107 protein-coding genes and 1 pseudogene (1 of these 108 only partly in view) are annotated in these 113520 nt (G+C 58.1%); 56 read left to right on the top strand and 52 right to left on the bottom strand.

What is annotated here, in order from left to right; translation table 11 throughout:
• Both KDX30_RS10085 and KDX30_RS10080 read right to left on the bottom strand, forming a co-directional pair.
• A protein-coding gene (locus KDX30_RS10085; RefSeq protein WP_231675656.1) for a DUF2796 domain-containing protein crosses the window boundary here: on the bottom strand, positions 1 to 538 show its 5' portion. Its footprint begins 56 nt before the window's first position; 538 of the gene's 594 nt are visible here — the first part of the coding sequence; its start codon is at positions 536 to 538; the stop codon falls past the left edge of the window.
• 204 nt (positions 539 to 742) lie between these two features.
• Positions 743 to 937, bottom strand: a complete 195-nt coding sequence (locus tag KDX30_RS10080; protein WP_231675655.1) for a hypothetical protein — start codon at positions 935 to 937, stop codon at positions 743 to 745.
• A gap of 558 nt (positions 938 to 1495) precedes the next feature.
• Between KDX30_RS10080 and KDX30_RS10075 the strand changes: the two genes are divergently transcribed.
• Entirely contained in the window at positions 1496 to 1852 is a 357-nt protein-coding gene (locus tag KDX30_RS10075) for a hypothetical protein (RefSeq protein WP_027901695.1), read from the top strand.
• Positions 1853 to 1862: 10 nt separating this feature from the next.
• Here KDX30_RS10075 and trxA read toward each other — a convergent pair whose 3' ends face one another.
• The 3 genes from trxA to KDX30_RS10060 form a co-directional block, all read right to left on the bottom strand.
• A complete protein-coding gene (trxA, locus tag KDX30_RS10070) occupies positions 1863 to 2735 on the bottom strand; it encodes a thioredoxin (RefSeq protein ID WP_027901696.1) in 873 nt (290 codons plus the stop codon).
• 133 nt (positions 2736 to 2868) lie between these two features.
• Positions 2869 to 3570 (bottom strand): class I SAM-dependent methyltransferase, encoded by a 702-nt coding sequence (locus tag KDX30_RS10065; protein WP_122707009.1) that lies wholly within the window; start codon positions 3568 to 3570, stop codon positions 2869 to 2871.
• Complete coding sequence (locus KDX30_RS10060) at positions 3567 to 4019, bottom strand: hypothetical protein (RefSeq protein ID WP_027901697.1); 453 nt, start codon at positions 4017 to 4019, stop codon at positions 3567 to 3569. The genes KDX30_RS10065 and KDX30_RS10060 overlap by 4 nt, the downstream gene beginning before the upstream one ends.
• A 219-nt stretch (positions 4020 to 4238) precedes the next feature.
• On the opposite strand from KDX30_RS10060, the gene nrdR reads away from it, so the two are divergent.
• From nrdR to KDX30_RS10005, 11 genes are all read left to right on the top strand, one after another.
• Positions 4239 to 4703 (top strand): transcriptional regulator NrdR, encoded by a 465-nt coding sequence (gene nrdR / locus KDX30_RS10055; RefSeq protein ID WP_027901698.1) that lies wholly within the window; start codon positions 4239 to 4241, stop codon positions 4701 to 4703.
• A 41-nt stretch (positions 4704 to 4744) separates the two neighbouring features.
• Entirely contained in the window at positions 4745 to 5845 is a 1101-nt protein-coding gene (ribD, locus tag KDX30_RS10050) for a bifunctional diaminohydroxyphosphoribosylaminopyrimidine deaminase/5-amino-6-(5-phosphoribosylamino)uracil reductase RibD (protein ID WP_231675660.1), read from the top strand.
• 47 nt (positions 5846 to 5892) lie between these two features.
• Positions 5893 to 6564, top strand: a complete 672-nt coding sequence (locus KDX30_RS10045; RefSeq protein WP_027901700.1) for a riboflavin synthase — start codon at positions 5893 to 5895, stop codon at positions 6562 to 6564.
• 18 nt (positions 6565 to 6582) lie between these two features.
• On the top strand, positions 6583 to 7674 hold the full coding sequence (gene ribBA / locus KDX30_RS10040; RefSeq protein WP_027901701.1) for a bifunctional 3,4-dihydroxy-2-butanone-4-phosphate synthase/GTP cyclohydrolase II: 1092 nt from the start codon (positions 6583 to 6585) through the stop codon (positions 7672 to 7674).
• Positions 7675 to 7788: 114 nt separating this feature from the next.
• Positions 7789 to 8265, top strand: coding sequence for a 6,7-dimethyl-8-ribityllumazine synthase (gene ribH / locus KDX30_RS10035; RefSeq protein WP_027901702.1), 477 nt, complete (start codon positions 7789 to 7791; stop codon positions 8263 to 8265).
• The gene (gene nusB / locus KDX30_RS10030; protein WP_027901703.1) at positions 8262 to 8762 is read left to right on the top strand and encodes a transcription antitermination factor NusB; all 501 of its coding nucleotides are present in this window, start codon (positions 8262 to 8264) and stop codon (positions 8760 to 8762) included. Before ribH ends, nusB begins: the two co-directional genes overlap by 4 nt.
• Before the next feature lie 124 nt (positions 8763 to 8886).
• Positions 8887 to 9852, top strand: coding sequence for a thiamine-phosphate kinase (thiL, locus tag KDX30_RS10025; RefSeq protein WP_122707015.1), 966 nt, complete (start codon positions 8887 to 8889; stop codon positions 9850 to 9852).
• A complete protein-coding gene (locus KDX30_RS10020; RefSeq protein ID WP_027901910.1) occupies positions 9849 to 10358 on the top strand; it encodes a phosphatidylglycerophosphatase A family protein in 510 nt (169 codons plus the stop codon). Before thiL ends, KDX30_RS10020 begins: the two co-directional genes overlap by 4 nt.
• Before the next feature lie 226 nt (positions 10359 to 10584).
• Positions 10585 to 11202 carry a GTP cyclohydrolase II gene (gene ribA, locus KDX30_RS10015; RefSeq protein WP_231675654.1) on the top strand — a complete coding sequence of 206 codons (618 nt, stop codon included), beginning with the start codon at positions 10585 to 10587 and terminating at the stop codon, positions 11200 to 11202.
• Complete coding sequence (locus tag KDX30_RS10010; RefSeq protein ID WP_231675653.1) at positions 11199 to 11618, top strand: MFS transporter; 420 nt, start codon at positions 11199 to 11201, stop codon at positions 11616 to 11618. Before ribA ends, KDX30_RS10010 begins: the two co-directional genes overlap by 4 nt.
• Before the next feature lie 52 nt (positions 11619 to 11670).
• On the top strand, positions 11671 to 12303 hold the full coding sequence (locus KDX30_RS10005) for a Vat family streptogramin A O-acetyltransferase (RefSeq protein ID WP_406643812.1): 633 nt from the start codon (positions 11671 to 11673) through the stop codon (positions 12301 to 12303).
• 373 nt (positions 12304 to 12676) lie between these two features.
• Here KDX30_RS10005 and dxs read toward each other — a convergent pair whose 3' ends face one another.
• The 3 genes from dxs to KDX30_RS09990 all read right to left on the bottom strand — a co-directional run bounded on the left by dxs (position 12677) and on the right by KDX30_RS09990 (position 15859).
• Positions 12677 to 14572, bottom strand: a complete 1896-nt coding sequence (dxs, locus tag KDX30_RS10000) for a 1-deoxy-D-xylulose-5-phosphate synthase (RefSeq protein WP_231675651.1) — start codon at positions 14570 to 14572, stop codon at positions 12677 to 12679.
• 160 nt (positions 14573 to 14732) lie between these two features.
• Entirely contained in the window at positions 14733 to 15620 is an 888-nt protein-coding gene (locus KDX30_RS09995) for a polyprenyl synthetase family protein (RefSeq protein ID WP_027901905.1), read from the bottom strand.
• A complete protein-coding gene (locus KDX30_RS09990; protein WP_027901904.1) occupies positions 15617 to 15859 on the bottom strand; it encodes an exodeoxyribonuclease VII small subunit in 243 nt (80 codons plus the stop codon). Before KDX30_RS09990 ends, KDX30_RS09995 begins: the two co-directional genes overlap by 4 nt.
• A 249-nt stretch (positions 15860 to 16108) precedes the next feature.
• Here KDX30_RS09990 and KDX30_RS09985 point away from each other — a divergent pair, with 249 nt between their 5' ends.
• Both KDX30_RS09985 and KDX30_RS09980 read left to right on the top strand, forming a co-directional pair.
• On the top strand, positions 16109 to 16861 hold the full coding sequence (locus KDX30_RS09985) for a maleate cis-trans isomerase family protein (protein ID WP_027901903.1): 753 nt from the start codon (positions 16109 to 16111) through the stop codon (positions 16859 to 16861).
• 50 nt (positions 16862 to 16911) lie between these two features.
• Complete coding sequence (locus KDX30_RS09980) at positions 16912 to 17793, top strand: LysR family transcriptional regulator (RefSeq protein ID WP_231675650.1); 882 nt, start codon at positions 16912 to 16914, stop codon at positions 17791 to 17793.
• Positions 17794 to 18127: 334 nt separating this feature from the next.
• Here the strand turns inward: KDX30_RS09980 and KDX30_RS09975 are convergent, their stop codons facing one another.
• On the bottom strand, positions 18128 to 19450 hold the full coding sequence (locus KDX30_RS09975; protein ID WP_231675649.1) for a UDP-glucose dehydrogenase family protein: 1323 nt from the start codon (positions 19448 to 19450) through the stop codon (positions 18128 to 18130).
• 292 nt (positions 19451 to 19742) lie between these two features.
• Between KDX30_RS09975 and KDX30_RS29725 the strand changes: the two are divergent.
• Positions 19743 to 20810, top strand: a pseudogene (locus tag KDX30_RS29725) (methyl-accepting chemotaxis protein); the annotation flags it as partial.
• On the top strand, positions 20802 to 21665 hold the full coding sequence (locus KDX30_RS29720) for a methyl-accepting chemotaxis protein (RefSeq protein WP_406643816.1): 864 nt from the start codon (positions 20802 to 20804) through the stop codon (positions 21663 to 21665). The pseudogene KDX30_RS29725 and the gene KDX30_RS29720, both read left to right, overlap by 9 nt.
• Positions 21666 to 21668: 3 nt before the next feature.
• Here the strand turns inward: KDX30_RS29720 and KDX30_RS09965 are convergent, their stop codons facing one another.
• The 3 genes from KDX30_RS09965 to KDX30_RS09955 all read right to left on the bottom strand — a co-directional run bounded on the left by KDX30_RS09965 (position 21669) and on the right by KDX30_RS09955 (position 26523).
• A complete protein-coding gene (locus KDX30_RS09965) occupies positions 21669 to 21974 on the bottom strand; it encodes a DUF3649 domain-containing protein (protein ID WP_122707028.1) in 306 nt (101 codons plus the stop codon).
• Positions 21975 to 22358: 384 nt separating this feature from the next.
• A complete protein-coding gene (locus tag KDX30_RS09960; protein WP_231675647.1) occupies positions 22359 to 23909 on the bottom strand; it encodes a PepSY-associated TM helix domain-containing protein in 1551 nt (516 codons plus the stop codon).
• A 160-nt stretch (positions 23910 to 24069) separates the two neighbouring features.
• Positions 24070 to 26523 (bottom strand): TonB-dependent siderophore receptor, encoded by a 2454-nt coding sequence (locus KDX30_RS09955; protein ID WP_231675646.1) that lies wholly within the window; start codon positions 26521 to 26523, stop codon positions 24070 to 24072.
• Positions 26524 to 26739: 216 nt separating this feature from the next.
• Here KDX30_RS09955 and KDX30_RS09950 point away from each other — a divergent pair, with 216 nt between their 5' ends.
• From KDX30_RS09950 to KDX30_RS09940, 3 genes are all read left to right on the top strand, one after another.
• Positions 26740 to 27258: a sigma-70 family RNA polymerase sigma factor gene (locus KDX30_RS09950; RefSeq protein ID WP_027902034.1), complete on the top strand. Its 519-nt coding sequence runs from the start codon at positions 26740 to 26742 to the stop codon at positions 27256 to 27258.
• Between the two features lie 48 nt (positions 27259 to 27306).
• Positions 27307 to 28278 carry a FecR family protein gene (locus tag KDX30_RS09945; RefSeq protein ID WP_231675645.1) on the top strand — a complete coding sequence of 324 codons (972 nt, stop codon included), beginning with the start codon at positions 27307 to 27309 and terminating at the stop codon, positions 28276 to 28278.
• 661 nt (positions 28279 to 28939) lie between these two features.
• Positions 28940 to 29833, top strand: coding sequence for a helix-turn-helix domain-containing protein (locus KDX30_RS09940; protein ID WP_231675644.1), 894 nt, complete (start codon positions 28940 to 28942; stop codon positions 29831 to 29833).
• A 154-nt stretch (positions 29834 to 29987) separates the two neighbouring features.
• Here the strand turns inward: KDX30_RS09940 and KDX30_RS09935 are convergent, their stop codons facing one another.
• Positions 29988 to 31217, bottom strand: coding sequence for an MFS transporter (locus tag KDX30_RS09935; protein WP_231675643.1), 1230 nt, complete (start codon positions 31215 to 31217; stop codon positions 29988 to 29990).
• A 141-nt stretch (positions 31218 to 31358) separates the two neighbouring features.
• Here KDX30_RS09935 and KDX30_RS09930 point away from each other — a divergent pair, with 141 nt between their 5' ends.
• Both KDX30_RS09930 and KDX30_RS09925 read left to right on the top strand, forming a co-directional pair.
• Complete coding sequence (locus KDX30_RS09930; RefSeq protein ID WP_231675642.1) at positions 31359 to 31817, top strand: winged helix-turn-helix transcriptional regulator; 459 nt, start codon at positions 31359 to 31361, stop codon at positions 31815 to 31817.
• 552 nt (positions 31818 to 32369) lie between these two features.
• Positions 32370 to 32591 carry a hypothetical protein gene (locus KDX30_RS09925; protein ID WP_164706189.1) on the top strand — a complete coding sequence of 74 codons (222 nt, stop codon included), beginning with the start codon at positions 32370 to 32372 and terminating at the stop codon, positions 32589 to 32591.
• A gap of 480 nt (positions 32592 to 33071) precedes the next feature.
• Here the strand turns inward: KDX30_RS09925 and KDX30_RS09920 are convergent, their stop codons facing one another.
• From KDX30_RS09920 to exaC, 8 genes are all read right to left on the bottom strand, one after another.
• Positions 33072 to 33797: a LexA family transcriptional regulator gene (locus KDX30_RS09920; protein ID WP_231675641.1), complete on the bottom strand. Its 726-nt coding sequence runs from the start codon at positions 33795 to 33797 to the stop codon at positions 33072 to 33074.
• 375 nt (positions 33798 to 34172) lie between these two features.
• The gene (gene ppa, locus KDX30_RS09915) at positions 34173 to 34700 is read right to left on the bottom strand and encodes an inorganic diphosphatase (RefSeq protein WP_003317259.1); all 528 of its coding nucleotides are present in this window, start codon (positions 34698 to 34700) and stop codon (positions 34173 to 34175) included.
• Between the two features lie 111 nt (positions 34701 to 34811).
• Positions 34812 to 35624: a M90 family metallopeptidase gene (locus tag KDX30_RS09910; RefSeq protein ID WP_231675640.1), complete on the bottom strand. Its 813-nt coding sequence runs from the start codon at positions 35622 to 35624 to the stop codon at positions 34812 to 34814.
• Between the two features lie 3 nt (positions 35625 to 35627).
• Positions 35628 to 36275, bottom strand: a complete 648-nt coding sequence (locus KDX30_RS09905; RefSeq protein WP_231675639.1) for a DedA family protein — start codon at positions 36273 to 36275, stop codon at positions 35628 to 35630.
• Positions 36276 to 36534: 259 nt separating this feature from the next.
• The gene (locus KDX30_RS09900; RefSeq protein WP_027898136.1) at positions 36535 to 36993 is read right to left on the bottom strand and encodes a GNAT family N-acetyltransferase; all 459 of its coding nucleotides are present in this window, start codon (positions 36991 to 36993) and stop codon (positions 36535 to 36537) included.
• A gap of 88 nt (positions 36994 to 37081) precedes the next feature.
• Positions 37082 to 37918: an ethanolamine ammonia-lyase subunit EutC gene (eutC, locus tag KDX30_RS09895; RefSeq protein ID WP_164706192.1), complete on the bottom strand. Its 837-nt coding sequence runs from the start codon at positions 37916 to 37918 to the stop codon at positions 37082 to 37084.
• 11 nt (positions 37919 to 37929) lie between these two features.
• Positions 37930 to 39324 (bottom strand): ethanolamine ammonia-lyase subunit EutB, encoded by a 1395-nt coding sequence (locus KDX30_RS09890; protein WP_231675638.1) that lies wholly within the window; start codon positions 39322 to 39324, stop codon positions 37930 to 37932.
• A gap of 341 nt (positions 39325 to 39665) precedes the next feature.
• On the bottom strand, positions 39666 to 41186 hold the full coding sequence (gene exaC, locus KDX30_RS09885) for an acetaldehyde dehydrogenase ExaC (protein ID WP_099268211.1): 1521 nt from the start codon (positions 41184 to 41186) through the stop codon (positions 39666 to 39668).
• Positions 41187 to 41444: 258 nt separating this feature from the next.
• Here exaC and mpl point away from each other — a divergent pair, with 258 nt between their 5' ends.
• The 3 genes from mpl to KDX30_RS09870 are packed head-to-tail and all read left to right on the top strand — an operon-like array spanning position 41445 to position 43697.
• Complete coding sequence (mpl, locus tag KDX30_RS09880) at positions 41445 to 42794, top strand: UDP-N-acetylmuramate:L-alanyl-gamma-D-glutamyl-meso-diaminopimelate ligase (RefSeq protein ID WP_231675637.1); 1350 nt, start codon at positions 41445 to 41447, stop codon at positions 42792 to 42794.
• Positions 42791 to 43420 (top strand): flavin prenyltransferase UbiX, encoded by a 630-nt coding sequence (gene ubiX / locus KDX30_RS09875; RefSeq protein ID WP_027897914.1) that lies wholly within the window; start codon positions 42791 to 42793, stop codon positions 43418 to 43420. Before mpl ends, ubiX begins: the two co-directional genes overlap by 4 nt.
• Positions 43413 to 43697 carry a YceK/YidQ family lipoprotein gene (locus KDX30_RS09870; protein WP_027897915.1) on the top strand — a complete coding sequence of 95 codons (285 nt, stop codon included), beginning with the start codon at positions 43413 to 43415 and terminating at the stop codon, positions 43695 to 43697. Before ubiX ends, KDX30_RS09870 begins: the two co-directional genes overlap by 8 nt.
• 178 nt (positions 43698 to 43875) lie before the next feature.
• Here KDX30_RS09870 and KDX30_RS09865 read toward each other — a convergent pair whose 3' ends face one another.
• The 3 genes from KDX30_RS09865 to KDX30_RS09855 all read right to left on the bottom strand — a co-directional run bounded on the left by KDX30_RS09865 (position 43876) and on the right by KDX30_RS09855 (position 46859).
• On the bottom strand, positions 43876 to 44517 hold the full coding sequence (locus KDX30_RS09865) for an oxidoreductase (protein WP_099268213.1): 642 nt from the start codon (positions 44515 to 44517) through the stop codon (positions 43876 to 43878).
• A gap of 25 nt (positions 44518 to 44542) precedes the next feature.
• Positions 44543 to 46267 (bottom strand): C13 family peptidase, encoded by a 1725-nt coding sequence (locus KDX30_RS09860; RefSeq protein ID WP_231675636.1) that lies wholly within the window; start codon positions 46265 to 46267, stop codon positions 44543 to 44545.
• 136 nt (positions 46268 to 46403) lie between these two features.
• Entirely contained in the window at positions 46404 to 46859 is a 456-nt protein-coding gene (locus KDX30_RS09855; RefSeq protein ID WP_027897918.1) for a MaoC family dehydratase, read from the bottom strand.
• A gap of 189 nt (positions 46860 to 47048) precedes the next feature.
• Between KDX30_RS09855 and KDX30_RS09850 the strand changes: the two genes are divergently transcribed.
• Genes KDX30_RS09850 through KDX30_RS09840 form a run of 3 tightly spaced genes read left to right on the top strand, consistent with a single transcriptional unit; the run spans position 47049 to position 48724 of the window.
• Entirely contained in the window at positions 47049 to 47417 is a 369-nt protein-coding gene (locus tag KDX30_RS09850; protein WP_027897919.1) for a CidA/LrgA family protein, read from the top strand.
• On the top strand, positions 47407 to 48123 hold the full coding sequence (locus KDX30_RS09845) for an LrgB family protein (protein WP_027897920.1): 717 nt from the start codon (positions 47407 to 47409) through the stop codon (positions 48121 to 48123). Before KDX30_RS09850 ends, KDX30_RS09845 begins: the two co-directional genes overlap by 11 nt.
• A 10-nt stretch (positions 48124 to 48133) precedes the next feature.
• Entirely contained in the window at positions 48134 to 48724 is a 591-nt protein-coding gene (locus KDX30_RS09840; protein ID WP_231675635.1) for an LON peptidase substrate-binding domain-containing protein, read from the top strand.
• 197 nt (positions 48725 to 48921) lie between these two features.
• Here KDX30_RS09840 and KDX30_RS09835 read toward each other — a convergent pair whose 3' ends face one another.
• Complete coding sequence (locus KDX30_RS09835) at positions 48922 to 50238, bottom strand: bifunctional DedA family/phosphatase PAP2 family protein (RefSeq protein ID WP_231675634.1); 1317 nt, start codon at positions 50236 to 50238, stop codon at positions 48922 to 48924.
• A 2-nt stretch (positions 50239 to 50240) separates the two neighbouring features.
• A complete protein-coding gene (locus tag KDX30_RS09830) occupies positions 50241 to 50912 on the bottom strand; it encodes a DNA-3-methyladenine glycosylase (RefSeq protein WP_231675633.1) in 672 nt (223 codons plus the stop codon).
• A gap of 337 nt (positions 50913 to 51249) precedes the next feature.
• Between KDX30_RS09830 and KDX30_RS09825 the strand changes: the two genes are divergently transcribed.
• The 12 genes from KDX30_RS09825 (at position 51250) to lipA (ending at position 62639) form a co-directional block, all read left to right on the top strand.
• The gene (locus tag KDX30_RS09825; RefSeq protein WP_099268218.1) at positions 51250 to 52521 is read left to right on the top strand and encodes a glutamate-5-semialdehyde dehydrogenase; all 1272 of its coding nucleotides are present in this window, start codon (positions 51250 to 51252) and stop codon (positions 52519 to 52521) included.
• 64 nt (positions 52522 to 52585) lie between these two features.
• Positions 52586 to 53230, top strand: coding sequence for a nicotinate-nucleotide adenylyltransferase (gene nadD, locus KDX30_RS09820; RefSeq protein ID WP_176560584.1), 645 nt, complete (start codon positions 52586 to 52588; stop codon positions 53228 to 53230).
• A 16-nt stretch (positions 53231 to 53246) separates the two neighbouring features.
• Positions 53247 to 53645 carry a ribosome silencing factor gene (rsfS, locus tag KDX30_RS09815; protein ID WP_027902314.1) on the top strand — a complete coding sequence of 133 codons (399 nt, stop codon included), beginning with the start codon at positions 53247 to 53249 and terminating at the stop codon, positions 53643 to 53645.
• A 9-nt stretch (positions 53646 to 53654) separates the two neighbouring features.
• Positions 53655 to 54122: a 23S rRNA (pseudouridine(1915)-N(3))-methyltransferase RlmH gene (gene rlmH / locus KDX30_RS09810; protein ID WP_027902315.1), complete on the top strand. Its 468-nt coding sequence runs from the start codon at positions 53655 to 53657 to the stop codon at positions 54120 to 54122.
• Between the two features lie 12 nt (positions 54123 to 54134).
• A complete protein-coding gene (gene mrdA, locus KDX30_RS09805; protein WP_122707054.1) occupies positions 54135 to 56036 on the top strand; it encodes a penicillin-binding protein 2 in 1902 nt (633 codons plus the stop codon).
• A 31-nt stretch (positions 56037 to 56067) separates the two neighbouring features.
• Positions 56068 to 57171 carry a rod shape-determining protein RodA gene (gene rodA, locus KDX30_RS09800; RefSeq protein ID WP_049827151.1) on the top strand — a complete coding sequence of 368 codons (1104 nt, stop codon included), beginning with the start codon at positions 56068 to 56070 and terminating at the stop codon, positions 57169 to 57171.
• Between the two features lie 17 nt (positions 57172 to 57188).
• The gene (gene mltB / locus KDX30_RS09795) at positions 57189 to 58196 is read left to right on the top strand and encodes a lytic murein transglycosylase B (RefSeq protein ID WP_099268219.1); all 1008 of its coding nucleotides are present in this window, start codon (positions 57189 to 57191) and stop codon (positions 58194 to 58196) included.
• On the top strand, positions 58196 to 59203 hold the full coding sequence (locus tag KDX30_RS09790; RefSeq protein ID WP_231667782.1) for a septal ring lytic transglycosylase RlpA family protein: 1008 nt from the start codon (positions 58196 to 58198) through the stop codon (positions 59201 to 59203). Before mltB ends, KDX30_RS09790 begins: the two co-directional genes overlap by 1 nt.
• A gap of 240 nt (positions 59204 to 59443) precedes the next feature.
• The gene (locus tag KDX30_RS09785) at positions 59444 to 60604 is read left to right on the top strand and encodes a D-alanyl-D-alanine carboxypeptidase family protein (RefSeq protein ID WP_027902320.1); all 1161 of its coding nucleotides are present in this window, start codon (positions 59444 to 59446) and stop codon (positions 60602 to 60604) included.
• Positions 60605 to 60691: 87 nt separating this feature from the next.
• Entirely contained in the window at positions 60692 to 60967 is a 276-nt protein-coding gene (locus tag KDX30_RS09780) for a DUF493 domain-containing protein (RefSeq protein ID WP_027902321.1), read from the top strand.
• Positions 60967 to 61614 (top strand): lipoyl(octanoyl) transferase LipB, encoded by a 648-nt coding sequence (lipB, locus tag KDX30_RS09775; RefSeq protein ID WP_027902322.1) that lies wholly within the window; start codon positions 60967 to 60969, stop codon positions 61612 to 61614. Before KDX30_RS09780 ends, lipB begins: the two co-directional genes overlap by 1 nt.
• A 2-nt stretch (positions 61615 to 61616) precedes the next feature.
• Positions 61617 to 62639, top strand: a complete 1023-nt coding sequence (gene lipA, locus KDX30_RS09770; RefSeq protein ID WP_027902323.1) for a lipoyl synthase — start codon at positions 61617 to 61619, stop codon at positions 62637 to 62639.
• A gap of 1045 nt (positions 62640 to 63684) precedes the next feature.
• On the opposite strand, the gene KDX30_RS09765 is transcribed toward lipA, so the two are convergent.
• The 5 genes from KDX30_RS09765 to leuS form a co-directional block, all read right to left on the bottom strand.
• Positions 63685 to 65004, bottom strand: coding sequence for a lytic murein transglycosylase (locus tag KDX30_RS09765; RefSeq protein WP_231675632.1), 1320 nt, complete (start codon positions 65002 to 65004; stop codon positions 63685 to 63687).
• A gap of 84 nt (positions 65005 to 65088) precedes the next feature.
• Positions 65089 to 65244 (bottom strand): alternative ribosome rescue factor ArfA, encoded by a 156-nt coding sequence (gene arfA, locus KDX30_RS09760; RefSeq protein WP_027902325.1) that lies wholly within the window; start codon positions 65242 to 65244, stop codon positions 65089 to 65091.
• Positions 65245 to 65408: 164 nt separating this feature from the next.
• Positions 65409 to 66446 (bottom strand): DNA polymerase III subunit delta, encoded by a 1038-nt coding sequence (gene holA / locus KDX30_RS09755; RefSeq protein WP_027902326.1) that lies wholly within the window; start codon positions 66444 to 66446, stop codon positions 65409 to 65411.
• A 192-nt stretch (positions 66447 to 66638) separates the two neighbouring features.
• The gene (locus KDX30_RS09750; RefSeq protein ID WP_122707060.1) at positions 66639 to 67244 is read right to left on the bottom strand and encodes an LPS-assembly lipoprotein LptE; all 606 of its coding nucleotides are present in this window, start codon (positions 67242 to 67244) and stop codon (positions 66639 to 66641) included.
• A gap of 89 nt (positions 67245 to 67333) precedes the next feature.
• Positions 67334 to 69940 carry a leucine--tRNA ligase gene (gene leuS, locus KDX30_RS09745; RefSeq protein WP_231675631.1) on the bottom strand — a complete coding sequence of 869 codons (2607 nt, stop codon included), beginning with the start codon at positions 69938 to 69940 and terminating at the stop codon, positions 67334 to 67336.
• 314 nt (positions 69941 to 70254) lie between these two features.
• Between leuS and KDX30_RS09740 the strand changes: the two genes are divergently transcribed.
• Both KDX30_RS09740 and KDX30_RS09735 read left to right on the top strand, forming a co-directional pair.
• The gene (locus KDX30_RS09740; protein ID WP_231675630.1) at positions 70255 to 70626 is read left to right on the top strand and encodes a hypothetical protein; all 372 of its coding nucleotides are present in this window, start codon (positions 70255 to 70257) and stop codon (positions 70624 to 70626) included.
• An 85-nt stretch (positions 70627 to 70711) separates the two neighbouring features.
• The gene (locus KDX30_RS09735; RefSeq protein WP_231675629.1) at positions 70712 to 71473 is read left to right on the top strand and encodes a YdcF family protein; all 762 of its coding nucleotides are present in this window, start codon (positions 70712 to 70714) and stop codon (positions 71471 to 71473) included.
• A 120-nt stretch (positions 71474 to 71593) separates the two neighbouring features.
• On the opposite strand, the gene lnt is transcribed toward KDX30_RS09735, so the two are convergent.
• The 5 genes from lnt to miaB all read right to left on the bottom strand — a co-directional run bounded on the left by lnt (position 71594) and on the right by miaB (position 77050).
• Positions 71594 to 73114 carry an apolipoprotein N-acyltransferase gene (gene lnt / locus KDX30_RS09730; RefSeq protein ID WP_231675628.1) on the bottom strand — a complete coding sequence of 507 codons (1521 nt, stop codon included), beginning with the start codon at positions 73112 to 73114 and terminating at the stop codon, positions 71594 to 71596.
• Between the two features lie 26 nt (positions 73115 to 73140).
• Positions 73141 to 73983, bottom strand: a complete 843-nt coding sequence (locus KDX30_RS09725) for an HlyC/CorC family transporter (RefSeq protein WP_027902332.1) — start codon at positions 73981 to 73983, stop codon at positions 73141 to 73143.
• A gap of 5 nt (positions 73984 to 73988) precedes the next feature.
• Positions 73989 to 74489, bottom strand: a complete 501-nt coding sequence (gene ybeY, locus KDX30_RS09720) for an rRNA maturation RNase YbeY (RefSeq protein WP_095100423.1) — start codon at positions 74487 to 74489, stop codon at positions 73989 to 73991.
• Positions 74482 to 75504: a PhoH family protein gene (locus KDX30_RS09715; RefSeq protein ID WP_122397727.1), complete on the bottom strand. Its 1023-nt coding sequence runs from the start codon at positions 75502 to 75504 to the stop codon at positions 74482 to 74484. The genes ybeY and KDX30_RS09715 overlap by 8 nt, the downstream gene beginning before the upstream one ends.
• 217 nt (positions 75505 to 75721) lie before the next feature.
• Entirely contained in the window at positions 75722 to 77050 is a 1329-nt protein-coding gene (miaB, locus tag KDX30_RS09710) for a tRNA (N6-isopentenyl adenosine(37)-C2)-methylthiotransferase MiaB (RefSeq protein ID WP_099268228.1), read from the bottom strand.
• Between the two features lie 133 nt (positions 77051 to 77183).
• On the opposite strand from miaB, the gene KDX30_RS09705 reads away from it, so the two are divergent.
• The gene (locus tag KDX30_RS09705) at positions 77184 to 77510 is read left to right on the top strand and encodes a DUF1820 family protein (RefSeq protein ID WP_027902336.1); all 327 of its coding nucleotides are present in this window, start codon (positions 77184 to 77186) and stop codon (positions 77508 to 77510) included.
• Positions 77511 to 77529: 19 nt separating this feature from the next.
• On the opposite strand, the gene KDX30_RS09700 is transcribed toward KDX30_RS09705, so the two are convergent.
• The 6 genes from KDX30_RS09700 to KDX30_RS09675 all read right to left on the bottom strand — a co-directional run bounded on the left by KDX30_RS09700 (position 77530) and on the right by KDX30_RS09675 (position 85950).
• Positions 77530 to 78648: a hypothetical protein gene (locus KDX30_RS09700; protein WP_231675627.1), complete on the bottom strand. Its 1119-nt coding sequence runs from the start codon at positions 78646 to 78648 to the stop codon at positions 77530 to 77532.
• A gap of 1 nt (position 78649) precedes the next feature.
• Positions 78650 to 82168 (bottom strand): toxin VasX, encoded by a 3519-nt coding sequence (locus KDX30_RS09695; protein WP_231675626.1) that lies wholly within the window; start codon positions 82166 to 82168, stop codon positions 78650 to 78652.
• Positions 82169 to 82386: 218 nt separating this feature from the next.
• A complete protein-coding gene (locus KDX30_RS09690; protein ID WP_027899834.1) occupies positions 82387 to 82935 on the bottom strand; it encodes a tetratricopeptide repeat protein in 549 nt (182 codons plus the stop codon).
• A 242-nt stretch (positions 82936 to 83177) separates the two neighbouring features.
• On the bottom strand, positions 83178 to 84461 hold the full coding sequence (hemL, locus tag KDX30_RS09685) for a glutamate-1-semialdehyde 2,1-aminomutase (RefSeq protein WP_231675625.1): 1284 nt from the start codon (positions 84459 to 84461) through the stop codon (positions 83178 to 83180).
• Positions 84462 to 84502: 41 nt separating this feature from the next.
• Positions 84503 to 85129: a thiamine phosphate synthase gene (gene thiE / locus KDX30_RS09680; RefSeq protein WP_099269441.1), complete on the bottom strand. Its 627-nt coding sequence runs from the start codon at positions 85127 to 85129 to the stop codon at positions 84503 to 84505.
• 23 nt (positions 85130 to 85152) lie between these two features.
• Positions 85153 to 85950 (bottom strand): hydroxymethylpyrimidine/phosphomethylpyrimidine kinase, encoded by a 798-nt coding sequence (locus KDX30_RS09675; RefSeq protein ID WP_122396824.1) that lies wholly within the window; start codon positions 85948 to 85950, stop codon positions 85153 to 85155.
• 396 nt (positions 85951 to 86346) lie between these two features.
• Between KDX30_RS09675 and KDX30_RS09670 the strand changes: the two genes are divergently transcribed.
• From KDX30_RS09670 to KDX30_RS09655, 4 genes are all read left to right on the top strand, one after another.
• Complete coding sequence (locus KDX30_RS09670; protein ID WP_231675624.1) at positions 86347 to 88341, top strand: sensor histidine kinase; 1995 nt, start codon at positions 86347 to 86349, stop codon at positions 88339 to 88341.
• 119 nt (positions 88342 to 88460) lie between these two features.
• A complete protein-coding gene (locus tag KDX30_RS09665; RefSeq protein WP_231675623.1) occupies positions 88461 to 90110 on the top strand; it encodes an acyl-CoA dehydrogenase family protein in 1650 nt (549 codons plus the stop codon).
• 184 nt (positions 90111 to 90294) lie between these two features.
• Entirely contained in the window at positions 90295 to 91791 is a 1497-nt protein-coding gene (gene amn, locus KDX30_RS09660; RefSeq protein ID WP_176560639.1) for an AMP nucleosidase, read from the top strand.
• Positions 91792 to 91858: 67 nt separating this feature from the next.
• A complete protein-coding gene (locus KDX30_RS09655) occupies positions 91859 to 92491 on the top strand; it encodes a pseudouridine synthase (protein WP_027901837.1) in 633 nt (210 codons plus the stop codon).
• A gap of 112 nt (positions 92492 to 92603) precedes the next feature.
• Here KDX30_RS09655 and KDX30_RS09650 read toward each other — a convergent pair whose 3' ends face one another.
• Together KDX30_RS09650 and KDX30_RS09645 are read right to left on the bottom strand one after the other, a co-directional pair.
• Positions 92604 to 92804 carry a DUF2788 domain-containing protein gene (locus KDX30_RS09650; RefSeq protein WP_027901836.1) on the bottom strand — a complete coding sequence of 67 codons (201 nt, stop codon included), beginning with the start codon at positions 92802 to 92804 and terminating at the stop codon, positions 92604 to 92606.
• A gap of 16 nt (positions 92805 to 92820) precedes the next feature.
• Positions 92821 to 93300, bottom strand: coding sequence for an Lrp/AsnC family transcriptional regulator (locus KDX30_RS09645; RefSeq protein ID WP_027901835.1), 480 nt, complete (start codon positions 93298 to 93300; stop codon positions 92821 to 92823).
• A 438-nt stretch (positions 93301 to 93738) separates the two neighbouring features.
• Between KDX30_RS09645 and KDX30_RS09640 the strand changes: the two genes are divergently transcribed.
• Positions 93739 to 94890, top strand: a complete 1152-nt coding sequence (locus KDX30_RS09640; RefSeq protein WP_099269447.1) for a DUF6515 family protein — start codon at positions 93739 to 93741, stop codon at positions 94888 to 94890.
• Between the two features lies 1 nt (position 94891).
• Here the strand turns inward: KDX30_RS09640 and KDX30_RS09635 are convergent, their stop codons facing one another.
• Both KDX30_RS09635 and KDX30_RS09630 read right to left on the bottom strand, forming a co-directional pair.
• Positions 94892 to 95785 carry a cation diffusion facilitator family transporter gene (locus KDX30_RS09635; RefSeq protein WP_099269448.1) on the bottom strand — a complete coding sequence of 298 codons (894 nt, stop codon included), beginning with the start codon at positions 95783 to 95785 and terminating at the stop codon, positions 94892 to 94894.
• 21 nt (positions 95786 to 95806) lie between these two features.
• On the bottom strand, positions 95807 to 96226 hold the full coding sequence (locus KDX30_RS09630) for a hypothetical protein (protein WP_027901831.1): 420 nt from the start codon (positions 96224 to 96226) through the stop codon (positions 95807 to 95809).
• Positions 96227 to 96621: 395 nt separating this feature from the next.
• Here KDX30_RS09630 and KDX30_RS09625 point away from each other — a divergent pair, with 395 nt between their 5' ends.
• Both KDX30_RS09625 and hrpB read left to right on the top strand, forming a co-directional pair.
• The gene (locus KDX30_RS09625; protein WP_231675622.1) at positions 96622 to 97179 is read left to right on the top strand and encodes an RBBP9/YdeN family alpha/beta hydrolase; all 558 of its coding nucleotides are present in this window, start codon (positions 96622 to 96624) and stop codon (positions 97177 to 97179) included.
• Positions 97180 to 97219: 40 nt separating this feature from the next.
• Positions 97220 to 99751 carry an ATP-dependent helicase HrpB gene (gene hrpB / locus KDX30_RS09620; RefSeq protein ID WP_231675621.1) on the top strand — a complete coding sequence of 844 codons (2532 nt, stop codon included), beginning with the start codon at positions 97220 to 97222 and terminating at the stop codon, positions 99749 to 99751.
• Between the two features lie 235 nt (positions 99752 to 99986).
• Here the strand turns inward: hrpB and KDX30_RS09615 are convergent, their stop codons facing one another.
• The 3 genes from KDX30_RS09615 to KDX30_RS09605 all read right to left on the bottom strand — a co-directional run bounded on the left by KDX30_RS09615 (position 99987) and on the right by KDX30_RS09605 (position 102497).
• Positions 99987 to 100415, bottom strand: a complete 429-nt coding sequence (locus KDX30_RS09615; protein WP_231675620.1) for a hypothetical protein — start codon at positions 100413 to 100415, stop codon at positions 99987 to 99989.
• 201 nt (positions 100416 to 100616) lie between these two features.
• Positions 100617 to 101705, bottom strand: coding sequence for an endonuclease/exonuclease/phosphatase family protein (locus KDX30_RS09610; RefSeq protein WP_122707091.1), 1089 nt, complete (start codon positions 101703 to 101705; stop codon positions 100617 to 100619).
• A gap of 114 nt (positions 101706 to 101819) precedes the next feature.
• Positions 101820 to 102497: a YciC family protein gene (locus KDX30_RS09605; protein ID WP_231675619.1), complete on the bottom strand. Its 678-nt coding sequence runs from the start codon at positions 102495 to 102497 to the stop codon at positions 101820 to 101822.
• 179 nt (positions 102498 to 102676) lie between these two features.
• Between KDX30_RS09605 and KDX30_RS09600 the strand changes: the two genes are divergently transcribed.
• From KDX30_RS09600 to KDX30_RS09585, 4 genes are all read left to right on the top strand, one after another.
• Positions 102677 to 103441, top strand: coding sequence for a DUF2076 domain-containing protein (locus KDX30_RS09600; protein WP_099269454.1), 765 nt, complete (start codon positions 102677 to 102679; stop codon positions 103439 to 103441).
• A 372-nt stretch (positions 103442 to 103813) separates the two neighbouring features.
• Positions 103814 to 104290, top strand: a complete 477-nt coding sequence (locus KDX30_RS09595; protein WP_099269455.1) for an NYN domain-containing protein — start codon at positions 103814 to 103816, stop codon at positions 104288 to 104290.
• Between the two features lie 22 nt (positions 104291 to 104312).
• Positions 104313 to 104924 carry a 3'-5' exonuclease gene (locus tag KDX30_RS09590; protein ID WP_027902938.1) on the top strand — a complete coding sequence of 204 codons (612 nt, stop codon included), beginning with the start codon at positions 104313 to 104315 and terminating at the stop codon, positions 104922 to 104924.
• Positions 104925 to 105065: 141 nt separating this feature from the next.
• Positions 105066 to 106400, top strand: coding sequence for a DEAD/DEAH box helicase (locus KDX30_RS09585; protein WP_231675618.1), 1335 nt, complete (start codon positions 105066 to 105068; stop codon positions 106398 to 106400).
• A gap of 104 nt (positions 106401 to 106504) precedes the next feature.
• Here KDX30_RS09585 and KDX30_RS09580 read toward each other — a convergent pair whose 3' ends face one another.
• On the bottom strand, positions 106505 to 107371 hold the full coding sequence (locus KDX30_RS09580) for a MaoC family dehydratase (RefSeq protein WP_231675617.1): 867 nt from the start codon (positions 107369 to 107371) through the stop codon (positions 106505 to 106507).
• 36 nt (positions 107372 to 107407) lie between these two features.
• Complete coding sequence (locus KDX30_RS09575; RefSeq protein WP_231675616.1) at positions 107408 to 108763, bottom strand: 3-oxoacyl-ACP reductase; 1356 nt, start codon at positions 108761 to 108763, stop codon at positions 107408 to 107410.
• A gap of 114 nt (positions 108764 to 108877) precedes the next feature.
• On the opposite strand from KDX30_RS09575, the gene KDX30_RS09570 reads away from it, so the two are divergent.
• On the top strand, positions 108878 to 110155 hold the full coding sequence (locus KDX30_RS09570) for an acetyl-CoA C-acetyltransferase (protein WP_122707095.1): 1278 nt from the start codon (positions 108878 to 108880) through the stop codon (positions 110153 to 110155).
• A gap of 153 nt (positions 110156 to 110308) precedes the next feature.
• Here the strand turns inward: KDX30_RS09570 and KDX30_RS09565 are convergent, their stop codons facing one another.
• Positions 110309 to 111337, bottom strand: coding sequence for a bile acid:sodium symporter family protein (locus tag KDX30_RS09565; protein WP_099269460.1), 1029 nt, complete (start codon positions 111335 to 111337; stop codon positions 110309 to 110311).
• An 84-nt stretch (positions 111338 to 111421) separates the two neighbouring features.
• On the opposite strand from KDX30_RS09565, the gene KDX30_RS09560 reads away from it, so the two are divergent.
• Together KDX30_RS09560 and KDX30_RS09555 are read left to right on the top strand one after the other, a co-directional pair.
• Positions 111422 to 112228: an AraC family transcriptional regulator gene (locus KDX30_RS09560; protein WP_406643815.1), complete on the top strand. Its 807-nt coding sequence runs from the start codon at positions 111422 to 111424 to the stop codon at positions 112226 to 112228.
• Between the two features lie 235 nt (positions 112229 to 112463).
• Complete coding sequence (locus tag KDX30_RS09555; protein WP_027898139.1) at positions 112464 to 113360, top strand: PA4780 family RIO1-like protein kinase; 897 nt, start codon at positions 112464 to 112466, stop codon at positions 113358 to 113360.
• Positions 113361 to 113520 lie beyond the last annotated feature (160 nt).

Raw genomic sequence — 113520 nt, 5'->3', positions numbered from 1 at the left:
GCGAGATCAACTGAACCTGAAGTTTTTCGGTGCCCGGGAACGATTTGAAGATGGTCGACAGGTCGAGGGTTTTCAGCACGGCCGGAACCTTACAGGTGAATTTGTAAGTGCCGTGGATTTCGCTGTGCTCGTGCTCATCGTGGGCGTCTTTGGCGTCATGATCGTGATCATGGTCCGCGTCAGCCTCAGGCTTTTCACCGAACAATGGGCTTTCCAGCTTCTGGGAAACCACGTTGCACTCGGCAGCTTCAGGGATGCTGAACAGGGCGTGGGGCTTGAGCAGCACATCTTTGGCCGCGGCTACTTTGGCTTTGTCTTCGGCGCTGGTAGCCAGATGCTCAAACCCGACGAGGTTCATGGCCGGGCTGTCCAGTTCGAACTCCAGCGTGCCGCCGACCAGCGCAACGTCCAGCCGACCCACACCGTGCTCATGCGCGCCGAGACTACCGTGCTCGTGGTCGTGGTCATGCTCGGGGGCCGCATTAGCCATGGCGAGTGGAAGCAGGGCGAAGGGCAAAGCGAGCAGCAGACGGCGCATAAAAACAGACTCCGGACATGACTGGATAAAGATCGTTATGTGATCTTATAACAATTATTGTCGCGGGCGTGAGCTGGAATTTGGATTTGGGTAAGGATCACTTCCCCGGTAGGAGGCAACTTGTTGGCGAGACAGTCGTTCTGGTTGCGCAGGTCCAATGCCTCGCCAACAAGTTGCCTCCTACCGGGTGATGTATTCCAATGATTAAACGCGCTGACCCCAGGGCCGCGCCCGGCCCAGGTCTTGAGCCAACGTGTAAATAATTGTCCGCCCGGCGTGAGTGGTCCGGCGCAGGGTTTCTATAAGTCGATGTTCATCGGGCGTGAGGTAGGCGAAGCCTTGGGTTTTGGCTTTGTGAAGGCAGTCGATGGTGTGGTGAGAATTTCTTTTTGATTTCATTTGAAGCTCCTTACGATTTTCTGGAGTTGCCTTCAAACGCTGCGATTCGAATGGGTGGCAACTGTGCGCAGGTTCGCAGACCGAGTCGTAAGGGTCCCGGCACATCCGAAGATGTCCCGCGCACAGCGGCCATATAACTTACAGGCTAGCTGTTCGTGGAAACTTACGACAATCGGGCTGCGAAACCCGTTCGCTGCTGCTGCAACGACCGGCGCACATTACCGACGCGGAACGCGATCCACGAGGTAACAACAGCGATTCAGAATGTAGGAATGGTCTCTGCCTGAACACAGATCCCCTGTGGGAGCAGGGCTTGCCCGCGATAAGACTGGACTCGATCGACCTGACATTTGCGGCGCCTGTATCGTCGGAATGCCGCCCAGACCAAGCTCTGCTCCCACAAATACTGCTACCTGTACCTCTGTAGGAGCTGCTGAAGGCTGCGAAAGCATTCTCATGGCATACCGAATTCGCAGCCTTCGGCAGCTCCTACAAGGTCGGTGCAAAAAGATGAATCTATGCGAGCATGTCCCCCTGCAAAAAAAAGAGGAAGCACCCATGTTGCGTATTCGTGGAACCGTTGGCGATTGGCCAGTGGATTTGACGCTGGAGCTGGACGAAGGCGATTGGGCGCAGCTTGGCGCTCAACTCAAAGCCGCCAAACCTGAAGCCACCGCCGCAGCCGTGGTCAGCAAACCGGCCAGTCAGGACGACAAGATCTGGCAGATCGCGTTGGATCTGCTGCGCAACGCCGGGCAGATCAATGGCCCTGAGTTGCTGGATCAACTGGAAGGTCTGACCGGCAGCACAGCGGCAGGCAAGCGCCTGTTAGTGCGCTTGCGCCACAGTTCGCAAGTCAAGGTCGAGAGCGGGCAGGACGCGCCCCTCTACAGCTGGGTTGGCACAGACGCCTGATGCCGGAAGCTTAGTACAGCGCAGCAAACAACTTGCGACGATAGGCGGTGACCAGCGGGTGGTCGTTGCCCAGCAGGTCGAAGACTTGCAGCAGGGTTTTGTGCGGCAAGCCGTCGGCGTAGTTGCGGTTGCGGATGAACAGCTTCAACAAGCCTTCCAGCGCCGCTTCGTATTGCTGGCGGGCCAGTTGTTGAATCGCCAGTTGATGCACGGCTTCGTCATCCTGCGGGTTTTGCGCCAGACGAGCTTTGAGGTCAGCTGCGTCAGGGAATGCCTTGGCTTCAGCCAGGAAGGTCAACTGCGCACGAGCACCGGCCAGATCAGCTTTGTGTTCGTCAGTCTTCACCGCGTCCAGGACTTGTCGTGCTTCGCCCAGTTCACCGCGCTCCGCCAGGCAGCGTGCGTAAAGAATCAGCGCTGCGGCGTTGGTGTTGTCTTCAGTCAGAATCTGTTGCAAAGCTGCTTCGGCTTCAGCGAAGTGGCTTTCAGCGAACATTTCCTGAGCCAGCTTCAGCGGGTCAGCGGCGACTGGCGCAGGCATGACCACGTGTTGTTCGAGAATCTTGCGGATCTCTGATTCAGGCTGCGCACCGGTGAAACCGTCGATGGGCTGACCATCCTTGAACAGCACAACCGTCGGCAGGCTACGTATGCCGAAGCGGGCGACGATGTCTTGCTCGGCGTCACAATCGACCTTCACCAGCAGCAATTCGCCCTGATAACTTTCAGTGATCTGCGCCAGCAATGGCATCAGCACTTTGCAGGGCGCACACCATTCGGCCCAGAAGTCCACCAGTACGGGCTGGTCGAAAGACTTGTCGATGACCAGTTGCTGAAAGGTCGCCGCCGTAGCGTCAAAGATGTAGGTAGTGTCCTGGTTCATTGCGAATCTCGGGGGATCTGAATGGGGCCAACTATAAAGGGCGCTTGGGTTTGCGCAAAGCGATGAGTAGAGGGATCTGTGGGAGCGAGGCTTGCCCGCGAATCAGTCGCCTCGGTGTGGCAAGGACAACGCGTTATCGTTCTTCGCGGGCAAGCCTCGCTCCAACAGGGGATTGCATTTCAACTCGGGCAGCGTGATACAGGCTCACGTGACGAAACTCATGGGGTTCGGCCAGATCCGGCAAGGTGTGCGCTTCAAAGATATCCAGCCGTTGATAAGCCGGGTGCTGAAAATCCCGCACTCTCGAATCCGCCACCAATGCTTGCCGCCCGCGACTGAGAAACTGATCCAGCAGGGGTAAATTGGCCCGGTCGTAGAGCACGTCAGCGACGATGATCAAATCGAAGCGATCCGCTTCGGCAAAGAAGTCCGCCGAGTAGCTCAACTGCACGCCGTTCAGTTCAGCATTGGCGCGGCAGGCTTCAAGGGCCAGCGGGTCAAGATCACAGGCCACCACTTCAAGTGCGCCCGCTTTAGCCGCTGCAATCCCTGCAACACCAGAGCCTGCGCCAAAATCCAGCACTCGCTTACCGGCGACCCAATGCGGTTGCTCTGCCAGAAACCGCGCCAGCGCCAGGCCGCTGGCCCAGCAGAAACTCCAGTACGGCGGCTCTTCAAGGATGCGTCGGGTTTCTTCGGGGCTGAAGGCGCGATCCATGTTCTCGGCGTCGATCAGCCACAGCCGAAAATCGGTGCCCGGCAGTGCTGTGGCGACCAGTTGCGCATCGCCGAGCAATTCGCTGAGCGCCTGTTGCAGGTGTTGCGGTGCAATCATGGAGCGGTTTCGAACTGTAAAGGCCCCAGCGCTTGTGTCACGGGTTGTTCAATACGCATCGACGGCAGATGCAGGATCAATTGCCCAGACTTGCTGGCACGGCCGCGCAGTTCTACGCGCTGACCCACCGGGAAGGCTTCCGGATTGAAACGCAGCTGGAAGGGCAGCGACTGATTGTTGCCTTGCAGCTTGGTGCTGGTCAGCAGTTTCTGCGGACGACCGCGCTCGTCGATCACCAGCAGCGCCAATTCAACTTCGGCGCCAGCCGGTACGCCCAGCAACTGGCCGCTCAGCTCTCGCTGGAAGGGCTGCAAGGGGCCGGGACCGGCCGGTACTTTAACAACGGGCACCGTGGCAGGTTTGGCCGGGGCAGTGTCAGGTGTCTCATTGCTGCTGCAGGCGGCAAGCAGGCCAATCAGGCTGAGCAACATCAGCGGTCGTAGCGTCATGAACAGCTCCAACAAAAAAAATCAATACGAAGGACAGCAGCAAACCGCTCAATGACGGTAACGCTAAATTACCCGCAAGCGCCGATAAATAGCCCAATGGCCAGCAGTATCGCTGAACACCGCGCCAGATGCGCGTCTATATAGCGCAAAGTCCAAGACTTGTCTTGCCAGCGGGATGCGCTACCATGGCGGCCCTTCCTATTTTTGTTGCCTGCCACCATGCACTGTCCCTTCTGCGGTGCCAATGACACCAAAGTCATCGATTCCCGCCTGGTTGCCGAAGGCGATCAAGTTCGTCGTCGTCGCGAATGCCTGGCGTGCGGTGAGCGTTTCACGACGTTCGAAACAGCCGAGCTGGTGCTCCCACGCTTGATCAAGCAAGACGGTAGCCGTCAGCCCTTCGATGAAGAGAAGCTGCGCGCCGGTATGCAGCGCGCTCTTGAGAAACGACCGGTCAGCGTCGAGCGGCTGGAAGCAGCGCTGGTGCATATCAAGCACAAGCTGCGCGCGACTGGCGAGCGCGAGGTCAAGTCGCTGGTGGTGGGCAATTTGGTCATGGGCGAACTGCAAAAGCTCGACGAAGTGGCGTATATCCGCTTTGCTTCTGTTTACAGGCGTTTTCAGGACCTCAACGAATTCCGCGAAGAAATCGATCGCCTGGCTCGCGAGCCAGCTAAAGAGTGAGTGCTTCGTTGACTGAGCAAACCGCGCTGGACACCCATTACATGGCGCGCGCGCTGGAACTGGCGCGCAAAGGGATTTACTCCACCCATCCCAACCCACGAGTCGGCTGCGTGATCGTGCGCGACGGCCAGGTTGTCGGCGAAGGCTGGCACGCTCGCGCTGGCGAGCCGCATGCCGAAGTGCATGCCTTGCGTCAGGCGGGCGACAAGGCCAAAGGCGCGACGGCTTATGTGACGCTGGAGCCTTGCAGCCACCATGGCCGCACACCGCCGTGCGCCGATGCGCTGGTCGATGCTGGCGTGGCGCGAGTGGTCGCAGCCATGCAGGACCCCAATCCCGATGTTGCCGGACGCGGTTTGCTGCGTTTGATGAATGCCGGTATTTCGGTGCAGTGCGGGGTTCTGGAAGACGAAGCCCGGGCGCTGAACAAAGGCTTCCTCAAGCGCATGATCAAAGGCTTGCCGTATGTGACGGTCAAGCTCGCCATGAGCCTGGACGGTCGCACCGCCATGGCCAGCGGCGAAAGCCAATGGATCACCGGCCCGGCTGCACGTGGGGCGGTACAGCGTCTGCGTGCGCAATCGAGTGTCGTGTTGACTGGCGCTGACACCGTGCTGGCCGACAAGGCTCGCCTGACTGTACGTCCTGATGAACTGGGCCTGAATGCCGAGCTCACCGGCTTGGCCATGACGCGTCCGCCGCTGCGGGTGTTGATCGACGGCCGATTGCGGGTGCCGCTGGATGCGCCGTTCTTTCAGGCCGGGCATGCGTTGGTGGTGACCTGCGCTGCCGCGTCAGCCCGCGAGCGTTATCACGATGAAGGCCACGACATGTTGGCCCTGGCCGGCAGCGGCGGTCATGTAGACCTGCGCAAGTTACTGATCGAGCTGGCGGCTCGCGGTGTCAACGACGTGCTGATCGAAGCGGGCCCGCGTCTCGCCGGGGCGTTTACTCGCCTGGGGATGGTGGATGAATTCCAGATTTTCGTCGCAGGCAAGTTCCTTGGCTCTTCTGCTCGCCCATTGCTTGATCTGCCGCTGGCGCAGATGAGCGAGGCTTTTGAGCTGAAAATTACGGATATACGCGCCGTGGGTGATGACTGGCGAGTCATTGCAACCCCCAAGCTCCCACCCGGCGTATAATTTCGGCCTTTCGCTCAGCGCGCTGGGCTTGTTCTCCTGGAGGACCCATGTTTACTGGCATCATCGAATCCATCGGCAGCATCCGCGCCATCACCCCTAAAGGCGGCGATGTCCGTGTTTATGTCGAGACGGGCAAACTTGATCTGAGCGACGTCAAACTGGGCGACAGCATCGCGGTCAACGGCGTTTGCCTGACTGCTGTAGAGCTGCCCGGCGATGGCTTCTGGGCTGACGTCAGCCGTGAAACCCTCGACGTCACGGCGTTCATCGATCTCAAGACCGGCAGCCCGGTCAATCTGGAAAAGGCCCTGACCCCGACTACACGTCTGGGCGGCCATCTGGTCAGCGGCCATGTCGATGGCGTTGGCGAGATCGTTTCCCGTGAGGAAAACGCCCGCGCTATCCAGTTCAAAGTGCGCGCACCCCGCGAGCTGGCCAAGTACATATCGCACAAAGGTTCTATCACGGTCGATGGCACCAGCCTGACCGTGAACGCCGTTGACGGTGCCGAGTTCGAGCTGACCATCGTGCCGCATACCCTGGCCGAAACCATCATGGCCGACTACCGTCCGGGCCGTAAGGTCAACCTTGAGGTGGATTTGCTGGCGCGTTATCTGGAGCGTTTGCTGATGGGCGACAAGGCCGCCGACTCCTCGAAAGGGCAGTCAGGCACCATCACCGAAAGCTTCCTGGCCGCCAACGGCTACCTCAAATCCTGAATTGAAGGAGGGTGCCGAGTGGCGCTCAATAGTATCGAAGAACTGGTTGAAGATATTCGCCAGGGCAAAATGGTCATCCTCATGGATGACGAAGATCGCGAGAACGAAGGCGATCTGATCATGGCTTCCGAGTGCGTCAAGGCTGAACACATCAACTTTATGGCCCGCTACGCGCGTGGTCTGATCTGCATGCCGATGACCCGTGAGCGCTGCGAGGCTCTCAAGCTGCCACTGATGGCACCGCGTAACGGATCCGGTTTTGGCACCAAGTTCACCGTGTCCATCGAAGCTGCCGAAGGCGTGACCACTGGCATTTCTGCTGCTGACCGTGCCCGCACCGTGCAGGCTGCAGCGGCCAAAGACGCCAAAGCGGAAGACATTGTCAGCCCCGGCCACATTTTCCCGTTGATGGCTCAGGCCGGCGGTACATTATCCCGGGCAGGGCACACCGAGGCAGCCTGTGACCTGGCGCGCATGGCCGGTTTCGAGCCAAGCGGCGTGATCTGTGAAGTGATGAACGACGACGGCACAATGTCGCGTCGGGCTGAACTGGAAGCTTTCGCGGCGGAACACGACATCAAGATCGGTACGATTGCCGACCTGATTCACTACCGGATGATCCATGAACGTACCGTTCAGCGGATTGCCGAGCAGCCAATGGACAGCGAATTGGGCCAGTTCAACCTGGTGACCTATCGCGATTCAGTGGAAGGTGACGTCCACCTCGCACTGACGCTGGGCAAGATTTGCGCAGAAGAACCGACCCTGGTGCGGGTGCATAACATGGACCCGCTGCGTGACCTTTTGATGGTCAAACAGCCTGGCCGCTGGAGCCTGCGCGCCGCGATGACCAAGGTTTCCGAGGCGGGCAGCGGTGTTGTCCTGTTGCTCGGTCACCCGCTGGATGGCGATGTGCTGCTGGCGCATATTCGTGAAACCGCCGGGCAATTGCCGATCAAATCGCCGACCACTTACAGCACCGTGGGGGCCGGTTCGCAGATCCTGCGTGACCTCGGTGTGCGTAAAATGCGCCTGATGAGTTCGCCAATGAAGTTCAATGCGATATCCGGTTTCGATCTGGAAGTTGTAGAATACGTGCCCTCCGAATAAAGACCGGTCGGGTGGTACGCTTTTGTGCGTGCCACCGGCTAATCTGTTTCGTGGCCTAACATCCCTATAGTCCGCCCCAAGGCGTACTTGCTCTTTAATACGAGACTTACACGAATGACCCTGAAGACCATCGAAGGTACCTTCGTCGCTCCCCAAGGCCGCTACGCTCTGGTAGTTGGCCGTTTCAACAGCTTCGTCGTGGAAAGTCTGGTGAGCGGTGCTGTTGATGCTTTGGTACGCCACGGCGTCAAAGAAAGCGATATCACCATCATCCGCGCTCCGGGTGCCTTCGAAATCCCGCTGGTCGTGCAGAAAGTTGCCCAGCGCAGCGAGTTCGCCGCCATCGTCGCTCTCGGCGCGGTGATCCGTGGTGGTACTCCGCACTTTGAATACGTGGCTGGCGAATGCGTCAAAGGCCTGTCCCAGGTTTCCATGGAGTTCGGCGTGCCGGTTGCTTTCGGCGTCCTGACTGTCGACACCATCGAACAAGCCATCGAGCGTTCCGGCACCAAGGCCGGTAACAAAGGCGCAGAAGCTGCGTTGTCTGCTCTTGAAATGGTCAGCCTGCTGGCGCAGTTGGAGGCCAAGTGATTTCCGACGACAGCGATCAGTTCAACCCGCGCGATCCGAAACCTGCGGACGCTGGCAAGCCATCCAAGAGCGTCAAGCGCCGGGAAGCCCGTCAGTTGGCCACTCAAGCGCTTTACCAGTGGCACATGGCGGGTCATTCGCTGAATGAAATCGAAGCGCAGTTCCGCGTCGATAACGATTTCAAAGACGTCGACGGCCCTTATTTCAGTGAGCTGCTGCGCGGCGTACCGACCAACATCGACGAAATCGATGCGGCCCTGACGCCATGCCTGGACCTGACCATTGAAGAACTCGACCCGGTTGAACTGGCCATCCTGCGCCTGTCCACCTACGAGTTGCTCAAGCGCGTCGACGTGCCGTATCGCGTGGTGATCAACGAAGGTATCGAGCTGGCGAAAGTCTACGGCTCCACTGACGGCCACAAGTTCGTCAATGGCGTCCTGGACAAACTGGCCCCGCGCCTGCGTGAAGCTGAAGTCAAAGCGTACAAGCGCTAAGATCTGGTCGCCTTCATCGCGGGCAAGCCACGCTCCCACAGGGAATGCGATCTCCTGTGGGAGCGTGGCTTGCCCGCGATAGGAGCAACGCAAAGACAGGCTGAGAACACAATAAGAGATCCTGATGGGCGAGTTTGAGCTGATCCGCAATTACTTCGCCGCTGCGCCTTGTGCGCAAGCGGGTGAAGGTGTGGCGCTGGGGATTGGTGATGACTGCGCTTTGCTGACGCTGCCGCCCGGTGAGCAGTTGGCGATCTCTACCGACACGCTGGTCATCGGCGTGCATTTCCCTGACGTTTGCGATCCTTTCCTGCTCGGCCAGCGTGCGCTTGGCGTGTCTGCCAGTGATCTGGCGGCCATGGGCGCCACGCCCGTTGCATTTACCCTTGCGTTGACCCTCCCTGAGGTATCTGCCGACTGGCTGAAGGCTTTCGCCGAAGGTTTGAACCTCATGGCGCAAGGTTGCGGCTTGCGACTGGTGGGCGGCGATACGACTCGGGGGCCATTAAGCCTTACAGTCACGGTATTCGGCCGCGTGCCGACGGGTCAGGCATTGACTCGCAGCGGCGCACTTCCGGGGGATCTGCTGTGTGTCGGTGGACCGTTGGGCGATGCGGCGGGTGCATTGCCGCTTGTGTTGAACCAGCGCACCACTGAGGCGTCTACCGCAGAGGCTTTACTGGCGCGCTACTGGTCGCCACAACCGCAATTTACCCTGGGGCTGGCGCTACGTGGCAAGGCCAGCGCCGCCCTGGATATCTCCGATGGTCTGTTGGCAGACTGCGGACATATCGCGCTGGCATCAAAAGTCCGGCTATTGGTCGAGCAGGAAACGCTGCCGATGTCCGAGCCTTTGCTAGCCTTTATCGGGCAGCAGGGCGCGAGGGAAGCAGCGTTGAGTGGTGGTGATGATTATTTGCTGGCGTTCACGTTGCCCCCAGAACACTTACAGGATTTGCTCGACGCAGGATTACCCATCCATGTCATCGGGCGAGTCGAGGCGGGCGAGGGCGTCGCGCTGATCGACACCATGGGTCACGACATTCCTGTCCTGGCACGCGGCTACCAACATTTTCGGGAGACACCGTGACAGATCATCCAAAGCAGGTCCCGGCGGAATTCGTTCCACCTTCGGTCTGGACCAACCCGTGGCACTTCCTGGCGTTCGGTTTCGGCTCCGGCACCCTGCCCAAAGCGCCGGGCACCTGGGGTTCCATGGTTGCCGTGCCGTTCATTCCGCTGTGGCAAATGCTTCCGGACTGGGGCTACTGGCTGATGCTCGGCATCACCATGCTGTTCGGTTTCTGGCTGTGCGGCAAAGTCGCGGATGATCTGGGCGTACACGACCACGAAGGCATCGTCTGGGACGAAATGGTCGGCATGTGGATCACCTTGTGGCTAGTGCCCGAGGGCTGGGTCTGGCTGCTGGTGGGGTTCCTGGTGTTCCGCTTTTTCGACATTCTCAAGCCATGGCCCATTCACTGGATCGATCGCAAGGTGCACGGTGGCGTCGGGATCATGCTCGATGACGTGCTAGCGGGCGTATTCGCTTGGGCGGCGATGCAGGGAATCGTCTGGGTCTGGGCGTGGATTTGAGCCGCAATGTGCTTTCCTGTGGGAGCGAGGCTTGCCCGCGATAAGTCTGGACGCGATCTAAAGTGAATCGCGTTCAACCTTATCGCGGGCAAGCCACGCTCCCACAGGGCATCAATCTAACTTCCCGATCTGTATGCCCCACAATTCGGCATAAGCGTCTGCCGAGGCGTGCTGCTACAATGCGTGCCTTGCGAATTTCCAGTCCCATACTGATCAGGAGCACACGGTGCCCGTCGTATTTGTAGCCGCTTCCAAGCTGCCTACCCCTTTTGCCGAATTCACCATGCATGGCTTTCTTGAGCATGCGACCGGTCGCGAACATCTTGTGTTGAGCATGGGCGACGTATCCGATGGTGCTCCAGTGCTGGGGCGTGTCCATTCCGAATGCCTGACCGGCGATGCGTTGTTCAGTCAGCGTTGTGATTGCGGTTCACAGCTCGAAGCTGCCTTGCGTGCCATCGCTTCTGAAGGTCGCGGCGTTTTGCTCTATCTGCGTCAGGAAGGCCGGGGCATTGGCCTGCTGAACAAGGTTCGCGCGTACGAACTGCAGGATGGTGGTGCTGATACCGTTGAAGCCAATGAGCGTCTGGGTTTTGCCGCAGACCAGCGCGATTACGCTATCTGCCTGCCAATGCTGCAGCACCTGGGGGTCGAATCCCTGCGTCTGATGACCAACAACCCGCGCAAGGTCAAAGCCTTGACCGAGATGGGCATCAACGTTGCCGAGCGTGTACCGCTGCACACCGGCCATAACCCGCACAACAAGCTCTATCTGGCGACCAAGGCCGGCAAGCTCGGGCACATGATGGGCAATGAGCACCAGGGCGAGGCTGATCGCGCTTGAATCGCCACAACACCAGACGCCGCTTCGCTCTCGCGTGGTGGTGGCAACTGGTGTTGACCCTAGCGCCGCTGTTTGTGATCAGTGGCGCGTTCGATAGCAAAAACGCTGTTTTTCCCGTGCTGGCGATGCCTCTTTTCGTCGTCGGGCTGTTATCGATGTTTGTCAGCCTCAAGCCATTCGGCCGCTACAAACACGCGCTGATCGCTACCGGCGCTGCCCGTGAAACCCCTGAAGAGTCCGCGGCCTGGATCAACCTCGCTGACGCCCGTCGCGTGGCGTTTCTGACTGCGGGGTTGCCGGCATGGATCGCTGCACTGGCGGTTTTTGTCGGGCTGGAAACGGTTCCGCTGCTGCTGTTGGCGTTCTCCAGTGCGGTGCTTCTGTGTCTTTACCGCTTACCCCGGCAATTGGTTTGAAGTACTGCTACCTGTAGGCGCTGTGTGTACTTGCATGAAAAAGGAGCTTTCCATGAACGGACCTGACCCGAAAAATCCCCACCCAATGAACGGCTTTCCGCAGGTGTGTTTCATTAAGAACACCCTCAACAATCCGAATATCATTGTGGGCGATTACACCTACTACGATGACCCCGAAGATTCGGAAAACTTCGAGCGCAACGTCCTTTATCACTTCCCGTTCATTGGCGACAAACTGATCATTGGCAAATTCTGCGCACTGGCGCGGGGCACTAAATTCATCATGAACGGTGCCAACCACAAGATAAGTGGCATCTCGACGTATCCGTTTCAAATCTTTGGCAGTGGCTGGGAGAAGGTCACCCCTGAGCCGGGAGACTTGCCCTATAAAGGCAATACCGTGGTGGGTAACGATGTCTGGATGGGCTACGACGTGCTGGTCATGCCTGGCGTGACCATCGGTGACGGGGCGATCGTCTCTTCGCGTTCGGTCGTAGTCAGTGATGTCCCTGCTTACAGCATCGTCGGCGGTAACCCGGCCGAAGTCCTGAAACACCGCTTCCCCGCTGAAGTCAGCGAGCGACTTTTGACCATTGCCTGGTGGGACTGGCCCATAGAGAAAATTACCCGGAATCTGCAGGTGATCGTTTCAGGTGATGTCGAAGCGTTAGGGGCAGCTGTTTAGCGTAAATACGCGCACATTTCCTGTAGGAGCTCACCGAGGTTACGAGGCCAGCGATGGCGGTGTATCAGACAAGCCGCCATCGTGGCCTCGCGCTGCTCGTGCGCTCCTACAGATCCGTGTTTGCTTAGCGAGACGCATAGTCATCGGGTGAAATGCATCCCCCTGTAGGATTGAGCTTGCTCGCGATAGCGTCAGGCCAGTCGATGATTTATAAACAGAAAAATCGAATCGCGAGCAAGCTCACTCCTACAGATCCGTGTTTGCTTCGCGACAGAGCATTGTCAGGACACAGTGCCATTCGCTGCCAGTCATCAACCAAGCTGCACAAAAAAAGGCGCTCAATGAGCGCCTTTCTTTTTGATGCTTTCAACGATTAGCCAATCAACACTAGTCGCTCGTTGATCGCCGCTTCGATACCCGCCTCATCCAATCCGCACTCAGCCAGCATTTGTGCAGGCTTGGCGTGTTCAACGTAGACATCCGGCAAGCCGAGATGCAGCACGGACTTGAGGATGTTTTCCCGTGCCAGGAACTCGCTGACGGCAGCACCGGCACCGCCCATGACGGCGTTTTCTTCGACGGTCACCAGCAATTCATGATTGGCAGCAGCGTCGCGGATCAGTACCTCATCAATCGGTTTGACGAAGCGCATATCGATCACGGTGGCGTCGATCTTTTCTGCGACTTTAAGCGCGTCAGCCAATTGCACGCCGAACACCAGAATGGCAACGCCCTGACCATTACGGCGAACGATGCCTTTACCGATTTCGATCGGTGCGAGGCCGCTCTCGATCAATGCGTTCGGCCCGGTACCGCGTGGATAGCGCACAGCGGCGGGGCCGTTATGCAGGTAGCCGGTGCTGAGCATCAGGCGCAGTTCGTTTTCGTCACTCGGCGTCATAACCACGATGCCGGGAATGCATCGCAGGTACGACAGATCGAAGCTGCCCGCGTGGGTCGGGCCGTCTTCGCCTACCAGGCCTGCGCGGTCGATGGCGAACAGGACGTCGAGGTTCTGCACCGCCACGTCATGCACCAGCTGGTCATAGCCGCGTTGCAGGAAGGTGGAGTAGATCGCTACTACTGGTTTGGCGCCTTCGCAGGCCATGCCCGCAGCCAGTGTTACAGCGTGCTGCTCTGCAATGGCCACGTCGAAGTAGCGCTCCGGGAAGCGCTCGGCGAATTCGACCATGTCCGAGCCTTCTTTCATCGCCGGGGTAATGCCCACCAGACGCGAATCGGCCTCGGCCATGTCGCAGATCCACTGACCGAACACACCGGAGTATTTCGGCCCGCTGGCCTTTTTCGGGGCAACGGCCGGAGCGTTGAGCGGCTCCAGCTTGGTAATGGCGTGGTAGCCGATCGGGTCGACTTCAGCAGGTGCGAAGCCTTTGCCTTTCTTGGTCACAACGTGCAGGAATTGCGGACCTTTGAGGTCACGCATGTTGCGCAGCGTGGCGATCAGGGTTGGCAGGTCGTGGCCGTCGATAGGCCCGATGTAATTCCAGCCCAGCTCTTCGAACAGGGTGCCGGGCACCAGCATGCCTTTGGCGTATTCCTCGGTGCGGCGGGCAATTTCCCAGGCCCCGGGTAAACGCGACAGAACCTTTTTGCTGCCCTCACGCATGCTGCTGTAGGTGCGACTGGAAAGAATCTTTGCCAGATAATTCGACAGCCCGCCAACGTTGCGCGAGATCGACATGTCATTGTCATTGAGGATGACGAGCATGTTGGCGGCGACTTCAGGCGCGTGGTTCAGCGCTTCGAACGCCATCCCCGCAGTCAGCGCGCCATCACCGATGACGGCGATGGACTTGCGGTCGCTGCCTTGCAGACGGGCGGCGATGGCCATGCCCAATGCTGCGCTGATCGAGGTGCTGGAGTGGCCGACGCCGAAAGTGTCGTACTCGCTCTCGCTGCGGCGCGGGAAGGCAGCAACCCCGTCTTTCTGGCGCAGGGTGTTCATGCGCTGGCGACGGCCGGTGAGGATCTTGTGCGGATACGCCTGATGGCCCACGTCCCAGACCAAACGGTCGTCCGGGGTATCGAAGACATAATGCAAGGCGATGGTCAGCTCGATCACACCCAGCCCGGCACCGAAGTGCCCGCCGGTCTGGCCAACGGAATAGAGCAGCTCCAGGCGCAGTTCATCGGCCAGGTCTTCCAGCTCGGCTTCGCCCAGGCGACGCAAGCCGTCCGGCGTATCAGCGCGGTCGAGCAGCGGCGTGGTTGGGCGCACGCGGGGAATCTCTTTAAACGTCGTGGGCATCAGGCGAATCGTTATAAGTAAAAGAGGCGGCAGTTTACCTGATGCATCGCATGCTGCCCATGAAGTGCAGTTTTTGATACGTCGGCAAACCTGTGGAACACACGTTTCTGACCCGGCCAGACAAGGCCGGTTCGGAGTATTTGCAGTCGTGTTGCAGGGATCAGTTGCGCCGTTCGACGATGAAACGAGCCAGCTCACGCAGCGGATCAGCCGACGCGTCGAAAAGTCGCAGGGCGTCTATGGCCTGATCACGCAGTTGCAAGGCGTACAGCCGGGCAGGTTCCAGCCCTAGCAGTGCCGGATACGTTGGCTTGTCGCGGGCGATGTCTGCGCCCTGGCGTTTGCCAAGGGTTTCGGTATCGCTTTCAACGTCGAGAATGTCGTCCTGCACCTGAAATGCCAGACCAACGGCCCGGGCATAGACTTGCAACGCATCGAGTCGGGTCTGGTCAGCATTACCGCTGGCCAGTGCGCCAAGCTTTACGCTGGCTTCGATCAGCGCGCCGGTCTTGTGCCGGTGCATGAATTCCAGTGCTGCCTGATCCAGTTTCAGACCTACCGAACCCAGGTCGATGGCCTGACCGCCAACCATACCGGCAGGGCCAGCGGCCAATGCCAAAGCACTGACCATTTGCAGGCGGGCTTCGGCGTCTCGCGAGGTCAGGCGTGGGTCGAGTAGAGCCGTGAAGGCCAGGCTTTGCAGGCCATCACCGGCCAAAATCGCGCAGGCTTCGTCGAACGCCTTGTGAGTCGTTGGCTGGCCGCGCCGCAGATCGTCATCGTCCATCGCCGGTAAATCGTCATGAACCAGCGAATATGCGTGGATCAGCTCAACGGCGCAGGCTGCGCCGTTGGCATCTTCGGCGTTACCGCCCAGCGCTTCGCAGGCTGCGTAGGCCAGCAGCGGGCGCACACGTTTGCCGCCGTTCATCACGCTGTAGCGCATGGCAGCGTACAGGCGGGTCAATTCTGGAGCGGGTGCTGCAAACAGACCTTCCAGCGCCGCGTTTACGCGGGTCTGACTCAGTGCCTGATAAGTCGCGATCATTCAGGTTGTTCCGCGTCGAATGGCTCTTCGGCCAGTTCGCCGTCGCGTTCGAGCAGCACTTGAACCTTCTGTTCGGCTTGCGCCAGCGCGCCCTGGCATTCGCGAGTCAGGCGAATACCTTGCTCGAAGGCAGTCAGCGAGTCTTCCAACGACAGCTCGCCGTTCTCCAGACGCTCTACCAGCGTTTGCAGATCAGCGAGTGATTGTTCGAAATCCAGTGCAGCTTTCTTGCGGGCCATGGGGGCTATTCCGGTAGAGGTTAAACCGGCGCGACACTAGCAGAGCGAGGGCTTCTGGGCAAATTGGGCGGCGCTAAAATGGCTGTTAGGGCAGGGTAAACCAGCGGTTTGTTACACCGTTCATCTGCCGGATAGCCATCGTCATCCGCGATGGCAGCCTCATCAATGCCTGATGTACGCGCTCGTTCAGCGCTTCTAGCATCGCAAGCCTGTGATCTTTGGATCGTTTGCTTTATCGAGGGCAGAACAATGAAGAATTTCCGTATCGGGCAAATCGTCCCCAGCTCCAACACCACCATGGAAACCGAAATTCCGGCGATGTTGACCTCGCGTTACTCGCTGTTCCCCGAAGAGCACTTCACCTTTCATTCGGCGCGCATGCGCATGATGAAGGTCAGCCCGGAAGAGCTGAAAAAAATGGACATCGACAGCGACCGTTGCGCGCTGGAACTGAGCGACGCACGTGTTGATGTCATGGCTTACGCCTGTCTGGTGGCGATCATGTGCCAGGGCGCGGGTTATCACAAAGTGTCCCAGGAACGTCTTGGCAACGTGGTTGCCGGGAACGAAGCACCAACCCCGGTGCTGAGTTCGGCAGGGGCACTGATCGATAGCCTTAATGTGCTGGGCTACAAAAAAGTCGCGATTATTACGCCGTACATGAAGCCGCTGACTCAGCAAGTGATTGATTACATCGAAGCTGCAGGGATCGAAGTGACGGACTCCATCAGTCTGGAGGTGGCCGACAATCTGGCGGTAGGGCGTCTTGATCCGATGAATCTTGTGGCGCATGCCGATCGTTTGAATATCGGCCAGGCGGATGGTGTGGTGTTGTCATGCTGTGTGCAGATGCCGTCATTGCCTGCGATTCAGGTCGTACAGGATCGGCTCGACAAGCCGGTATTGTCCGCCTCGGTCGCCACCGTTTATCAGATCCTGAAAACCCTGGGGCTGGAAGCCAAAGTGCCAAACGCCGGTCATCTGTTGTCAGGCGCGTTCTGAGATGTTGATTGAACGCGTACTATGACCGGACTTCACGTCCGGTACTTCCCATGAAGCTCGATCCTGTTTCGCTGCGCCTGTTCGTCAGTGTTATCGAAGAAGGCACCATCGCTGCCGCCGCCGAGCGCGAGCACATTGCCGCGGCGGCGGTCAGCAAGCGTCTCAGTGAGCTGGAAGAGTTGCTCGACGCGCCTTTGCTGGTGCGCACCAACAAGGGCGTCACGCCTACTGCGGCGGGTATCTCCCTCTTGTACATGGCCCGCAGTGCCCTGAACAGCCTCAATGAAATCGTCGTGCAGATGCGCGAATACGGCCATGGTCGTCGAGGTTCGGTGCATGTACTGGCGAACATCTCGGCCATCAGCCAGTTCATGCCGGAGCTGATCAAGTCGTTCATGGATGTGAACCCGCTGATCGATATCCGGCTTGAAGAAAAGGAAAGCCTGGCCATCACCAAAGCCGTGGCCGAGAACCGCGCTGATATCGGCATCTTCACCCGCTTGCCCCATGGCACCGATGTTGAAGTCTTTCCCTTTCGCAAGGATCGGCTGGTGTTGCTGGTGCCCGACACGCATCTGCTGGCGGGCCGTGACAGCGTCACGTTCAGCGAAACCCTTGATCATCCTTACGTAGCGCTGCGCAGCGGTACCCACCTGAACTTCCAGTTGATCAAAGCCGCCAACGATGTGGGGCGCTCGCTGAAAATCCGCATGGAAGTGTCCAGCTACGACGCGCTGTGTCTGATGGTTCAGGCGGGCGTCGGTATCGGCATTCTGCCGCAAGGTAGCGTCGGGATTTACAGGCTGGAAGGCGTACGAACAGTGGTGCTCGATGAGTCTTGGGCAGAGCGGGAATTGATGGTCTGCATCCGCCCGCGTGAAGGACTCTCGAGCGCCGCGGGTTTGTTTCTGGAGCATTTGCTGGATGGTTGAGTCAGCGCTGGCCACCTGTCCTCAGGCAGGCATGATCCTGTAGGCGCGCACGCCGCTGGACCTGTGGGCGCTAGCCCTGTATCCCTGACACCGCCCACTCGCTCCAAGAACCCCCGTTTATTCAGTGATTTATATTTTGTTTGATAGGAGCAGAGCTTGATCTGGGCGGCATTCCGACGATACAGGCACCGCAAATGTCAGGTATATCGAGTCCAGTCTTATCGCAGGCAAGCCTGGCTCCCACAGGATTGGCGGCGATCCGCAGACTTTTCCTGCACCTACAGGTCGGCCGTGGGGCGGGAAATCGGAGTGCATTTCACTTCGTCCCCGAAACTCAGGCCCGACCCATGCTCGAATAACTCAACCCTGCATCCGCCAACGCCTTGGGCTCATACAGGTTGCGCCCGTCAATCACGATCGCGTATTTGAGTTGTTGCCTGAGCCATGTGAAATCGACGCTGCGAAAAGCTTTCCATTCGGTGCAGATCACCAATGCATCCGCGCCTTTGACTGCCTGGATGCGATCACCGACCAGGACCAGATCGTCACGTTCGCCGTAGATTCTTCGACATTCCTGCATCGCTTCGGGGTCGTACGCCTGAACGCTGGCTCCGGCGCTCCACAGTGATTCCATCAAGTCTCTGCTCGGCGCGGCGCGCATGTCGTCAGTATTGGGTTTGAAGGCCAGTCCCCAGACAGCGATGGTCTTGCCTGCCAATTGCCCCTCCAGAGCTCGTTCGAGCTTTTTGAACAGCGCGGTTTTCTGTCGCTGGTTGATCTCTTCCACAGCCCTGAGTAGTTGCGGGTTGTACCCGACTTCATGGGCTGTGCGGCTCAGTGCCTGAATGTCCTTGGGGAAGCAGGAGCCGCCATAGCCGCAACCGGGATAGATGAAGTCATAACCAATGCGCGGATCGCTACCAATGCCGTGGCGGACTTGCTCAATATCCACGTCCAGGCGCTCGGCCAGGTTAGCCATTTCATTCATGAAGCTGATCTTTGTCGCCAGCATTGCGTTGGCAGCGTATTTGGTCAGTTCGGCGGCGCGCAGGCTCATGAACATCAGCTTGTCGTGATTGCGGTTGTACGGCGCGTAGCACTCACGCATGAGCGTTCTGACACGCTCTGAGTCGGTGCCGATGATGATCCGGGCACCACGGGTGAAGTCCTCGATGGCCGCGCCCTCCTTGAGGAACTCGGGGTTGGAGCAGACATCGAAGGGTATCTGCAGGTCGCGGTTTTCCAGCGTCGTACGAATAGTCTCTGCCACCTTCTCCCCGGTGCCGACCGGAACGGTGGACTTGTTGACCACGGTTTTGCAGGTTTGCATGTGCTGGCCGATGCTTCGCGCGACTGCGAGGACGTATTGCAGGTCAGCGCTGCCGTCCTCATCGGAGGGCGTGCCTACCGCGATGAACAACAGGTCAGCAAAGGCAACGGCTTGTGCGGCATCGGTCGAGAAGAACAGCCTTTGCGCATGCACGTTGCTGCGAATGAGCATGTTCAGTCCGGGCTCATGAATAGGCGTTTCACCTGATTTGAGTAGCTCTATCCGTTGCAGATCAATGTCCATGCACAGCACGTCATGCCCCACATCGGCAAGGCATGCACTGGCCACCAGACCGACATAGCCTGATCCAAAAACGCTGATCTTCATGAGTCATTACCCTCGGTTTTTTGCGCAGCGTGGTGACGTGCATGAGGGTATCGAGCGCGTGTTACAGCCAGTGCAACCTGATGATTTCGCTTGTCCGGCGATGAATTACGTTGCGCTGAAGGCTCTGGATCAATGCTTTCAGCGTGGTCCTTAATCAGCAGGGGGACTCAAAAAAACGCATAAACAGTCAAGTTATCCGTTGTGTTGGCCGATATGCCCTGTGCACAGGTTGCTCTCAATAAAAATAACAACAGCGTGCATTGGGGAAACACAGACACATCACGGAGAGTTTATGAACAGCAGCTTGGCCAATATCAGCGTCACCATGAAGTTAGCCCTGGGGTTCGGGGCGGTGCTTATATTCACTGCACTGCTTTCACTTCTGGGGTGGACCAGTCTGGATAAGCTGATCTACCGCACCGACAGAATCGGTGACATCGCTGAGCTTTCTGATCGCCTGACCGTATTACGCGTCGCGCGTCTGCAATACATGCTTGCCAATGGTGACGAAGCTGCCGCACAGAAAGTGCAGGCCGCCCTGGACGACTTCAAGAAGCAACAGCAACTGCTGCTGTCCACCTTCACTAATCCGCTTAACGCCAAAGCCCTTTCTCAGCTCACCGACATCATCAAAAACTACGAGACGTCGCTGGAGCAGATGCGCGGTGGCTATCAGGTCAGCACCAAGGTCCGTGCCGATATGGGCGTGGAGGCCACCAAAGGTGCTCAGTTGATTGCTGCCATCAATGACTCGGTGCTTAAACAGGATCCCTCGAATCCTGAGCGTTCGGACCAGTTGCAACTGATGTCTGACGCCAAAATGGATTTTCAGCTGGTTCGTTATGAAGTGCGCGGTTACACCGGCAACTCGAATGAAAAGACCGAGCAGGCTGCGTTCAGCCAACTTGAAACGTCGATTAAAAACGTCGACAAGCTGAAGACTGTGTTCAATGCGACCTATGGCACCGAAGTGGCACAGCTTGAAGCCTCTCTGCGTAACTACCTGACTCTGGTTCAAGCCTACAAGACTGCCAACGATACGATTGTGTCGGCGCGCAAAGACATGACCGCCCAAGGGTACGAGATCGTTAACCTCGGCGAAGAACTCTCCAAAATCCAGCGCAGCCTTGCTGCGCAAGACACCACCAAGGCCCGCAGCATGCAGATCGGCGGTGCTGTGTTGGCCCTGCTGTTGGGTATTTTTGCGGCGATCATCATCACGCGTCAGATCACCCGTCCGTTGCAGCAAACCCTGGAAGTGGTGAACCGCATTGCCTCGGGGGATCTGACTCACACCATCACCATTACCCGTCGCGATGAACTGGGCGTGTTGCAGCAAGGTATTCAGCGCATGGGTGCCACGCTGCGGGATCTGATCAGCGGGATTCGTGATGGCGTGACACAGATTGCCAGCGCGGCTGAAGAATTGTCCGCCGTCACCGAGCAGACCAGCGCCGGGGTCAACAATCAGAAGATCGAGACCGATCAGGTCGCTACCGCGATGCAGGAAATGTCTGCCACCGTCCACGAAGTTGCGCGCAACGCCGAGCAGGCTTCGGTAGCCGCTGCGAACGCCGACACCCAAGCCCGGGACGGCGACAAAGTCGTGGGCGAAGCCATCACGCAGATCGAAAAACTGGCCAGTGAAGTGCTGCGTTCAAGCGATGCCATGACCTTGCTGGAGCAGGAAAGCGACAAGATCGGCAAAGTCATGGACGTGATCAAGGCCGTGGCCGAGCAGACCAACCTGCTGGCGCTCAACGCTGCCATCGAAGCGGCACGTGCCGGTGAAGCAGGGCGAGGTTTCGCGGTGGTTGCCGATGAAGTACGGGGTTTGGCGCAACGCACCCAACAGTCCACTGAAGAGATCGAAAGCCTGATTGCCGGGCTGCAAAACGGTACTCGTCAGGTCTCGCAAATCATGCTCGGCAGCCGCGCCTTGACCGACAACAGCGTTGCCCTGACGCGCAAGGCGGGCACCTCGCTGGAAAGCATCACTCAGACTGTTTCCAGTATTCAGGCCATGAACCAGCAAATCGCCGCGGCGGCTGAGCAGCAAAGCTCGGTGGCTGACGAAATCAGCCGCAGCATCGTCAACGTGCGTGACGTGTGTGAGCAGACGGCGGAAGCCAGTGAAGAGACCGCCGCATCCAGCGTTGAGTTGGCGCGATTAGGTGGTCAGTTACAGATGATGGTTGGGCACTTCAAGGTTTAACGCTCACACGGTGATCGTCAGCCCGACGATCACCGCGCCCGTCAACAGCGCCGCCAGCACCAGGCCGAACCATGCCCGCCAGGCGCTGGCGGTGCTAAATACCCAGATGACTATGGCGGTGTACAGCACAAAACTCAGCAGCGTCGTGATCTGCACGACGCTTGCGGGATCGCTGCCTGAGACGCGCGGCAGCAACAGCGCCAGCAACGACGTGACCAGCGCCGACAAAACATAACCGCCGAGGGTGGCGGCCAGCACCCGGCTGAGAATCATCCAGCGGTAGAGGTGTGTGTTGGTGGTTTTTTTCATTGCACATCACCTGTAGATGCCGCAAATAATTTGTGAATTGGAAAGCGATTTTATGTGGGAGCTTCTATGTTTGCCCGCAAGCGCTGATACCGGTGGGAGCGAATTCATTCGCGAAGAGTCCGGTACATCCGCAGCTTATGCATCGCTTGAAACACCGCCTTCCCGAATGAATTCGGTCCCACGGGGCAATCATGAGCTTAAGATCAAGGACAATCTGTGGGAGCTGAGCTTGGTCTGGGCGGCATTCCGACGATAAACGAAAACGCGCTATGCCTTTAAGCTGCGTCTCATGCATCGCGGGCAAGCCTCGCTCCCACAGGGAATCGCGTTCCAAATTGATGGGCCGTGAGTAGCTGATTGGCACACATGCATCTGCTGCAGATCTCATCTACTTCGCCGCAGCAACAAAACAATCACCAGCATGACTCCAAACCCCAGCGCTACAATCTCAACGCTTCCGCGCTGCCAATCCCCTGTGGCCAGATAACGACCGATATGCTGGCCTGTTGTGCAAAAATTGAGCAGCGGCAGGCATAAGCACAATACTGCGGCGCTGATCAGTTGCTCGGCCCACGCCTTACTGACCGGTCGACACAGCGTATGAACCAACGTCACCAGCCAGATCAGCAGAAAGCTGCGAACCTCCCATGTGGCTCGGTCCGCCATATCCACCGGTATGAACCGGTTGGCATAGAAATATCCAATACACGCCACGCCAATGCCTGCAATGCTCGCCACGTTAAACGCTTCGATACAACGGTAAACCCTGGCAGTCGCGGTGCCGAATTCTCGCTGACTCTTGTTGCGTCGCTTGATGGTGAACAGCAGCGTACCGGTCGCCATCATCGCCATGCCCAGCAACCCGCTGACGAAGTACAGCCACTTCATGCCCCAGCCGCCCAACTCGGCAAAATGCAGTGAACGCAGGACGCCGTAGATCTGATCGCCCAGCGACAGGGTTTCCGGCAGCGGCTTCTGGACCTGCAAAGTCGCGCCCGTTCTACCGTCAAACAGTACGCTGGCTTGCGGCGTGAACAGTGTCTGGGAAGGGTGGGCTTCATCGTGGCGACCCATCACCCGGACCGTAGCCTTCTGTGACTCCGGGTTCTGCACCACCAGCATGCGTGCGTCCTGGCCCGTCAAGGTTTGCGCCTGTCGCAGAAGCGAGGGCCAATCAGTTGTGGTGTTTTCGGTCTTGTCGATAGAGCCTGCTTTTCCCGACAGCTCCGACTGAAATTGACTGTAGGCATCCGGGCTGGAACTGTAAGCCGCTTGCAGAGGCCAGGGCATGTAACTGGTATAGAAAACGGCCAGCCCGGTGTAGGCAATCATGATCAGGAAGGGCAGGGTCATGACCGCCGTGGCGTTGTGTGCGTCGAGCCAGGAGCGCAGACCTTTGTCAGGTCGGAAGGTGAAGAAATCCTGGAATATTCGCCGGTGGATCACTACGCCAGACACCAGCGCAACCAGCATGCCCACGGTCAGCCAGCCCACCAGCCAGAAGCCCAGCACCGGCAGGTGCAGCATGTAGTGGAACGACATGAAATGGCGTCCGCCCTCGGTTTTCCGTGCGATGCCTCTAGGGAGTATTTCGCCGGTTTCAGCCGACAGCGAAACCTGCTGAAGGGTCGACCCCGAACGCCACGCCAATTGGAGGGCCTGGCCCGGATACTGAGGGAATTCGACCCGCCAGAATCGGGCACCGGTTGCGTGTTCAAGCAGGTAATGCTCGGCATAGCGCGCAGCACCCGAAATGTCACTGGTGGGCGCGTTTTGGTCGACTGCAACCAGTGGCTGCGCTTCCATCCAGCGCGTGATGGGTTCCCGGAAAACGCTCAACGTGCCGGTCAGGAAAATCGCACACAACAACCATCCACACACAAGGCCGCACCACGTGTGGAGCCACGACATGGACTGGCGGAATTTACCTTTCACGATTGGGTTCGCTGATTTGAAGCAAATTCTGTAGGAGTGAGCTTGCTCGCGATAGCGTCCTGGCTGGCCGTGATTTGCCAACTGAAAGAACGTATCGCGAGCAAGCTCACTCCTACAGGGGAAGTGTTCGCCCCGCGGTAGGGTTTTGCCCGGGCTTTAATCAGAAATCGCCCCGCAGTGTGAACATGTAGCTGCGCGGATCGCCGAACAGGTTCGAGCGGTCGGTGGCCACGGCGGTGGTGTAGTAGCGACGGTCAAACAGGTTTTCGGCGTTCAGCGAAACTTTCCAGTGCTCGTCCAGTTTCCAGCTGGCGCGGGCATCCCAGATGGCGTAGCCCTGGCTGCCGAAATCCAGCCCTTCAACAGCGGCCTTGTAACCAGATTGCGCTGAAACACCGCCACCGATGGTGAGGCGATTCCAGACTCCTGGCAGGTTGTAGCTGGTTTGCAGGCGCAGCATGTGTTTTGGGGTTTCGTAGGCGACTTCGACCTCTGCGGTGTTGCGCAGCAGGTTGTAGGTGTAGCCGCCGAATACTTGCCAGCCCGGAAGTACTTCGCCGCTGGCTTCGATGTCGATGCCTTTGCTGCGCTTGATGGCTCCGTTGATGTAGCAGACGCCGTCGACATCTGTCTCGGTGCAGCCGATGTTTGAAGGGTCTGCGATCGCGACATTTTCCTGCTTGATATAGAACAGGGCCATCGACAGGTTCAGGCGTTTATCAAACAGCTCACCCTTGATGCCTGTTTCATAGTTATCACCTGTCGAGGGTGACAGTGGTGCGCCGCTGGCATCGACATAGTTACCCTGAGCGTTGAAGATTTCCGCGTAGCTCGCATACCAGGACCAATTGTCGTTGATGTCGTAGATCAAGCCCGTATAGGGCGTTACTTCGCGGGTGACCTTCGAGTTATAGGACAGGGCGCTGCCTTTATCGACATCGTAGGTGTAGTCATACCAACTGGCTCGCGCGCCCAATATCAAACTCAGCTCTTGAGTAAGGCGCAATCGTGTATTGGCATAAACGCCCGAACGCTCTTCGGTCATGTCGATGTCCGTCATCCACGCAGGCCGTGCAGGCTTGTTGAATGCATGGTGATCAACGTTGAAGACATCGGTGGGGATTGTTGGCCTAAAGGTGACCGTCGATTGCTTGGTATTGGCCTCTTGCCGAGACCAAGTGGCACCCACAGTCACTTCATGGGTCAGCCCGAACGCATCGAAGTTACCATTCACATGGCTGTCCAGCCCGGTACTTGCCACCTCATCCCGGCGGAACAACACCCTGCGAAAAGTCGAGCCTGCGTTGGTAACAGGGCTGATTGCGCCCTGAGCATAAGCAACCTGCTGATCAAACCCACCCTCCGAATACGTCATCGACGTCGTGTTGCTCCAGCGATCATTGAAGCGATGCTCAACCTCGGCAAACACCTCGCTCATGTCGCTCTCGTGACGGTTCCAGTCCTGCACCAACGAGGTCGAGCGGGAGATATCCAGCGAGTTGCCATTGCTGTAGCGCGGCAGGCCGTAGATCGAATAGCCGTTGATGACGTTTTCCTGATGACGCAGGCTCAGGGTCAGCGTGGTGTCGTCATTCACATCGGCTTCGACAATCCCGTACATCAATGGCGTGCGGGTGTCGCGCTCGTCAATGTACGAGCCGCTGTCCTCGTAAGCGGTGACCATGCGGCCGCGTACTGTGCCTGTATCATTGAGCTTGCCGCTGGCATCGAGGTCCATGCGGTAGCGGTCCCAGGAGCCTGCGCTGGCCTGCACCGTCAGCTTGTTTTCCGCGGTTGGGCGCTTGCGCACCAGATTGACCGCACCGCCGGGCTCGCCTGCACCCACCAGCAGGCCGGAAGCACCGCGCAATACCTCGACGCGGTCGTAAATAGCGGTATCAGGTTTCATCCAGCCGGTGATCTGATAGCCCTGACCCGGCACGCCATCAATCAAAAAACTTTCAGCCAGCAGCGAGAAGCCCCGCGAGGTGTAAACGTGGCCGCCGAAGTTGCGGTACTGGAAAGTAATGCCGGGCGTCTGCTCCAGCACCTTGTCGAGGCTGGTGAGTTTCTTGTCGTCCATCAGTTGCCGAGTCATGACGCTGACCGTCTGCGGTGTTTCCCGCAGGCTCAGGTTCAGTTTCGAGGCGGTACTGCTTCCTCCCGTGGTGTAGGAACCTGTCCCATCGGTGGTCGTTCCGAGTTGGCCCGCCGCATTCACATTAGTGGCGCCCAGCACCATGGCGGAGTCGCCCGAAACCGGCAGTCTTTCCAGCACCACGGTGCGTTCGTCCAGCAGGCGCCAGGTGAAACCGCTGCCCTTTAGCAGCGTGTCCATGGCCTGGCCCAGTGTGTACTTGCCCTGCAGCGCTTTGGTGCGTAACGCGCCTACATCGCTGGAGTTGAAAATAAGACGGACGTTGGCCTGATCCGCAAGCTGGGTCAGCGCCTGATCCAGGGATTGCTCCGGCAGCTTCAGATCAATACTGGTCGATGTGTCAGCGGCCATCGCAGTGAGCGGCATCAAGGGCAGGCTGCCAGCCATGGTCAACATCAGCGTCAGGGTCAACGTGCGACCGCTGACCGGAGCAAAGAACTTGGAAGGTGCCTGCATTTCAATCGTCCGTATTGAATAGTGGTGGTGACACGACATGAGAATTATTCGCGCCCACCCCAACGACGAATCATCCCCACCAACCTTGCCGTCGATTGTTGAAATAATTTTTATTCGCGTGACGCCGATAGATGAAAACCGGCTTGGCGGGAGATATTGATGATAACTGTTCTCAGTTGAGATAGGATGCATGCCTTACCAGCCGGGGCAGTCCGAATGTCTGTTTCACCCAACTCAAATCACTTGCTGACAGTCTTTCAGGAGCATTACAGCGACCTGTTGGCCTTTCTCGCACGTCGTCTGGGGAATGTGGAAAAGGCCGCCGATGTGGCCCAGGACACCTATTTGCGGCTGGCAGGTCTGTCCGATACGGCGCAGATTCTGGAGCCTCGGGCCTTTGTATTTCGGGTGGCGGGCAATCTGGCCATTGACCGTTTACGTCAGGAACAACGGCGCTCCGCATTGCAGGCCGATGACCTGGATGAGGACTTCTGCGACCCGATGGCATCGCCGGAACGCTCGTTTCTGGCGACCGAAGCCGTCGAGCAGCTCGACAAGGCGCTGCACCTCTTGCCAAGCAATGCACGGCTGGCGTTGTTGCTTAATCGCCTCGAAGGCATGACCCACGCGCAGATCGCTACACGTCTGGGGGTATCGGAAAGCTCGGTGGGCAAATACATTGTCCAGGCCATGCGCCATTGTCGGGATTGGCTACGCCAGTCGGAGTGCATTTAGAATGATCGCAATGCACTCTCTTCTGGCGGCTTCTTCGAGCCCATCACCATGACCGAGCCTATGAACCACGCAATGCCCAACGTTGAGCTGGAAGATCAGGCCATTGAACAATGGGTGCGGCTGGCCTCGGGCAGTGCCAGCGAATCGGAGCACGCCGCGTTCGCCCGCTGGCGTCAGCAAAGCCCTGCGCATGAAGCCGCCGCCAAGCTGGCCGAACAGATGTGGCAGGCCATCCCGAAGACCCGGACCGCTGAAGTCTTCGTGCCCCCAGCCCCGCCGCAGCGCCGTCCTTTGCGTTGGGTCGCACTGGCTGCCGGGTTGGGCGCGTTGGCGCTGACCAGTTTTACAGAACCTGTTCAGATCTATTTCGCCGACCACACCACCGCAGTCGGCGAGCGCAAAATGCTCACCCTCGAAGACGGCAGCCAGGTCTGGATGAACAGCGCCACAGCGTTGTCCGTGCATTACTCGGCTAACCGTCGCGACATCAGTCTGCTCAAAGGCGAAGCACTGTTTCAAGTCAGCAAAGACGCCAACCGGCCCTTCGTTGTCCAGGCCTCTGGCGGCAGCGTGCAGGCTGTTGGCACCCGCTTTGACGTCGACCGCCAGAGCCAGCGTGTCCGCGTCGGCGTCACCGAAGGTGAAGTCAAAGTCTCTTCAGGCGGCGAAGCCGTCCCCCTGAAAGTGGCCCAGCAACTCGAGTTCGAAAGCGGCTCCCCTCCGTCCACCACCAGCCCCCTGGACACCACCACCGCGGCCGCCTGGCAACGCGGCAAACTGATCTTCAACAGCCGCCCGCTGACCGAAGTTTTTGCCGACATCGAACGCTACATGCCCGGCTCACTGGTCGTCGCTGGCACCTTGCCCGACACCGCCGTCAGCGGCGTATTCAACCTCGACGACGTACCCGGCATGCTCAACGTGCTGTCCCAAACCCAGCCCGTGCGGATCTATCAACTGCCTTGGTTGACGGTAGTGATGAATGGCGAGGCGGTGAAAGAGGGGAAGGTGGGGATTTAGCCCTGGCTGATACCGCAATCTCAAGCTGAACATTGAACCCCTGTGGGAGCGAGGCTTGCCCGCGATAAGGACACCGCAAATATCAGGTGTATCGCGTCTAGCCTTATCGCGGGCAAGCCTCGCTCCCACAGGTTGGCGCTGATCTTAAATTCATGATCGACCCGTGGGACAGACCGGGTGGCGTTCTACTTCATTCGGGAAGGCGGTATTCCAGGCTGTAAATAAGGCGGCGAATGTACCGGCCTCTTCGCGAATGAATTCGCCCCCACCGGGATCAGCGGTTGCAGGCAAACATAGAATCTCCCACAGGGGGCGCGCTGAAACACAGATCTTTGTGGGAGCAGAGCTTGCTCGCGATGCAGACACCTCGTTGTTTCAGACGGACCGTGTCATCGTTCATCGCGAGCAAGCTCTGCTCCCACATGGGAATCGCATCCATTCAGTGATTGGTGGGGCTGCCTGGCAGGCCAACATGGCCTGTCGTTCCGCCTTGTAAGAATCTTCCGTCAGCCCTTTGCGTAATCAACTACGCCTCCCATAAACCCTCTCCCCGAACGCGCCTGCTCACTCCCGCTAATTTCTCCATCCGATAGATGCTGACGCACCGGTCACCTGCTGGCTCAGCATCTGAATCTGAAAGAACTAACGGTTGGAGTAAGCCATGCAGCGCATACAAGAATTACGCACCACTTTAGGCGTGCCGATGGCCGATTTTGCCAAGGCACTGGGGGTGTCCGAACAGGTTGTCGGGCAGTGGGAAAGCGGCGAGGCAGAGCCCGGCGTTCCGGCCTTGAGAGATATCGCCACGCTGCTGGGCACCAACGTTGATGACTTGATGGACTTCGCCACCAGCGGCCGAAGAATCACGTCCCAACATTGGGTGCCGGGCGACGATGCCATCTTCGACGGCTTCTGGGGCCGCATGGGTTTGCTGCTTCCCGGTGAAACCAATTGCACCTGGTATCCCGTTACCTTCGCGGAATATTCCCAGATTACCGACTCGCTGAGCATTGAGCATGCAGAGCCACAGTGGTTGGTGGTCAGCACCCTTAACAACCGAAAGCTGCTGATCAATCCCGCGTTGATCCGACGCATCCGCCTGCTCGACGACGCCGCAGACCGCCCGGAAGACGACGCCTGGCAACTCGGCTGGGACAGCGAACAAGGCCTGACACCGGAGCTCTATCGCGCACTTGGTGAATACTTCACCGACGAACTTGCGTTCGACACCAACAACTCACTGGTGGCCCAACAGGTGATTCATACGCTGATCGCCCAGCATGATCTGACCAGCGCGAAAGTCATGCACTTGATCAGCGATACCCACGTCCATCTCGCAAGCGGCACAACCGCCAACGTGCGCGCCGCCAACGCCGACATCTACAACCTCGTGCTGGACGCCTACGCTGGCATGCCGCTGGGTATCAGCTTGAGCACAAGGGATTCGGAAGAAGAAAACCACTTCTCGCCGTCGCAAGTGGCGTTGGTGGACATCCCGCTGCTTCAGTATCAGACGGCGGAGATTGAGGCATCGGCGGAGATGGAAGGCGTCTGATAACGGTGACATAGGACCGGCTAAAGCGGGTCTTACGGTTTGCGCAGAACCTGTGGGAGCGAGGCTTGCCCGCGATGAACGATAACGCGGAATATCCGCCTGTTTGCGTCGTCCTGGTCGCGGGCAAATCTATCTCCCCCTCTAAAGCGGCTAATCATGAACGCCTCACAACCCGCGTCCACAACCAAAACCCCAGCGCCACAACACTAATTGAGCCCCCCAACAAACACACCGCTACCCAGCCCCAACGTGCATAAACCTGGGTGGCCGCAACCGCCCCTAGCGCACTTCCAAGCGAGTAAAAACACATGTAAGCACCGACCAGCCGACTTTGCGCGTCGGGCCTTGCCGCAAATATCAGACTCTGATTAGTGACATGCACCGCCTGCACTGCGAAGTCCAGGACGACCACTCCGACGATCAGCGCGAGCAACGATGTTTCCGCGAACGCGATAGGGATCCAGGACAGCGCCAGCAATGCCAAAGCAATCCCCGTAATGCGCTGTTCCAAGCCCTGATCGGCCCAGCGACCAGCCCTCGATGCCGCCAACGCGCCCGCTATCCCTGCGAGGCCAAACAAGCCAATCTGCGTATGCGAAAGACTCAAAGGCGGCGCACTCAGCGGCAACACCATTGCTGTCCACAGAACACTGAACGCAGCAAAGATCAGCAGCGCAAAAACACCCCTGATCCTTAAAACCGGTTCGGTGACAAAAAGTGTGAACGTCGACAACAGAAGCTTTAGATACGTGCTTTCAACACGTGGTAAACCTTTGCTCGGGATAGCCCTCCACAGCACAACGGTCAGGGTCAGCATCAACCCCGCGGAAACAAAATAAACCGCCCGCCACCCGGCCATATCAGCAATAAGCCCTGATGTAAAACGCGCAAGCAGGATGCCCAAGACAATCCCGCTCGTTACCGTGCCAACGGCCTGCCCGCGTCGTGATGGCGTTGCCAGCGCAGCGACATAAGCCACGACCATTTGAACAACCACCGCCATTAGACCGACCAAAATCATCGCACCCAGCAAGGCCGACCATTGCTGAGCAGACCCGACCACTATCAACGCAACAGCCGACAGCAACACTTGAGTCAGGATCAAAGCCTTGCGATTGATCAGATCACCCAACGGCACAATAAAAACCAAACCCACGCCGTAGCCAACCTGAGTGGCGGTGACCACGATGCCGATCATGCCTGGGTCGACGCCGAGGCTTTGAGCCATAGAATCAAGCAACGGCTGCGCGAAATAGACATTGGCAACGGCCAGTGCGCAGGTGACCGACAACAGCAGCGTCAATGCTGGAGATAGCTCGGGAGTGCTCTCCGACCGGGCTTCACAAGAGTCGAGCTCGCTTGCGGCATTGATATTGGAGGCCATGGATCCATCCTTGATGCTGATTCCGGTTTCAATTGAAAACTACTTCGTTGATTTCTACCAAGGCCGGTTTTAATCTGCAACCAGTTTTGCACAGCGTTGCTGCTGGCGAGACTTCCTCTGATGCCTGATCGGGAATCCAAAATGGCGAATCATTCACCTGTCCAGGGCGACGAATGCCCAGTGGCAAGAACCCTGGAAGCCATCGGCGATCGCTGGTCGCTGCTCATCATCCGCGACGCCTTCGACAACGTTCGACGGTTCGGCGAGTTTCAGAAAAACCTCGGCATGGCTAAAAACATCCTCGCCGCACGCCTGAAAACCCTCGTCGAACTGCAGATTCTCGAAATCCACCCCGCCTCAGACGGCAGCGCTTACAAGGAATACGTCCTTACTGAGCGCGGCCGTGCGGTCTTTCCTATCGTCGTCTCGATGCGCCAGTGGGGAGAGCAGCACCTGTTCCAGACGGGTGAAATGCATTCGGTGCTGCTGGACAAAGCGCGTGAGCAGCCGGTGGTGACGCTGGAGGTTCGGTCTGCGGAAGGGCGACGTCTTGGGCCGGAGGATTGTCAGCGGGGAAGGGTGGTTAAGGGCGCGTCTTAGCGGGAGACTGCTTGTTAACTTAATGCACCACAAACCAGGCAAGTGCGTGCTATAGCGTGTGGTAATCAAGGCAGAATCATCGAAAAATCGGCTCGCAATTACAAGGACTCGAGCCATTTATGAACTGCACTGTATCCGCTTCACCTCCTGAAAACCTCACCAAACTCCAAGTCGTCACCGCGATGTACGCCTGCATCATGACAAGCTGGGAAGACCTCCCCAAGCAAAACAAACGCGCCCAGAGTTTCGACTTTGCGTCGGCAGCGAAGCAGAGGAGGCCACGCTGAATCACTTGGCTCGGCTGTTCATGGATTACGCGGATTTTTCGTTTCGCCGGGCGTTGCTTGCCAGGCGAGAAGGCTTGGTCTGGATGCTTATTCAGACTCCGCATTTGCCGGTTGATTGGTTGTCATTGGGGCCTGACGTAAGTCTCAATCCACGCATAGCCAAACGCTTACACGTTATAGAGAAAAACTGCCATTTGCAGACCTGCCCGACAGGCATAGTCTTGTATTCAACCACTGACGAGCAGGAAGCCCGTCAGGATCAAGGATGATCGACCATGAAAGGATACTGCCGACAGGGAGTTGGAATGGTACTGGACAAAAAACCCGCTTCGGCGGGTTTTTTATTGGGGTTTGGAAAGTGGGAGTGCAGGCATTTTCCCGTCGAGACAACCTGCATGACTTTTCTCCAGGCACTAAAAAGCCGGCTTGTGGCCGGCTTCTCAAGGACGAACTTGGTTTGTTTTTGGCAAACCGTGCTCGCCTTTAACAGGTGCGCTCAGCGAGTGGCGCTAATTAGGATGGTGACGCTGACCAGGTTTGAGTCTGGGCGTAACCGTCGGCGTCGAGGCGTTGTGTGCTTCGGGCCGGGATGGCGCAGAGGATACTGATGTTCGCGGCGCTTGCCCAGTCTTGAAACACTTTGACTTGGCATTGTGGATGTCCGACATCACGCTTGCCTGACGCTGGTTGGTTAAGTGCACCGTGGATTTCAGGTGACAGCGTCCAGCCTTATCGTCGGAATGCCGCCCAGACCAAGCCTCGCCCACAGAATGCAATCATCCCGACAGGCATGCGAGGTAAAGGAATCTCAGGATGGTCACGGTTCTGTGGGAGCCGAGCTTGCTCGCGATAAACGATAACGCGGTATGACTTCAAACCGCAGCGCTACTATCGCGAGCAAGCTCAGCTCCCACAGGTTTGCTGGCAAGTCGGATTGCCGCCTGCTCGCTCCAACAGATCACCACCCTCACCGAAACGCTATCCCATGCCGCCGCGTGTTCAGCGTCGACCACCAGAACACCCAGCCCAGTACGCGGATGCCTTGCTGCTCGATCTGTTCGGCTGAGAACAGTTCGTCTGGGTATTCGGCGCTGTTGTGGCTGCGCAGGCGCAGGCCGTTGCCGGGTAGGCGGTAGAGGTATTTCACGCGCAGCATGCCACCGTGTTCCAGGGCGTACATTTCGCCGTCGATGATTCGGGTCAGGCCGCGGTCGATGCCGAGTACGGAGCCGTCCTGGATCTTGTCGGCCATGCTGTTGCCGATCATGGCGACGCAGATGGCGTTGTCGATGTTGATATTCATGCTTTGCAGCACATGCAGCGGCAGGCGGATTTTCTTGCCGGGGGCTTCAGCGATAAGGGTGTCGCCGGTGTCCGATTCGGTTTCCTTATAGACCGGCACTTCCACGTCGCTGCGCAGCGAGCTGCGGTTGGAGTGGCGGGACGCGCCGCTGTCGCCGCCATTGTTTTCATTGGCCGAGTCGCACGGATGCTTGGGGCCTTCGCCCGTGCGCAGCCACCGTGCGTTGACGGTTAACAGTTCAGCCACTTCGTCCAGACGGGCCATGGGGATGCCCCGCTTGAACCAGTTGTTCACATGCTGAGGCGTGACCTTCCGGTTGGCGGCGAAGTCCGTGGCTGAGAGGTGGCACTCCCGCAGGAGGGCGCGTAGTCGATCACCTGATGTATTCATGACCCCGAGTTTACGGCGCTCGTTAGCGGGTTTAAATAAACGAGGTGTTCAAATGAGCGGTGTGTCTAATTGTCCTGCGAGCCCCGGGATTACAGGGTTTGACGGGTTTTGTAGGGCGCTTCTGTCATTGGTTTGTGGCGGGTAAACAGTGCGGATTTAGTTCAGCGCGCAATGGCAGGCCTGGAGGTCTGTTTATCGGGTTTAACGGGGGGAGTTGTTTGTTTGGCGGGTGTTTACTGAAAAAAATGATTGTTTTCGCAGAACGATCAATCGGCATGAATGTTTGCCGGGAGCGTTTTAAAGAATCGGAGGGTTTTGCGAGGGATGTTAACGGAGCATCTGTTGCAGATGCTCCGTTGACGATGCAGCAATCGATCAGCCTTTGTAGGCAGCAACCGATTTGGTGATCTCGGCACGGGCGGCGTCTGCGTTACCCCAGCCTTCGATTTTCACCCATTTGCCTTTCTCGAGATCTTTGTAGTTCTCGAAGAAGTGCTTGATCTGCTCCAGCAGCAGTGGAGGCAGGTCGGTGTATTCCTTCACGTCGACGTACAGCTGGGACAGCTTGTCGTGTGGGACTGCGATGACTTTGGCATCGCCGCCGCCGTCGTCGGTCATGTGCAGGATGCCGACTGGACGGGCGCGGATAACCGAACCTGGGGTAACCGGGTAAGGGGTTACAACCAGCACGTCGAGGGGGTCACCGTCGTCAGCCAGGGTGTTCGGGATGAAACCGTAGTTGGCCGGGTAGAACATCGGCGTCGCCATGAAACGGTCAACGAACAGGCAATCGGAATCTTTGTCGATTTCGTATTTGATCGGCGCGTGGTTGGCCGGAATTTCGATCGCGACGTAGATGTCGTTCGGCAGGTCTTTACCCGCCGGAATCTTGCTGTAGCTCATTGGGCATTGCCCCCCTTGATTGACCAGACGGCTTTGGCTGGTTACGCCAAAAAGTGGGCCGGATTATAGGCATATTCTGTTGGTGTTGCCACGCGTGGCAGCCTGCAGGGGTTAGTCCTGATTCTGGTAGGAAGGTTCATCACGCTGCAGGTTTTGCAGGCGGTTGAGCGGGTCCTGGCGATAGAAGGCTTTGAGCTGCTGATAGACCGCCGGGTGAGCATCAACCAATAGATCCGGTGCGCAGAAGAAGTATTCGCTGGTCACGGCGAAAAACTCCGCCGGGTCTTCGGCGGCGTAGGGGTCAATGGCGGTTTCGATGTCCGGATCTGCATCGAGCTGGCGGTTCATGTCGTCATAGGCGTGTTGCATGACACTGGCCCACTGGCTGACCTGCATGTCGCCGTGCAGCGGCGGCAGGCCGTTGGCGTCGCCGTTGAGCATGTCGAGTTTGTGCGCCAGTTCGTGGATCACCAGGTTGTACGGCTCCCAGTTGCCGCTGGACAACACGCCGGGCAGGGCGAGGATCACCGGGCCTTGCTGCCAGGCTTCGCCGCTGTGCTCGCCGTCCCATTCGTGTTCGATGCCGCTGGGATCGCGATGGCGCTGCGGGCTGACGAAGTCGTCGGGGTAGATCACCAGTTCGTGAAAGCCCTGATACCAGTTCAGGTCGCCAAGGTTGAGCAATGGCAGTTGCGCCTGCGCGGCGAGATGCAGGCGCTGTTCGTCACTGAGCTCAACGCCCGGCAGGCAGGTGATGTGCTTGTCTTGCAGGAACAGCACGCTATTTTCAAGCAGCAGGGCGTCTTGCTCGGCGCTCAGGCCATCGAGGATTGGCAAACCCTGACGCACCCGCTGCCACAACTCGGCGGCAACGGAGCTCTTGGCCAGCCTGCGTTGCCGACGCCATTGGCTGAACGACCACATCCCTTAGCGGGCGTCCGCCGAGCGAGTCATGCGACCGCGTACCACGCTGATGATCATTGGCAGCAGCGAGATCACGATGATCGCCAGCACCAATACCGACAGGTTCTTCTTGATGAATGGTACGTTGCCAAAGAAGTAGCCGAGGGTGACCAGGCTGCCGACCCATAACACTGAGCCCAGAATGCTGAAACCGAGGAAACGCGGGTAATGCATTCTGCCGACGCCCGCGACAAACGGAGCGAAGGTGCGAATGATCGGCAGGAAGCGCGCGAGGGTGACGGTCTTGCCGCCATGGCGGTCGTAGAACTCGTGAGTACGGACCAGATAGTCGCGGCGGAAAATCTTCGAGTTAGAGTTCTGGAAGAGTTTTTCCCCTACGGTGCGGCCAATGATGTAGTTGGTGCTGTCACCAAGGATCGCCGCCGCCATCAGCAGGCATGCCAGCAATACAGGATCCATGGCGCCACCGGCGGCTACCGCGCCAGCAATGAACAGCAACGAATCACCCGGCAGGAACGGCATGACCACCAGACCGGTTTCGCAAAAAATCACCAGAAACAGGATCGCGTAGACCCAGGTGCCGTAGTTGGTTACGAGTAAATCGAGGTACACATCCAAGTGCAGAATCAGGTCGAGCGGATTGAAATCCATGTATGGCACCAATAGCGGAGACCCAGACCGGGTCACGTGCGGAAGTAACTACTGAGGAGGTTGCGGCGGGATTATAGAAGCAGAATGGGTGGGGAGGGGGATTGGGTTCTCAGGATCAGTTGTATTCGCGGCAATCATGCAGATCCCGCGCTGTCGTGTGGCGAGTAAGTAGTCTGTAGGAGCTGCCGAAGGCTGCGATGGCTGCGTGTCAGGATAAATGCTTCGCAGCCTTCGGCAGCTCCTACGGAATTGCGGCGTTTCAATCCTCACTGATCGGCAGGACGTAATTCTTGAACTGGGTGTCTTCGCGAAACCCGATGGATTCGTATACCTTTTGCGCCACTTCGTTGTTGCTGCTGGTGGAGACGCGCATGCGGACGGCCTGGGTGTCTTTGGCCATTTTCTTTGCGGTGCGCATCAGGTGGTCGGCCACCAGTTGGCGACGGGCATCCTCAGCCACATAGATGTCGTTAAGGATCCACACGCGTTTCAGTGACAGCGATGAGTAGCTCGGATAAAGCTGACAAAAGCCCAGCAGCTTTTTGTCATCGTCGGCAGCCAGCGCTAGGTAGATCACTGATTCATCCCGGCTCAGGCGTTTTTCGAGGAAGGCGCGGGACGAATCCGGAAATGGCAGTTCGCCATAGAACTCGCGGTATTTGACGAATAGCGGGGCTAGCAGGTCCAGGTGTTCCAGTGTGGCTTTAACGATCCGCATGGTTGGGCCTCAACTTCTCGATGACAAATGTTCCATCAGGCTTGCCGCCCGATGCTGCCGAATGAGTTTAGAAAGCGCAATCTAATGCTCAGTCCGATGGCCCTGCCAGTAGAAAGTTGCCTTTCGTGTTCAACGGCTCATCGGATTCCAGGCTGTTGAGTTGCGCGTCGTCCTTGAGATTGACCCCGGATATACCCCGCGTGCAGGCCTCTCGCATCAAGTAAAGCAGACGATGCGCGGCCATTGCGTAACTCAGCCCTTCAAGTCGTACATTCGAGATGCAATTGCGGTGCGCGTCATTGAGACCGACTTTGGGGGCGTAGGTGAAATACAGCCCCAAACTGTCTGGCGAGCTGAGGCCGGGACGTTCGCCGATCAGGATCACCGACATTTTCGCCCCGAGCAATTCGCCGATTTCGTCAGCAATCGCGACCCGGCCTTGTTCCACCAGAATCACCGGTGAAAGCGTCCAGCCTTCGGCGCTGGCCAGTTCTTCCATGCGCGCCAGAAACGGCACCGTGTGGCGATGTACGGCCAGAGCCGACAATCCATCGGCGACCACTACAGCCACATCAATCCCGCCGGGATGTGCCGCTGCGTAATCGCGAAGGGTTTGCGCGGAAGCCTCGTCCAGACGACGGCCCTTGTCCGGGCGTTGCAGGTAGCTGTCGCGGTCGGTTGCGGCGCTGTGTAAATGCAGGGTCTCGCGATTTTTAGCGGTCAATTGTTCGCTGAGCGCTGCGTGATCGAACGGCAAATGCACGGCATCCCGAGCCTGCGCGTGGGCAAACTGGAAATCCAGTTGCGCACTGGTGGGCAGGCTGGTGCCGGTGCGACCCAGGGCGATTCGCGCGGGGGTGAGGCGGCGCAGTTCCAGCCACGGGTTTGGCGTGTTGTCGGGTTTGCTTTCGGGGAGATCGTCCATCAACTCGTCACTCATGCCAGATGCGCCAAGGCGTTGCGAAAGGCCGGCGGCAGGCTGTCACCGAAGCGTATACGGCCATCGGCCTGGGTGAAGATGCCCATTTTTTCCAGCCAGGCTTCGTATTCCGGTGCTGCACGCAGGCCCAGTGTTTGCCGGGCGTAGAGTGCGTCGTGGAACGAGGTGGTCTGGTAGTTGAGCATGATGTCGTCAGAGCCGGGGATGCCCATGATGAAATTGATGCCCGCCACGCCCAACAGCGTCAGCAGGGTATCCATGTCGTCCTGATCGGCTTCGGCGTGGTTGGTGTAGCAAATGTCGCAACCCATGGGCACACCCAGCAGCTTGCCGCAGAAGTGATCTTCAAGCCCGGCGCGGATGATCTGTTTGCCGTTGTAGAGGTATTCCGGGCCGATGAAGCCGACCACGGTGTTGACCAGAAACGGGTTGAAGTGCCGGGCCACGGCGTAGGCGCGGGTTTCGCAGGTTTGTTGATCGAGGCCGTGATGGGCGTTGGCCGACAGTGCGCTGCCCTGACCTGTCTCGAAATACATCAGGTTCTGGCCCAGCGTGCCGCGATTGAGGCTCAACCCCGCTTCATAACCTTCCTGCAACAGATTGAGGTTGATGCCGAAACTGGAGTTGGCCGCTTCGGTGCCGGTAATCGACTGGAAGACCAGGTCCACCGGTACGCCACGATTGATGACTTCAATCGAAGTGGTGACGTGTGTCAGTACACAAGCCTGAGTCGGGATTTCATAGCGCTGGATAATTGCGTCGAGCATCTCCAGCAGAGCGACGATGGATGAGGTGCTGTCAGTCGCCGGGTTGATGCCGATCATGGCGTCGCCGTTGCCGTATAGCAGACCGTCGAGAATGCTCGCGGCGATACCGGAAGGCTCATCGGTAGGGTGGTTGGGTTGCAGGCGGGTTGATAAGCGACCGCGCAGGCCCAGGGTGCCGCGAAACTTTGTGACCACACGAATCTTCTGCGCCACCAGTACCAGGTCCTGAACGCGCATGATCTTAGACACAGCAGCGGCCATTTCCGGTGTCAGACCGGGGGCGAGGGCGCGCAGGCTGGTTTCGTCGGCTTTGTCGCTGAGCAACCAGTCACGAAAACCGCCGACGGTCAGATGGCTGACGGGGGCGAAAGCCAGTGTGTCATGAGTGTCGATGATCAGTCGGGTGACTTCGTCTTGCTCATACGGGATCAGCGCTTCTTCAAGAAAGTGCTTGAGGGGAATATCAGCCAGCGCCATTTGCGCGGCAACTCGCTCGCCATCATTCAACGCCGCTACGCCCGCCAGAAAATCCCCGGAGCGCGCTGGACTGGCCTTTGCCATAACGTCTTTGAGGCTATCAAAGCGATACGTCTGTGCGCCGACGGAGTGGGAAAAGCTTGCCATACAGAATCTCCGTGACGCCCCGGTTCAAATACGGGGCGAAGGCAGCAAAGTAAGCAATTAATACTCCATCATGGCCCAAGGCGCCAATTGCCGGGGGCGGCGTGTCGTGAATGCAGTGGGTGGCGGCGTTTTGTGAACTGTTTTGGGGCGTTAAGCTCTCTGTGAACTGGAATGCAATCCTTCCTGTGGGAGCTGAGCTTGCTCGCGATAAGGCTGGACACGGTTCACTTCAGATCGCATCCAGCCTTATCGCGAGCAAGCTCAGCTCCCACAGGGATTGGGGGTGGCTCCAAAAACACCAATGGCCTCCGAAGAGGCCATTGGCAGTCAATCAACCCGTCTTAGAAAAAGCCCAGCGGATTGGTGTCGTAGCTCACCAGCAGGTTTTTGGTCTGTTGGTAATGCTCAAGCGCGACTTTGTGGGTTTCGCGGCCAACACCGGACTTCTTATAGCCACCGAACGCCGCGTGCGCCGGATACAGGTGATAGCAGTTGGTCCACACGCGACCGGCCTTGATTGCACGGCCCACGCGGTAGGCGCGGTTGATGTCCCGGGTCCATAGCCCTGCACCCAGACCGAACTCGGTGTCGTTGGCGATGGCCACTGCTTCGGCTTCATCCTTGAAGGTCGTAACGCTGACCACCGGGCCGAAGATTTCCTCCTGGAACACGCGCATCTTGTTGTTGCCTTTGAGCAACGTCGGCTGGATGTAGTAACCGGTTGCCAGATCGCCTTCCAGTTTCTCCACCTTGCCACCCGTCAGCAGCTCGGCACCTTCGCCCTGGGCGATTTCCAGATAAGAGAGGATTTTGTCGAACTGCTGCTGCGAAGCTTGCGCACCGACCATGGTGTCGGTGTCCAGCGGGTCGCCGCGCTTGATCTTCAGGACCTTCTTCATCACCACTTCCATGAACTGCGGGTAGATCGACTCCTGTACCAGCGCGCGGGAAGGGCAAGTGCAAACTTCGCCCTGATTGAAGAACGCCAGCACCACGCCTTCAGCGGCTTTTTCGATGAACTCGGGCTCGGCGTTCATGATGTCTTCGAAGAAGATGTTCGGCGACTTGCCGCCCAGCTCAACGGTGGACGGGATGATGTTATCCGCCGCCAGCTTCATGATGTGCGAACCCACCGGGGTCGAGCCGGTGAAGGCGATCTTGGCGATGCGCTTGCTGCTGGCCAGGGCTTCGCCCGCTTCACGGCCATAACCCTGCACGATGTTGAGTACGCCGGGCGGCAGCAGGTCGCCGATCAGTTCAACCAGCACGCTGATACCCAGCGGGGTTTGTTCGGCCGGTTTGAGGACGACGCAGTTACCGGCAGCCAAGGCTGGAGCGAGCTTCCAGGCGGCCATCAGGATCGGGAAGTTCCAGGGGATGATCTGCCCGACCACGCCCAGCGGTTCATGAATGTGATAAGCCACAGTATTGCCGTCAATCTCGGCTGCGGTGCCTTCCTGAGCGCGTAGTACGCCTGCGAAATAACGGAAGTGATCGACTGCCAGCGGAATGTCGGCGTTCAGGGTTTCGCGGATGGCCTTGCCGTTGTCCCAGGTTTCAGTGATCGCCAGGATTTCGAGATTCTGCTCGATACGGTCGGCGATTTTCAGCAGGGTCAGTGAGCGCGCCTGAACAGAGGTCGATCCCCAGGCGTCGGCAGCGGCATGAGCAGCGTCCAGGGCTTTGTCGATGTCTTCGGCCGTAGAGCGCGGGAAATCAGCGATGGGCTTGCCGGTAATCGGCGAGGTATTGGTGAAATATTGACCTTTGACCGGCGCAACGAACTCGCCGCCAATATAGTTACCGTAGCGCTCCTTGAAGTTGACCAGAGCGCCTTCAGTGCCGGGATGTGCGTAACGCATGGTGATTTCTCCTGATTTTTTGTTGTTGGGAGAGCTGACAAGACAGTAGCTCTGAATCGTGCGGTTGTTCAAGCGTAGAGCAAAGGGCGCAAATACGCTTTTGTAGGACCGCGCTTGCCCGCGATGCAATTTCGACTTCGACATGTGTGTAGGCCGACACAATGCTGTCGCGGGCAAGCGCGCTCCTACCGGGTGTTGATACTAAGTGCCATTTCACCCTCTGTGAGCTAACCTGCGCGGATGTTTTAAGAGGTGGTCATGCATATTCATATCCTTGGTATTTGCGGCACGTTCATGGGTTCTCTGGCGGTGCTCGCCAAAGAGTTGGGACATCGGGTGACCGGTTCCGACGCCAATGTCTATCCGCCGATGAGCACGCAATTGCAGGCTCAGGGCATCGAGCTGACGCAGGGTTACGACCCGGCGCAACTGGACCCTGCGCCGGATGTGGTGGTGATTGGCAACGCGCTGTCGCGTGGCAACCCTGCCGTCGAATATGTGCTCAATAAAGGTTTGCCGTATGTGTCCGGCCCACAATGGCTGGCCGATCACGTGCTGCAAGGCCGTTGGGTGCTGGCGGTTGCGGGCACCCACGGCAAGACCACCACCAGCAGCATGCTCGCCTGGGTGCTGGAACATGCGGGCATGAGCCCCGGTTTCCTGATTGGTGGTGTACCGCAGAACTTCGCGGTGTCGGCCCGGTTGGGCGGCACGCCGTTCTTCGTGGTCGAAGCCGACGAGTACGACAGCGCCTTCTTCGACAAACGCTCCAAGTTCGTTCATTACCGTCCACGCACCGCGATCCTCAATAATCTTGAGTTCGATCACGCTGACATCTTCCCCGATCTGCCTGCTATCGAACGCCAGTTCCACCATTTGGTGCGGACTATCCCAAGCGAAGGCCTGGTCATTCATCCGACGACCGAGCCTGCGCTGACCCGCGTGGTTCAAATGGGCTGCTGGACGCCGGTGCAAACCACCGGCCAGGGCGGTCAGTGGCAAGCGCGTTTGTTGCGCGAGGACGGTTCGCAGTTTGAAGTGATCTTCGAAGGCGAAGTGCAGGGTACGGTGGACTGGGACATGACCGGTCAGCACAACGTTGCGAATGCCTTGGCTACGCTTGCAGCTGCACGCCATGTTGGCGTCGTACCTGCGCTGGGCGTCGAAGCCTTGAGTGCATTCAAAAGCGTCAAACGTCGCATGGAGAAAGTTGCAGAAGTGCACGGCGTCACCATCTACGACGACTTCGCTCACCATCCGACCGCCATCGCCACCACTTTGGACGGCTTGCGCAAGAAAGTCGGTGATGCTCCCTTGATCGCGATCATTGAGCCGCGCTCCAACTCCATGAAGCTCGGCGCTCACCGCGACGGTTTGCCGGAAAGCGTGCAGCAGGCTGATCAGGTGGTCTGGTACGCACCGGCCAATCTCGGCTGGGACCTAGGCGCAACCGCGGCGCAGTGTTCAGTACCGGCAGTGGTCTGTGATTCTCTTGAGGGCATTATTGCTCGTGTGAAAAGCCAGGCTCAGCCCGGTACACACGTGGTAATCATGAGCAACGGCGGCTTCGGCGGCCTGCACGGCAAACTCGCCGAGGCGCTGCAATGAGCGGCCCGGAGCGCATTACCCTGGCGATGACCGGTGCGTCCGGCGCGCAGTACGGCTTGCGCCTGCTGGACTGTCTGGTGCGTGAAGATCGCGAAGTGCACTTCCTGATCTCCAAGGCCGCGCAGTTGGTGATGGCGACGGAGACCGACGTTTCGCTGCCGCCCAAGTCGGCGATGATGCAGGCCTTCCTCACCGAGTACACCGGCGCTGCAGCGGGGCAGATTCGGGTGTATGGCAAAGAGGACTGGATGTCTCCGGTGGCTTCAGGCTCCGGCTCGCCCGCCGCAATGGTGGTGGTGCCGTGTTCCACCGGCTCGTTGTCGGCCATTGCGACCGGCGCTTGCAACAACCTGATCGAGCGCGCCGCCGACGTGACCCTCAAGGAGCGTCGGCAGTTGATTCTGGTCCCGCGTGAGGCGCCGTTTTCCAGCATTCACCTGGAGAACATGCTCAAGCTGTCGAACATGGGGGCGGTGATTCTGCCTGCTTCGCCGGGCTTTTATCACCAGCCGCAGACCATTGATGATCTGGTGGACTTCGTTGTGGCGCGGATTCTCAACCTGCTCAACATTCCGCAAGACATGCTGCCACGCTGGGGTGAGCATCACATGGGCGGCGATGAATAAGCTGCTGCTGATCGCGCTGGCGTTGAGCCTGACGGGCTGCGCTACCGCCCGTACGCTCAATGCAGCACAGCCCGGCGCGCCAGTGGTGTATGCCGGCACGCGGCTGGATTTGTATGCGATGCAAGGTGGCTGCTGTGCAATGGACCGCTTTGGTGCGCATGCGCCAAGCTATCCAGGGCTGGACCTTCCGGCCAGCGCGTTGCTCGATACGTTGCTGCTGCCACTGTCTCTATTGACCGCCGCAGGAGTGGGCTTTCAGGCGAGTGGTGGGTTGTAGCCCTTGTTGGATTAGCCCTGTGGGAGATTCTATGTTGGCCTGCAAGCATTGATCCCGGTGGGAGCGAATTCATTCGCGAAGAGGTCCGTACAACCGATACAAAGCTATCGCCTCTGATACTGCATTCGCGAATGAATTCGCTCCCACATTGATGTCCGCCGGGAAACTTCCCGAGGCTTCACTTCCCCAACCGCCGCAGCTCATCCGACTCCACAATCCGCACTCCGGATTGCTCTTCAAGCGCCAGACGCCATAGCGCTCTGCCCAACGTGCACGCTTCAATCGCGCCGTATTTGCCGGGGATCAACTTGGCCAGCGGCGCTGCAAGTTGTTCCGCCAGACGCTGGTCGCTGCGGTTGCCCACCAGCAGGGAAGGGCGGGCGATGGTCAGTTGTGGCCAGTCCTGAGCGATGAGCGCCTGTTCCATCTCACCTTTGATTCGGGTGTAGAACACGCTGGATTTCGGATCAGCATTGATGGCACTGATAACCAGCAAATGCCGCGCGCCGAGCTCTCGCGCGCGCTTGGCGAACGCCACGACCAGATCCAGATCAACCGCTTTGAATGCTTCCTGTGACCCTGCCTGTTTGATCGTCGTACCCAGGCAGCAGAACGCGATATCGACCTGGCCACTCAAGCCAGGCAACAGCCCGCTCAGATCGCCGACCGGGTTTTCCAGGTGTGAATGCTCGGGCACTGGCCGACGCGTCGGTGCCAATACGCGGCTGATGGTGGGTTCATTGAGCAGGCGATCCAGCAAGTGTTCGCCAGTGAGACCGGTAGCTCCCGCAAGCAGGATGTGTTGAGGCGTCAAGTACATAGCATTCTCCCTTGATACCGACAGCTTAGTGGCTTGCAGCAGTCTTCGCTTCCTTGCGGATCATCGCGGTGTTCAGGGCCCGTTCCGCCTGGTTCTTGCGCAGCAATTGCCAGCGGGAAATCACGCCCTTGGGTGCCCAGATCTGCGGCTCAGACGCTTCGTAGTTATCTGCTATCTCACGCTCTGCGACGAAAGTTTTGGCGTCGCTGAAAGCTTGTTGCAGGTCATCGGTTTCGACCAGCGCCTTGGCAAATAGTGCATCGCCAAAATAAGTGAAGTCCGCTTCTTCCGAGCAGCCAAAGGAAACCCGGTCAGCACGGGAGGCGGTCATGATCAGCGTACGCTCGTCTTTCAGTGCCGGGATGAAGCCGCCGGAGTAGCAGGCTGAAATGACGATGACTTTGTCGCGATTCTTCAAGGGGGCCAGTGCTTCAGCCAGTTCGTCGGCGGGCAGGTCGGCCAGTTCCAGACGAGGCTGATCGAGTACCAGTTCATGCTCGGAAGTGCCGTGGCTGGTCAGGTAAATGAACACCAGATCTTCCGGGCCACTGCGTTGTGCCAGGGTTTTCACTGCGCGGCTGATGCTTTCCCGAGTGGCCAGAGGACGATCAATCATGTGGTCGCGATGGTTGACCAGCGTAATCTGCCCAAAAGCGCCGAAGCGTGAGGCCAGCAAATTGTTGACGTAGTCGGCTTCGCGCAGGAACACGCTTTGTTTGCCGTCGCCGCCCACCACCAGGCTGAACAGCTCTACTGATGGCGTTGAGGCCGGTACCGCAGCGAGAGATTTTTCCAGTAGCGGGCCCTGGGCCAGCAAGCCAGCCTCCAGCGTATCGGGCAGCAGTTTGCCCTTGGCGTCGCGGAGCAATTGTCCGTTGGCCCACGTGCCGCTTTGGACGCTGCCCTGAATCGGAGTCAGAACGCCTTGGCCCTGATAGACGTCATCGGCGAATTGCCCAACGTAAGTCGTGCCATCCACCAGCCTCAAGCGGCCCTGGCCGGTAAAGCGCCAGTTAGTGAATTCCCCTTGGTAGCGGCTGCCATCTGCACCGATCAACTCGCCTTTGCCGTTTAACGCGCCCGCTCTGAACTGGCCCACCCACACGTCGCCATCGCTATTTTCGTAGCGGCCGCGGCCATCCAGTTGGTTGTTACGAAAGCCGCCGACGTACTGATCGCCTTCGGCACTGGTAAAGCTGCCGTTGCCTTCCAGCTTGCCGTTGACGAATTTGCCGCTGAACTGGTTACCGCTGGCGTCGCTGCGCAGACCTTCGCCATTGGGCTTGCCGCGGGCAAACATGCCTTGGTACTGGCTGCCGTCTTCGAGTTCGATACGGCCTAACCCTTCGTACTGGTCAGCCTTGAAGGCCCCGCGATAAGTCAGGCCCTTCTCTTTGAGTGTGCCTTCACCTTCGCGGCGTCCCTGTTTGAAACCTCCGACGTAGACACCACCGTGAGTAATCAGTGTGCCTTCACCGTCGAACAGACCGTTGGCGAAGCCACCTTTATAGGTGTCGCCATTACTCGCGTGCCATTCGCCGTGGCCCTGCCACAGTCCGTCGTGAAATTCTCCCTTGTACCAACTACCGTTGGGGTAGTCGATGCGGCCCTGGCCCTGTAGCAGGCCATTGACCACGTCACCGCGATAGCGTCCACCGTCTGGCAGGCGCGCGTCAGGAGGGGACAGCGGTTCGCCCTCTCCGCAAGCAGCGAGAAGAAAAGTCAGAGCCAAAGGAACAAGCGCGCGCATGGTCAATCCTGAGCAAGATGATTTCAGGCGTGCAAGTGACGATCAGGTGGCGTTATGTGCACAGCCGCAGGGAGTATGCCGCAGCGAGTATTAGTGACGAAACAGTCTGTAACGACTGTTTCGTGTTTTGGCCGTTTTACACGAAGCACAACGACAAAGGTTCGGCAATGAATGCGGGCTTTTCCTGCCCTTCGATTTCCAGTGTGGCCGTGGCTTTGAGCAGCCATTGACCGGGCTTTTTCTCGGTGACTTCAGTCAGCGCGACTTTTAGACGAACGCGTGAATCGACTTTGACCGGCTGAATGAAGCGAACGCTGTCCAGCCCATAGTTGACCACCATTTTCAAACCGTCAGGCAGCACCAGCAGGTTTTCCATCAACTTGGGAATCAACGATAACGACAGGAAACCGTGGGCGATGGTCCCGCCAAATGGCGTCTGCGCAGCTTTGACCGGATCGACGTGAATGAACTGGTAATCGCCCGTGGCTTCAGCGAATAAATTAATGCGTTCCTGGTCGATGGTCAGCCATTCGGAATGTCCCAACTCCTTGCCAATGTAGTCCTTGAGCTCTGCAACAGGTACGAAAGGCATGTCCACTCTCCTTGTTCTGGCTGATGTTGTTGTCGCTTTTTGCGTGTTATTGCGTAGGATTTTGCCTGCGCTTGCGACACCAAGATCAGCAGAGAGAGTGGGATTGGTCAAGGAAGCCTAATGTCGCGAATGCCCATCCATAGCTCTACAAGGTGCTTATAATGGCCCGCGAATCTGCTGGAGCTTTCTATGTTGCTAAGGGGCCTGACCTGGCTGGTGCTGTTTCAATTACTTGGCACTGCGCTGAATCATTTGTTCTTGTCCATTTTGCCGGGGCCAATCATTGGTCTGGTGCTGTTGCTGGCATTCCTCATGGTGCGCGGCGAAGTCAGTGAGCCCATTAGTCAGGCTGCCAGCAGTCTGCTGCGTTACTTGCCGCTTTTGCTGGTACCGCCTGCAGTGGGCGTGATGGTCTATGCGGCGGCAATTGCCGAAGACTTCTGGGCGATTGTCGGCGCGTTGGTGCTGTCGCTGCTGATTGCCCTGACTTTTGCCGGATGGCTGATGCAGAAACTGATCGAACGTCAGGCGCGTGCCGGGAGGCATCATGACGCTTGATTGGTACGGCGCCGGGATGTCGGTGATTCATCATCCGCTATTTGGTATAGCGATTACTCTGGGCGCTTATCAACTGGCGCTGGCCGCTTATGAGAAGACTCGTCTGGTGTTCCTGCAACCGGTGTTGATCTCCATGCTGGTGCTGATTGGTGTGCTGACCGCCTGTGGCGTGAGCTATGTGGAGTACCGCAAGAGCACGGAAATCCTCAGCGTCCTGCTGGGCCCGGCGACCGTTGCGCTGGCCGTGCCCCTTTATTTGAATTTGCGTCGAATTCGTCAGTTGTTGTGGCCGACCTTAACTACGCTGGTAGTGGGCGGCGTGTTCGCCACCGGGCTGTGTTTGCTGCTGGGTGTGTGGTTCGGTGCCGATCACATGATTTTGATGACCATGGCGCCGAAATCAGTGACGTCACCGATCGCCATGCTGGTGGCTGAGCAGATCGGCGGAGTTGCAGCACTGGCCGCAGTGTTCGTTCTGATCACCGGCGTGCTTGGCGCTATATTCGGGCCCGGCTTGCTGACGCTGGCGCGGGTCGATAATCCTGCTGCGCGGGGTATGGCGCTGGGCCTGACGGCGCATGCTGTCGGGACTTCAATCGCGTTGCAGGAAGGCGAGGAGTGCGGCGCGTTCGCTGCGCTCGGGATGAGTCTGATGGGAGTCGCCACGGCGTTGTTCCTGCCGTTGGCGGTGTCTCTGGTCGTTTAAAGGTGCATGTATGACATTGCCGCTGTTTCCACTTAACGCTGTGCTGTTTCCGGGGTGCATTCTCGATCTGCAATTGTTCGAGGCGCGCTACCTGGACATGATCGGGCGCTGCATGAAGCAGGGAGAAGGTTTTGGCGTGGTGTGCATCACCCAGGGCAGTGAAGTCGGCGATGCTCCCAGCGAATACTCCCTGATTGGCTGTGAAGCACTGGTACGTGACTTTCAGACACAGGACAACGGTCTGCTGGGGATTCGTGTCGAAGGCGGACGGCGGTTTCGCGTGTTGAGCACCGAAACCCAGCGCGATCAGTTACTGATCGCTCAGGTGCAATGGCTGGATGAGCCTCAGGAGCGCCCGCTTCAGGAGGAAGACGCAGATCTGGTGGCGCTGCTGGCAGCCCTAGCTGAGCACCCGATGGTGGAGGCCCTGAATATGGGGCTCAAGGCCAATGGTCAGTGGTCGCTGGCCAATCAGTTGGCCTATCTGCTGCCGTTCACCGAAGAGGACAAGATCGAGCTGCTGGAAATCGACGACCCGGAAGATCGCCTGGACGCCATCCAGGATCTGCTCGACGAAATGCAGGGCGATCTTCAGGCTTGAAACAACATTGTATCTGTAACAGCCCCCACAGGTTGGCCGTGGATCTTGGGTCATGATGGACCTGTGGGACCGAATTCATTCGGGAAGTCGATGTTTCAGTCGATACAAAGGCTGCGGATGTACCGGCCCCTTCGCGAATAAATTCGCTCCCACAGGGGATTTGATCTGCCAGGCCAGCATAGGATGCTTTTTCAGGGCTAGTACTGATAACGCAGCACCGCATGCGGTAGTGAGTGCAACGCGAAGCCGGTGAACAGCACGGCCAGCGAAGGCAATATCAGCCACCAGATACGCACCGGCAAGGCTGGTAGCGACGACTGACGCTGCACCACGCTCAGGCTGATAGCGCACAGCGTGAATGCCAGCAGCATTCCGGCCAGTACGTCGGTTGGCCAATGCACGCCGAGGTAAACCCGTGACATGGCAATCGAGATCGCCGGTAATCCGCCGAGCATCAGCCATGTCAGGCGCAGCCGCACCGGCTGGCCGCGACCAGCCAGTACTGCCAGGGTCATGGAAAATGCAAATGCGGCAGAGCTGTGGCCACTCGGCATGCTGTAAGTGGTCAACGGCTCAAGCAGCACTTCCGGACGCTGGCGTGCGAACACCCATTTCATCCCGCCATTAGCGCAGGCTGTACCCAGCGTCGTTATGCAGGCAAACAGCGCATGCCGCCATTGTCGGGTGATCAGCAATATCACCAGCAACAAGGCTGCGGCGAAGAACTGGGTACGGAAATCACCAAGGCCCGTTACAACGATCACGAACTGATCGACCACTGTGCTGCGGTGTTCCTGGATCAGCGTCATGATGCCGTTATCAAGCTGCGTCAGGTGCGGCCAACCGAAGAATATGGCGGCGAGTAGAACTGCACTGGTCGCCGCGATGATTTCAGTGGCGTACTTTTTGGAACGCAGGCTGGTCTGGATGGCGACGCCGATCAGTATCGCCAGTCCACCGCCGACTACGGCCGCCTGAGGCCAGAAACCTTCCGGCAATGGCAAGCGAACAGCCGCGCCCGCAGCCCAGCCCGGTAGCAGATAGGCTATCGACCAGCCTACCGCAGCGATGACGCTTACGGCGGCGAAGCGCGGGAACGGCATGTCGAACATGCCTGCCACCATGGGCAGCATCGGCCGCAGTGGCCCAATGAAGCGCCCGACCAGCAGGCTGGCGATGCCGTAACGCTGGAAATAGGTTTCTGCGCCGCCGATCCACTCCGGATGGGTACGAAGGCCCGGAAGGCGTCGAATGCTCTGATGGTATTTACGACCAATGAAGTAGGAAACAGCATCACCCAAAAGGCCGCCGAGAAAACCCAGCAGCAGGACCTCACCCAGCGGCAGAATTCCGCTGCCGGCCAACGCTGCAACAGCAAACAGTACGACCGTTCCCGGCACGATAATCCCGACAATCGCTACGCATTCAACGAACGCGATCAAAAAGATAGCCACGCTCAGCCACGAGGGATTGACCGCCAGCCAGCCGGTGATGCTGTCGAGCCATTGGCCCATGGTTAATTTCCTTGATCGAGATAAAAGTAGTCGCGCCCTTCGACCTGACCGCGTCGCAGCGGGTTCCGTGTGCAGAAGCGAGCGTATTCAGGGTCCACGAAGCGGTACATCAGGTGTTCATCACGGCCCAGGGGGATGCCCAGCCGCGTGGTCTGGATGATACGGGGTGGCGTTTGGCCCACATCTTCCACGAGCAATAAATTTGCATCGAAACGTTTCGCGTCCCACATAGGCACTTTAAGGCCTAGCGCTTTGCACAGTAGCGTCTGGCCTGCGCAAAGACGCTCGGGCGCACGCAGCGCGCCGCTGGCATCGGGGTTGTTCAATTGCATTCTGACCAGGCTATTGGCATCCGATACGGCATCGACCCATGGATGGGCTGATTTGATCAGTACCGCATTGCCCGGCCCTTCGGCGCTGAAGTTAAGCGAATCCCCGCCGCGTGCGTAGTACATATATATGTGCCCGCCATCGAGAAACAGTGCTCTGCGTTTTTCGGTGTAGCCGAGTGATGCGTGGCTGCCTTTTTCGGCGAAATAGTAAGCTTCGGTTTCGATAATGCGCGCGGCAAGCCAAAGATCGCCCACCTTGTGCCTGATCACTTTGCCCAGCAGCGCCTGCGCCAGAACCTGGGCGTCGCGGTTGAAGAAACTGTCGGGCAAGGGGATTGGCATAGCGGGGTACACAAAAGGGGCGGGCGCTGATCATATCAATGCGCGGCTTAATTGCAGCTGAATGTGACAGTTCAAAATATGTGCCTGCATCTGTAGGAGCTGCCGAAGGCTGCGAAGCATTTACCCTGACACACCGCGATCGCAGCCTTCGGCAGCTCCTACAATTCACCTGGTTGTTGCGCGGCAGGGGTGTGTCAGTAGCACAGAGCGATCTCCTGAAGATAAAACCTGCGCCCTATTTCGCCCCGTTATCGACCATCCGCCTGTCACCGCTGTCGTTAGCGGCGCCCGACAGCTATAATCGGCCGCTTTCTTCTCTGCCAAGACCTCTGAGACCATGACTGAGTCCGTTCTTGACTACATGACCCGCCTGGGTCGCGCCGCCCGCGAAGCTTCGCGAGTGATCGGCCGTGCCAGCACCGCGCAGAAAAACCGCGCCCTGCTTGCCACCGCCGCCGCTCTGGACGAAGCCCGCGACGAGTTGTCCGCAGCCAATGATCTGGACCTGGCCGCAGGTCGCGCCAATGGTCTGGAGCCTGCCATGCTTGAACGTCTGGCCCTGACCCCCGCACGTATCGACAGCATGATCGTCGGGTTGCGTCAGGTGGCGAATCTGCCCGACCCGGTTGGCGCGATCCGCGACATGAGCTTTCGGCCGTCGGGTATTCAAGTCGGTAAGATGCGTGTCCCCCTGGGCGTGGTCGGGATCATCTACGAGTCACGTCCGAACGTGACCATCGATGCTGCCAGTCTGTGCCTGAAGTCGGGTAACGCCACTATTTTGCGTGGCGGCTCCGAAGCGATTAACTCCAACCGGGCGATTGCTGCCTGTGTACAGCGCGGTCTGGCTGAAGCCGGGCTGCCTGCTGCTGTGGTGCAAGTGGTTGAAACCACTGACCGCGCCGCCGTCGGTGCGCTGATCACCATGCCCGAGTACGTGGATGTGATCGTTCCTCGTGGCGGCAAGGGTTTGATCGAGCGTGTCAGCCGTGATGCGCGTGTCCCGGTCATCAAACACCTGGACGGTATCTGTCATGTCTATGTCAGCGCCCACGCTGACCTGCCCAAGGCTCAGCGAATTGCCTTCAACGCCAAGACTTACCGTTATGGCATTTGTGGTGCTATGGAAACGCTGCTGGTCGATCAGACCATCGCCGCCGAATTTCTGCCTCAGATGGCTGCCCAGTTCCGCGAAAAAGGCGTTGAGCTGCGTGGCTGCGAGCGCACCCGCGATCTGATCGAAGCGATCCCGGCCACCGAAGAAGACTGGAATACCGAGTATCTGGCTGCGATTCTGTCGATTCGTATCGTGACCGGGCTGGATCAGGCCATCGAACACATCAACCACTATGGCTCGCATCACAGCGATGCCATTGTTTCAGACCATCAGGGGCAGGTTCGCCGTTTTATGGCTGAAGTCGACTCCAGCTCCGTAATGGTCAATGCACCTACCAGCTTTGCCGATGGCTTTGAATACGGATTGGGTGCGGAGATCGGCATTTCTACTGATAAGCTGCACGCCCGTGGTCCGGTCGGTCTGGAAGGGCTGACGTGCGAAAAGTACATCGTGATCGGCGACGGCCAGTTGCGCGGACAGGAGCCAGCCTGACTTGAGCGCACCTGTGCAGCACGCGCCAATTCCCGCGGATGCTGTAGTCGAGGCCGTTGAGGTCTTGCCCAAACGTATCGGTATGCTGGGCGGCACGTTCGACCCGGTTCACATCGGTCACTTGCGCGGAGCCCTTGAGGTTGCCGCGTTGCTTGAACTCGATGAGTTGCGCCTGACGCCCAGCGCCAGGCCACCTCATCGCGAAATGCCGAGTGTCAGCGCAAACGACCGTCTCGCGATGGTCGTTTGCGCAGTGGCCGGCGTGACGCCCTTGACGGTGGATGACCGTGAACTGAATCGGGACAAACCGTCGTACACCATCGACACCCTGGTATCGATGCGCGCCGAACTGGCCGCAGAGGACCAGTTGTTCCTGTTGCTGGGCTGGGATGCTTTTTGCGGGCTACCCACCTGGCATCGTTGGGAGGAGTTGCTGGAGCACTGCCATATAGTGGTGCTCCAGCGCCCGGACGCCGACAGCGAGTCGCCGGATGCCATGCGCAACCTGCTAGCGGCCCGCGCGGTCAGCGATCCGAAGGCCCTTAAGGGGCCCGGCGGGCACATTACATTCGTCTGGCAGACGCCTTTATCGGTGTCTGCCACCCAGATCCGCCAACTGCTGGCCAGCGGTAAGTCGGTACGTTTTCTGGTGCCAGACGCCGTACTGGCCTACATCGAGGAGCACGGGCTGTACCGTGCTCCCAATTGAACTGAATGAGTTTTATATGACCAAGCAAAAACACAACATTTCCGGCGAAGAGCTGGTTGAACTGACCAAGGCCGCTCTGGAAGACGTCAAAGCCCAGGACATCCTGGTCATCGACGTGAAAGACAAGCACAGTCTGACTGACTACATGGTTATCGCCACCGGTACCTCGAACCGTCAGATCAACGCGATGCTCGACAAGGTTCGCGAAAACGTCAAAGCCCGCGGCGCACAGCCTTTGGGCGAAGAAGGCAAGGGCGAAAGCGATTGGGTACTGCTCGATCTGGGCGACGTTATCGTGCACATGATGACTGCCGCGGCTCGTCAGTTCTATGACCTGGAACGCCTCTGGCAGGGTGCCGAGCAGAGCCGTGCTGCGAGCGCTGCGCACCACACGCCAGGCAACGAAGTCGAATAAGGCTTTATTGTGCGTCTGCGTTTGATTGCCGTTGGTTCGCGTATGCCCAAGTGGGTGGAAGAAGGCTGGCATGAATATGCCAAGCGTCTGCCATCCGAACTGGCGCTCGACCTCGTGGAAATTCCGCTCAATACCCGTGGCAAGAATGCCGATGTGGCCCGCCTGATCCGTCAGGAAGGCGAGGCCATGCTGGCAAAAGTGCAACCGGGCGAGCGGATCGTGACCCTGGAAGTGCACGGCAAGCCATGGAGCACCGAACAACTCTCGGTTGAGCTGGACCGCTGGCGCCTTGATTCACGAACTGTGAATCTTATGGTGGGCGGCCCGGAAGGGCTGGCCCCGGAAGTCTGTGCGCGCAGCGAGCAACGCTGGTCATTGTCACCTTTGACGTTGCCGCACCCTCTGGTGCGCATCCTCATTGGCGAACAGATCTATCGCGCCTGGACAGTTCTGTCCGGGCACCCCTATCACAAATAGCATCGCGCCCTCATGTCTCAGCCGATTCGCCTAAAAGACCACGAGAAAGACGCACGCCTTGTGCGTGGTCGCGTCGTGGTCGGGGCTGTGGCCGTGGTGGCGCTGGTGTGTGTGTTGATTGCCCGGCTGTATTTCTTGCAGGTCATTCAGTACGACTATCACTCGACCCTGTCGGAAAACAATCGCGTCCATGTACAGCCGATTCCGCCGAGCCGTGGGTTGATCTTCGACCGCAATGGTGTGGTGATCGCTGACAACCGGCCCAGTTTCAGTTTGAGCATGACCCGCGAGCGTTCTGGCGACTGGGCGCAGGTGCTGGACACCATCGTCGAGGTGCTGGAACTGACACCGGACGACCGGCTGATCTTTGAAAAGCGCATGAAGCAGGGGCGGCGGCCATTTGAGCCGGTGCCTATCCTTTTCGAGCTGACTGAAGAGCAGATCGCCCGCGTGGCGGTTAACCAGTTCAGGTTGCCTGGCGTGGAAGTCGTTGCGCAGCTCGTTCGGCATTACCCTCAGGGTCCGCACTTTGCACACTCTGTGGGTTACATGGGGCGGATCAACGAGAAAGAGCTGAAAAACCTCGATCCGGTCAACTACAGCGGTACTCACCACATTGGCAAAACCGGGATCGAGCGTTTCTACGAAGATCAGTTACACGGTCAGGTGGGTTACGAGGAAGTCGAAACCAACGCCCGTGGTCGTGTCTTGCGAGTGCTTAAGCGCACTGATCCGGTGCCCGGCAAGGACATCGTCCTCAGCCTGGATATCAAGCTTCAAGAAGCCGCCGAAGCAGCACTGGCAGGGCGTCGTGGCGCAGTTGTGGCCATGGACCCGAGAAACGGCGAGGTGCTGGCGATGGTCAGCGCGCCGAGCTTCGACCCGAACCCGTTTGTAACCGGCATCAGTTTCAAGGCTTATGCCGAGTTGCGTGATTCCATCGATCGGCCGCTGTTCAACCGGATTCTGCGCGGTTTGTATCCGCCCGGTTCGACCATCAAGCCCGCTGTGGCGATTGCCGGACTGGATTCGGGTGTTGTGACAGCGTCAAGTCGGGTGTTCGACCCGGGCTATTACCAATTGCCCAATTACGATCACAAATACCGTAACTGGAACCGCACCGGCGATGGCTATGTGGATCTGGATACCGCAATCATGCGTTCCAACGATACCTATTTCTACGATCTGGCCCATAAGCTGGGCATTGACCGGCTCTCCGCATACATGAACAAGTTCGGTATCGGACAAAAAGTATCTCTGGATATGTTTGAAGAGTCTCCCGGCCTGATGCCATCCCGTGACTGGAAGCGTGCGACCCGTCGTCAGGCCTGGTTCCCGGGGGAAACACTGATTCTCGGGATCGGTCAGGGCTACATGCAGGCCACGCCGTTGCAGCTGGCCCAGGCCACCGCGCTGGTTGCCAACAGAGGCGTGTGGAACCGGCCACATCTGGCCAAGAGCATCGAGGGTGAGAAGCCTGTTGATGAAAATCCGATGCCCAATATCGTGTTGCGTAACCCCTCTGACTGGGACAAGGTCAACCACGGCATGCAGCAGGTTATGCACGGCGCCCGGGGTACAGCGCGCAAAGCCGCCATTGGTGCTCAATACCTGATCGCTGGCAAAAGCGGCACCGCGCAGGTGGTGGCAATCAAGCAGGGCGAGAAGTACGACCGCTCCAAGGTTCAGGAACGTCACCTCGACCACGCGCTGTTCGTAGGCTTTGCTCCGGCCAATGATCCAAAGATTGTGGTTTCGGTCATGGTCGAAAATGGCGAGTCCGGCTCAGGTGTCGCGGCGCCTGTGGTTCGTCAGGTCATGGATGCCTGGCTGCTCAAACCTGACGGAACACTCAAACCTGAATATGGCGGCGCTCAAGCCGTGGAGGCCGCGGCCAGTGCCAGTGAAGAGTAATTTCGACCGCATTTTGTCCAGCGAAGACGTGATGCGTCGCCGCGCGACCTTCTTGCAGCGCATTCATATCGATGGTCCTTTGCTGGTGCTTTTGTTGACCCTGGCGGCGGGCAGCCTGTTCGTCCTGTATTCGGCCAGCGGTAAGAACTGGGACTTGCTGATCAAGCAGGCGAGTTCGTTCGGTATTGGTCTGGTGGCAATGGTGATCATTGCCCAGTTGGAGCCGCGCTTCATGGCTCGCTGGGTCCCGGTGCTATACGTGATCGGCGTGTTATTGCTGGTGGTGGTGGATGTGATGGGCCACAACGCCATGGGTGCCACGCGCTGGATCAATATCCCAGGAGTCATCCGCTTTCAGCCGTCCGAGTTCCTCAAGATCATCATGCCGGCGACCATCGCCTGGTATCTGTCCAAGCGAACCCTGCCGCCGCAGCTCAAGCATGTTGGGGTGAGTCTGGCGCTGATCGGCGTTCCGTTTGCCTTGATCGTTCGCCAGCCAGACCTTGGCACCTCGCTGCTGATTCTGGCCTCGGGTGCGTTCGTGATGTTCATGGCCGGTCTGCGCTGGCGCTGGATTATCAGCGTGATCGCCGCTGCGGTGCCGGTATCTGTCGCCATGTGGTTTTTCATCATGCACGACTACCAGAAGCAGCGAGTGCTGACCTTTCTTGACCCTGAAAGTGATCCGCTGGGTACTGGCTGGAACATCATTCAGTCAAAAGCGGCCATCGGATCCGGCGGCGTATTCGGCAAAGGCTGGCTACTCGGTACTCAGTCACACCTGGACTTCCTGCCGGAAAGCCACACCGACTTCATCATCGCTGTACTGGGCGAGGAGTTCGGGCTGGTGGGGATTTGTGCGCTGTTGCTGATCTACATGCTGCTCATCGGGCGCGGGCTGGTGATTACCGCTCAGGCCCAGACATTGTTCGGCAAATTGCTGGCGGGTGCGCTGACAATGACATTTTTTGTTTACGTTTTCGTCAACATCGGTATGGTCAGTGGCCTGTTGCCGGTAGTGGGCGTGCCGTTACCCTTCATTAGCTATGGAGGAACTTCGCTCGTGACGCTGCTGTCAGCCTTTGGAGTTTTGATGTCGATCCATACACACCGTAAATGGATCGCTCAGGTTTGATTAAGGTGAAGAATTCAATGCAAGTAGTGCGTAGCTGGGCTCGATATGCTCCGGTGGTCGGCCTGGTTGGCATCCTTGGATCTGTTCAGGAAGCATTCGCCGGCGATTACGAAGGTTCGCCGCAAGTCGCCGAATTTGTCGGCCAGATGACTCGGGACTATGGTTTCGCTGGCGAACAACTGATCGAAGTATTTCGCGAAGTAGAACGCAAACAGGCGATTCTTGACGCGATTTCCCGCCCGGCCGAGCGGGTCAAGCAATGGAAAGACTACCGCCCGATGTTTATCACTGACGCGCGAATTGCGCGAGGTGTGGACTTCTGGCGTCAGCACGAAGCTGCGCTCACACGCGCGGAACAGGAGTATGGCGTTCCGGCTCAGGTCATCGTATCGATCATCGGTGTCGAAACCTTTTTCGGGCGTAATACCGGCAACTATCGAGTGATCGATGCACTGTCTACGCTGGGCTTCGACTACCCGCCGCGTGCTGACTTCTTCCGCAAGGAACTGCGCGAGTTCTTGTTGCTGGCACGGGAAGAGCAGGTTGATCCGCTGACGCTCAAGGGCTCTTATGCTGGTGCGATGGGGCTGCCGCAGTTCATGCCGAGCAGCTTCCGCGCCTATGCCGTGGATTTCGACGGCGACGGACACATTAATATCTGGACCGATCCGGATGATGCCATTGGCAGTGTGGCCAGTTACTTCAAGCAGCATGGCTGGGTAGCTGGCGAGCCGGTTGTCAGCCTGGCGAGCGTACGCGGTGAGCGTGTCGATGAAGGCCTCACACCGGGCATTGATCCGGTAAAGACCGTCGGGGAGTTGCGAGCCTTGGGGTGGTCGAGTCATGATGCGCTGCGCGACGACTTGCCAGTGACCGCATTCAAGCTGGAAGGCGAAAACGGACCTGAATACTGGATGGGTTTGAAGAATTTTTATGCAATCACTCGCTATAACCGCAGTGTGATGTACGCCATGAGTGTTCATCAGCTGTCTGAATTGTTGGTTCAAGCTCGGGGCGTCAAGTAATGCGGGCATTGCCGATGGTTACATCGTTGAAGTTGATGGCGTTGGCTTCGCTGTCATTGCTGGTGGTCAGCTGTTCGTCCCCAAGCCGTCCTGTGCAGAAGGGCACCGCCGGTATTTCTTCGCCACCGGGCCTGGACATCAACCGTGCGCATAAAGATGGCGCGCCCTGGTGGGACGTGGATATCTCGCGTATTCCGGATGCTACGCCGAGCCTGCACACCGGGCCGTACAAGGCGAACCCATACACCGTGCTGGGCAAAACCTATTTCCCGATCCAGGATTCGCGGAACTATGTCGCGTCGGGCACTGCGTCCTGGTATGGCACCAAGTTCCACGGGCAGAACACCGCCAACGGCGAGGTTTATGACCTGTATGGCATGAGCGCGGCGCACAAGACGCTGCCGCTGCCCAGCTATGTCAAAGTGACGAATCTGGACAACAACCGCACGGTGATCCTGCGGGTCAATGACCGCGGGCCGTTCTATTCGGATCGCATCATCGATTTGTCCTACGCTGCCGCCAAGAAGCTCGGCTATGCCGAGACCGGTACGGCGCGGGTGAAGGTCGAGGGTATCGATCCACAGGTATGGCTGGCTCAGAATGGGCGACCTGCGCCGCTGTTGCCTAGCCAGCCGCAAGCCATTCCGCAAGCTGCAGCCCCGGCATTGATTGCATCCGCCGGGACCATCGAGCAGTACACGCCACCGCCGCAACAGCACGCTGCGCCTGCGGTGCCGTTTGACGCAAAAAAAAACGCTTCCGCACCAGCCTCTGGGCTGTATCTCCAGGTGGGCGCGTTCGCCAACCCGGACGCTGCGGAGCTCCTGAGGTCGAAATTGAGCGGAATGGTTCGGGCTCCGGTGTTCGTGAGTTCGATAGCCCGCAATCAACAGACACTCTATCGAGTTCGAATGGGACCGATCGGCACTCAGGGTGAAGCCCAGCAAATGCAAAACAGCGTAAGGTCAGCCAATCTGGGCCAGCCTAGCGTCGTGACACTGGATTAAGAGCTGTTTACGTCCCGCAGAGATATACGGGACGCATCGGTTTTACAATTGCCTGCCGAACGATTGCCACCAGAGCAAGCCGCGCAGGCAATTGTCCATGAGTCTGTCTGTCAAGCAGGCGGTTCATGGGCCAGGATTAGAGCCTGGCACCGCCGGTCGTTGTGAGCGGTACCGCTTCCATCGGCCCGTTAAGCTTTGCCCGTGAGGGCATGTTTGCCCATTAGCAATTTCGAGAGACGGATGAACATCACCACCTTTGCAAAACGCTTGTGCCTGCTTGTACCGCTGATCATCACTCCGGCTGCCTGGGCCGCTGAACAGATGACGCCTTCCGCTCCGCAACTGGCTGCCAAAGCCTATGTGCTGATGGACGCGAGCAGCGGTAACGTTCTGGTCGAGAACAACGGCGACCAGCGTTTGGCGCCTGCCAGCCTGACCAAACTGATGACTGCCTATATCGCGACGCTGGAAATTCGTCGTGGGCAGATCGGCGAGAATGATCCGGTGACCGTCAGCGAGAACGCCTGGCGTACCGGCGGTTCGCGGATGTTCATCAAAGTGGGCAGCCAGGTCACCGTCAGCGATTTGCTGCACGGGATCATCATTCAGTCCGGCAACGACGCCAGCGTAGCGCTCTCCGAGCACATCGCCGGTAGCGAAGACGCATTCGCCGACATGATGAACAAGACTGCTGCCGATCTGGGCATGACCAACAGTCACTTCATGAACCCGACAGGCCTGCCGAACCCGGAGCACTATTCGTCGGCCCACGACATGGCGATTCTGGCTCGCGCGATCATTCATGAAGATCCGGCTCACTATGCGATCTACTCGCAGAAAGAGTTCTTCTGGAACAACATCAAGCAACCTAACCGCAACCTGCTGCTCTGGCGCGACAAGACCGTTGATGGTCTGAAAACCGGCCACACCGATGAAGCGGGCTATTGCATGGTGTCTTCTGCCGTTCGTGATGGCATGCGTTTGATCGCTGTGGTGTTTGGCACCAGCAGCGAGCAGGCCCGTGCGGCTGAAACCCAGAAGTTGCTGACTTACGGCTTCCGTTTCTTCGAAACCCAGAACTTCTACCAGAAGGGCACTGAGCTGGCTCAGGCAACCGTCTGGAAAGGCACCGAGCGTCAAATCAAGGCTGGCCTGGCTGAAGACCTGAGCATGACCATGCCAAAAGGCGAGATGAAGAAGCTGACCGCCAGCATGACCATGAACCCGCAGCTGGTTGCGCCAATCGCCAAGGGCGACGTGATCGGCAAGGTTGAAGTGAAAATGGAAGACAAAGTCGTCCATACCGCTAACCTGATCGCCCTCGACGCTGTCGAGGAAGGTGGCATCTTCCGCCGCGTGTGGGATAGCATTCGCCTGTTCTTCTTCGGCTTGTTCAACTGATTCCAGTACAACGCTGACCACGACGCGCCCACTCATACCCTGATTGGGCGCGTTTCCGTCTTCACGGCTTGTGAGACCTTTACTGCCATGACAGATTCCGACGTCAAGTCGCACAAAATCGAATTCCCCTGCGATGACTATCCGATCAAAGTGATCGGTGACACAGGTGTGGGTTTCAAAGACAGCGTGATCGAGATTCTGGCCAAATACGCCAAGATCGAGATATCCACGCTCGCCGAACGCCAAAGCAGCAACGGCAAGTACACGACTATCCAGTTGCACATCGTTGCAACCGGCGAAGACCAACTGCGTGACATCAATAGCGCACTGCGCGCTACGGGTCGCGTGCACATGGTGCTTTGATGGGCGCAATGCTGGGCGTTCGAGAGCTCGGCCAGATCGATTACGAACTGGCCTGGCATGCGATGCAGCGCTTTACCGACCAGCGCGGTAAAGACACTCAGGACGAGATCTGGCTGGTGCAGCACGCACCGGTTTTCACTCAGGGGCAGTCCGGCAAACCCGAACATTTGCTATTACCGGGTAATATTCCGGTGGTACAGGTCGATCGTGGCGGCCAAGTGACCTATCATGGCCCCGGCCAATTGGTGGTCTACCTGATGCTCGATGTCAGGCGCCTTGGTTTCGGTGTACGTGATCTGGTAACCCGGATCGAGAACAGCCTGATCGATTTGCTGGCCAGTTACGGTGTAACGGCCGCAGCCAAGGCTGACGCACCGGGTGTTTATGTCGATGGAGCGAAGATCGCGTCCCTGGGGCTGCGAATTCGCCACGGTTGCTCATTCCATGGTCTGGCGCTGAACGTCGACATGGACCTTGAGCCCTTTCGACGGATTAATCCCTGTGGATACGCAGGGCTGGCAATGACCCAGCTGTGCGATCATGCGGGCCCGATTGAATTTGCCGAGGTAAGTGCCCGGCTGCGTACGCAGCTCGTCAAACACCTCGACTATGCTGAGCAGACGACCCTAACGGGCGGAATCGACTGATTATGACTACTGCGACTGAAACTGCCGTGCAAACCTTGATCCCAACCGTCGACGTTTCCGAGCGTGCACCTCGCCCTAAAGTTGAGGCTGGCGTTAAGCTGCGTGGCGCGGAAAAAGTTGCGCGTATCCCGGTGAAGATCATTCCAACTGTCGATCTGCCGAAAAAGCCTGACTGGATCCGCGTTCGTATTCCGGTTTCCCCTGAGGTTGATCGCGTCAAGCAACTGCTGCGCAAGCACAAACTGCACAGCGTTTGCGAAGAGGCTTCCTGCCCGAACCTGGGCGAGTGCTTCTCCGGCGGCACTGCGACCTTCATGATCATGGGTGATATCTGCACCCGTCGCTGCCCGTTCTGCGATGTGGGCCATGGTCGTCCGAAGGCGCTCGACGTCAACGAGCCGACCAACCTGGCCGTTGCCATCGCTGATTTGCGTCTCAAGTACGTCGTTATCACTTCGGTAGACCGCGATGACCTGCGTGACGGCGGTGCCCAGCACTTCGCCGACTGCATCCGCGAGATCCGCAAGCTGTCGCCAAACGTGCAGCTCGAAACGCTTGTTCCGGACTATCGTGGCCGCATGGACGTCGCGCTGGAGATCACTGCAGCCGAGCCGCCAGATGTGTTCAACCACAACCTGGAAACCGTGCCGCGTCTCTACAAGGCTGCGCGTCCGGGTTCGGATTACCAGTGGTCGCTGACCCTGCTGCAACGCTTCAAGCAAATGGTCCCGCACGTGCCGACCAAATCCGGCTTGATGCTGGGCCTGGGCGAAACCGACGAAGAAGTCATCGAAGTCATGCAGCGCATGCGCGAGCACGACATTGACATGCTGACCCTGGGTCAATACCTGCAACCTTCCCGCAGCCACTTGCCGGTGCAGCGCTTCGTGCATCCGGACACCTTCGCCTGGTTCGCCGAGGAAGGTTACAAGATGGGCTTCAAAAACGTGGCGTCCGGCCCGCTGGTGCGTTCTTCGTACCACGCCGACGAGCAGGCCAAGATTGCCGTCAAGGCGATGGTCTGACGCGTTAAGCGTTGATCGTTTGAGATACAAAACAAACGGGCCGGATATCACTATCCGGCCCGTTTTTGTTTGCGAATGTTCAGACTCTTAAAGATTCTATGTTGGCTTGCAAACCCAATTCCCGTGGGAGCGAATTCATTCGCGAAAGCGGTACTCCAGCCAATGAAAATGTGCTGAATGTACTGCCCTCTTCGCGAATGAATTCGCTCCCACAAGTGTCCGCGCAAATTTACCTGATTCTATGGTTTGCGCAGGTTTTGCAACAATTCCTGCGTCGGATACCCATCTGCTGGCCATCCCAACGCCTGCTGAGCGCTGCGGCTAAAGCCGGTCCTACGGAAGAACGCAATTTCATGCGGGAGACTCTTGTTGGCCTGAAAACAAAATTCCCGTGGGAGCGAATTCATTCGCGAAAGCGGTATTCCAGCCAATGAAGATGTGTCGAATGTACTGCCCTCTTCGCGAATGAATTCGCTCCCACAAGTGGCCGCGCAAATTTACCTGATTCTATGGTTTGCGCAGGTTTTGCAACAACTCCTGCGTCGGATACCCATCTGCTGGCCAGCCCAACGCCTGTTAAGCGCTGCGGCTAAAGTCGGTCCTACGGAAGAACGCAATTTCATGCGGGAGACTCTTGTTGGCCTGAAAACACGATTCCCGTGGGAGCGAATTCATTCGCGAAAGCGGTATTCCAGCCAATGACGATGTGTCGAATGTACTGCCCTCTTCGCGAAATGAATTCGCTCCCACAAGTGTCCGCGCAAATTTACCTGGCTCTATGGTTTGCGCAGGTTTTGCAACAATTCCTGCGTCGGATACCCATCTGCTGGCCATCCCAACGCCTGCTAAGCGCTGCGGCTAAAGTCGGTCCTACGGAAGAACGCAATTTCATGCGGGAGACTCTATGTTGACCTGAAAACAAAATTCCCGTGGGAGCGAATTCATTCGCGAAAGCGGTACTCCAGCCAATGAAAATGTGCTGAATGTACTGCTCTCTTCGCGAATGAGTTCGCTCCTACAAGTGTCCGCGCAAATTTACCTGGCTCTATGGTTTGCGCAGGTTTTGCAACAATTCCTGCGTCGGATACCCATCTGCTGGCCAGCCCAACGCTTGCTGAGCGCTGCGAATGGCTTTGCGCGTATTGGCGCCGATAATGCCGTCCGGGTTGCCTGCGTCGTAGCCGCTGGCCGAGAGCAGGCTTTGCAGCTCCATGCGCTCAGAACGGCTCAGAGGGACGTCTCCACGCGGCCAGCTTCCTTCGACGAGGCCGCCACCCTGGAATCGTCCTGACAACAGCCCGATCGCCAATGCGTAAGACGAAGAGTTGTTGTAACGCAGGATTGCGCGGAAATTATCCATCACCAGAAACGCAGGGCCTTTGTAGCCAGCGGGTAACAACAGTGCGGCTTGTTGCTGTAAGGCGGTCGCAGGCAGGGCACTGCCGCTAGGCAGCGTCAGGCCCAGTTGCTGCCACTCGGCCAGGCTCTTACGGGTCGAGGCGTCAGCCAGTGCGTAGTCGAAACCACTGGCGAGTTTGACCTCATAGCCCCAAGGCTGACCGGTCTGCCAGCCAGAGCTTTGCAGGTAGTGCGCAGTCGACGCGAGGGCATCCGGAGCGCTGTTCCAGATATCCCGGCGACCGTCACCGTCGAAATCCACTGCATGGGTGTTGTACGTCGTCGGGATGAACTGCGTCTGGCCCATGGCACCGCCCCAGGAACCGATCATCTGCTCAGGGGCTATGTCGCCCTGTTGCAGAATTTGCAGTGCGGCCAGCAACTGATCCTGGGCGAAACTGCGACGGCGGCCTTCATAAGCAAGCGTCGCCAGTGAGCGAATCACCGATTGCGAACCCTGGAACTGCCCGAAATTACTCTCCATGCCCCATACCGCAACCAACGCATTGCGGTCTACGCCGTATCGCTGCTCGATGGTTTGCAGGACGCCAGCATATTGGTTGAGCAAAGCTTGCCCTTTGCGAACGCGCGCGTCAGAGATCGCACCGTCCAGGTATTCCCACACCGGGCGAGTGAATTCCGGCTGGCTGCGATCAGCTTTGACCACCTTCATATCCGGCGTCACGCCTGTGAAGGCACGGTCGAAAATGTCTGCTCTGATACCTGCCTTGAGTGCCTGCGCGCGGAAACCAGCCTGCCAGTCGGCAAAGCTCATGGTGGGCAGAATCTCGAGATTGGCATCCACGGCAATGGCCGGAGCCGGTGAGGCCAGCGGCGTGGTGATAACGCGTGGAAGAGGCGTGGCATCGGCTGCTGTCGGTTTTTCCGCACAGGCAACTAACAGGATAAGGCTGGAGGCAGCGATCATTTGGCGCATTTGCCAACGTCGGAAAAAACAAGAGGGCATGCTTGGGTCCAAGGTATTACCGTTAGATGCAGACCTTATCACGCCTGCAGGCCCGAAAGGACCTCGGGGAACAGTCGCGATGTTTCAGGCAGCCAGAAAGTAAGAAGCCTCCCAGCTTTTAGACTGGAAGGCTTCGCGGCGGTAGCTGCCTTTGCCTTTGCCGGGTTGTTCCTGACGGCTGCGGAACAATGGCTGGGCAATGATGGATTTGGCCTTGTTGGGCCGTTTGGACTTTTTCATGGTGATGTTCTCTCGGATGTTAAGTAAGCGGCGCGAATGATCGACCCAAGACAGGGTAGTGTCTAATTGATCTGCGCTATCGCTGGCAAATCTCTGTGGAGGGTTATCTATTTGCCAGCAAATCCAGTCCCACAGGAAACTCGTTTCACCTGTGCAGACCGTGTTTACTCCGCTGGCAACGCCAGACGCTGACCTGCCATCAGCAGCGACAACCGGCTCAAACTACTCCAAGGCGAGCCAACTGCCTGGCCTTTGATCTGCGCATCAATGCGTTGCGCATCCATCAGCAGTTCGGCCCAGCGTTTGGCGGAATAGCGTTGCAGTGCTTTGCTCATCAGCGGCTTGCGCTTGTCCCAGATGGGCGGTCGGGCTGAACTGAACGCTTTGTCCAGTGGCATGCCCTGACTGAATTGCAGTGCAAGGTTTGCCAGTACTCGCAGCTCTCGAGAGAGAGCCCAGAGAATCACTGGCGGCTCAACACCTTCGCCTCGAAGGCCCTCAAGCATGCGCAAGGCGTGAGAAGCCTCGCCGTTGAGGATGGCATCGGTCAGCCCGAAAACGTCGAAACGCGCGCTGTCAGCTACGGCTGCCTGTACGGTCTCGACAGTAATCTGGCCTTCTTCGGCCATCAGTTTGAGCTTTTCGATTTCCTGAGCGGCGGCCAGCAAATTGCCTTCCACTCGCGCCGCGATCAACTCGACGGCATCTTGGGTGGCTGCCAACCCGGATTGAGACAGGCGTTGGCGAATCCATTGGGGTAATTGCCCGGCATCTACCGGCCAGATTTGCACGAACTGGGTCTGCGCCCCTTCGACCAGCGCTTTACCCCATTTGGTTTTCTGCGCGCTGCCATCAAGCTTTGGCAAGCTGATCAACAGCAGCGTGTCTTCGGCGGGGCGGGCGCAGTACTCCATCAAGGCAGCAGCCCCTTTGTCTCCAGGTTTTCCGGAGGGAAGGCGCAACTCAAGCAGTCGGCGCTCGGCGAACAGCGACATGCTTGCGCCGGCCTGCAGCAGCGTGCCCCAGTCGAAACTGGAGTCGGCGCTGAAGACCTGGCGTTCGTCAAAACCTTGCTGTCGGGCCGCAGCTCGAATCGCGTCGGCGGCTTCCTGGCACAGCAGTGGATCGTCGCCGCTGACTATGTAAACGGGCGAGAGAGCACCTTGCAGGTGTTTGCCAAGTTGGGCGGGGGCGAGTTTCATCTGAAATTCCTCGGTGTCCCTGACAAAGCGCCATCAAGCAGTAAACACGGTCCCTGTAGGAGCCAACTTGTTGGCGAGGCGGTAGTTTTGATTACGCAGGCCTGGCGTCTCGCGAACAAGTTGGCTCCTACAGGGGGAATGCATTTCAAACAGGTAGGCATCGAGGGCCAGCGTTAACCGGCCCTCTACATCTTAACGAGACGGGATTTCGATCGGCGACTGTTGTGGCGTTTCGTCGCGAATGCGTTGAGCGGCTTCCAGTGCATCGGCTTCTGCTTTGGCAACGGCGTCAGCCTTAGCTTGCAGCTCATCCAGTTGCGCTGGCGTCAGTTGTTGCAGTTGGGCCATCAGATTCTGGATGACGTCGCTGCGCATCTCATTGCGAACTTGCGTAGCCTGCATATCGGAACCGATCAGGTTATTACCGTCATGCACATAGATCTTTTCGACCTGTACTTTACGGGTCAGCAACTCGCGATTCTGATCGCCTCTGATTTGGTAGTTAAGCGTTGTGTTCAGCGTGTACTCAGCCGAACGACCCGCGCCCGCGGAGCTCGCGGCACGTTGGGTTTCCTGTTCGTTGAGAATCACCAGCTTGTAGGGCGCGCCCTGGTAGATTTTGACACCGCTGCCTTCCAGAACCTGACGCAGTTGCACGACTGTTTTGCCGTAGGCGTCACGTGCGCTGACATCCAGTTCCTTGATGGACAGCTGGTTTTCGCCAGTGCCACGCAGCTGGAAACCGCAGGCGCTCAACAGTACGGCGAGGCCCATAACCAGCAGATTGCGTTTGATCATCTTGATGCTCCCCTTGAATCCGTTTGGGCCGACTGTGCGAACCCAGGAAATATGTTCAGCGCCCGATCATTGTCGGGCGCTCGATCCCATCAGCTTGCGACGATATTGACCAGTTTGCCGGGCACTACGATGACTTTGCGGATGGTCAGGCCATCGACGAAGCGCAGTACGTTCTCGTTGGCACGGGCAGCCGCTTCGACTTCTTCGCGGGTAGCGCTGGCTGGCATTTCGATCTGACCGCGCAACTTGCCGTTAACCTGAATGACCAGTTGCAGGCTGTCTTGAACCAATGCAGTTTGATCCAGAACCGGCCAGCCAGCGTCGATAACAGGCGTGCTGTGGCCCAATTTGTTCCATAGCTCGTGGCTGATGTGCGGTGTGATCGGTGCCAACAGCAGGGCAACTGTTTCCAGACCTTCCTGAATCAGGGCGCGATCCTGAGCGGAGGCCTGCGGGGCTTTTTCCAGCACGTTCATCAGCGTCATCACCTGGGCAATGGCGGTGTTGAATTTTTGGTGCTGACCAATATCCTGGCTAGCCTGCTTGATCGCTTGGTGGATCGCACGGCGAATGACTTTCTGGCCGTCATCAAGAGAGGCGATGTCCAGCGCTGCTGGCAGACCCTGAGTAACGTGGCTCTGCGCCAGGCGCCAGACGCGACGCAGGAAGCGATGCGAGCCTTCAACGCCGGAGTCGGACCATTCCAGGCTCATGTCAGGTGGCGAGGCGAACATCATGAACAGGCGGCAGGTATCGGCGCCGTACTGATCGATCATCGACTGAGGGTCGACGCCATTGTTTTTCGACTTGGCCATTTTCTCGGTGCCACCGATCTCGACGGGCAGGCCGTCGCTGATCAGTTTGGCGCCGACGATCTTGGCTTTACTGTCGCGCTCAAGCTCTACATCTGCCGGATTGAACCAGGTCTTGCTGCCGTTGGCTTCAAGGCGATAGTAGGTTTCGGCGATGACCATGCCCTGAGTCAGCAGGTTCTTGAACGGTTCGTTCGAGGTCACCAGGCCTTCGTCGCGCATCAGCTTGTGGAAAAAGCGCGCATACAGAAGGTGAAGGATGGCGTGCTCGATACCGCCAATGTACTGGTCAACCGGCAGCCAGTGGTTAGCCGCAGCAGGATCGACCAGACCGCCTTCGTAGTGAGGCGAGGCGTAACGAGCGTAATACCACGAGGACTCCACGAAGGTGTCCATGGTGTCGGTTTCACGCTTGGCCGGTGCGCCGCATTTCGGGCAACTGCACTCGTAGAACTCAGGCATGCGCGCCAATGGCGAACCAGCGCCATCGGGTACGACGTTTTCAGGCAATACAACGGGCAGTTGATCTTCTGGAACAGGCACGTCGCCGCAGGTGTCGCAATGCACGATCGGGATCGGGCAGCCCCAGTAGCGCTGGCGGCTGATGCCCCAGTCGCGCAGACGGAATTGGGTGCGGGACTGACCGAGACTCTTCTTGGTCAGTGCTGCTTCCATCGCGTCGAATGCGCCAGCGAAATCCAGGCCATCGAACTCGCCGGAGTTGATCAGCGTGCCGTGCTCGCCGTAAGCCGCCTGCCACGGAGCAGGTGTTTCATCGCCTGCGCCGGTGCGGACTACGGCCTTGATTGGCAGGTCGTATTTCGAGGCGAACTCGAAGTCGCGCTCGTCGTGTGCAGGGACTGCCATTACAGCGCCGTCGCCGTAATGCATCAGTACGTAGTTAGCGACCCAGACGGGCAGCTTTTCGCCGGTCAGTGGGTGCTCGACGAACAACGAGGTCGGCAGGCCTTTCTTTTCCTGGGTGGCAACGTCGGCTTCGGCGACGCTGCCACTTTTGCATTCGTTGATGAATGCTTGCAGCTGCGGATCGTGCTGCGCGGCCAGGGTAGCCAGCGGATGTTCGGCGGCAACGGCGACATAAGTCGCGCCCATCAGGGTGTCCGGACGGGTGGTGAAAACTTTCAGCGCGCCGGCTTCACCAATGGAAGCCTGGTTGTACGGGAACTGAACTTCCATGCCACGGGATTTGCCAATCCAGTTACGTTGCATGGTTTTGACCTGCTCGGGCCAGCCCGGCAGCTCGTCGAGACTCTCCAGCAGCTCATCCGCATAAGCGGTGATCTTGAAGTAGTACATCGGAATTTCGCGCTTCTCGATGATTGCGCCCGAACGCCAGCCGCGGCCATCGATGACTTGTTCGTTGGCCAGAACGGTCTGGTCAACCGGGTCCCAGTTCACGGTGCCGTTCTTGCGGTAGATCACGCCTTTTTCGAACAGGCGCGTGAACAGCCACTGTTCCCAACGGTAGTAGTCTGGTTTGCAGGTGGTGACTTCGCGGGACCAGTCGATCGCCAGACCGAGGCTTTTCAGCTGGGTCTTCATGTAGGCGATGTTTTCGTAGGTCCACTTGGCTGGCGCGACGTTGTTTTTCATCGCGGCGTTTTCTGCCGGCATGCCGAATGCGTCCCAGCCCATTGGCTGCAGGACATTCTTGCCTTGCATACGCTGGTAGCGAGCGATCACGTCACCAATGGTGTAGTTGCGCACGTGCCCCATGTGTAGCTTGCCGCTAGGGTAAGGAAACATCGATAGGCAATAGAAGGTTTCCTTGCCTGGCTGTTCACTGACTTCAAAAGACTTTTGCTCGTCCCAGAAGGTTTGGGCGGCGGCTTCGATTTCACGGGGCTGATAGAGTTCGTGCATGGCTACTTTTTACTAAAGATTGGTGACCCTTGACCTCTTCGTTGCATCGCCGATTCAGGTCGGCACCGCTGCCGGACAATGGAAACTGCCTGTGCGGTGCTTTCGGGCTCGAGCGAGCGGAAGTGGAATTACAGGAAGCGCCGTAGCATACATGAGCGCCGACTATCGAGGGAAACCCTGATTTACGTGGCCGTTTGCTCGAGAGGGCCAGTTCAGCGGCAGTCAGCCGCCGTTTGTCGCAGCAATGCACCGGTTTTGACAGCGGCGCTAAGCTCAATATCGAGGGTATGTTTTATCTTCGATGAGGTGAGCGGATGACAGAGCTGCAGCACACAGATACAACTCATGATCTGTACGAACGTTTGATTAATCGGCTGGGCCTTGCTCTGGAAACGGCAGATATTGCAGTACGACTTCGTGACGAGTGGCCTGAGGAGCTTGAACTCCGTGGCCTGAGTCGTGCCGAGTTCGATTTGATTGAAGCCTATTTGAATAACGCTGGCGTTGCGGCAGGTGGTGACGTAAGCCCTGATGTGCCAGGGAGTTTCATCGTTTCACGGGAGCCCGCTGAGGCGGCATCGGTGCCGTCATCTTCAGCCAAGGTAATCTGGCTGAAGGACAAGAAGCGAGCCATGTCATTGGCCAGGTTGAACCGTCACAATTCAAGCAATCTCTTCAGGCGTTAACGTTCGCGGGCTACAAGTCTGCATCACAAGCATTGTTGCTTGGCGTCAATCCTTCTAGGCTTCGGGCATCTTCTGGAGATGCCTGATGCCTGTCCGCTATTTGATCAAAGCAATTGTCCTGCCGCCCGGTATTTTCTTCCTGCTGTTGCTGGTGGCGTTTTATCTGCGCCGGGCCCGGCCGCGTCTGGCTGCGAGCTGTTTTGCGGTAGGGCTGGGCGGACTGTGGCTGATGAGTTTGCCGGTGGTTGTGGAGACTGCGGCCCGCGGGATCGAGACGGTTCCGCCTCTGCCACTTGGCGAATGGGCGACCCTGGCGCAACGAGCTGACGCGATTGTAATTCTCGGGTCGGGCCGCGAGCGTAATGATCCGAGCTGGGGAGCTGATATCCCCACAGGTGTGGCCCTTGAACGTATGCGCTATGCGGCCAGGCTGTCCAAGGCATCCGGCCTGCCGATCCTGACGACAGGTGGCCTGCATTACGGCGAACCGCCGAGTGAGGCGGCCATCATGGCTGAGTCTTTGGAAAACGACTTCGGCGTGCAGGTTCGCTGGCAGGAAGGTTCGAGTCGCACGACCTGGGAGAACGCTACGATGACGGCGGCGATGTTGCAGCCTTTGGGTATCAAGCGGGTGGTGATCGTGACTCAGGCCTGGCACATGCCGCGCTCCATCTGGAGCTTTGAAAAAGCCGGATTTACCGTAGTTGGCGCACCCGTTGGGTTTTTAAGTGCCGACAACGCACGCGTCTTTGGCGGCTGGCTGCCGGAAAGCCGGGCGATCTGGCAGAGCGGACAATTGCTCAATGAAGCGGCGGGGTTGCTGGTTTATCCGTGGGTCTACCGATAACTTGTGGGAGCCGAGCTTGCTCGCGATAAGGGGTAGGTGATTTACCTGCTGAATTTCGGTGCCCTTATCGCGAGCAAGCTCGGCTCCCACATAGACCGCGCTATCCTGCGAGCTGTGCTGTTACACCGTCTTGGAAATCCGGCTCGCCACCAGCGCCCAGCCAATCAACAGCGCACAGACAATCGCCAGTGGCCATGAGCGCCAGCGCAGGTAAGGCGTCAATTCCTGCATGGGCACGACTTCGCCATACATCACGCCGCGTTCAAATTGCGGGATCTGCGTGGTGATCTTGCCGAACGGGTCGATCAATGCCGTCACGCCGTTGTTGGTAGCGCGGATCATCCAGCGACCGGCTTCCAGTGCTCGCATCTGCGCCATTTGCAGGTGTTGAAGTGGCCCAATGGAGGTGCCGAACCACGTGTCGTTACTCACCGTCAGCAGCAATTGGCTTTGCGCGGAAAGCCCTGCCGCGAACTCCGGATACACCACTTCATAGCAAATGAAGGGCGCGATCTGGTAGCCCTTGGCTTGCAGCATCGCCTGATCACTTGGGCCGCGCGCAAAGTCGGACATCGGCAGGTCAAAGAAGGCGATCAGGCCGCGCAACAGGTCCTGCAAAGGAACGTATTCGCCAAAGGGCACCAGCTTCTGCTTCATGTAGGTGCCTTGGCCCTCACCGACTACGGTGATTGCGTTGTAATAGCTGTAGCTGCCGCGATCATTGGTTTCACGTAGTGGGACGCCGGTAATCAGCGCCGAACCGCGTTCTGTCGCGAACTGCCCGATCATCTTCAAGTAGCCCTCGGCAGAGCTTTTGAGCACCGGCACTGCCGTTTCCGGCCAGATGATTAGATCCGCCTGCTGCGAGCGGAAGGTCATGTCGCGATAGAGCGCCAATTGAGCATTAAGCTGCTCGGGGTCCCACTTCATGTGCTGTTCGATGTTGCCTTGAATGGCGGCAACTTTCAGTGGTGCACCAGCGGGTGAAGTCCAGGCATGGTTTTTCAACGCCAAGGCGGTAATCCAGGGCGCGACCAGCAACACCACGCCAACCGCCAGAAATGATTTGCGTGTCCGCAAGCGTGAAAGATTGCACAGCAGCGCGGCGGTCAGTGCCAGCGCAAAGGACACCAGCCACATCCCGCCAAGCGGCGCGAGGCCTGCCAATGGGCCATCAAGCTGGCTGTAACCGGAATAAAGCCACGGGAAGCCGGTGAGGAACCAGCCGCGAAATGCCTCCTGGACCAGCCACAAGGCAGCGAAAGCCAGTGCGTCGGCCAGCGGTGCTTCGTTGCGGCGAATCCAGCGGGCCCACAGCCAGGCGGGGAGGGCAAAGAACCAGGCGATGCAGGCAATGAACAGCAGCATCAGGAATCCGGCGAGCAGCACCGAAGCACCGCCGAAGTTATGGATACTGACGTAGATCCAGCTGGTGCCAGCGCCGAACAGGCCAAAACCGAAGCACCAACCCCGACCCAGCGCCTGACGCGGGCTCAGATTGCGCAGGCCGAGATAAAACAGGGCGAGCGCAACCAGCGCCAGCGGCCAGATATCGTAGGGTGCAAGGGCGAGGGTGGTAAGCGCGCCAGCCACCACGGCCAGCAGGTTACCGGGCCAGCCGGGGTGGGTGATCCAGCGCATTTACATTCCTTAAAGCGGAGAGAGCGTTACGAGCGTGTGACAGGGCTCAGGCGCAGCAAGTGGATACGACGGCTGTCAGCGTTGAGAATCCGGAAGCGGTACGCGCCGATAACGGTGATTTCATTACGCTTGGGGAGATGCCCGAAAGCACTCATCACCAGGCCACCGACCGTGTCGAATTCATCATCTGAGAACTCGCTGTCGAAAAACTCGTTGAAGCTTTCGATGGGCGTGAGCGCCTTGACCAGGAAGTCGCCGCTGGGCAGCGGTTTGATGTAGCTGTCTTCCTCGACATCGTGCTCGTCTTCGATATCGCCAACGATCTGTTCCAGCACGTCTTCAATGGTCACCAGTCCTGCCACACCGCCGTATTCGTCGATAACGATGGCCATGTGATTGTGGTTGGCACGGAATTCACGCAGCAGCACGTTCAGGCGCTTGGATTCCGGGACGAAGGTAGCAGGGCGCAGCAAATTCTTGATATCGCCTTCGCCGCCGTCTTCCTTGAGGATCAACGGAAGCAGGTCTTTGGCGAGCAGCACACCGAGTACATCATCGTGGCTTTCGCCGATCACTGGATAACGCGAGTGTGCGGCATCGATGACGGCGGGGAGGAACTCCCGCGGCGTCTGGCTGGCCTTGATGCTGATCATCTGCGAGCGCGGGACCATGATGTCCCGGACTTGCAGGTCAGCGACCTGAATGGCGCCTTCGACGATGGCCAGCGCTTCGCTGTCCAACAGTTTGTTCTGATGGGCTTCGCGCAGCAGCTCAAGCAGCTCCTGGCGGTTTTTCGGCTCATGGGCAAAAGCCTGGGTGAGCTTACCCAGCCATGACTTTTGCCCGTTGCTCGATCGATCTTCGCTCATAGCCCTTACTCGTTGTCCTTGCTTGGTATTGCTGAATGTGGAGGTTCGTCGTGTTCGTCATCGGCATAAGGATCGGGATAGCCCAACTCCTCAAGCAACGTTCGTTCCAGTGCTTCCATTTCCTCGGCTTCTTCATCGTCGATGTGGTCGTAACCCAACAGATGCAGACAACCGTGAATCACCATGTGCGCCCAGTGCGCGTCTGACGCTTTGCCTTGTTCCGTCGCTTCGCGGGCAATGACCGGGGCACAGATGACCAGATCGCCGAGCAGCGGAATATCCAGCATGTCATCGGGCACGTCAGCCGGGAACGACAAGACATTAGTCGCGTAATCTTTGTGTCGCCACGTGTGATTAAGCTCACGGCCTTCGGTTTCATCCACCAGCCGGATGGTCAGCTCTGAATCGGCGCTGCGTTGGCGCAAGCCCATTTCGCACCAAAGGCGGAACTGGGCTTCGCTGGGGACGCTTGCTTCACTTGCCACTTGCAGGTCCAGCTCAAGCATCGCGGCGGTATTCCCGAGAGGAATTGTTCGTAGCTGGGGGCGCATCGCTGTTGCGGTCTTCGAAGCGCTCATAGGCCTCGACGATGCGCTGCACCAGCGGGTGACGCACCACATCCTTGGGCTTGAAGTGCGTGAAACTGATTCCCTGCACGTCCTTGAGCACCTCGATGACATGGGTCAGGCCCGACTTGGTGCCTTTTGGCAGGTCGACCTGAGTAATGTCACCCGTGATCACTGCGGTGGAGCCGAAACCGATACGGGTCAGGAACATCTTCATCTGCTCGACCGTGGTGTTCTGGCTTTCGTCGAGAATAATGAAGCTGTTATTGAGCGTACGACCGCGCATGTACGCCAGCGGTGCGACTTCGATAACCTGCTTTTCGATCAGCTTGGCGACGTATTCGAAGCCCAGCATCTCGTACAGCGCGTCATACAACGGGCGCAGGTAAGGGTCGATTTTCTGTGCCAGATCACCGGGCAGGAAACCGAGCTTTTCACCCGCTTCAACGGCCGGTCGCACCAACAGAATGCGTCGGATCTGTTCACGCTCAAGCGCGTCCACGGCACAGGCCACGGCAAGGTACGTCTTGCCGGTACCGGCCGGGCCGATGCCGAAGTTGATGTCGTTGCCAAGAATTTCTTTAACGTAGCGCTGCTGATTCAGGCCACGCGGGCGAATCATGCCTTTTTTGGTGCGCAGGGCGACGCCTGGGTCAGCCGCTGGATGGTTGTCCAGCTCTTCTACGCCGGATTCCTGCAGGAACAGGTGGACCATGTCGGGCGACAGTTCGGAGCTTTTGGCTTCCCGATAAAGTCGGCGCAACAGGTTTTCGGCTGAGGTGGTTTGCTTGGGCTCGCCAATCAACTCGAACTGATTTCCGCGGTTACGGATCTCAATGTTCAGGCGCTGTTCGATGAGACGCAGATTCTCGTCGAGTTGCCCGCAGAGATTTGCGAAGCGATGAGCCTCGAAAGGTTCGAGGATGAAACGATGTGGTTCGACTTGTACGTTCAAGGTCGTTTTTAGCCGCCCTGGGGCAATTAATGTGAAACGAAGGATAAACCCTGTGACCTGTGTGCGAAAGCTCTGACTTGATAAAGGTTGTGGGTAAATCGGTGCAGCAATGAAATCCCGGTAGGAGCGAACTTGTTCGCGAGTCGTCATCTGCTGCTACGCAGGACCAATGTCTCGCCAACAAGTTGGCTCCTACCGGCCCTGCGTGCCCGGCGCGTTAGTTCAGCAACGACCCGCGTAGCGAGTGCGGCTGGGCGTCGTCGATGTGCACGTCTGCAAACTGGCCGATCAGCTTGGGATTGTCGCAGCGGAAGTTCACGATCCGGTTGTTCTCGGTACGGCCCTGCAGTTCGCCTGGGTCTTTTTTCGAGTAGTCGGTTACGAGTATGCGCTGGGTGCTACCGACCATTTGTCGGCTGATCTCGAAACCCTGCTGGTTCAGTCGGTGCTGAAGGGCGGCCAGGCGTTCTTTTTTCAGCGCTTCGGGAGTCTCATCTGCCAGATCTGCTGCCGGAGTGCCGGGGCGCGGGCTGTAGATGAAGGAAAACGAGAAGTCGAAGCCGACATCAGCGATGAGCTTCATGGTGTTCTCATGGTCTTTATCAGTTTCGCCCGGGAAGCCGACGATGAAGTCCGAACTGATGCTGATCCCTGGTACGGCAGCCTTGAGCTTGCGGATTCTGGATTTGTATTCAAGCGTGGTGTGGTTGCGCTTCATCGCTGCCAGAATACGGTCCGAGCCCGACTGAACCGGCAAATGCAGGTGTTTGACCAGCTCCGGCACTTCGGCATGAGCCAGGATCAGGCTGTCGGAGAATTCCAGCGGGTGCGAGGTGGTGTAACGAATACGGTCGATGCCATCGACGGCAGCGACAACCCGGATCAGATCGGCCAGGTCGGCGGCGCGGCCGTCATGGGTCGTACCGCGATAACCGTTGACGTTCTGACCCAGTAGCGTCACTTCCCGCACGCCGTTTTCAGCCAAATGAATCACCTCGGCCACGACGTCATCGAATGGACGGCTGACCTCTTCACCACGGGTGTAAGGCACCACGCAGAAAGTGCAGTACTTGCTGCAGCCTTCCATGACCGACACGTATGCGCTCGGGCCATCTACACGGGGCTCGGGCAAGTGATCAAACTTTTCGATTTCCGGGAACGAGACATCAACCTGCGGCAACCGCGTGAAGCGTGCCGCATCAATCATTTCCGGCAGGCGGTGCAGGGTTTGCGGGCCAAAAACTACATCCACGTAGGGCGCGCGATCACGGATTGCTGCGCCTTCCTGGCTGGCAACGCAACCGCCGACAGCGATCACCATCTCCGGGTTGGCCAGTTTCAGCTCACGCCAGCGGCCCAGTTGGGAATAAACCCGGTCCTGGGCGCGTTCGCGGATGGAGCAGGTGTTGAGCAGGATGACGTCGGCATCTTCCGCGCGAGCGGTGACTTCCAGGGCCTGATGCTCGCCCAGCAGATCGACCATGCGCGAGCTGTCGTACTCGTTCATCTGGCAACCGTGGGTTTCGATATAAAGCTTCTTGGCCATGCGTCCGTCATCAGGTGGTTCAAAGAACCGCGCATTATAGTGGCGTCGGTCTCCGCTTCCTAGCGTCCTCTACCGAACGGGCATGCTATAGTTCGCGCCCTCTTTTTATGTCCCCGATTCTTACCCGCCCTTTATGACCAAACGCGAAGCTCCAATCTACAAAGTGATTTTCCTCAACCAGGGCCAGGTGTTCGAAATGTACGCCAAGCAGATCTATCAGAGCGATCTGTGGGGTTTCCTTGAAGTAGAGGAATTCGTCTTTGGCGAGCGCACGACCGTTGTGGTAGACCCAAGCGAAGAGAAGCTCAAGGCGCAGTTCGAAGGCGTAGTGCGCAGCTTTGTGCCCATGCATTCAATTGTGCGCATCGACGAAGTCGAGCGAATCGGCACACCGAAGATCAGCGAAGCCCGCGGCACCAGCAACGTGATGCCATTTCCTGTACCGATGCCGGACAAGTAAGCTTTCGTCCCCTAGCGCTTCACTTGCCTGCGCTGGACTGTGCCTCTGTAAAGCGCGCCACAAGATTCTGATTGGGCTTTTGCTCTCGAAGATCTTTTACCGCTTGGCTCAGACGCTGCAGTTCTTCACTGGGCTTGGCCCATTGCGCCTCTGGCAGCGGCTCGGACCAGCTTTTCATCGCCTCCGGAATGACTGCGCGGCCGATGCTTTTGATCCGGCGGATTTCCCATTCGGTGAGGTGGTTGGGCAAGGTCCACAGGGTCAGCACGTGGTACGTGTACCACCAGAACGGATAGAAGAACCCAACCTCGCGATTTTTGCGCCGACGCCGCATCCGCTCCCGTGCGTTGTAAAACGTATGCAGCCCTTCATGGGGCGGATCGCCGGGGTTTTGCAGTTCAAGCGGGTCCTGGATCTCCTTCAGGGTATGGACCTCGTACTCCATATAGGCGCGAATCGCCTCCCAGTTGCACACCGCCAGATCGAACCCACCACAGAAAAACTCGAGGCTGTAATGCTCATCGTGGGGCGGATGATAAAACCCGACGCCCATGGCGTAGCGGATGTCCATGCCGTACTGCGTCACGCTCCGAGCCTGCACGACCCAGGCGGATAGCGATTCCCACGGGACGAAGATAGGCTCGGTATGGCCACGGGGGACGAAGCAGACTTCGCGGCGTTGACGGTTGAAGCGGGTGGGGACGACCTCTTTGTATTTGAGGAGGTGGTGGAAGGTGATTGCGAGGTAGATGGTGAGGGCGACTGCGGCGGCCCAGCAGCCAAGTTCCATGCCAAAGGGCAGGTAATACAGAGCATTTTCCGCTGCTCTATCAAATCCATCACCCCAGGTAAGTGTCAGGAACCAAATGAGTGCTGGAGCAAAAAGGCCAGAGAACCAGAATACCCAGAAAGGGGTCCCAAGGCCCATTTGCCAAGCGAAAACAGCGGGCAAGCCGACTCCAAAGTCGAGGTGTCTGTCGTTTAGTTCTCCCACTGCGCCGCCGTAATCCTGCGCCGGTAGATCGGTGGGTAATGGTAATGGCGCAAGATAAGTCACCTGACCGGTCGTGAATGCTTCCACCATGCCAGCACGAGGGGTGTGATTGATGGGCGGAGGGCCAGTAATGTCTTTTGGCATCTTATTTTTTCACCTCAGGCATGAGGTTGGGGTGGATGGCGAAGTACTGGCATTGTTCTACCGGTGGATTGAGCTCCACCGACGGGAAGTCGCCGCTTTCGCCAAACACAGGAAAGCGCACCTCATACACGTGAGCTTCGTATTGCCCCTTTGAAGTGATGGGTCCTAGCTGGATTGAGAGCACGATTTCAGTGTGGCTGGGTAGGTCTGAATTGATAAGGCTGCGCACATCCGTCAACTCCACAATCAGGGGGTTGAGCTCCTTGATGTGCAGGCGATCCTCCAGGGCTGTGCCCAAGGGGCTCCAGCGCTCTGGCCTGCCTATTCGGCCTTCGATTTTGCGTATCAATTGATAGCCGCCAATGTTGAGCACGGCAGCACTGGCATGACTGACAATGGGTTTTGTCAGCTCGGCAGCAAACAGTGTCGGGAAATGCAGCAAGAACCGGCGAGGTGCGTCGTCGCTGCTCGGTATGATTTGCATGCGTGGAGCCTGGTAATGCGCGCGCAGTTCTTTTAGATAATGAGCAAGAGGCAAAGAAAGGCACAGGTCGGGGTCCTGCCCTTGGCCCCATGGGGTGCTAAGCAGCCAGCGATCGTGCCGGCTGAGGTTGTTGCGGTTGTAGTACCAACTGCCGGACAGCTCTAGGGCCGTGAACAAAATTCCTGCAAGGTTGAAACGTAAAAATACCGTGGACAGGCGCACACCCGCAGCCGCCCAAGCGGCTGTTCTCGCGGCGGTTCCAGCTTCGGCAGCGAGAACATGGCGGAAGGCTTGGATCGTTTGAGCGAAGCCATAACTGTTGCTAGCCAAGAAGCCGCTACTGCCCATCATGCTGATGGTGGCCCCAACCTGCGCCTCTCTGTTACCGCTTCGAACTGAGTCTTGCCAATTTTTATGGGCGCTCGAAAGGCTCATGGCGGCGGCGATCATTCCAGCGAAGTAGCCAGCCATTCCAAGGCCAATATGCAATTTCCCCATCTGCACATGAACGCCCAGCAGTTGAGCTTTCTTAAAGTTTTTTGCCAGCTCTGCTGCGTGGGCGCTGAGTGCTGTATCGGCAATGCCTTGCGCTGCACCAAGTCCAGCCGCAGCGGTTGCAAATAGGCTGTTGGCAAACGCTGTCAACCGCCTTTGTTTTTCCGGGCCAGAGAAGGTCTCTCTACTCACCACAACCAAATTCAACGCCTGCGCCACAAACACCAACAACCCAGCCCCATCCCCGAGCAGCCCGGCCGTCGGCGCCACCACCACACCCTTTCGATAACTCTCCAGCACCGACTGAACCTCCCGATGCTGCTGCGCCGGAAACACCAACGCTAACCCCGGCTTGCCGGGTGACGAGGATTGCAGGTGAGTTGAGTCGGTCGGCAGCTCAGCTACCGGGCTCATGGCCTTGGCGAGTTGTTGTTCCAGTTCAGCCAAGGACTGTCGGGTGGTTTGGCGTTGCTCTTTAAACCAGTTGGCATCGGGACTCAGGTGCCAGGAACGGTCTGCGGCCCTGCGCTCGCGGGACATGCTGGTCAAGGTGCGCAGGCGATCACGATGCTGCTGCACGGCTTTGACGGTCTTGCCAAGGTTTTGCAGGTCTTCGGCGCTGGCCACCTGAAAGGTCACGTTCTCCCGGCGTGCCGCATCAAGAATCGCTACGCCCGCCGCTTTGGGCAGGCTGCGAAACAGCGCGTCCATATCCGGCAGCTGGCCTTTTTCCATCTGCTGCAAGAAGGCCTGCACCGCCTGCTGAATACCCATCTGTAAAGCTGGAGCCAGCGTGCCCCAGGCAGCGGTGAGGTTGACTTGAGAGGCGGGCGATAGCCGCCTGGTGTCGAGCACAAGGCCTGCACCCCATTGCTTGAGGCGTTCCAGCCATTGCGGTGCGTCCTTGAAAAACAACCAGCTCGCATTTGTGAATACTGCAAACTGCACGCCCAGCTCGGTTTGCGCACTCAACGGCGCGGCGTAAAACATCGGGCGGGACATGGCCGGATTGTTGTTCAGCCAATCCAGGACCGAATCAACGGCTTTGTCGCTGCGGCAGATGTCTTTCAGGCAGGCGTATTCGGTGAGCAGGGCGTGATCAACCTGCTCGCTGTCTTCGATGTCGTAATACCAGATCGCTCGATGCAGGCGGTTTTTGAGCAGCAGATCGATTCGATCCTGGGTGATCTTTTCCAGTAGCTCGTTGAGTGGCTGCAGGATTGCCCGTTGCTGCTTGAGAAAGGCATCCATGCGCGGGCGGTCGATCAAGTCATTGATGCCGCGCTGGCCGAATTTGGCACCGTAGAGTGCCTCTTTAGTGGGTTTGTCCATCTGGCGATACAGCTTCCAGAGGGTTCTGCGATGCCGAGCGATGAAGTCCGGGCTGGTGCCGACGAAGCGTTGTTCAAGCTGATATTGCTGAATGGTACTGGCTCGGGCCTCAATGCCGTCGTCCATGCTCAGCCGGTCCGGTTTGGCTTTTTCGAGGCGTTCCTGCAGGTCTGCTGGTGTGTCGGGATCATTGAAATAGGCCCCGGCTTCCCGACGATTATCCTGGCTCATCACCTCTCGCAACGTATTACGGGTCAGAGTTTGCTCAGGCTCGGGCAGGGTTTCCAGGTCATCAAGCAAGGTTTTGAGCGTCCGCTCCTTTTTAGCGCGTTCGTTCAGATCCTCCTCGTTAATCTGAGTGAGCGATTCGATGTAGCAACCCAGCAGGTAGTCACGCTCGACCTCGCCCTGCTGGCTCAGCGCCCACTCTCCGATCTGGTCGACCACCTGATCCTGATACTGCGCCAGATCACGCATCACACCGACGTCATCCCTAACCGCCAGAAACAGGAAGTCACGCTTATGAGCTGTGGTGATCTGGCTGGTGAACTCTTCAAGAATGGTCTGTCGATACAGTGGAGTGTGTTCCCAGGCATAGGGAATCTTCGTTGACGTGTCGTCCGGTCTGTCCGCCCAACTGCCGCTGCTTTCCGCCAGCCACACGGCCATTTTTCGGTCGTCGAACAGGTCCCGGGCATCGCCGCGCTGAATATTTTCAAAGCTGACGCGCTGCATGAAGTGCTCGCGCTCGGTGGAAACCTTCATCACCTGTGCGCATTTGAAGGCCGTCCACTGGACCTCGGAAAAAGAGGCGTGCAGAACGCTGCTGCGAGAGAACGCCAGCGCCGGTTCAGCTTCGATCACGTCAGCGCGCCGATCCTTGTTGACTTGATCGCCCTTGAACAGCAGCGCAGTCACTGAGCCATTGGTTAACTGGTACTCATGCAGCAGGCCTGTGGCGCTGTCGATGATGTACAGATAGCCGTCCCGCAACAGGCGAAACCCCAAAGGCAATGCCTGCAGTTTGTAAGGCATGGCGATTTCGATGGACGGATCTAGCTCTTCCACCAGGCCATAACGCACGGGTAACAGTTGCAGGGTCTGACTCATCAGCGGACAAAACCCGCCAGCATCGGGTGCCTCGGCGGGTTTAGCCCTGGCGACCAGATTGGCCATGTGGCCACGCGGTGTTATGTGAGGGTTTGTCATGCAGGCTCCTGCCATGGGCTGGCGAGTAGAGGCCAGGATCCAGATGGCGGAGCGCGTAATCTCAAGCCCGACCCTGAGCGAGGGGCGGGAGAGTGGCTGATGAGCGACGGGCACTCAATGCATGGAGAGCGGTTTGGGAAATGCCCTACAGGAAATGTCTTAAGTTTTTCCGAGGTAGAAGGCCGGGCTAACGGTTTGTGTCAGAACTGCGGTGATTTCTACGGCAGTGGAGCAAACGGCGTACGCCCTTCTGCGGTCTGCAATTCCAGCAAGTACTTGCGGAAAATCTGTCCCAGCACTTGAGTGGCTACTTCAAGTTCGTCGCGCTGCATGTGCTCGGCGACTTCGTCGGCAGCGTCCAGTGCGTCTTCGGAGCCGTTGACCGAGGCCATCTTCAGTACGATATACGCCTGAACATTGTTGGCCTGCACGCCTTCCCCCTTGGAGAACATCAAGCCGAGCTGATACTGCGACTGCGCGTGACCCTGCAGCGAAGCCTGCTCGAAATAACCAAGTGCCTTGGGCAAGTCTTGTGGCGCGTGTTTACCGTCGTAGTAAAACTCGCCCAACTCGTATTGTGCTTGTGCATCCCCGGACTGAGCCGCTTGCTGACACGCCGAAAGCGCCGCAGGCAGGTTGTCTGGCTGGGTATTGAGGGTGCAACGACCCACCGCTGGGATTAACAACGAGTTGCCGCCTGCATTCGCCAGCAGGGGATGAATAAGCAACAGGCAGCCCAATGCAAGGGTGCGGCCGGTGCGGTTCATGGGAATCGACTTACCTCTGAAAAAGGTGCGGGCGTGCCCGTCCAGCTAAACGTGCTGGCTGCGCATTATGAAATAAGCGAGGCCAACCTTACAAAGTCTTTACTGTTTTTCTGCTGCGCGGGGCTGAAAAGCCCGGTTTTGCGGGGTGCGGTATGCCCGGTAGGAGCTAACTTGTTGGCGAGACGGTGTATCAGGATACCGTCTCGCTAACAAGTTAGCTCCTACCAGGGTTCATGCCGCCCTTATTTCAGCGCCGCAAACGCCTTCTCGGCCGCATCCAGCGTCAACTTCAACTCTTCTTCGCCATGGGCAATGGAGGTGAAGCCTGCTTCAAATGCGCTTGGCGCCAGGTACACGCCGCCTTCGAGCATCAAGTGGAAGAAGCGCTTGAAGCGATCGGCGTCGCTGGTCATCACGTCATTGAAGGTGACGATTTCCTTGGCTTCGCTGAAGTACAGACCAAACATGCCGCCCGCCTGGGTGGTCACGAACGGAATGCCGGCAGCGTCGGCGCGTTGTTGCAGGCCTTCGAGCAGGCGACGGGTGAAGTCGCTGAGTTCGTCGTGGAAGCCCGGACGGCTGATCAGGCGCAAGGTGGTCAGGCCAGCCGCCATTGCCAATGGGTTGCCGGACAGCGTCCCTGCCTGATAAACCGGGCCGAGTGGCGCGATGTGCGACATGATTTCGCGCTTGCCGCCGAAGCAGCCGACGGGCATGCCGCCGCCGATGATCTTGCCGAAGGTGCTCAGGTCTGGTGTTACGCCGTAATAAGCCTGTGCGCCGCCAAGGGCCACGCGGAAACCGGTCATGACTTCGTCAAAAATCAGCACCACGCCGTGTTCGTCGCACAATGCGCGCAGGCCTTGCAGGTAACCCGGTGCTGGCGGTACGCAATTCATGTTGCCCGCAACCGGCTCAACGATGATGCACGCGACTTCCTGATCCACTTCGGCCAATAGCTCTTTGACGGCGTCCAGATCATTGAACGGTACGGTCAGCGTGTGTTTGGCGAACGCTGCAGGTACGCCCGGCGAGCTTGGCACGCCCAGAGTCAGTGCGCCGGAGCCCGCTTTGACCAGCAGACTGTCGGAGTGGCCGTGGTAGCAGCCTTCAAATTTGATGATGCTGTCGCGGCCGGTATAACCGCGGGCCAGACGAATGGCGCTCATGGTCGCTTCGGTGCCCGAGCTGACCATGCGGACCATCTCCATCGACGGCACGATGGAGCAGACCAGATCGGCCATTTCGGTTTCCATGGCGGTGGGCGCGCCATAGGACAAACCGTGTTCCAACTGACTGCGTACGGCATCCAGCACTTCCGGGTGGCTATGGCCGAGGATCATCGGCCCCCACGAACCCACGTAGTCGACATAACGCTTGTCGTCTTCGTCGGTGACATACGCACCGACCGCGTGTTTGAAGAACAGCGGCGTGCCGCCGACGCTTTTGAAGGCCCGTACGGGCGAGTTAACGCCACCGGGAATGTGTTTTTGAGCATTGGCGAACAAGGTTTCAGAGCGGGACATAATTAAATCTCTTACGTAATCGAAATAAGGGCCGGGCGCGATTAGCGGCTGGAAAGCAAGGCGTTGAAGGCGCGGGCGCGGCGGGTAACTTCCTGAGTATTTTCGGCACCGAACAGGCCGTGTACCACGGCCAGCAGGTCGGCACCGTGCTCCACCAGTTGCGGAGCATTTTCCAGGGTGATGCCACCGATGACGGCAATCGGCATATTGAAGCGGGCCCGGGCCTGAGCCAGAACGTCCAGCTCGATGGCGGGGGCGTCGGGTTTGGTCGTCGAGTTGAAGAAACGTCCGAAAGCGAGATAAGTCGCACCGTCCGCCTTGGCTTTCTCAGCCATTGCGAGACTGCCGTGGCAGGTCGCGCCGACAATCGCCTTGTGGCCCAGCAGTGCGCGGGCGTCGGTCAGTGATCCGTCGGTTTGACCCATGTGCACGCCAACACCCAGACGAGCCGCAACCTCGGCGTCATCGTTGATAATCAAACGGGTTTTGTACTGCTCGCAAAGCCTCAGCAGAGCGGTGGCTTCACGCAGGCGTTTGGATTCATCGCCGGACTTGTCACGGTACTGCAGCAGTGTAACGCCGCCATCAAGGGCGGCTTCGACGTAAGACAGGAATTTGCCAGCCAGCAGGCGACTGTCGGTAACGGCATACAAGCCACGTAGTTTCATAGAAAAAGCCTCATCACGTGGCGTTACGAACAGAAGTCCAGGGGCAGGCGACGGGGAACAAATTGTCCTTTACCCAGCTGTTCAGCATCGCGCAACGTGCGCCAAGTGTAGTCAAGCGCGGTCTGCACGGCGCTGATCAGGTTTTCACCTTGCGCCAGTCGGCCCGCCAGGGCGCTTGCCAGTGTGCAGCCGGAGCCGTGGTAGCTGCCAGGCAGGCGCTGGCAGATGAAGGTGCGTGTTTCACCACCACGGATATACAAGCGGTTATGGACTTCCACTTCATCACCATGGCCGCCGGTGATCAACAGATGCTCGCAAAATGGCAGCAGCTTCTCGGCGCACTCGTCGGCTGTGCCTTCCGGCAGCTCGGCCAGAATTCGGGCCTCCGGCAGATTGGGCGTCGCAATGGTTGCCAGCGGCAGCAAGCGCTCACGCATGGCATAGCCGACTTCATCCTTACCCAACCGTCCACCGCCGCCTGCGCGTAGCACCGGGTCGCAGACCATCGGCAGGTGCGGATGCGCTTCAAGCAGCTCTACGACGGTATCGACCATTTCCAGCGAACCGAGCATACCCAGCTTCACTGCGGCGACAGTCGAGTCGTTGAGTACGGCATTGGCTTGCGCCAACACCCATTCGCGGTCCAGCACCCTGAAATCGGTGACATTCACGGTGTCTTGAACGGTCAAGGCGGTGATTGCCGGAGCTGCGTGGCAACCCTGGGCGAGCAATGCTTCGATATCTGCTTGCAGACCGGCACCACCACTTGGATCGTGGCCGGAGAGGCAGAGGACAACAGGGCGGGAGCTATAGATATTCATGGTGCGCGAGCTTACCACTAAACTTTTTTGGGCACCGCTCAGTGGACTCGGAATTTTCATACAGCCGATAGAGATTCTGACGCGACGCTCAGCGCATGAATTTATTCTGAAAAAAGGTCGATCTGTCTGTAAGTGCCGAGATAGAGCCTTTAAGGAGTTTTCATAAATTAATGCATAAGACCATTAGGCAGCTATGCTTTAACGCGTTGGCATGAAATAGTGATGGCATTAACCCGGTACCGCTGTTTGAGGTGAGCAGGTCTGCACAAACAGGCCCGCATTGAGTTCGTTGTTTCAGTCTGTCTGGAGCTACTCTAAAAAATCAGGAATCGCAGAAAGCGTCGCTCCAATGGAAGGGGGCCAGCGGCGTCAACTGACGAATCTATCCGGGGCTTTATGCGCTATTTGTTGATCATGCTGGTCGCCTTGTTGTCGCAGCTAGCCAGTGCCGTCGAATTCGACGAGAGCACTCGCAGCCTGGCGTTGGGCCGTGCAGTTCAGGTGTTTGAAGATGTCAGCAGCGAAGCGACGATCAGTGATGTCAGCTCGGCGGCAATGGCATCGAGTTTTCGAGCCCTCGACAGTGACACCCTCAACGCCGGCTTTTCCAACTCTGCCTTCTGGCTCAGGGTGGACTTGCGCTATATGCCCAAGGACGTAACCGCGCACCGCGACTGGATGGTAGAGCTCGCCTATCCGCCCATGGATTACGTGGACTTTTACTTGCCCGATGCCATAGGCACCCAGCACCTTGCCTGGCAGACCGGGGACATGCTGCCGTTCTCCAGCCGACAGATCAAACAGGCTAATTACCTGTTTGAAGTCAGTCTGGAGCCCGGGCAAAACAAAACCATTTACTTGCGTGTAAAAAGCGCTGGTTCGATTCAGGTCCCGCTGAGTATTTGGGACAGCAGTGCCTATCTGGAAGATCAACCACCGCGCATGTATGTGTTGGGTGTGCTGTACGGCGTGCTTCTGGTGATGCTGATCTACAACCTGTGCATCTATCTGGGTGTGCGTGACGTCAGTTATCTGTATTACGTGCTTTACATTGCCCCCCTCGGGCTTTATCAACTGGCGCTCAACGGCATCGGTGTCGAATTTCTTTGGCCGGAAAGTCCCTGGCTGGCCAATGTTGCGCCTTTGTTCCTGCTGATGATGTCGGTTCTTTTTGCTTGTCAGTTCGCCCGTTCTTTCCTGCAGACCAGGAAAATCGGCCCCTGGCTCGATCATTCGCTGGTGCTGGTCATGGCCGCCGCAGGCGTGGTGATGCTATTGAGCCTGTCACCCAACATCAGCCTCGCGTTTCGCCTGTACGGCGGGTTGATGCTGATCTTTACCTCGATGATTTTTGTCGCTGGCATCACTGCAATGTGTCATGGGGTACGTGAAGCTCGTTACTTTGTCCTCGCCTGGACTGCGTTTCTGCTGGGCAGCGTTATTCACGTCGGCATGTTGGCGGGGTATCTGCCACACAACTTCTTCACCATGTACGCCAATCAGATCGGCTCGGCGATGGAAGCTGCGCTGGTTTCCATGGCATTGGCTGTGCGGATCAATCAGAGCCGTGAGGAACATGCGCAAATCATGCGCGAGGCCCGGGAAAACCTTGAGCGTGCCAACCAGCAACTGGCAGCAAGCAATCGGCTCAAGGATGAGTTCCTCGCCTCGCTGACTCACGAACTGCGCACCCCGATGAATGGCGTGATTGGTTCACTGGAACTGATGCAGACCGTAGAGCTGAATCCCGAACTCTCTTCGTATCACCAGACCGCTGCCAGTTCTGCACAGGACATGATGGGCATGGTGAATGGCATTTTGACCCTGACAGAGCTGCAGGCAGGAAGGCTTCATGTCGTGCCTGAATCCTTTGATTTAAGGTGCCTTGTTTATGGGCTCAAGGGGCAGTTCACCAACGCTGCGCAGGACAAAGGGATTAAATTGATCGTCGAGTGGGTGGAGCCGTTGCGGGCCGGTCTGATCGGGGATGTCTATAAATTGCGCCAGTGTCTGGAATGTCTTCTGGACAACGCGATCAAGTTCACCCAGTTCGGCTCGGTCAGAATCCGCGTTCAGCAGCAGGCACAAGGCGAAGAGCAAGTGCAGTTGTTAATTGAGGTCATCGATAGCGGCATAGGCTTTACCCGGCTGGATGAGTCGACGCTCTATCAGCACTTCTTTCAGGTGGACGGCTCGTTGACCCGTCAATACGGCGGGTTGGGCATTGGCCTGGCTATTTGTCGACAGTTGATTGAGTTGCATGGCGGGCGGCTCAGCCACAGTTCAGCGCCGGGAGAGGGCAGTTGCTTTGCGCTCAAAGTGACGCTGGGATGCGCGGCGCGGAATTTCGCGCCTGCAGAAACGTCTGTGAAACTGCACAGCGCTGACTAACAGAGGCAGGGCAAAAGCGCCGTGGATTCGTCGTGTATGGCGCTTTTTAAAGCGAGGTGTGCGTGATTCACTTCATGTCTGGTTGTGCTCGAAGCGCACCCGACAGAGAGGATATCGCCATGAACCTGCATCAGTTCGCCGAAACCCACGAAGTCACCAACCAGCCGCCCCCTCTGGACGGCGCGAATCTCTATCGCATCGATCTGCCGCTGCAGCAATGGACGGAGCGCTTTGGTGCCGGTTGGGCTCAGGGCCGAATCGATGCGTATGGCGCGCTGGCGGGCGGGCCGCTGATGGAGGCGGGTTTTCTCGCCAATCAGAACAAGCCGGTTTTCGCCAGTCATGATCGGTATGGGCATCGTATTGATCTGGTGGAGTTCCATCCGGCTTACCACCAGTTAATGAGTACGGCGGTAGAGCATGGCATCCCGTCGCTACCCTGGACTGATCCACAACCCGGTGCCCATGTTGCCCGCGCCGCCATGAGCTACCTGCACAGTCAGGCCGAAGCTGGTAGCGGATGCCCATTGACCATGACTTTTGCCAGTGTGCCGGCGCTGCGCGTGCAGCCTGATCTGGCTGCACGGTGGCTGCCGAAAATCCTTGCACGGGAATACGATCCCCGAAATATCGGCATGGCGCACAAGGCTGGCGTGACCATCGGTATGGCCATGACCGAGAAGCAGGGTGGCACCGATGTTCGCGCCAATACCACGCGGGCCTATCCCGTTGGAGCGTCAGGCCCGGGCCAGGCTTATGAGCTGGTCGGGCACAAATGGTTTTGTTCGGCGCCGATGTGCGATGCGTTTCTGACGCTGGCGCAGACCGACAAGGGCTTGACCTGTTTTCTGCTGCCAAGGCATCGTCCGGATGACACCCGAAATGAGTTTTACATACAGCGTTTGAAGAACAAGCTGGGCAATTGGTCCAACGCGTCCAGCGAAGTGGAATTCCGCGGGGCGTTTGCCTGGATGCTCGGTGAAGAAGGCCGTGGTGTGCCGACCATTATCGAAATGGTTGGTATGACCCGCTTCGACTGCATGGTCGGGTCCAGTGCCCTGATGCGTCAGGCCTTGAGCCAGGCCGCGCATCATTGCGCTCATCGCAGTGTTGGCGGTCGGATGTTGGCCGAACAGCCTTTGATGCAGAACGTACTGGCTGATCTGGCACTGGAGAGCGAGGCCGCGCTGGCCTTGAGCATGCGCATGGGGCGCGCACTTGACCATCTGGACGATCCGCACGAGGCGCGTTTCGCCCGGTTGGTGACGGCAGTGGGCAAATACTGGATCTGCAAACGAGCCCCGGCCATGATCAATGAGGCTGCGGAGTGCATGGGCGGCGCGGGGTATGTCGAGGACAGCATCCTGCCGCGGCTTTATCGTGAAGCACCGGTCAACTCCACGTGGGAAGGCTCCGGTAACGTGCAATGCCTGGACGTGCTGCGGGCGCTGTCCAGGGAGCCGGGCGTGCTTGATACCCTGTTCGCCGAGTTGGGCGACGGGCATGGCGATCAGGATCTGGCGATGCATATCGATGGCTTGAAAGCCGCGTTTCGGGATACCGGTGATATCCAGTACCGGGCTCGACAACTGACCGAAGACATTGCGCTGGCGCTGCAGGCCAAGCTGTTGCTTGAAGCGGGCAATGCGGCGGTCAGTGATGCGTTTATTGCCAGTCGACTGGCGTCGCGGAGTTCGGTGTACGGCACCTTGCCAAGAGGCGTTGATGTGCAAGCGCTCGTTGCACGATCCACCCCGATGGTTGGCTGAGGCACATAACCCGCCGGGATCGCCTCGCTCCCAAAAGTCCATGTATGCCGTAAGTTGGTAGCACCTCTGGAATATTTGGTGTTTGTCCCGGCCTTTCCCAATTAAAGTCGGTCTCACCTGTTCATGACTAGGCATAACCTTCCGCACTACGCCACTAGTGCCTTCCCTTCACGATGCAGGCAAGATGGGCCACTGCAAGATCAGAAGGATACTAATTGTGACTGAAACCTTTATTGTCGTTGAAACGCCTGAACAAGCCGTGGATCGCCTTGCTGAGCTGCATGAGCGCGCAACCAGTGCGCTGAGTAAGGCACTCAAGCAGTATCTGAAAGACCGGATCGAGCCTGATGCCGAGCAGCGTGCCCTGTTCCGTTATCCAGAATTGCGCCTGACTTATCACTGCCAGGGCGAAGTGCCGCTGACCACTCGCGCTTATGCCAAGGTTCAGTTGCCCGGCAACTACAGCGTGACCGTGACTCACCCGGCAGCCTTCCGCAAATACCTGCTCGAACAACTCGGGCCATTGATGAACGATTTCACGATTACGGTGGAAGTCGGCGTCAGTGAGCAAAACATCCCGTATCCCTATGTGGTTGAGCAGGGCGACGAACTGGCGGGTTCTGGCGTAACGGCCGCAGCGTTGGCGCGGGTTTTCCCCAGCACTGACTTGTCTGCCGCCACTGATGGCATCGCCGACGGTCTGTACGACTGGGCCAACACCGACCCTCTGCCGCTGGCCTTGTTCGATGCCGCCCGCGTGGACTTTTCCCTGCGACGTCTGGTGCATTACACCGGTAGCGACTGGCGTCATGTGCAGCCGTGGATCCTGCTGACCAACTATCACCGCTACGTTGACCAGTTCATCGTCCACGGGCTGGAAAAGCTGCGTGAAGACCCGCGTTTTGTACGCATGGTTCTGCCGGGTAACGTCATCGTCGAGAAGAGCATGGATCACGGTGAAGCGCAGGCCATCGTCGCCAGCGTGGTCTGGCATCGGTATCAAATGCCGGCTTATCACCTGATTGCTGAAGACGGTCATGGCGTCACGCTGGTCAACATCGGCGTAGGTCCGTCCAACGCCAAGAACATCACCGATCACCTCGCCGTGCTGCGTCCGCATTGCTGGCTGATGATCGGCCACTGTGGCGGGCTGCGCCAATCCCAGACTATCGGCGACTACGTGCTGGCTCACGCCTACATGCGTCGCGACGGGATTCTTGACCGGGTACTGCCGCCTCATATTCCGATTCCTGCGTTGGCCGAAGTGCAGTTGGCTCTTCAGGAATCTGCAGCGCAGATCACTGGCGAGCGAGGCGACGATCTGAAGAAGCGTCTGCGCACCGGTACGGTTCTGACCTATGACGACCGTAACTGGGAACTGCGCTGGGCCCAGGAGCGTCCGCTGATCAACCTGTCCCGTGCAGTGGCTGTGGACATGGAAAGTGGCACCATTGCAGCCCAGGGCTATCGCTTGCGGGTGCCGTACGGCACGTTGCTCTGCGTTTCGGACAAGCCATTGCACAGCGAAATCAAGCTGCCCGGCTCGGCCAACGCGTTTTACGAGCGCGCGGTCAGCCAGCATTTGAAGATCGGTATTGCAGCACTGGACCTGATGCGTACTCAGCTTAATTCGCTGCATTCGCGCAAACTGCGCAGCTTCGATGAGCCGCCGTTCCGTTGATTTATTAGGTGATGAACGAAAGGGCCATTAAAGTGGCCCTTTCTGTTTTCCGAATACCGAAACTGTCATGTCCCGTACCCAGCGCCCTCCTGCTCGTCGCCCATCGCCTGCCAATGCCGGTGCAACCCGCCGTGTCGCCAAGGCTCCGCCCGCCGAGCCTAAGCTCATCCTGTTCAACAAGCCATTCGATGTGCTGACTCAGTTCAGTGATGGAGAAGGGCGGGCGACACTCAAGGATTTCATTGAGATCCCCGGCATCTATCCAGCCGGACGACTGGATCGGGACAGCGAAGGTTTATTGCTGCTGACCAACGACGGCCAGCTTCAGGCGCGCATCGCTGACCCGAAACACAAACTGCCGAAAACCTATTGGGTGCAGGTTGAAGGTGAGCCGAGTGCCGAGCAGTTGCAGCAATTGCGTGACGGTGTGCAGCTCAATGACGGCCCGACCTTGCCCGCTCAGGCTCGGCAACTGGACGAACCACAACTCTGGCCACGCGATCCTCCGGTGCGCTTTCGCAAAAGCGTGCCCACCAGTTGGCTGGAGTTGATCATCAAGGAAGGCCGTAACCGACAGGTTCGGCGCATGACTGCCGCGGTAGGTCTGCCGACGCTAAGGCTGGTGAGGGTCAGGATTGGCGACTGGACGATTGAAGGGCTGGATCAAGGGCAATGGCGGGAAGTGCCCGCGAAGCTGTGAGCAGGTCTAGACCTTGTGGGAGCAGAGCTTGCTCGCGATACAGGCAACGCGGTCTATAGTGAATCGCGTGCAGCCCTATCGCGAGCAAGCTCTGCTCCCACATGAAATTGCTTTAGCTCTCAAGATAAGCAATCACAACCGTCTTGATCACAAACGCCATAATCCCCAGGCCCAGCACGAAGAACAGGATGAGGGTGCCGAATCGTCCGGCTTTGGACTTCTTCGCCAGGTCCCAGACGATGAAGCCCATGAAGCCGACCAGAAGGGTGATGAGGCTTGTCATCATCCATTGTTCGTAAACTTCAGGCTCCATCACGCTCTCCAGCCAATCAGTTGCGCAGATGCACCAAAGGCAGCTCGGTGCTGGCCAGCACCTGATTGAGCACGAAGCTCGATTTCACGCTGGTAACACCGTCGATACGGGTAAGGTGCCCTAACAGCAGCTTTTGATAGTGATCCATGTCAGCTACCACGACTTTCAACTGATAGTCCGCATCCATACCGGTCACAAGGCTGCATTCGAGGACCTGAGGCAGGTTGCGAATCTGTGCTTCAAAGTTCTCGAAGCGGTCGGGCGTATGCCGATCCATGCCGATCAGTACGTAGGCTGTCAGATTGAGGCCAAGCTTCTTTCGGTCCAGCAGTGCAACCTGTCTGACGATGTAGCCATCGTCTTCCAGCTGCTTTACGCGTCGCGAGCATGGCGAAGGGGACAGACCGATTCGTTCAGCCAGCTCCTGATTGGAGATGCGCGCGTCGCGCTGCAATTCCGCCAAAATACTCAGATCATATCTGTCGAGTTTGCTCACGAAGTTCACCTTCCTGGGTTGTATTGCGCTGAATTATTCATCCGAAGCTAAAAATTGCGCAAGTAATGTTTTATCCCGCAATTTTAGCAATCCTGTGCTAACGCCTCAGGCCTATGCTTTTAAACAGAATCACTGCCCGGACATAGCGTCCAGCGCGGCTCGCCCAATCAGGCCAGCTGCGGCCTCCAGCCCAAAAGGGTTGGCACGGCCCCCGGGCTACATACTGTCCAGAAGACGGCATGAGGTGAGCCGACGCCACAAGCGTTGAGCCAGGACGAAATTCTCGAAGGGGGGCCGCAAGGTCCCCCTTTTTCTTTGTGCATGGTTGTTTGTGCACAGGAACATGTTCGCGCTAGTAGCGTGCTGATAGCATGCGGCGAACGGCGCATCAATAATGCAGTCTTAACCACATACATCCGGCGCCCCTGTGAGGAAAGCATGAAATCCCGTATCTGGCATTTGGCAGGTTTGAGCCTGTTATGTGTAAGCATCAGCACTCAGGCTTTGGCCGGGGATGACGCACCACGTGATCAGATTCGTGGCAGCGCGGGCGCGGGTCAGCAGCGCGAGCAACCCAATGCTCCGCAGCAAATGCAGCAGCGCCAGCAACAGAACCTGCAACAGCAACAGATCCAACAGCAGCGCGGTGTCGAGCGTCAGCAGGATCAGCAAATGCGTGATGTTCAACGTCAGCAGCAACAGCAGATTCAACAGCAACAAAATCAGCAACGTCAGGTCGAGCGCCAACAGCAGCAACAGATTCGTGACGTTGATCGCCAGCAACAGCAGCAGATTCAGCAGCAGCAAATTCAACAGCGTCAGGTTGAGCGCCAGCAACAACAGCAAATTCAGCAGCAACGCCAGGTTGATCGTCAGCAGCTACAGCAGCGTCAGGACAATCTGCCGATTCAGAGCGGCCCCGGCGAGGCGCGCCAGACCCAGCCACCGCGTCAGGGGTATTACCAGGACCAGAACAATGGTTATCGCGGGAGTCGGGGTGATAACCGTCCTAATGATCACTGGACCGGTCGTCCTGATGGTCACGGCAATGGCTGGGGTCCCGGCCCGCAATATCGTCCGGGCCATGTGATTGACCGAGTGCCGGGCAGTTATTCCCGCGTCCCGTATCGCGGCCTGGATTACTACTATTCGGACGGCTACTGGTACCGTCCGCAAGGTCCGCGCTATGTGATCGTGACGCCGCCGTATGGCGTACGAGTACGCAGCTTGCCGGCCTATTCTCAGGAAGTCTGGATTGGCAGCTCGCTGTTCTTCGTGGCTGCCGGGACGTACTACAGCTATCAGCAAGATACACAGGATTATGTGGTGGCCTATCCGCCGCAAAACGTCGAGCCGGTTTATACGCCACAGGCGCCTGCATCCAGCCCGTATGACCCGGTCGCCTACCCAAACAATGGCCAGAGCGCCGAGCAGGTCGCACAGGACAAATATGACTGCTATCGCTGGTCGGTAGAACAGAGCAGCTTTGATCCGGCCGAACCGAATGTAAACAATGCACCGGCGATGATTCAGGTCTACCGTCGTTCGATGGTGGCTTGCCTGATGGGGCGCGGCTACACCATTAACTGATTCAGATTGTAGCTGGGCGCACGACTTCCTGCGGGTCGGCGTGCACCAGCACTTCGGCCTTCGGATACTCGCTGTTGATCGCGGCTTCAACCTGATCGCAAAGAGCGTGGGCGACGGACAGCGTCAGGCTTCCCGGCAACTCCAGATGCAACTGCACGAACCAATGGTTGCCGGAAATCCTGGTGCGCAAGTCATGGGCACCGAGTACGCCCGGTACGCTGCACGCCAGCTCCAGCATTCTTTCGCTGACATCCGTCGGTAATTCCTGATCCATCAGCACCGAAACGGTTTCCCTGGCGATCTGGAAAGCACTCCACAGGATGTACAGGGAGATACCCAGGCCAAACCAGGCATCCAGTTGCTGCCAGCCGAACCATGCCAACACCAGCGCTAGCAGAATGCCCATGTTCAGCAACATATCTGAGCGGTAATGCAGCGAATCGGCGCGGATCGCGGCGGAGCCGGTTTCCTTGATCACTTTGTGCTGGAAGGTCAGCAGGGCAAAAGTCAGCACCAGCGAAAGCAACATCACGGCGATGCCCAGACCGGGCGAGCCTATCGGTTCCGGATTCTGAATCCGCTCGACCGCCTGAAAGCCGATCAGGCAGGCACTGACTGCAATGAATAGCGCCTGTGCCATGCCCGACAGCGCTTCCGCCTTGCCATGCCCATAACGGTGATCGTCATCGGCCGGTCGCAGGGCGTAATGCACCGCCAGCAGGTTCAGAAATGATGCCGCTCCATCGAGCAACGAATCGGTCAACCCGGCTAGCAGGCTGACCGATCCACTGAGCCACCACGCCACCGCCTTGGCAATGATCAGGGTACTGGCAACCGCCAGCGAAGCCCGGGTTGCCAGACGCAACAAGCGGGCGTGTTCGAGGCTGGTGCTCATGGTGCTTCCTTCAGATTACAGTCAGGCCGACGGGGCGAGGCCCAGCGCTGCCAGTTGTTGCACACTGCCGCGATGCTGGATCAGGCGTGGATCGTTCAATGGCAGAGTGCGACCCAGTTCGGTTTCCAGAATGGCTTGCAGCTTGCTGTTGTCGACGCTGCCATCAGCGTTCACAGCCGGTTGCAGTTTTTGCGGGTCGATCTGCGCACTCTGGCCGTGCGGGAAGTAGATCGCGCCGGTAGCGAAGTCGACACCAAAGGCGATCAGGCCAGGGATTACGTAAAACAGCAGGCCGACCGCGTCGAGCACGGCGATCGCCGGGTCAATCTTGCCATCGATCTGGCCACGACGATCAGGATAGAAAATGCTGCCGCATGCGGTGAGTTGGGTCAGCAGAGTAGCGACCACAACGCCGCCGATTAAACGAGAAGGAATGCGCATGAACATCTCCAGGAGTTGAAGTGGCAACTATACAAGGCAAATAACGCAGAGCTATGACTATTGCATGGTTCGGCGGTTCGCTGGCGTAACTCATTAGTGGCCAACATGCAGAACAATGAATTGAATGCACTTTCCTGGAGCTGCCAAGTGTCCCTGACACCGCGCTGTCTCGCAGTAGACACGTATCTGTAGGAGCGCGCTTGCCCGCGATCACGTCAGTGCAGGCGATGTATTCATCGACTGAAAAACCGAATCGCGGGCAAGCGCGCTCCTACAGGTAAAAAACATTCAAATCAAATATTTGCATTTTTCGGGTAGGAGCTGCCTATAGCATCCATGATTTACCCACCAGCCAAACCACTGCATATTACTGACACATCCAAAGGAGACGAATGATGTCAATCAGGGTTTTGACGTTGCCGGGGCTGTTCAATTCGGGCGAAACCCATTGGCAATCGCAGTGGGAGCGGCAGTTTCCCGAGCTGCACAGGGTTGAGCAGCAAGACTGGGAAACACCGGTCGCAGCGGATTGGGTTGAACGCCTCAATCAGGAAATCACGGCAACCGACGGTGAAGTCGTACTGGTCGGTCACAGCCTGGCCTGCACCTTGATCACTCTTTGGGCCGGGCAATATCCAGAGGTGAATAAAGTACGCGGCGCCTTGCTGGTGGCTCCCAGCGATACGGAAGCAGAAAGCTATCCGCCCGGTACGAGCGGCTTCACGCCGATGTCGACGCGGCGCCTGCCATTCCGAAGCATCACAGTGACGAGCACGAATGACCCCTATGTCACCCAGGAACGAGCCCGGCTCTTCAGTGAGGCGTGGGGCAGCGAGTTGATCTGGCTGGAGAATGCCGGGCACATCAACGGACAATCCGGTTACGGTCCTTGGCCCGAGGGTATCGAGTTGTTGTACCAACTGACGGGCGACGCTCGTTTTAAGCTCAAATAGCCATCGGCACGTATAATCTGCGGCCTGTTCTGGAGCCGCTATGATTTCCCTGCCCATTGATGCTGTTTTACCCGACCTGCGCCAGGCGCTGTCCGAGCGCCATGAAGCGGTGCTCGAAGCCCCGCCCGGCGCAGGCAAAACCACGCGCGTGCCGTTGGCGTTGCTTGAGGAAACCTGGCTGGCCGGGCAAACCATTCTCATGCTCGAACCACGCCGTCTGGCAGCGCGGGCAGCGGCTGAACGACTGGCCAGTGAGCTAGGCGAAAAGGTGGGTGAAACGGTCGGCTACCGGATCCGTCTGGAAAGCAGGGTAGGGCCCAATACCCGTATTGAAGTCGTCACCGAAGGCATTCTGACCCGACGCTTACAGGATGATCCGGCGCTGGAAGGCGTGGGCTTGCTGATTTTTGACGAGTTCCACGAGCGCAGCCTGGATGCCGATCTGGCGTTGGCCCTGAGCCTGAACGGCCGCGACCTGTTTCGCGACGAGCAACCGCTGAAGATCTTGCTGATGTCGGCCACTCTGGAGGGCGAGCGGCTGTCGAGTTTGCTCGACGATGCGCCGGTGGTGCGCAGCGACGGTCGGATGTTCCCGGTGCAGATGCAGTGGGGGCGACCGTTTCAGCCCGGCGAATTCATCGAGCCGCGTGTGGTGCAGACGGTGCTGGATGCGATCAACGATGAAAGCGGCAGCCTGCTGGTGTTCTTGCCGGGGCAGGCCGAGATTCGGCGGGTCAATCAGCAACTGGCGGATGCGCTGGGCTCGCGCTCCGACATCATGCTGTGTCCCTTGCACGGCGAGCTTGATTTGAACGCCCAGCGTGCCGCTATCGAACCTGCGCCCAAAGGCATTCGCAAAGTGGTGCTGGCGACGAATATTGCCGAAACCAGCCTGACCATTGATGGCGTGCGCGTGGTGATCGACGCCGGGTTGGCGCGGGTGCCGCGTTTCGATCCGGGCAGCGGCATGACCCGCCTCGACACGCAGCGGATCTCCAAAGCCAGCGCAACTCAGCGCGCGGGTCGAGCAGGGCGGCTGGAGCCGGGAGTGTGTTATCGGCTGTGGTCCGAAGCTCAACATGAACAATTGGCTGCTTACGGTGCAGCGGAAATTCTTCAGGCCGATCTCGCGGGTTTAGCCTTGCAACTGGCGCGCTGGGGCGTAACGCCAACACAGCTGGTCTGGCTCGATGTACCGCCCGCTGCGGCTTACGGCCAGGCTCAGGATTTGTTGGTCCGTCTGGGCGCGCTGACCCGTGAGCCGGGGCAAGAGCCCAAACTCACCCCTCATGGTCAGGCCATGGCTGAGTTGCCCGCTCACCCGCGTATCGCCCATTTGCTCCTGCGCGGTCAGGCGCTGGGCCTTGGCAGTCTGGCCTGCGATGTTGCTGCACTGCTTGGCGAGCGCGACATTTTGCGTGGTGCCGGTGCCGATCTGCACAGTCGTCTGACGCTGCTCGATGGCAGTGAGCGTGCTGCCCGTGGCGCTCAAGGCGGCGTGCAACGGGCCAAACAACTGGCTCGCCAATATCGCGGCTATTTGCGCGGTTCTGTGTCTGAACCCGTCAGCGACCCAGACCATCCGCGCTGGCTTGGCGCGCTGCTGGCGCTGGCGTATCCCGACCGGGTTGCGCAACAACGCAAGGCGGGTGGTGCGGAATACCGCCTGGCCAATGGTCGTGCCGCCTTGTTTGCCGAAGTCGATGCGTTGATGAAGCAACCGTGGTTGGTTATCGCCGACCTTGGCAGTCGTCAGGGTCAGCGCGAAGAGCGTATCTACATGGCAGCCGAGTTCGATCCTGCGTTGTTTGATTCGGTGTTGGCGGAACAAGTGGTTCAGCTCGACCAACTGGATTGGGATGAGCGCGAAGGTGTGTTCCGTGCCGAGCGGCAGCGCAAGGTGGGGGAGTTGATTCTAAGTCGTGAGCCGCTGGCCGGGCTGGACGAGTCCGCCAAAGGTCAGGCTTTGCTGGCTTTGGTGCGCCGTAAAGGTCTTGAGCTGCTGCCGTGGACACCCGAACTGCGCCAATGGCAGGCGCGGGTCGGCCTGTTGCGTTCGCTGGATCTTGAGCAGAAAGACAGCAGCGAATGGCCGGATGTCAGTAACGCCGGTTTGCTTGAGCGGCTGGAAATCTGGTTGCTGCCGTATCTGGGCAAGGTCTCGCGGCTCAGCCATTTCAGTAATCTGGACCTGTCGTCGATCCTGCACAACCTGCTGCCGTGGCCTTTGCCTCAGCGTCTGGATGAGCTGGCGCCACACCACTTGAGCGTTCCGTCGGGTTCATCGGTGCGTCTGGATTACAGCGAACACCCGCCGATTCTCGCCGTGCGCCTGCAAGAGCTGTTTGGTCTGGCAGATACACCACGCATCGCCAACGGGCGGCAGATCGTCAAACTGCACCTGCTGTCCCCGGCCCGCCGTCCGGTGCAGGTCACACAAGACCTGGCCAACTTCTGGCGCAGTACCTATGCCGAAGTGAAGAAGGATTTGAAAGGAAGATACCCCAAGCACTATTGGCCGGATGACCCGCTGATTGCCGAGCCGACGGCGCGGACCAAGCCGAGGAAGTAAAGGCGCTTTAGGAGAGCGCCTTCTGTGCCTGCCACAACCCTATCGCGCAGCAAACACGGTCCCTGTAGGAGTGCACGAGCACCGCGAGGCCGCGATAGCGATTTGCCTGACACACCGCCATCGCTACCTCGCGGTGCTCGTGAGCTCCTACAGATATTTGTTCAAGTTCGCGGAAACTCAGGGCAACGCCGGCAACAAAAAACAGCCAACTACATCAGATGGTTACGAGATGAATTCAATATGAAGGCATCAACTCGCCGACCGCTCCAGAAACAACATCAAACGAAAATCTGTAATCCAGATTATTGATGTTTACAAAGAAGCACAGTTGCCCGGACACATAATAGACATCAGAAAAAATTCCTTGGCCGACTACGGTTTTTGCAGCCGCGCGGACATCCCACATCAGGTCGCCGTCAGGCTTGATAATCAAGGCTTCATTTCCTTTGATATCAAAGGGAGCAATCACAACCGCTATGCCAGTAGCGTCCACTAATAATTCGGGAATCAGTTTCTGGGGATTTTCGATTTTGTGAGAACACCCAAGAAAAGACCATGCGACTCCGGTAGGCAACAGCTCCCACACGCTCAAGCCTTGAGAGTTGGCACCGCGGTCAGATGATCCAGGATTGTCGATCACCGAATAGTTTTCAATAACGCTCACTTATCCACCATAACCACCAGAGTGACACGCTCGTTTTGGACGATCCCATGTTGGCTTGCCAATACATTTCTGTGGGAGCGAATTCATTCGCGAATGGGCCGGTACATTCGCAGCCTATGTATTGCTTGAAATAATGCCTTCCCGAATAAATTCGGTCCCACAGAGGAGGGCGAGCCTGATATTGGCGCGATTCAATGGGCTTCAGGGCAACACCGGCAACAAAAACCGCCCAATCACTGGCAAATGATTGGAGATCAGCAGCGTATCTTCCTGGCGCACAGCCGCCCCCACACGTTTGAGTCGCGGGCTGAAAAACAGGTAATCCACGGTGCGGTCAGGGCCACTGACGCGCGGATCATTGGGGAAGTGCGTTAGCCATTTCGCGCGATCAATGCCGCCGACTTCAACGTTGTTCGGGATCATCGGGTATTTGTCCCACAGCACATGCAACTGGCTGTCTGGCTGATACAACGAGCGCTGTTCGGCAGGCAGACGTTGATACTGACCCAGCGGCAGCAGGTTGAAATCCCCGCCGATCAGCCAGGGCGTGCCAGTGGCTTCGAATTTGTCGAGCAGCTTGCTGGTCGCCTGCACCTGACGCTGCATGGCGTCGTCGCCTTCAATGAATGTGTCCAGATGGGTGTTGATCACAGCCAGATGACCGCCGTCGCGCAGGGGCAGGTAACTGACCAGCAATGCGGGTTTGCGCTGGAACTGTCGACTGATCAGGTTGGCGTCGCGAATCGGTAGCTGAATGCGTTCGGCCCGGTCGATTTCGAATCGGCTCAGGGTCGCGAGTTTCATGCCGACGCTGCCTGCGATGTGCCGATTCGGGACGAAATCGGCTTTCCAGTAAAACGCCTCGGAGCTGCAGGGATACAGGTCGGTGACGCGCTCTTGCAGCAGCGCCAGTTGATCGTCGTAATCGGTGTTCTTCGCGCCGTCGTTCACTTCCTGCAACAGGACGATGTCCGGCTGTTCGTCGCGAATCACCCGGGCGACTTCATCAAGGTTGAAGGCGACATCTTCCGGCGTTGGCCGCTCGTCCTGACCGCTGCCATCAGTCACGTCATACCAGAACACGTAACGCTTGCCCGCCAGATACTGGATGTTCCAGGTCATCACCTTGAGCGCTTGCCCGGGTATCAAACGGGGTGCTTTATCAGCAGGACTGCAGCTGACAGGCAGTTCTTCGCGGGGTACAGGGCGCCAGGTCAGGGTGTAGACCAGCCCCAGCAGCACGCCGGCCAGCAATACAAGAATCAGCATGAAACGGATCAAGCGGCTCATCGGCTCGGCTTAGAACGCGTTGCGTTCAGTCAGAAGGTCGCGTTGCAGGGTTTCGAAAAAAGTGCAAACCCGAGCATAGCCCGACTGGAACATGATTGGCAGCCTTCGTCTCGTTTACTCCAGCTCTTCGGGTTGTTCAGGCGGTTCGTTGAGTAGCATGAACAGGCGAAACATCACCACGCTGGTGAATAGTTGCAGGAAGCTGCTGACGACGTTGATCAGCAAAACGGCGGCCTCATTTGGTTTCTCCGGGAGCAGGAGATAAGCGCTTCCTTCAAGCAGCGACAGGGGAATATAGATGCACAGCACGCAGGTCATGATGCGCACGAAGTGACCCTGGCTCATCTCGAAGCTTGCGCGCATCGCCATTAGCGGCGTCAGGCCGCGCAGTACCAGCAGGTATTCCGAAAACACCAGTCTGACCATCACCCAGATGCCGGGAAGGATAAACAGCGACAGACCGAACAGGATCAGCAGCGTGCTCAGCGCCGAGAGCACGGCGAAGGTCGGCCACATGCGTAATGCCATGGCGAGCAGGTCAAGCGTTCCAGGCTGGTCACCACCACGGGTGCGTGCATCCAGAAACAGGATCAGTGCACAGGTGTACAGCGGGTAGAACAACACACCGATCAGTAACTCGTAAGTCGATGAAGTGTTGGCCGCCAGCGAACTGCTCAGCGCCTGCTTGGCCAGCGCCTCAACGATCACCAGCGGCAGACACAGCACCAGAATGCTCGTCAGGTTGCGCCGGAAAAAGTACAGGGAGTCGGTAAGAATGGTCAGCGGGTTCATTAGGATCGGGTCGCAGAAAAAGCAGTCGGTCACTTTAGCTGGCTAACCAGGTACCGGCCAGAGCCTTCTTAACATTTACGACAGTCTATTGAAACGCCCCGGATTAGCCCCATTACCTTGCTTACGCATTGGCTATTCGGCCAGGCGAAGATTTTTAACGGCAATCTAACGAGGTCGCCATGAACAGCGAAGAGCAAACCCTGATCGATGGTCTTTTCAGCAAACTGAAAAGTGCCGAAACCGGTTCAGCCCCCCGTGACGTCGAGGCTGAGGCCAGGATCAAGGAGCATCTCAACCAGCAGCCCGCCGCGCCTTATTACATGGCGCAGGCGATTCTGGTGCAGGAAGCGGCAGTGAATCAGCTCAACCAGCAGGTCAAAGAGCGCGATGAGCAAATCCAGCGTTTGCAGGCTGAACTTCAGCAGGCGAAGGCTCAGGGCTCTTCGGCTCCGGCGCAGGGCGGTGGTGGGTTTCTGTCGAGCATCTTCGGTGGCGGAGGCAACCGTCCGCAGTCTCAGCCGCAGCAGTCCTTCTCCCAGCCGCCAGCCTCGTCCGGTGGTGGCTGGCGCGACGGTGGTCCTTCCAGCCCGCCGCCTTATAACGCGCCGCAGGGTAATCAGGGTAACTACGCCGCTCCGCAACAGCAGGCTCCACGCGGCGGCGGTTTTCTCGGTGGCGCGTTGCAAACCGCAGCCGGTGTCGCCGGTGGTGTAATGCTCGCGCAAGGTCTGAGCAGCATGTTTGGCAGTCACAATCAGCCTGAAGAAGTTGTCGAAGTCATCAAAGAAGAGCCTGCTCAGGTTGCTGATCATAGCCCTCAGGATTCTGGTGGCGGCTGGAACGATAACCAAGAGAGTGTGACCAGCAACGATTCATACGGCAGCGATCAAGGCGGCTGGGATGACGGCGGTTTTGATGGCGGGGATGATGATTCGTTTGTTTGAGTGTTGAGCTGAATAGCGCGGTACCTGTGCAGACTGTGTGAAAACTACTGCGCTCGGCAATACTGCGTTAAAAACAGGCGAAAAATGCTCATTTAGAACACCTAGACTCCGCTTTTTCGCCTGTTTTTGCCTTGTCTTGCCGTCGCTCGCTACGTTTTCACACAGTCTGTGTGGGAGCGAATTCATTCGCGAAGGTGGCGGCCATGAAAAATGTATATCTGATACACCGCTTTCGCGAATGAATTCGCTCCCACAAGTTTATCGCCAGGCCCCAGCGACTCAGCCACACACGAAACTGGCATACTAAGCGCCGATTCAACTTCTGAATCGGCGTTGTCGTTTGGCTGCGCTGCTGCGTCATGAGGATTACCGGTGAAGAAAATCGCTGTGTTCGCCGATGTACAGAACCTCTATTACACCGTCCGTCAGGCCCATGGTTGCCATTTCAACTATGCGGCGTTGTGGGCGGATATCAGCAAGCGTGGGGAAATTGTTGAGGCTTACGCCTATGCCATCGACCGTGGCGACAGCAAGCAGCAGCAATTCCAGCAAATCCTCCGCAACCTCGGCTTCACCGTCAAACTCAAGCCCTACATCCAGCGCAGCGATGGTTCGGCCAAAGGTGACTGGGACGTGGGCATCACCATCGATATCATGGACGTCGCGCCACAGGTCGACGAAGTGGTGCTGGCTTCCGGCGATGGCGATTTCGATTTGTTGCTTGAGCGCATCATCAGCAAACATGGCGTCGAAGCGGTTGCCTATGGCGTGCCGGGGCTGACCGCCAACTCGCTGATTCGCGCCGCCACTCGTTACGTGCCCATCGAAGGCGCGTTGCTTTTACGTTGATTTTTCAAAGGTTCATCAAGTGTTGGAACAAGTAGCGGTCATCGACTTTGAAACCACTGGTATTTCTCCCGGCCAGGGCTGCCGTGCCACGGAGATTGCTGTTGTGATCATGGAGCAGGGGCGCATCGTTGATCGTTTTCAAAGCCTGATGAACGCCGGTGTGCGAATTCCAGGCTTCATTGAGTCGCTGACCGGTATCAGCAACAGCATGATTCGTACCGCGCCGTCGGCCGAGCGGGTCATGAGTGACGTGGCTGATTTTGTGGGCACGATACCGCTGGTGGCGCATAACGCCTCGTTCGACCAGAAGTTCTGGGACTACGAGCTGTCACGCATCGAGCGCAGCCGCCAACAAAGCTTTGCCTGCTCATTGCTGTTGGCGCGACGCCTGATGCCGACTGCTCCCAATCACAAGCTTGGCACCCTGACCAGCTATGCACGCCTGCCCAACACCGGCAAGGCTCACCGAGCCATGGCCGACGCCGAAATGGCCGCCAACCTCACCGCGTATCTGACCAATGAACTGCGCCACACCCATGGCCTTTCTGCGATCTCCCACCAATTGCTCTGCACGCTGCAAAAAGTGCCCGCAGCGAAAATTAGCGACGCCATCAAACGCCAGCGCGGATTTTAAAGGCGTCGTCTATTGCCTTGTTGCCAGTATCTACAGCAGATTGACCCGGGCTAATGGCGAAAGCCGCAGGCGGTGCGGGCCGGAATAGTCCGGACAGGGTAAACTGCGCGCCATCTCGCGTGATTTATCTACGGTATTCAAATGACATTCGCCACACTCGGCCTGATCGAACCCCTGCTGCGCGCTCTTGAAACGCTCGGCTACCAGACTCCAACGCCTGTTCAGGCGCAGGCGATTCCACCGGTCCTGGCCGGGCGTGACCTGATGGCCGCCGCCCAGACCGGTACTGGCAAAACTGCCGGCTTCGCCTTGCCATTGCTGCAACGCCTGACCATGGAAGGCCCGAAAGTCACTCCCAACTCGGTGCGTGCGCTGGTGCTGGTGCCGACCCGTGAGTTGGCCGAGCAGGTCCACGAGAATATTCGTCAGTACGCCGAACACCTTCCGCTGAGCACTTACGCGGTCTACGGAGGCGTGAGCATCAACCCGCAGATGATGAAACTGCGCAAGGGCGTCGATGTGCTGGTCGCTACTCCAGGCCGCTTGCTCGACCTCTACCGCCAGAACGCGGTGAAGTTCTCCCAGTTGCAAACCCTGATCCTCGACGAAGCGGATCGCATGCTTGATCTGGGCTTCTCCGAGGAACTGCGCGACATCTACAAGGCGCTTCCAAAAAAACGTCAGACCCTGCTGTTCTCTGCGACCTTCTCCGACGCCATCCGCCAGTTGGCCGGGCAGATGCTCGACGACCCACTGACCATTGAGGTCAGCCCGCGCAATGTGGCGGCGTCTTCGGTCAAACAGTGGGTAGTGACGGTCGACAAGAAGCGCAAACCCGAGTTGTTCATCCATCTGCTGAAAAAACTGCGCTGGTCTCAGGTTCTGGTGTTCGCCAAGACGCGCGTTGGCGTTGATCAACTGGTGGATCGTTTGCAGGGATTGGGCATCAGTTCTGACGGTATCCACGGCGACAAGCCACAAGCTACACGTCAGCGGGCGCTGGATCGTTTCAAGGCCAGCGAAGTACAGATTCTGGTGGCGACCGACGTTGCTGCGCGCGGCCTGGATATCGATGATTTGCCGACAGTGGTCAACTTCGACCTGCCGATCGTTGCCGAGGACTACATTCACCGCATTGGTCGCACCGGCCGGGCAGGCCTGACGGGCGAGGCCATTTCGCTGGTATGTGCTGACGAAGTGGAATTGCTGTCAGCAATCGAGACCCTGACCCGTCAGACGTTGCGTCGTGAAGAAGAACCGGATTTCGCACCGGAACACCGCGTGCCAACCACCGATGCCAGCGGCCAGATCCTGAAGAAACCGAAAAAGCCGAAGAAACCCAAAACCTCTGGTGGCGGTAAACGCAACCTGGGCAAATGGATCGACAGTGGCGACACCGCGCCGGAAGCGCCATCGGCCAAGCCAGTGCGTAAAGTCCCGGTGTTCAACACGGGGCCGCGCAAGAAGAAGCCTTGATGTAAGTTTTCTCTGTTGGAGCGAGGCTTGCCCGCGAAGAAGACGACGCGATATGTCAGACACACCGTGTCATCGTTCTTCGCGGGCAAGCCTCGCTCCAACAGTTATTCGACAACCTCCGTCACCGGCTGCCAACTCCCCACCATGTGCACCAACCCCGGTGCACCTTCCAGGCGGAATTGGCCATGGGAGCCCGCTGCGCTGGCCGACAGCACAATCTCGCTGGGCAGGCGCACCGGCTTCTGGAACTGCACTCTGATATCGACGTTCGACGCCGGAAGATGGTTGGTCAGAAAGGCCAGGGTTCTTGCCTTGAGCCACATGCCATGGGCAATCGCCTTCGGGAAGCCGAACAGTTTGGCGCTTGGCCCGCTCAGGTGGATCGGATTGTAGTCGCCGGACACCTTGGCGTAACGTCGGCCAATTTCCGCCGCCGCACGCCAGCGTGCAACTTCTGTCATGGGCATATCCGCAGGCTCATAATCGCCACTCGCTGCACCTTCCAGTTTCACGTCGCGACACAGCATCGTGCTTTCTTCTTCCCAAAGCAGGCCCATTGAATCTTCAACCTGAGTGATCAGATCGAACGTAGCGCCTTTGTCGTGAGGCTGAAGGTTTTCAGCTTTTACACCGATGTACACCTTGTTCACGCTGCCCAGCGGCCGATGAATTCTGATCCGGTTAGCCAGATGAACCAGCCCCAGCAACGGGAAGGGGAAGTCCTTGGCCGTCATCAATTGCATTTGCAGATTGAACGCCAGCACGTGTGGATAAGTGGGCGGCAGCAGGCTGTTTTCGCTGAAACCACACACTTCGCGGTACTGAGACAGCTTTTGCGGGTCCACGGACGTCCAGCAACGCAAGCCGATATCAGGCAGTTCAGTGCCGGTCACCTTGCGCCGCAGCGCGGCCTGGACGAACAGGTTCGGCAGTGTCGGCAGGGAATCCAGGTATCGCCAGTGAGCGCTCATCGTGCATCTCCTTGCTCTTGTTTATTGTCTTGCGCCTTATGCGCCGATGACACTCTGACCACAGACCCGCAGCACTTGACCGCTGACCGCACCAGCACCCGGCTGGGCCAGCCAGGCAACCGCCTCAGCCACGTCCTGCGGCAAACCGCCCTGACCCAGGGAGCTCATGCGGCGGCCCGCTTCACGCAGGGCAAACGGCATGCTTGAGGTCATTTTGGTTTCGATAAAGCCGGGAGCCACGGCATTGATACTGATGCCGCGCTCGCTCAAAGTGGGCGCCATTGCCCGGGCCAGACCGATCAGGCCGGCCTTGCTGGTGGCGTAATTGGTTTGCCCACGATTGCCCGAAAGTCCGCTGATCGAAGCCAGCAGAATGACGCGACCGTTGTCGCGCAGGGTGCCACTTTCCAGCAGTGCTTCAGTCAATACTTGAGGGGCGTTGAGATTGACCGACAGCACTGAGTCCCAGAAATCGGCAGACATGTTGGCCAGCGTCTTGTCCCGGGTGATCCCGGCGTTGTGCACCAGAATGTCGATGCCACCCTGCAGATGTTCGATCAATTGCGCGCCCGCATCGGCCGCGCCAATGTCCAGCGTCAGGGCTTTGCCGCCCAGTCGTGCTGCCAGGGCATCCAGGTCTGATTTGGCCTGAGGCACATCGAGCAAGACCACTTCTGCGCCGTCGCGAGCCAGGGTTTCGGCAATCGCTGCACCGATACCGCGTGCAGCGCCGGTCACCAATGCTCTGCGACCGCTAAGCGGCCGACTCCAGTCCTGAACCTGTGATGGGCAAGCGCTCAGGCGGACAACCTGGCCGGAGATAAACGCGCTCTTGGGCGACAGGAAAAACCGCAGTGCACCTTCAAGCTGATCCTCCGCTCCATTGTCCACCTGCAGCAGTTGTACGGTGCCGCCGTTGCGCATCTCTTTGGCCAGCGAGCGGCTGAAGCCTTCGAGTGCTTGTTGGGTGCTGGCGGCAAGCGGCTCGCTGACGCTTGCGGGTGCGTGGCCGAGAATCACTACATGCGCGCTGTAATCGAGCTTTTTCAACAAAGGCTGAAAGAATTCGCGTAATTGCTTGAGGTCTTCGGTGCGCGTGAAAGCGCTGGCATCGAAGACCACCGCTTTGATTTTCGGGCCCTGATCGGCAACCCAGGCGGTTGCGCCGGGTACCTCCGAGCCAAAGCTGTAGATCGACTCGGTCAAGCGAGGAGCAAATAGCCGGACCTGATCGGCCAGCGGTCCCGCGCTGATCAGCAGCGAGCCTTCAACAGGGCGCAGACGTCCAGCCTGCCAGCGTTCCAGTCTGACCGGTTTAGGCAGGCCAACAGCGCCAACCAGGCGGCTGCCCAGGTCAGAGTTGGCAAAATCTATGTAGCGATCAGACGGCATGGAACACTCTCCTTGAGTCGGGGTTCAAAGGAGTTGACCACACTCAAGCGACGTTCGTTCGAGTATCCCCTACGCTGCTCATCAGCGAATCCGTATCAAGAAAGGGAGTTTTCAATGAATCAGCCACGCCGGGTCGCCATCGTCGGCGGTAACCGTATTCCATTTGCTCGCTCCAACGGCCCTTACGCCACCGCGAGCAATCAGGACATGCTGACCGCCGCGCTGGAGGGTTTGATCGAGCGTTTCAACCTGCATGGCCTGCGCATGGGCGAGGTCGTTGCCGGGGCTGTGCTCAAGCATTCCCGGGACTTCAACCTGACCCGCGAGTGCGTGCTGGGCTCGCGCCTGTCCCCGCAGACGCCTGCCTACGATCTGCAACAGGCCTGCGGCACCGGGCTGGAAGCGGCGTTGCTGGTGGCCAACAAAATCGCCTTGGGACAGATCGAATGCGGTATTGCGGGCGGGGTGGATACCACTTCCGATGCGCCGATTGGCGTGAACGAAGATTTACGTAACATTTTGCTGCAGGTTAACCGGGCCAAGTCCGTAGGCGACAAACTTAAACTTTTGTTGCAATTGCGTCCGCATAATCTCAAGCCTGAGTTGCCACGCAATGGCGAACCGCGCACCGGTCTGTCCATGGGGCAGCACTGCGAATTGATGGCGCAAACCTGGAATATCCCTCGCGATGCACAGGACCAGTTGGCGCTGGAAAGCCATCTGAAAATGGCCGCAGCGTATGCCGAAGGCTGGCAGAACGATTTGATCACACCGTTTCAGGGCCTGACCCGCGACAACAACCTGCGTCCGGACCTGACCCTCGACAAGCTCGCCAGCCTGAAATCCGCGTTCGAGCGCAGCGCCAAGGGCACGCTGACAGCGGGCAACTCCACACCGCTGACTGACGGAGCTTCATTGGTGCTGCTGGCCAGTGAAGAGTGGGCCCGAGAGCGCGGCCTGCCTGTATTGGCTTATCTGCGTGATGGAGAGTCTGCGGCGGTGGATTTCGTCAACGGCAAAGAGGGCCTGCTGATGGCGCCAGCCTATGCCGTGCCTCGGCTGTTGGCGCGCAATGGCCTGACCTTGCAGGACTTCGACTACTACGAGATTCACGAAGCGTTCGCCGCGCAGGTGTTGTGTACGCTGAAGGCTTGGGAGGACGCAGATTATTGCCAGACCCGGCTTGGGCTTGACGCGCCTCTTGGCTCGATTGACCGCAGCAAGATGAATGTCAAAGGCAGCTCGTTGGCCGCCGGTCACCCGTTTGCCGCCACGGGCGGACGTATCGTCGCCAACCTGGCCAAGTTGTTGAGTGTCGCAGGGGAAGGGAGGGGATTGATTTCCATCTGCGCCGCGGGCGGGCAGGGGGTTACGGCGATTCTTGAGCGGTGATGAGAATGGACACAACTGCCAATATTGGAATGCATTGTGGGAGCTGGGCTTGCCCGCGATAAGGCTGGATGCGATCTAGGATAGACCGAGGTGTCCTTATCGCGGGCAAGCCCAGCTCCCACAAGTCCTGTATTAACCTGATATTGGGCTTGCTCACGCCGCCCGGGCTTCCTCCAGCGCTTCCGCCGACAGTTGCAGCTTGTGCCGGTTTGAATAATTCTCGGCCATCACCGAACACACGATCAATTGCAGCGGGTGGTAGATCATGATCGGCAGCAGGATCAGACCCAGCCCCGGATTGTTTCCAAAAATCAGCGCTGCCATCGGAGCACCGGCCGCCAGTGACTTTTTGGTCGCACAGAACACCGCCGCCACCTTGTCCGCATGATTGAATTTCAGGACGCGGGCCGTGCCGGTGGTCAGTAGCAGGATCACTACCAGCAATGCTGCACTGCCTGCGAAGGCCATGGCGATGACCGAGTTGCCCTGGGTTTGCCACAGCCCCGACACCATCGAATTACAGAACGCCGCGTAGACCAGCAGCAGGATCACGATCTTGTCGATCAGGTTGGTGTACTTCTTGTGTCTGGCGAAAAACTTGCCCACCAACGGACGCACCAACTGGCCCAGGATGAGTGGCAGCAGCAACATCAGGCTCAGTTTCAGCAACGTGGAACCCAGGTCGATGCCGCCAGAGCCGGTACCAACGACCAGACTGACCAGCCACGGCGTCATGAAAATGCCGAACACGCTGGACATGCTGGCGTTGAGAATCGCCGCTGGGACGTTGCCGCCTGCACTGCCGGTCAATGCCACCGAAGAGGAAATGGTCGAGGGCAGTGCGCACAGGTACAGGAAGCCCAGCATCAACAATGCCGGAACGTAGGCACCAAATGCCTTGTCGCAGGCCAGCCAGATAATGGGGAACACCACAAACGTGAAGACCTGCACCATGATGTGCAGGCGCCAGTTCTTCAGGCCGTTTTTGATCTGCTCGCTGGAGAGATTGACGCCGTGCAGGAAGAACACCACGAACACGCCGATGTTGATGACGTATTCAGCATGCATGCCGCCACCCGTGGCACCAAAGCCCGGGAAGAAGTAGGCCAGAACCGTGGCCAGGACCATCCCGCAGAGGAACCAGTCGGTGACGACGCGTTTGAGATGTTTGAGGACAGACATAAGCGCTCGGCAATTGTTTGTAAAAATAGATGTCCGAAGGCTAACGCACTCGTAAACTTCCGTCTTGCGACATAAGGCCATTCCATAACGGCTAACGGACAAATTCATATGCATCGTCATGGCAGCGAGCGACAGATTCCAGCATTGAGCGAATTGCCGCGTCCATTGTATGCCCGCGCCGAGAGCTTGAGCGCTGGATCATGGACGCCGCCACATCGTCATGAGTGGGTGCAATTTTCCTACGCGATCAGTGGCGTTCTGGGCGTGCATACCGCCGAAGGCAGTTTCTTTGCCCCCCCGCAGTGGGGTGTCTGGATACCGGCGGGGCTGGAGCATGAAGTGGTGACCTCCATGCGTGCAGAAATGCGCAGCCTGTATGTACGCAAAGAGGACTCCGGCTGGGCGCCGCAGCGCTGTAGGGTTCTGGAAGTGACGCCTTTGGCTCGGGAGCTGATCAAAAGCTTCTGTCATTTACCCGCCGAGTACCCCTTGGGTGACACCAGCGAAGCGCGACTGGTGCAAGTGCTCATGGACCAGTTGGCGCATCTGCCTGAAGTGGGGTTCTCGTTGCCCTTGCCTCGTCACCCGCGTCTTCTGGAACTGTGCAATGAACTGATCGAAAACCCGAGCCAGTTGATCACGTTGCACGATTGGGCAGTACGTCTGGGCGCTTCGGAGAAAACCTTGATGCGCCTGTTCCTGCGTGAAACGGGTTTGAGCTTCCGTGGCTGGCGGCAGCGTGCGCGGCTGCTTTCATCCCTTGGCGCGCTGGAGAATGGTGACAGCGTAACCAATACGGCGCTGGCCTGCGGCTACGACTCGACTTCGGCGTTCATCGCGGCTTTCAAGGGGTTGTTCGGGTTCACTCCCGGTGAACTGTTCAAGCAGTAATTGACCGGATTACCTTACGCAATGCGTGCAGTGGCTGAAGTTTCTTACCTTGAGATCCAGGTTTGTTTTTTTGCTCTCTAACGGCATGAAAGCTGCTTTATATCGGGGCGATGAGGGTTTTTCCGACAGAAACTATCCACATCAAACGTCAGCTCCTACTACTCGCTGGCAGAGGATTGCCGTATAACGGGCAACAATCGCGTGTTTGGCAACGAAGGACCCACAATAAAAGCTGATGAAAACTCCTAAACGCATTGAACCCCTGATCGAGGACGGTCTGGTGGACGAGGTGCTGCGCCCGCTGATGAGCGGTAAAGAGGCAGCTGTTTATGTGGTGCGCTGTGGCAATGAGCTGCGGTGTGCCAAGGTTTACAAGGAGGCAAATAAACGCAGTTTCCGTCAGGCATCCGAGTATCAGGAAGGCCGTAAGGTACGTAACAGTCGTCAGGCACGGGCGATGGCCAAGGGCTCCAAGTTTGGTCGCAAGGAAACAGAGGATGCCTGGCAGAACGCCGAAGTGGCGGCGCTGTTCCGGCTGGCTGGCGCTGGCGTTCGGGTTCCCAAGCCATACGACTTCCTTGAAGGCGTGTTGCTCATGGAGATGATCGCCGACGAGTATGGCGACGCCGCACCGCGATTGAATGATGTGGTTCTGGAGCCGGATCAGGCTCGGGAATATCACAAGTTTTTGATCGAGCAGATCGTACTGATGTTGTGTACCGGTTTGGTGCATGGTGACCTTTCGGAGTTCAACGTGCTGTTGACCCCGACTGGCCCGGTGATCATCGATTTGCCTCAGGCTGTCGACGCAGCGGGTAACAACCACGCGTTCAGCATGCTGGAGCGTGATGTGGGCAACATGGCTTCCTACTTCGGCCGCTTTGCGCCTGAGTTGCGTAAAACGAAGTACGCCAAGGAAATGTGGTCGTACTACGAAGCAGGGACCTTATCGCCAGCGACAGTGTTGACCGGCGAGTTTGATGAACCGGAAGACGAGGCCGATGTGGGTGGCGTGTTGCGGGAAATCGAAGCCGCGCGTCTGGACGAAGATCGTCGCCAGGCCGCCCGCGCTGCCGACGATGCTCCACCGAGCAAAACTGCCGAAGAACCGCCTCCGCCCTGGATGCAGTGATCGGCCGTTAATAAAAACCCGGCTTCGGCCGGGTTTTTTGTGGGCGGAAGGCTGCCAATATCGCCACTGTCATTTGGGTTGGAACGCTGTTCCCCTGTGGGAGCCGAGCTTGCTCGCGATAAGGCTGGACTCGGTTGACTTAGATCGCGTCCAGCCTTAT

It is taken from the genome of Pseudomonas quasicaspiana (genome assembly GCF_021147825.1).
Classification (GTDB): Bacteria; Pseudomonadota; Gammaproteobacteria; order Pseudomonadales; family Pseudomonadaceae; genus Aquipseudomonas; species Aquipseudomonas quasicaspiana.
Note: the sequence above shows the minus strand (reverse complement) of the source record. Positions and strands in the feature narration are given on the sequence as shown.

Excerpts from the sequence above, each read along its gene's own strand:
- lnt (WP_231675628.1), bottom strand. The coding sequence starts at position 73,114 with ATGCGCTGGATCACCCACCCCGGCTGGCCCGGTAACCTGCTGGCCGTG.
- hrpB (WP_231675621.1), top strand. The coding sequence starts at position 97,220 with ATGATTTCCCTGCCCATTGATGCTGTTTTACCCGACCTGCGCCAGGCG.
- KDX30_RS09910 (WP_231675640.1), bottom strand. The coding sequence starts at position 35,624 with ATGTGGTCGTTCAGCCAATGGCGTCGGCAACGCAGGCTGGCCAAGAGC.
- lipB (WP_027902322.1), top strand. The coding sequence starts at position 60,967 with ATGGGCGCAATGCTGGGCGTTCGAGAGCTCGGCCAGATCGATTACGAA.
- KDX30_RS09900 (WP_027898136.1), bottom strand. The coding sequence starts at position 36,993 with ATGCGGATCGTTAAAGCCACACTGGAACACCTGGACCTGCTAGCCCCG.
- KDX30_RS09780 (WP_027902321.1), top strand. The coding sequence starts at position 60,692 with ATGACAGATTCCGACGTCAAGTCGCACAAAATCGAATTCCCCTGCGAT.
- mpl (WP_231675637.1), top strand. The coding sequence starts at position 41,445 with ATGCATATTCATATCCTTGGTATTTGCGGCACGTTCATGGGTTCTCTG.
- mltB (WP_099268219.1), top strand. The coding sequence starts at position 57,189 with ATGCAAGTAGTGCGTAGCTGGGCTCGATATGCTCCGGTGGTCGGCCTG.
- KDX30_RS09705 (WP_027902336.1), top strand. The coding sequence starts at position 77,184 with ATGACCAAACGCGAAGCTCCAATCTACAAAGTGATTTTCCTCAACCAG.
- KDX30_RS09570 (WP_122707095.1), top strand. The coding sequence starts at position 108,878 with ATGAATCAGCCACGCCGGGTCGCCATCGTCGGCGGTAACCGTATTCCA.
- KDX30_RS09665 (WP_231675623.1), top strand. The coding sequence starts at position 88,461 with ATGAACCTGCATCAGTTCGCCGAAACCCACGAAGTCACCAACCAGCCG.
- KDX30_RS09925 (WP_164706189.1), top strand. The coding sequence starts at position 32,370 with ATGATCGACCATGAAAGGATACTGCCGACAGGGAGTTGGAATGGTACT.
- KDX30_RS09995 (WP_027901905.1), bottom strand. The coding sequence starts at position 15,620 with ATGATCGCGACTTATCAGGCACTGAGTCAGACCCGCGTAAACGCGGCG.
- KDX30_RS09725 (WP_027902332.1), bottom strand. The coding sequence starts at position 73,983 with ATGAGCGAAGATCGATCGAGCAACGGGCAAAAGTCATGGCTGGGTAAG.
- ribD (WP_231675660.1), top strand. The coding sequence starts at position 4,745 with ATGGCGCGCGCGCTGGAACTGGCGCGCAAAGGGATTTACTCCACCCAT.
- KDX30_RS09840 (WP_231675635.1), top strand. The coding sequence starts at position 48,134 with ATGACATTGCCGCTGTTTCCACTTAACGCTGTGCTGTTTCCGGGGTGC.
- KDX30_RS09655 (WP_027901837.1), top strand. The coding sequence starts at position 91,859 with ATGTCCCGTACCCAGCGCCCTCCTGCTCGTCGCCCATCGCCTGCCAAT.
- KDX30_RS09740 (WP_231675630.1), top strand. The coding sequence starts at position 70,255 with ATGACAGAGCTGCAGCACACAGATACAACTCATGATCTGTACGAACGT.
- KDX30_RS09640 (WP_099269447.1), top strand. The coding sequence starts at position 93,739 with ATGAAATCCCGTATCTGGCATTTGGCAGGTTTGAGCCTGTTATGTGTA.
- KDX30_RS10060 (WP_027901697.1), bottom strand. The coding sequence starts at position 4,019 with ATGACGCTACGACCGCTGATGTTGCTCAGCCTGATTGGCCTGCTTGCC.
- KDX30_RS09835 (WP_231675634.1), bottom strand. The coding sequence starts at position 50,238 with ATGGGCCAATGGCTCGACAGCATCACCGGCTGGCTGGCGGTCAATCCC.
- KDX30_RS09625 (WP_231675622.1), top strand. The coding sequence starts at position 96,622 with ATGTCAATCAGGGTTTTGACGTTGCCGGGGCTGTTCAATTCGGGCGAA.
- dxs (WP_231675651.1), bottom strand. The coding sequence starts at position 14,572 with ATGCCCACGACGTTTAAAGAGATTCCCCGCGTGCGCCCAACCACGCCG.
- KDX30_RS09955 (WP_231675646.1), bottom strand. The coding sequence starts at position 26,523 with ATGCAGGCACCTTCCAAGTTCTTTGCTCCGGTCAGCGGTCGCACGTTG.
- KDX30_RS09890 (WP_231675638.1), bottom strand. The coding sequence starts at position 39,324 with ATGGCAAGCTTTTCCCACTCCGTCGGCGCACAGACGTATCGCTTTGAT.
- KDX30_RS09905 (WP_231675639.1), bottom strand. The coding sequence starts at position 36,275 with ATGGATTTCAATCCGCTCGACCTGATTCTGCACTTGGATGTGTACCTC.
- KDX30_RS09750 (WP_122707060.1), bottom strand. The coding sequence starts at position 67,244 with ATGATCAAACGCAATCTGCTGGTTATGGGCCTCGCCGTACTGTTGAGC.
- KDX30_RS09605 (WP_231675619.1), bottom strand. The coding sequence starts at position 102,497 with ATGAACCCGCTGACCATTCTTACCGACTCCCTGTACTTTTTCCGGCGC.
- KDX30_RS09930 (WP_231675642.1), top strand. The coding sequence starts at position 31,359 with ATGGCGAATCATTCACCTGTCCAGGGCGACGAATGCCCAGTGGCAAGA.
- KDX30_RS09850 (WP_027897919.1), top strand. The coding sequence starts at position 47,049 with ATGTTGCTAAGGGGCCTGACCTGGCTGGTGCTGTTTCAATTACTTGGC.
- KDX30_RS09565 (WP_099269460.1), bottom strand. The coding sequence starts at position 111,337 with ATGTCTGTCCTCAAACATCTCAAACGCGTCGTCACCGACTGGTTCCTC.
- eutC (WP_164706192.1), bottom strand. The coding sequence starts at position 37,918 with ATGGACGATCTCCCCGAAAGCAAACCCGACAACACGCCAAACCCGTGG.
- KDX30_RS09920 (WP_231675641.1), bottom strand. The coding sequence starts at position 33,797 with ATGAATACATCAGGTGATCGACTACGCGCCCTCCTGCGGGAGTGCCAC.
- trxA (WP_027901696.1), bottom strand. The coding sequence starts at position 2,735 with ATGAACCAGGACACTACCTACATCTTTGACGCTACGGCGGCGACCTTT.
- KDX30_RS09845 (WP_027897920.1), top strand. The coding sequence starts at position 47,407 with ATGACGCTTGATTGGTACGGCGCCGGGATGTCGGTGATTCATCATCCG.
- KDX30_RS09555 (WP_027898139.1), top strand. The coding sequence starts at position 112,464 with ATGAAAACTCCTAAACGCATTGAACCCCTGATCGAGGACGGTCTGGTG.
- KDX30_RS09975 (WP_231675649.1), bottom strand. The coding sequence starts at position 19,450 with ATGAAGATCAGCGTTTTTGGATCAGGCTATGTCGGTCTGGTGGCCAGT.
- KDX30_RS09990 (WP_027901904.1), bottom strand. The coding sequence starts at position 15,859 with ATGGCCCGCAAGAAAGCTGCACTGGATTTCGAACAATCACTCGCTGAT.
- KDX30_RS09825 (WP_099268218.1), top strand. The coding sequence starts at position 51,250 with ATGACTGAGTCCGTTCTTGACTACATGACCCGCCTGGGTCGCGCCGCC.
- KDX30_RS09635 (WP_099269448.1), bottom strand. The coding sequence starts at position 95,785 with ATGAGCACCAGCCTCGAACACGCCCGCTTGTTGCGTCTGGCAACCCGG.
- KDX30_RS09940 (WP_231675644.1), top strand. The coding sequence starts at position 28,940 with ATGCAGCGCATACAAGAATTACGCACCACTTTAGGCGTGCCGATGGCC.
- KDX30_RS09870 (WP_027897915.1), top strand. The coding sequence starts at position 43,413 with ATGAATAAGCTGCTGCTGATCGCGCTGGCGTTGAGCCTGACGGGCTGC.
- thiL (WP_122707015.1), top strand. The coding sequence starts at position 8,887 with ATGGGCGAGTTTGAGCTGATCCGCAATTACTTCGCCGCTGCGCCTTGT.
- KDX30_RS09735 (WP_231675629.1), top strand. The coding sequence starts at position 70,712 with ATGCCTGTCCGCTATTTGATCAAAGCAATTGTCCTGCCGCCCGGTATT.
- KDX30_RS09830 (WP_231675633.1), bottom strand. The coding sequence starts at position 50,912 with ATGCCAATCCCCTTGCCCGACAGTTTCTTCAACCGCGACGCCCAGGTT.
- KDX30_RS09935 (WP_231675643.1), bottom strand. The coding sequence starts at position 31,217 with ATGGCCTCCAATATCAATGCCGCAAGCGAGCTCGACTCTTGTGAAGCC.
- KDX30_RS09860 (WP_231675636.1), bottom strand. The coding sequence starts at position 46,267 with ATGCGCGCGCTTGTTCCTTTGGCTCTGACTTTTCTTCTCGCTGCTTGC.
- KDX30_RS09575 (WP_231675616.1), bottom strand. The coding sequence starts at position 108,763 with ATGCCGTCTGATCGCTACATAGATTTTGCCAACTCTGACCTGGGCAGC.
- KDX30_RS10005 (WP_406643812.1), top strand. The coding sequence starts at position 11,671 with ATGAACGGACCTGACCCGAAAAATCCCCACCCAATGAACGGCTTTCCG.
- arfA (WP_027902325.1), bottom strand. The coding sequence starts at position 65,244 with ATGAAAAAGTCCAAACGGCCCAACAAGGCCAAATCCATCATTGCCCAG.
- KDX30_RS10075 (WP_027901695.1), top strand. The coding sequence starts at position 1,496 with ATGTTGCGTATTCGTGGAACCGTTGGCGATTGGCCAGTGGATTTGACG.
- KDX30_RS09985 (WP_027901903.1), top strand. The coding sequence starts at position 16,109 with ATGAAGAATTTCCGTATCGGGCAAATCGTCCCCAGCTCCAACACCACC.
- mrdA (WP_122707054.1), top strand. The coding sequence starts at position 54,135 with ATGTCTCAGCCGATTCGCCTAAAAGACCACGAGAAAGACGCACGCCTT.
- thiE (WP_099269441.1), bottom strand. The coding sequence starts at position 85,129 with ATGAAACTACGTGGCTTGTATGCCGTTACCGACAGTCGCCTGCTGGCT.
- KDX30_RS09585 (WP_231675618.1), top strand. The coding sequence starts at position 105,066 with ATGACATTCGCCACACTCGGCCTGATCGAACCCCTGCTGCGCGCTCTT.
- KDX30_RS09600 (WP_099269454.1), top strand. The coding sequence starts at position 102,677 with ATGAACAGCGAAGAGCAAACCCTGATCGATGGTCTTTTCAGCAAACTG.
- KDX30_RS09790 (WP_231667782.1), top strand. The coding sequence starts at position 58,196 with ATGCGGGCATTGCCGATGGTTACATCGTTGAAGTTGATGGCGTTGGCT.
- KDX30_RS09765 (WP_231675632.1), bottom strand. The coding sequence starts at position 65,004 with ATGCCCTCTTGTTTTTTCCGACGTTGGCAAATGCGCCAAATGATCGCT.
- KDX30_RS09950 (WP_027902034.1), top strand. The coding sequence starts at position 26,740 with ATGTCTGTTTCACCCAACTCAAATCACTTGCTGACAGTCTTTCAGGAG.
- nrdR (WP_027901698.1), top strand. The coding sequence starts at position 4,239 with ATGCACTGTCCCTTCTGCGGTGCCAATGACACCAAAGTCATCGATTCC.
- KDX30_RS09965 (WP_122707028.1), bottom strand. The coding sequence starts at position 21,974 with ATGAAAAAAACCACCAACACACACCTCTACCGCTGGATGATTCTCAGC.
- hemL (WP_231675625.1), bottom strand. The coding sequence starts at position 84,461 with ATGTCCCGCTCTGAAACCTTGTTCGCCAATGCTCAAAAACACATTCCC.
- KDX30_RS09865 (WP_099268213.1), bottom strand. The coding sequence starts at position 44,517 with ATGTACTTGACGCCTCAACACATCCTGCTTGCGGGAGCTACCGGTCTC.
- KDX30_RS09610 (WP_122707091.1), bottom strand. The coding sequence starts at position 101,705 with ATGAGCCGCTTGATCCGTTTCATGCTGATTCTTGTATTGCTGGCCGGC.
- KDX30_RS09650 (WP_027901836.1), bottom strand. The coding sequence starts at position 92,804 with ATGGAGCCTGAAGTTTACGAACAATGGATGATGACAAGCCTCATCACC.
- KDX30_RS09670 (WP_231675624.1), top strand. The coding sequence starts at position 86,347 with ATGCGCTATTTGTTGATCATGCTGGTCGCCTTGTTGTCGCAGCTAGCC.
- ubiX (WP_027897914.1), top strand. The coding sequence starts at position 42,791 with ATGAGCGGCCCGGAGCGCATTACCCTGGCGATGACCGGTGCGTCCGGC.
- KDX30_RS09630 (WP_027901831.1), bottom strand. The coding sequence starts at position 96,226 with ATGCGCATTCCTTCTCGTTTAATCGGCGGCGTTGTGGTCGCTACTCTG.
- KDX30_RS09675 (WP_122396824.1), bottom strand. The coding sequence starts at position 85,950 with ATGAATATCTATAGCTCCCGCCCTGTTGTCCTCTGCCTCTCCGGCCAC.
- KDX30_RS09695 (WP_231675626.1), bottom strand. The coding sequence starts at position 82,168 with ATGACAAACCCTCACATAACACCGCGTGGCCACATGGCCAATCTGGTC.
- leuS (WP_231675631.1), bottom strand. The coding sequence starts at position 69,940 with ATGCACGAACTCTATCAGCCCCGTGAAATCGAAGCCGCCGCCCAAACC.
- KDX30_RS10045 (WP_027901700.1), top strand. The coding sequence starts at position 5,893 with ATGTTTACTGGCATCATCGAATCCATCGGCAGCATCCGCGCCATCACC.
- lipA (WP_027902323.1), top strand. The coding sequence starts at position 61,617 with ATGACTACTGCGACTGAAACTGCCGTGCAAACCTTGATCCCAACCGTC.
- KDX30_RS09980 (WP_231675650.1), top strand. The coding sequence starts at position 16,912 with ATGAAGCTCGATCCTGTTTCGCTGCGCCTGTTCGTCAGTGTTATCGAA.
- exaC (WP_099268211.1), bottom strand. The coding sequence starts at position 41,186 with ATGCGTTACGCACATCCCGGCACTGAAGGCGCTCTGGTCAACTTCAAG.
- ribH (WP_027901702.1), top strand. The coding sequence starts at position 7,789 with ATGACCCTGAAGACCATCGAAGGTACCTTCGTCGCTCCCCAAGGCCGC.
- KDX30_RS10080 (WP_231675655.1), bottom strand. The coding sequence starts at position 937 with ATGAAATCAAAAAGAAATTCTCACCACACCATCGACTGCCTTCACAAA.
- KDX30_RS29720 (WP_406643816.1), top strand. The coding sequence starts at position 20,802 with ATGGGTGCCACGCTGCGGGATCTGATCAGCGGGATTCGTGATGGCGTG.
- KDX30_RS09785 (WP_027902320.1), top strand. The coding sequence starts at position 59,444 with ATGAACATCACCACCTTTGCAAAACGCTTGTGCCTGCTTGTACCGCTG.
- rsfS (WP_027902314.1), top strand. The coding sequence starts at position 53,247 with ATGACCAAGCAAAAACACAACATTTCCGGCGAAGAGCTGGTTGAACTG.
- KDX30_RS10065 (WP_122707009.1), bottom strand. The coding sequence starts at position 3,570 with ATGATTGCACCGCAACACCTGCAACAGGCGCTCAGCGAATTGCTCGGC.
- KDX30_RS09690 (WP_027899834.1), bottom strand. The coding sequence starts at position 82,935 with ATGAACCGCACCGGCCGCACCCTTGCATTGGGCTGCCTGTTGCTTATT.
- rodA (WP_049827151.1), top strand. The coding sequence starts at position 56,068 with ATGCGTCGCCGCGCGACCTTCTTGCAGCGCATTCATATCGATGGTCCT.
- KDX30_RS09700 (WP_231675627.1), bottom strand. The coding sequence starts at position 78,648 with ATGCCAAAAGACATTACTGGCCCTCCGCCCATCAATCACACCCCTCGT.
- amn (WP_176560639.1), top strand. The coding sequence starts at position 90,295 with ATGGGCCACTGCAAGATCAGAAGGATACTAATTGTGACTGAAACCTTT.
- KDX30_RS09580 (WP_231675617.1), bottom strand. The coding sequence starts at position 107,371 with ATGAGCGCTCACTGGCGATACCTGGATTCCCTGCCGACACTGCCGAAC.
- KDX30_RS09855 (WP_027897918.1), bottom strand. The coding sequence starts at position 46,859 with ATGCCTTTCGTACCTGTTGCAGAGCTCAAGGACTACATTGGCAAGGAG.
- miaB (WP_099268228.1), bottom strand. The coding sequence starts at position 77,050 with ATGGCCAAGAAGCTTTATATCGAAACCCACGGTTGCCAGATGAACGAG.
- KDX30_RS09945 (WP_231675645.1), top strand. The coding sequence starts at position 27,307 with ATGACCGAGCCTATGAACCACGCAATGCCCAACGTTGAGCTGGAAGAT.
- ybeY (WP_095100423.1), bottom strand. The coding sequence starts at position 74,489 with ATGCTTGAGCTGGACCTGCAAGTGGCAAGTGAAGCAAGCGTCCCCAGC.
- ppa (WP_003317259.1), bottom strand. The coding sequence starts at position 34,700 with ATGAGCTACAGCAAGATTCCGGCGGGTAAAGACCTGCCGAACGACATC.
- holA (WP_027902326.1), bottom strand. The coding sequence starts at position 66,446 with ATGAAACTCGCCCCCGCCCAACTTGGCAAACACCTGCAAGGTGCTCTC.